Here is a 112,315-nt window from a genome sequence, read left to right on the forward strand (position 1 = left end):
ACTCAAAAGATCCAGGGCCGCCCGGCCCGGCATGCCGGGCAGGGCGGCCCCGAAACAAGAGAATCAGGGTTTCAGCACGAACGAGAAGGAGGACAGCGCGCGGGCGGCCAGACCCAGGTCCCGGCGATCGAGGCGGCGCAGGGAGTTTCGTCGAACCCTGCCGCAGGCTGGGCCCAGGACGCAGCCGGCACGGGGGTGCCGGCCATGGCGGCCATCGGTAAAGCGGGGGTGGTGGCGCACAGCGGGCAATGGCCCGTCTGAAGCATGCGCGGCGATCCCGAACCGTCTGAATCGTCCGAGCCGGACATCAGGTCCATGACCACCATGCCGGCCGGCGTGCATGCCACGATCTGCACGCCCCGCAAGGGATCGGTCGGCGGAATGCCGGCGAACACGGGCCCGATGACCTGGAGCCAGAGCCCCAGGATCAGCAGCCAGTGGATGACGACGCATCCGCGTGTACGCTTGCCCGCATATCCCATGCAAAGAATTCTATGCGGCACGCCCCGCATCCCGGTTGATGCCGGTCAAGCCGCGTGATGATGCGGGACGGTGCGGCGGCGGTATCCCTGCCCGGCGCAGATTCATATTGCCAAAAGCGATATGCAGATAGACCGAAAACCTTTGCGGCTTGAAGAGTGTCTCATTAGAATGAAAACCCATAAGACATGGCTTTCATATAACCTCTTGAATGCATTCACACACCATCGGCCCATCATGAATAAAAAACTCTCCGCCCTGCTGTTCGCCTCCCTGCTCCCCCTGCTGGCCGCCGCGCCCGCCGCCCAGGCAGCCACCGACGGCCTCGCCGCCATCCAGAAGGCCGGCGTCCTGCGCATCGGCACCGAAGGCACCTACGCGCCGTTCTCCTTCCACGACCCCAAGGACAACAAGCTGGTCGGCTTCGACGTGGACATCGGCCGCGCCATCGCCAAGCAACTGGGCGTCAAGGCGGAATTCGTGGAAGGCAAATGGGACGGCCTGATCGCGGGGCTGGACGTCAACCGCTACGACGTGGTCATCAACCAGGTCGGGATCAGCGCCGAACGGCAGGCCAAGTTCGATTTCTCCAAGCCCTACATCGCCTCGGCCGCGGCGCTGATCGTGCGCGAGGACAACGACACGATCCACAGTTTTGCGGATCTGAAGGGCAAGCGTTCAGCCAACACCATCACCAGCAACTTCGGCAAGCTCGCGCAGCGCAGCGGCGCGGAAGTGGTGCCGGTGCAAGGTTTCAACGACGCCATCGCCCTGCTGACCTCGGGCCGCGTGGATGCGACCGTCAACGACGAGCTGTCCTTCCTGGACTTCAAGCACCAGCAGCCCAAGGCCAAGGTCAAGGTCGTCGCCACCGACAACAGCGCCGAATTCGGTCAGTCCGGCGTCCTGATGCGCAAGGATCAGCCGGCCCTGAAGGCCGCCGTCGACAAGGCCCTGGATGCCCTGCGTGACGACGGCACCTACAAGCAGATCTCCGAACGCTATTTCGGCGAAGATCTGTCCACCAAGGTCAAGTAAGCACCCACCACGACACGATCCACAGGAATCCCGACCGTGCCGGACTGGCTTCGTCTGATGATGGATTCCCTCTGGCCACTGCTGGTCGGAGGGATCCAATTTACCGTGCCGCTCGCGCTCCTGTCCTTTGCGATCGGGCTGCTATTGGCGTTTCTGACCGCGATCACGCGGCTGTTCGGCCCGCCGCCCCTGGTGGCGCTGGTCCGGTTCTACGTCTGGCTGATCCGCGGCACGCCGCTGCTGGTGCAGTTGTTCGTGATCTTCTACGGCCTGCCCAGCGTCGGCTTCGTGCTGGACCCGTTGCCGGCCGCCCTGATCGGCTTTTCACTGAACGTGGGCGCCTACAACGCCGAGGTCATTCGCAGCGCCATCGAGGCCATCCCCAAGGGCCAGTGGGACGCCGCCTATTCGCTGAGCATGACGCGCGCCCAGGCGCTGCGGCGCACGGTGCTGCCCCAGGCGGCGCGCGTGGCCGTGCCGCCGCTGGCCAATTCCTTCATTTCCCTGGTCAAGGACACCTCGCTGGCCGCCGTCATCACCGTGCCCGAAATCTTTCAGGCCGCGCAGCGCATCGCCTCCGTCACCTATGAGCCGCTGATCATGTACATCGAGGCGGCCTTGATCTACCTGGTGCTCTGCTCCTTCCTGTCAGCGGCCCAGACCCGCCTGGAACGCCATTTCGGCCAGCATGCCGTCTTTACCGAAGGGCAGCGATGATCGAACTGCGCGGTATCCGCAAGTCCTTTGCCGGCCACGAAGTGCTGCACGGCGTCGACGTCCTCGTCCCCGAAGGCCAGGTGACCGCCCTGATCGGCCCGTCGGGCAGCGGCAAGAGCACCCTGCTGCGCTGCGTGAACCTGCTGGACGTCCCCGACGCAGGCCGGCTGACGCTGGGCGATGCGGCCCTGGCATTCCAGCCCGGCCGCCACCCGGCGCGACCCGCAGTACAGCGCATCCGCCAGCAGACCGGCATGGTATTCCAGAACTTTCAGCTATTCCCCCACCAGACCGCCGTACAGAACGTGATGGAAGGCCTGGTGACGGTGAAAGGCTGGAGCCGGGAACGTGCCCACGCACGCGCCCTGGGTCTGCTGGACAAGGTCGGCCTGCGGGAAAAAGCCGACGCCTGGCCGTCCAGCCTGTCGGGCGGCCAGCAGCAGCGCGTGGCCATTGCCCGCGCGCTGGCGCCCGAACCGCGCGTGCTGCTGTGCGATGAACCCACCTCGGCCCTGGACCCGGGGCTGGCGGCCGAAGTGGTCGCTGTGCTGGACGACCTGGCGGCCGAAGGCATGACCATGCTGATGGCCACCCACGACCTGCGCCTGGCGGCACAGATTGCCCGCCAGACTGTGTTCCTGCAGGACGGTCTGGTCGTCGAATCGGGGCCGTCCGCCGATCTGTTCCGCAATCCGCAAGATCCGCGCACACAGCGCTTCGTGGCGACGCTGAGAGCCGACGCGGCCGTCTAACACGGCCAGCCGGCGAGTGTCCTGCCTGGCGAATGCCCGGTCGGATCGGGGCCGCCAGACGATCAGCGCACAGCGCCCGAGGCGGGTACGGGTGTCGCTGCCGTGTATTTCGCACCGGCCACGCAGGCCACGACGAAGACCGTGACCACCAGCATGACGGGGGTGACGGGCTCGCCCAGCAGCCAGGCGGCCAGCATCAGGCCCATGAAGGGCTGCAGCAACTGCAACTGGCCGACGGCGGCAATACCCCCCTGGGCCAGGCCCCGATACCAGAAGATGAAGCCCACCAGCATGCTGAAGATCGTCACATAGGCCAGGCCGCCCCAGGCGGATAGGGCGACACCGGTCCACACGGCCGGGCGCAGGATCACGACCAGAGGCAGGCTGACGGGCAGCGACAACACCAGCACCCAGCAGATGACCTGCCAGCCGCCCAGCCGGCGCGACAGGCGGCCACCCTCGGCATAGCCGTAGCCGCAGGTGACGATGGCGATCATCATCAGGGCATCCGCGCCCAGCGAACCGGAACCGTCCTGGCTGAATGCGAACCCGGCCACCGAGGCTGCGCCCAGAACGGCAAATACCCAGAAAGCGCGCGAAGGCCGTTCGCCGCCCAGCCAGGTGCCGAAGATCGCCGTCGCCAGCGGCAACAAGCCGATGAAGACCAGAGAATGCGCCGAGGTGATGGTCCGCAGCGCCAGAGCGGAAAACAGCGGGAAGCCGAGCACCACCCCGAAAGCCACCAGCAACAGGGTGCGCAGGTCGGACTTTTCAGGCCGGGGGCTGCGCGTCAAGGCCAGCACGGCCAGTGCCAGCAGGCCGGCCAGGGCGGCGCGCGCCGCCGTGACGAACAGGGGGTCGAGCCCCAGGACGGCCAGCCGCGTCGCCGGCAGCGAGCCGCTGAAGATCGCGACGCCGATCATGCCGTTGATCCAGCCGCGCGTGGTGGTGTTCATGCGTATTCCTTTTCCCGTCCGGGCAATGTCTGTGACTTTTCGAGGGTTCCAGATTGCCTTGCTCCCTGGATGGAATCCAGATACAGTGCAGTACAGTATCAATGAACTGTACTGATCAATACGGGTCTGATTCTACGCATGGACGTCCTGCCCTTTCCACCGCCAGGCCGCACCGCCGGTCTCATGCAATTCGTGCGCCAGCGCATCGCGGCCCGCGAATGGCCGCCCGGCACGCGTCTGCCCTCCCTGCGGGGCATGGCGCTGCAACAGGGCGTCTCCAAGTCCACCGTTGTCGAAGCCTATGACCGCCTGGCAGCCGAAGGCGCCATTCGCGCACGCGCGGGTGCCGGCTTCTACGTCGCCGGCCCCCTGGCTCCGCTGGCGCTGGCAGAGATAGGGCCGCGCCTGGACCGCCAGATCGATCCGCTGTGGGTGTCGCGCCAGTCGCTGGACCTGGGCGCCCAGGCCTTGAAGCCCGGCTGCGGCTGGTTGCCGGACAACTGGATGCCCCAGGATGCCATCCGCCGCGCCCTGCGCCAGGTGGCGCGCGATCCGGACGCCCCGCTGACGGACTACGCCCCCGCCCTGGGCCTGCCGGCGCTGCGCAGCGAGATCGCCCGGCACCTGGGCACGCGCGGCCTCGCGGTCGATCCCCGACACATTCTGCTGACCGACTCCGGGACACAGGCCATGGATCTGCTGTGCCGCTTCCTGATCCAGCCGGGCGACGCCGTCCTGGTCGATGATCCCTGCTATTTCAACTTCCTGGCGCTGCTGCGGGCACACCAGGCCCGCATCATCGGTGTGCCCCACGCCCCCGACGGCCCGGACATGGACGCTTTCGAAACCGCCCTGCAAGCACACCGTCCACGCTTCTATCTCAGCAACACCGGCCCCCACAACCCGACGGGCGCGCGGCTGTCGGCCGACAAGGCCCGACGCATCCGGGCGCTGGCGCAGGCCCACGACCTGATCCTGATCGAGGACGACATCTTCGGCGACTTCGAATCCAGCCCCTCGGACCGGCCGGCGGCGGACGACAGCCGCGACCGGGTCGCACAGGTCGGGAGTTTTTCCAAGGCCTTGTCCGCCAGCCTGCGCTGCGGCTATCTGATCGTGCGCGAAGACTGGCTTGACGCCCTGGTCGACCTGCGCACCGCAACGACGTTTTCCGGCGCCGGCCTGACCCAGGCCATCATTGCCCGGCTGCTGCGCGACGGCGCCTGGCAGCAACACACGCGGTTGCTGCGCCAGCGACTGGCGCGAGCCCGGCCCCGCGCGATCCGCCTGCTGAACGCCCTGGGGCTGCGCCCCTGGCACGAGCCCGAGGACGGCATGTTTCTGTGGTGCCGGCTGCCGGACGGCATCGACGGTGCCCGCCTGGCACAGACGGGCCTGCAACAGGGCCTGATGCTGGCGCCCGGCAATGTCTTCAGTCAGTCACAGTCGGCTGGCGGCATGATGCGCTTCAATGTGTCGCAGATGGACGATCCCCGCCTGCCCGATCGTCTGGCTACACTGTTGAAGGTCTGCCCACGCTGACGGCGTGGGGGCCTTTCCTCGAATTTTTTCCAGCACAACGACCATGCCCCTCCCGTCCGACACCGAAGTGCACAATGCGTTCCAGGGTTCCCTGCGGGCCCAGATCGACACCCTGCCGACCGCCTGGAAATCGGCGCTGGAGGCTTCTCATCTGCAAGACATTCTGGACCGGCTGGACGCGATGCTGGCTGAACGGCTGGCCGCCGGAGCCTGCATTTTCCCCCTGCGCCCCTTTCGTGCCCTGATCGAAGTCCCGCCGGAGGCGGTGCAGGTGGTGATCGTCGGCCAGGACCCCTATCACGGCCCGAACCAGGCCCAGGGCCTGGCGTTCTCCGTGCCGGACTTCTGTCCCGCGCCGCCCAGCCTGCGCAACATGTTCAAGGAACTCGCCCGGGAATACGGCGAACCCGAACAGACGCCACGCAACAGCCTGGTGCGCTGGGCGCGTCAGGGCGTGCTGCTGCTGAACACGTCGCTGACGGTCGAAGCCCACCAGCCGGCCTCGCACGCCAAAAAGGGCTGGGAGCACATCACCGACGCCCTGATCATGCGGGTGCTGCGCGAGACCCGCCCCAAGGTCCTGCTGCTCTGGGGCTCGCACGCCCAGGCGCGGCGCGCGCTCCTGGACATGCAACCCCCGGCCGGCCCGGTCGAGATCCTGACGGCCAACCACCCCTCGCCCCTGTCGGCCCTGCGTCCCCCGCGCCCCTTCATCGGCTGCGACCATTTTCGCCGGGCCAACGACTGGCTGCACGCACATGGTGAATCAGGCATCGACTGGATGCTGGGTCGTACGCCCGCCGCCGTCCCCGGCTACGGCGGCTGAGGACTCGCCCCCCGCATCCCCGATCCACAGGCGGGCGCAGTCACGGCCCGCGGCCTTGGCCCGGTACATCGCCCGGTCCGCCCGGGCCAGCAGCATGCCCAGGTCGCTGCCGCCTTGCGGCGCGCAGACGATGCCGATGCTCACGCTCAAGGGTTCGCATACCTGGCAATCGCACTGCCGCAACTGCGCCCGGACCCGCTCCGCCAGGTTCAAGGCGCTTTCGGCCCCCATGCCCGGCGCCAGGATCACGAATTCCTCACCGCCGATGCGCGCGCACAGATCGCCCTGGCGCACCGTGCTGCGCAGCACCCCCGCGAAAGCGGCCAGCACCCGGTCGCCGGCTTCGTGCCCGCACGCGTCGTTGATGCACTTGAAGCGATCCAGATCGCACATCAACAGGGCGACAGTCCTTCCCTGGGCCAGAGCACCCCGCAACATGCCGCCGCCCTGTTCGAACAGGGCGCGCCGATTGGCCAGATCGGTCAGGGCATCGTGCAGGGCTGCATGCCGATACCGGCGTTCGGCGCGCGCGCCCACCATCATCAGGATGGCGAAAGCCAAGCCGATGAAAAACAGCATGCCTTCGAACACCGCCATCGGAAAATCGAAACGCAGCCGCCCCGGTTCCGTACCCGACAGGGCCGTCACCACCATGCGAACGAGCGTCAGCAGGCCGTGCAGCAGCAGGATACCGAACGGCAGGACCGCCAGCCGCGTCTTCCCGCGCGGCTCGCTCACCAGTTCCCACAGCGCCAGCCCCGTGTAGGCCAGGGTCGGCAGCCCGTACGCGATCACGCGCGCCACGCCCGAGAACACGAAGCCGGGCCATTGGCACACCGCGAACCAGGCCAGCGGGCCGACCGCGATCCAAAGCCACAGGGGGGGCTTTCCGGAAAACGCTCGCACGCCCGTCCAGATGCAGGCATGGGCCAGAATCAGCAACACGCCGAAACGGGTCACCGACTGCTGCCAGGCGCTGCCCGGATCGGCCACGCCCAGCAGGAAGCCCAGGCCCATGAGCAGCAGCGAAGCGCCGGTCCACCCCAGCGTCCGGTCGCGCCGACCCAGCAGGGCCGCCGTCAGGATCAGCCCACCCACCAGCAGCAAAACCGGGATTTCGGCGATCAGCAGTGTGCGTGCATCCAGATGGCCCATCGATCAGGTTCCCGTGGCAGATGAGGCCGTCCCGGCCTCGACGGCGCGCGTCCGCGCCGCCAGTGTGATCGGCTGGCCGGACGCGGCAAGGCCGGCCGACTGGCGAACGCAGTCCCGTCCCGAGGCTTTGGCTTCGTACAAGGCCCGGTCGGCGCTGGCCAGCAGGCGGTCCAGATCATAGCCATCCACCGAAGCGCAAGCGATGCCGATGCTCACGCTCAGGCGGCCAGTCGCTCCGGAGACGTGCTCCGCCAGAGCGCGTCGGACCCGGTCCGCCAGATCCAGAGAGCCCAGGGGCCCCAGGTCCGGCGCCAGGATCACGAATTCCTCGCCGCCGATGCGCGCGCACAGATCACCCGCGCGCACCCGGGCGCGCAGGATATCGGCAAACAGGGCCAGGACCCGGTCTCCCGCGTCATGCCCATGCTCGTCATTGATGCGCTTGAACCAGTCCAGGTCGCACATCAGCAAGGCCATGTCCCGGCCCTCACGGTGCGCCCGCGCCAGGACCGCCGCCCCCTGCTCGAACAGGGCGCGGCGATTGGGCAGCCGGGTCAATGCATCGTGCAGGGCCGCATGGCGATAGCCCCGTTCCGCCCGCGCGCGCACCAGGATGAGGACGCCGAAGGACAGGCTGATGGAAAACAGGATGCCTTCGAGCATGGTCAGGGTGAAATCCGACCAACGCAGCCAACTGACGTCCGGCACCTGGCCCGCGATCATGCGATAGAGATAGAACAGGCCGTGCGCGGCCAGGATGATCAGCAGCGGCCGCACCGAGCCGGCATCCTCGCGGCGAGCGGGCCAGATTTCGCGGCCCGCCGCCACAAGGTAGGCGATCGACATCAGGGAAAAAAAGATCAGCCGCGCCCGGTCCGCCGTCATGAACCACGGCCACTGGCACAGCACGAGCCAGGCGGCCGCCCCCGCCAGCAGGCCCCGCCAGCGCACGGGCTTGCCGGCGAAAACCCGCAAGCCCGCCCAGACACAGGCATGTCCCGTAAGCAGCAGCATGTTGCCCACGGAGATCGCCCAGGCCCACCACGCGGGGTTGCCGCGCACCAGGCTGATCAGGAAACCCACGCCGCCCATCAGCAAAGCAGCCGACATCCAGACCAGGGTGCGATCACGCCGCCCTTGCAGAGCAGCCAGCAGCATCAACCCGCCCACGAGAAACAGCACGAAGGCTTCGACGATCAGCAGTGTGCGGGCATCCAGGTTCAGCATCGGGCCATCGCCTTTATCGTTCAGTCGGGAGAACCCGGGGTGTTTCAAAGCATTTCATGCTTGAAATGCCTATCATGCCAGACGGAATAACCCTGGAATTCTAAATGACGATCGAATCCGTCCGGCAGTTTCTCGCTGAACACGCGCCCGATCTGGACATCATCGAACTGGAACAGAGCACGGCCACCGTCGCCCTGGCGGCCGAGGCCCACGGCGTGGCCCCCGGACAGATCGCCAAGACCCTGTCCCTGCGGGCGGGCGAAACGGCTGTGCTGGTCGTGGCGCGAGGTGACGCGCGGCTGGACAACCGCAAGCTCAGGCAAGTGTTCGGCGGTCGCACGAAAATGCTGCCCGCCGACGAAGTCGCGGACCTGACAGGCCACCCGGTGGGTGGTGTCTGTCCCTTCGGCCTGGCGCAGCCCTTGCCGGTCTACTGCGACATCAGCCTGCGTGATTTCGACATCGTCATGCCTGCGGCGGGCTCCATCCGCAGCGCGGTGCGCATCGCCCCCGAGCGTCTGGCCCGGCTGACCGGCGCGTCCTGGGTGGACGTATGCCAGGCGGCCGTTCCTGCAGGCACCTGACCGCCGCCGCTCCGGCTCAGCGCATCAACCCGCCGTCAGGCCACAGCCCAGATTGGCGGGCACCGCCACGTCCATCAGCTCCGGGCGGGGCAGATTCAGCGCCCCCATCAGGGCAATGTAATCCGCGCGGGTCCGCCCGGCGAAACGGGGGTTGCAGCGACGTTCCTCGTCGATGGTGGAACAGCTCCAGCCCTTGTAGTCGTGTCCAGGATAGACCACGGTGCCGCCGTCCAGGGAGAACAGTTTCCCCGTCACGGAATCCCAGGATTCGCCCGCATCCCCGTTCTGGAAATCGGTCCGGCCCGAACCCCGGATCAGCAGCACATCACCCGTGAATACGGCCCGCCAGGGCGTCTCCAGCACGAGGCTCAGGGATTCAGGCGTGTGCCCCGGAGTCTCCAGCACCTGCAGGCTGAGGTCGCCGAATGAAATCCGATCACCCTCGCGCACCCGGCGCGAGACGCAGGATGCGCCCGAACGCACACCCATCACCGTCGTACAGCCCGTCTGCTCGCGCAACGGGCCCAACGCCGTAATGTGATCGGCATGCGTATGGGTGTCGACCGCCTGGACAAGCCGTAAACCCAGTTCGTCGAGAACCTGTCGATAGGTCGCGACGTGGCTCCCGACCGGATCGATGAGCACGGCCTCGCCGGCTTGTCCGTCACCCAGCAGATACGTCAAGGTATGCGAAGTGAAATCCAGAAACTGACGAAAGATCATGGCCTGTCCCCCCATCCTGATCACCCTATAATTATAGGCTCGCGCCCCCTGACCTCCGGCGCCTCGACCCGCTGCCTGTTCATGTCCCGCCCCGCCCCCAACTCTTTTTCCATCCCCAGCCTGACCGCACCGGTCGCCATGGGCTACGTGCCGCTGGGCGCAGTCTTCGGCTTTCTGTTCGTGCAGGCCGGCGGCTCCGGCTGGCTGGCCGTGGCATCCAGCCTGCTGATCTACGCGGGCGCTGCCCAGTTCATGATGGTGCCCATGCTGGCCGCCGGCCTGCCGATCAGCGCCATCGTCCTGGCGACTCTGGTGCTCAATCTGCGCCACGTGTTCTACGGCCTGTCCCTGCTGAACACGATGCCGGCCAGCCGCTGGCAGCGCTGGTACAGCATCTTCGCCCTGACCGACGAGACCTATTCCGTCCTGACGGCGCTGCCCGCCCGTGAGCGGGCGCCGCGCATGGCCTTGATCAGCGCCCTGAACCAGGGCTGGTGGGTGTTGGGCACCGCGCTGGGTGCGGTGCTGGGCGCCCAGGCCCAGGTCGGCCTGACCGGCCTGGATTTCGTGCTGGCCGCCCTGTTCGCCGTTCTGGCCGTCGAGCAGTGGCGCGCACGACGCGATGCGGTACCGATCTGGATCGCGGTCGCCGCCTATGCCATCGGCTGCGTGCTGATGCCGTCCCAGGCGCTGGCCATCGCCATCGCGCTCTGCCTGCTGGCCGCCGCCCTGCGGCCCGCCCGGCCCGCGCCGACCACCGGAGCCGCACATGACTGACACCACCTACGTGCTGACCGCCATCGCGCTGATGGCCCTGGTCACGATCCTGCTGCGCGCGCTGCCCTTCATCGCCGGCCACTGGCTGCGCCGCCACCCCATCGTCCACAAGCTCGGCGATTCGCTGCCGCTGTCGATCATGGTTCTGCTGCTGGTCGATAGCGCGGCCGGTCAGGCGCGCAGCCACGACGGCCTGCCCTGGCAGGAACTGGCCGCCGTGGCGCTGGTGGTCCTGCTGCAATGGCGCACGCGCCAGACGCTGCTGAGCATCGCCGCCGGGACTGCGTTGTACGTGGGGCTGCGGGCGCTGTAGACCCTGCTGCCATAGGCCCTACAATCGGGGGATCGTTCCCTTCTTCCAGGAGCCCCCCATGCCCAGCTTTGACGTCGTCTCCGAAGTCGACAAGCACGAACTGACCAACGCCGTCGACCAGGCCAACCGCGAACTCGCCACCCGTTTCGACTTCAAGGGCACGGCCGCGAGCTTCGAACTGGAAGGCTACGTCGTCACCCAGGTGGCGCCCAGCGCCTTTCAGCTCAAGCAGATGATCGACATCCTGCGCGGACGCCTGTCGGCGCGCGGCATCGACGTGCGCTGCATGGAAGAGGATGACCCGCTGGAAAACCTGGGCGGCGCCCGCCAGAAGATCACCATCCGCCAGGGCATCGAACAGGCCGTGTCGAAGAAACTCATCGCCGCCGTCAAGCAGGCCAAGATCAAGGTCGAGACCCAGATCAACGGCGACAAGCTGCGTGTGACCGGCAAAAAGCGCGACGACCTGCAGCAGGTCATTGCCCTGCTGCGCAAGACGGACGTGGAACTGCCGCTGCAGTTCCAGAATTTCCGCGACTGAATCAACGCCTGAAGTCCCGCCCGGCGCGCGGCCCTCGATAGCTGCTCCGCTCGGGCTGCTTTTCGTCCGCTTATTGTGCAATTTGCACCAATCATCCATAATATGTGCATGATGAACATTTTATGGACATCACCATGACCGCTCTGCCGAACACCGTGGCCGCACCCGACGCCGTGCTGGCCAAGGCCGTCCTGCGCGCGGCCGAGCAGCTTGGCCTGCGCCAGGCGGGACTGGCCGACGTCCTGGGCATGCATCGCACCGCCATCAGCCGGATGAAGACCGCTCAATCTCTGGACCCCGCCTCCAAACAGGGCGAACTGGCCCTGCTGCTGGTGCGCCTGGCCCGCGCGCTCTATGCGCTCACGGGCGGCGACATCGAATGGATCCGGCATTTCATGCACGCCCCGAACCGCGTCACGGGCGGCGTGCCGGCCGAACAGATCGCCACGATCCAGGGGCTGGTCACGGTCCTGCGCTTCGTGGATGCGATGCGGGGCAAGATTTGACCCCGACCCGCCACGACCCTGGCGCTGGCGGCGGCTCAGAGGCCGGCACCGAAGCCGGCGGACTGTGGCGGGACTGCGCGGGCGAAGACCACATCGGCCCGATCCAGGGCCTGCTGCACCGCCTGGTCGAAAGCCAGGAGCACATCGCCACCCTGGGCTACGTGGATACGCTGGAGGAACAGGCCATCCTGGAAGCCTTGCTGGACGCGGCCAAGCCGCCCTGGCCCGCCGACAGCGCACGCCTGCATTACCTGCTGCGCACGCCCTTCCGCTACCCGCCGCTGCCCTGGGGGTCGCGCTTCGGGCGGCCTCACGAACCCAGTCTGCTCTACGGCGGCCGGGACCTGGGGGCAACGCTGGCCGAATCCGCCTACTACCGCTTCGTGTTCTGGTATTCCATGGACGCGCCCCCGGCCAGGGACGCCATCCAGAGCCAGCACACCCTGTTTTCCGTCGGCTACCGCACGGAACACGGCTTGCGGCTGCAGGAACCGCCCTTTGACACACACCGGGCCGCGCTGACCGATCCCGCGCACTATCAGGCAACCCACAGACTGGGAACCAACATGCGCGCAGCAGGCATTGAGGCCTTTGAATACCGTTCGGCGCGCGACCCCGCGCAGGGCCTGTGCGTCGGTCTGTTCACACCGCTAGCCCTGGCCGGCAAAGCCCCCCGGGACATGCACCCCTGGCTGTGCCAACTGAGCGCCCGCGAAGTCGCGTTCAAACCGGCTGGCGACCGCGCCGTCCACACCTATCCGTTCGAGGCGTTTCTGGTGAACGGGCGGCTGCCGTTGCCTGCTTAATGCGGGCTTGATTGCGGCCGGAGCACAAGGCGGGAAGCCGAAGACCGTGCTCTTTGCACGGCGAGGCGAACCAACGACGTGATACGGCCGCAGGCGAGCCCGTCAAGCAGCGAGCGCCAGGATATCTTCCTGGGCCTGAGCCAGGCCGCGCTCGCGGCTTGCGGGGCCCATGTCCATGCCTTCTGCGCGCACGACACGGAAATCGGTCACGCCCATGAAGCCGAAGATCGTCTTCAGGTAGCTTTCCTGATGCTCCATGGCGTTGCCGGCGTCACTGGTCGAATACACGCCGCCACGGCTGAGCGCCAGGATCACGGTCTTGTCGCCCAGCAGGCCGACCGGGCCGTTCTCTGTGTACTTGAAGGTGCGGCCGCCCTGGGCCACGCGATCCAGCCAGGCTTTCAGTTGGGCCGGGATGGTGAAGTTGTACAGCGGCGAACCGATCACCACCACGTCAGCCGCGATCAACTGAGTGACCAGCGCTTCGGATACGGCGTTTTCACGCCGCTGCACATCGGTCAGGGAGTCGGCCGAGGGCGGCAGGCGGAAGCCCAGCGCGTCCAGCGACAGAGGACCGGGGGCCTGCAAGGCCAGGTCCAGATACTCGACCTGCAGGTCGGGGTGCGCGGCGCGCTGCTGCTCGACGATCTGACGCGTCAGGCTGCGCGTGACGGAGTTCTGGCCGGAAATGCTGGAATCGATGTGCAACAGTTTCATGATGAGTGTCTCGTGCGGATGTCGAAATGACGATGAACGTCATTGTCAATTAAGCTTGAATTATTGATAAGATGCCTTGGACAGGATAGATTGTTCTATTTTTGGTGCGAATCGATCATGCACGATCTCAATGACATGCGCTATTTCGCCGAAGTCGTGGACCACGGCAGCTTCGCGAGCGCAGCCCGGACACTGGGCCTGCCGACCTCGCGGCTGTCACGGCGCATCGCCCGGCTGGAAGCCGAACTGGGCGTGCGGCTGCTGCACCGGACGACGCGCAAACTGTCCCTGACGGCGGCGGGCGAGCAATACCACCATCACTGCATCGCCGTCCGCGACCAGGCGGAGCAGGCCCAGGCGGAACTCGCCCGGATCCTGACCGAACCGCGTGGCCCCTTGCGCGTGTCCTGCCCCGTCACCCTGGCCCAGTCCACCCTCGGCCCGCTGATCCCCGGCTATCTGGCGCGCCACCCCAAGGTCCGTCTGGAAGTCCTGGTCAGCAACCGCGTCGTCGACCTGGCCGAAGAAGGCGTGGACCTCGCCCTGCGGGTCCGCCAGACCCTGGACGACAGCGGCAGCGCGATCATCAAGCAGCTCGGCCTGAGCCACGGCCTGCTGGTCGCCAGCCCGGAACTGCTCCGGAATCACGGCTGGCCGGCGCAACCCGCCGACCTGGAACGCTTCGACGCGGTCGGCATGTCGGCGACGGGCGGCAAGGTGCGCCTGCGCCTGCTCGGCCCGCAGGGTGCGCGGCACGAAGCCGCCTGCCGTCCCGTCTGTATCGTCGACGATCTGATCACGCTGCGTTTCGCCATCCTGGGCGGTGTGGGCGTCGGCATGCTGCCCGACTACATGTGCCATGAGGACATCGCCGAAGGCCGGCTGGAACGCATCCTGCCCGACTGGTCGCTGGCCTCCGGCATCGTGCACGCCGCTTACCTGTCGCGGCGCGGCATGTCGCCGGCGCTGCGTTCCTTCCTGGATTACCTGGGCGAAAAGCTGATGCAGGATCCGGATGACGACCTGACCGGCATCTCCCCCCTCAAGCCACCCCGCCGGGCGCCGGCTGCGGCGAAAACCGCTGGAGCAGACTGATCCTGTGCATTTGGCATCCAATGATTTATGCTCGACCGGATGCCGTCCCGGCCTCGCACCGATCCAGGAGCCCTCTGATGTCATTCCAAGGAAGCTGCCATTGCGGCGCCGTTCGATTCACCGTCGACGCCGCCGTCCCCACCCAGGCCATCGAATGCAACTGCTCGCATTGCCGCATCAAGGGCATGCTGCTGGCGTTCTTTCCCACGGACCAGTTCCATCTGGACCAGGGCGCAGACGCATTGCAGTCCTACCGTTTCAACACGCACAAGATCGAGCACCAGTTCTGCCGGACCTGCGGCACCCAGCCCATGGCGCACGGCGTCCTGCCGGACGGAACTGAATCTTGCGGCGTCAATCTGCGCTGCGTCCCGGATATCGACCTGGACGCCCTGAAACGCATTGCCTACGACGGCGCCAGCCGCTGATCCGGGGCGTACCGCGCCTACGCCGCCCCCAGCGTCTCCATCTCCACCACCCGCGCGCCCAGGTCACGCCAACGGTCGGGGTGGCAGGTGAACAGCAGGACCTGGTGACGCTGCGCAGCGTCGAACAGGATGCGTTTCATGCCGTCCAGGCGCGCGTGGTCGCTGTGCACCAGGGCGTCGTCCAGGATGATCAGGGTGGGCCGGCCCGCCTCACGCAGCAGATCGGCGTAGGCCAGGCGGCTGATCAGGCCCATCTGCTCGCGCGCGCCGAAGCTCAGGGTCTCGACCGCCTCGCCGGACGAACCGCCCGCGCCCGGACGGATCAGCCGTTCGGGCAACAGATCTTCGTCCACGTCCAGCCGCGCCTGCGGGAACAGCAGTCCCAGATAATGGTTCAGGTGGCGCTGCAGGGGCGCCTGGATGCGGCGGGTCAGCGCCTGCCGACCCGCCCTCAATAGGCCCAGCAGCAGATCCAGGGCTTCGGCCCGGCGCTGCAGCTCGGCGCGGCGCCGGGCCATGAATTCCGCCTCCCGGGCCAGATCGGCACGCTGCTCTTCCAGGCCATGCGCGCCCAGCGCTTCCAGCCCGCTTTGGACCCGGATGGTTTCCTCATGGCGTTCTTTGGCAGCCTGTTCCATCCGGGCAGCGGTGCGCGCGAACCGCTGCACGTCCTGCTCCAGAATCTCCGGGCGGGCCTCGGCGATCCGGGCGTCCAGCGCATCCAGGGATTGCCGCACCGCCGTTTCCCGTGCCTGAAGCGCCGCCAGCCGGACGATGAGCGCCTGTTCCTGCCGCTGGCGCTCCGGCGCCTGGAGCGCGTCCCGAAGCCGCTGCCATTCGGCCTCGGCCGCGCGGCCGGCCTGTTCCGCCAGACCCAGCGCCTGGGCATGCCCGGCCGCCTGCCGCTCGGCGGCCTGCAGCCTTTCGCGCGCGGAGGCCGACTCGCGTTCGGCCCCGACCTCGTCGAGGGGCTCAGTGGAGGTCTCGGTGCCGGTACCGGCATTCGTCCCGACCGCGTCCCGTGGCAAAGCCTCCAGCGCTTCGGACCGAGTCTGCACTTCTTGTTCGAGCAGCGCCAGCCGGTTCGACACCGCATCCACGCCCTGCGGCGCCAGCCCACTCAGGCGGGATTCATGCAGATCGATCTCCTGCCGCAGGGTCCGGGCCTGCTCCGCCTGATCCTCGGCCTGCCTCAGGTCCGCCGCCCCCAGTCCGCTCAGCAGCGCGTCAAACCGGTCGCGGGTCTCCTGGCGGCGACGGGCCAGCTCGGCCAGATCCTCGCCTCCGGGTTGAATGTGCAGGCGGCCGATGCCCGGCACGTCCAGCGCGACGGGTTCCAGCAGCAGGCGTTCGCCCCGGCCCGACAGGGCCTCGTCCCCGACCTGGATGTGTCGTTGCGGCAGCAGGTCGTATGCGAGGCGCGTGGCGGCGGACTGACGAGTTGCGTCGAGTTCGGCCAATGTCCGGTCCATCGACCGCAGTTGCTTCAATACCGTCTCATCCAGCCGGATAGGCTGCAAACGGGCACGCAGCGCCTGCACGTGCGCCTGCAAAGTCCGCGCCTGTTCCAGGTCGGCCGCCAGGCGGGCCTGCTCGGCCGTCAATCGGCGCAGATCGGCGGCCAGCACGGCGCGCCTGGCCTGCCGCCGCGCCGTCGTCAGGCGGGCCTCGGCCGTGCGATAGACCGCCTGCGCCTGCTCGACCTGGGCGTCGATCCGAGGCCGGTCGGCCTGCAATTCCGTGATCCGCAAACCGGTCGCATCCCGCTCCCGGACGCGCTGTTCCAGTTCCTGATGCTGGCGGGCATAGGCCGCCTGCTGGTCCCGGCCGTGCTGCTGACTGGCGACGCAATGTTCCAGATCCTGCGCCTCGTGTGCCCGGGCCTGTCGCCAGCCCTGGACCTCGGTCAGCTTCGTCTGGGCCTCGGCAGCCTGCCGGCGGTAGGTTTCCCAAGGCCGCCCCTCATCCTCGCCCCGCAGGCGGCGCAGTTCAGCCAATCGGTCCACCTGCTGGCGATACGCGGCGATGTCCCGATCGAGCGTCGTCAAGCGCGCCACGGCGTCCTCGTGCTGCCGCAGGATCTCCGCATATTCTCCCGTGGGGCGCCCCGTGGACGCGGTCAGCAGCTTTGCACGCTCGGCCTCGACCCGGGCGATCAGCGCGTCCCCTGCGCTGCTGGCCAGATCCCCCAGGCTCTCACCCAGAGCGGATTTCAGGTAAGGACCCGCGTGGGCCACCGAGTCGCTCAGGGCCTGACCCTCGCCCTGCTCGATCCACAGCAGGCCGGGCACGCCCCAGTGCTGGGCCTTGCTCGGGCCTTTGCCAGGGAATTGGTAGCCCAGCAATTCCGCCAGTTTTTCCTCGGCCTCGTCGCCATTGAAGCGCCGGGTGCCGATCTCCAGGTCGCAGCGTTTCTGCCTCAGAAAGCGTTTGCTGAGCTTCCAGTGCACGCCCTGCCACTCGAATTCCAGTTCCACGCTGGGCGCGGCGGACGTATCGCCCCAGGGCTGCAGGTCTCCCGCGCCACTGGACTTGAAACGCTCGAAGAACGCCGCGCGGATCGCCCGCACCAGCGTGCTCTTGCCGGACTCATTGGGGCCCGCGAACAGATTGATGCCGGGTTCCAGGTCACGGATTTCCACCGGCTCGCGGAAGCGTCGGAGTTGTTCGACGCGCAGGCGCAAGAGTCTCATGGCGCCTCTCCCGCGTCATGGCTCAGCAGACCCGCCAGGATTGCCAGCGCCTCGCGCGCAGTGTCCGCGTCATCCGCAGCGGCATCCTGCCGCTGGCGCAATTGTGCGAGCACCTCTCCCACGTAGCCATCGGCCCGCAAAGCGGACATGTCCTCGTCGGTGGGCTCCAGCCGCAGGTCGGTGCGGTGAACCTGCAGACTGCGGCAGCGCCCTTGCACCACGGACAGCGCCTGATCCAGACGCCGCTCGCCCGCCAGATCGATGGCTCCGGACAAGGTCAAATCCAGCACGGTCCCGGACGGCAGGCCATCCAGACGCTCGGCGAGCAGATCCAGGTCGGATGCGACCGACAGCGCCTCGTCCCAGGCCAGCCAGCGATACTGGCCGATCGCCAGAGGCTCCACGGTCGGCATCCGGCCCGGACCCGGCAGGTCCACCCGCACGACCTGGCCCGAACCGTTGTCACGAAAGCGCTCCGGCTCCGGCGTGCCGCTGTACACGGTGCGCTCATCGACCTGCTTGAAGCCATGCCAGTCGCCCAGTGCCAGATAATCCAGTCGTGCGCGCGCCGCCCGGTCAGCGGCAATCGGATTGGGCGAATCGATCTCCTCGGCCAGAATGCCCTGGACGCTGCCGTGCGCCAGGCCGATGCGCGCCAGGCCCTCGTCGGTTTCCGCCGTGTCGAACCACGCAGTCAGATCGTCGTGCGTCTGCCGTTGGGTCAGGGGTGCCGCCAATACCGCGAAACCGAGATCGGGAAAGGTGTACACGCCAGGTTCCAGCAGCAGATGCGCGTGAGACGGCACTGCGCCCAGCCGCTGCGCACGGGTCCAGACACTTTCCGCCAGGGCGGCGTCGTGATTGCCGGGGATCAGAATCCAGGGGCCTTCATAGCCCCGCAGCGCATTGAACAAGCGCCGGATGGTGCGGTCCGACACCGCCTGGGCGTCGAACACGTCGCCCGCCACCAGAACGGCGTCCACGCGTTCGCGTGCGGCCAGCGCAGCGATGCGCTCGACCACGGCGAAACGGGCCTCGGCCAGGACCGTGGCGTCCTCGGGGGCGAAACGGCCGTACTGGCGGCCAATCTGCCAATCGGCGGTGTGCAGGAATCGGGGCATGGCCGGGATATTGACACCGACTCCGGCCCCGAGTCAAAGCCGGGCGTCAGCCGATTGTCCGGCCCCCCCCCAGGCATTTACTTGGCGAACAACTGGCCCAGGTCCTTGAACGCCTTGAATTCCAGGGCGTTGCCACAGGGGTCCAGCAGGAACATGGTGGCCTGCTCGCCCACCTGCCCCTTGAAGCGGACATAGGGCTCGATGACGAACTTCGTGCCAAAGGACTTCAGGCGTTCCGCCAGGGCCTCCCATTGCTCCCATCCCAGGACGATGCCGAAGTGCGGCACCGGCACCTCATGCCCGTCCACCGGATTGGTATGGGCGCTTTCCTGGGACGCCGTCCGGGGATGCTCGTGGATCACCAACTGGTGGCCGTAGAAATTGAAGTCCACCCACTGCGCGCTGGAACGGCCTTCCTCCAGGCCAAAGACCTCGCCATAGAAGCGGCGGGCGGCGGGCAGGTCGTAGACAGGGATGGCCAGATGAAACGGGGACAGGCTCATGGAAGGCTCCAGGAAACGAAGGTGGATGTCTGAAGGATTGTAGAAGCGGACGCGGAAACGCACCATCCCGGACGAATGCAGCGGCGCTTCGACACGAACCGGTGGTTTATGATTCCAGCTTCGCACCGCTCCGACCGCTCCCATGATCCGCCTGCCCACGCCCGCCACCCGCCGCCTGCCCTTGCGGAGGCCGCGTTGAGCCCGTCCGCCCCCGCCCGCCATCCCGCCTGGGGCATTGCCCTGGTGGCGCTGATCGCCCTGGCCGGCCTGTTCTACGTCAAATGGGCGCCCTACTACGACCGCGCCTTCACAGCCGCCCAGACCCACTCCATCGGCGCCTCCATCCTGACGGGAGGCCAGGATGCCCCACCCGCACCTTCCCTGCACGCCGCACTCGGCTATGCCAAGGCCTACGGACTGGCCATCTGGAAAGCCATGCTGCTGGGCCTGCTGCTGGGTTCCGCCCTGCAAACGCTGCTGCCGCCGCGCTGGATCGAGCGCTGGCTGGGCCGGCCGGACGCCGGCGGCGTCGTGACGGGCGGCCTGCTGTCCATCCCCAGCATGATGTGCACCTGCTGCGCCACGCCGGTGATCAACGGCCTGCGACACTGCCGCGCCGCGCCGGGCAATACGGCCGCCTACTGGCTGGGCAACACCATGCTCAATCCGGCCACCCTGATTTTCATGGGCTTCGTCCTGGGCTGGCACTGGGTGGGGCTGCGTCTGGCGCTGGGGCTGGTCATGGTGCTGGGCCTGGGCTGGGCGCTGAACCGCATGAGCCGGGCGGACGGAACCTCCGACGCGCCTGCCGACGACGCCACGGCGGCCGCCGTCGAAACCGGCCCCGCGTACTTCCAGCCCGGCCAGATCCTGCGGCGCTGGGCCCGGGCATTCACCGGCATGGCGCTGCGGCTGCTGCCTGAATACCTGATCCTGGTGCTGCTGCTGGGCGCCGCCCGCGCCTGGCTGTTCCCCGTGCTGGACTTCAGCATCGACAACGGCCTGCTGTGGATCGTGGGCGCCGCGCTGGTCGGCACCCTGTTCGTGATCCCGACTGCGGGCGAGGTGCCCATCGTCCAGGCTCTGCTGGCGCTGGGCGTAGGCGTGGGGCCGGCCGCCGCGCTGCTCGTCACCTTGCCGCCGGTCAGCCTGCCGTCCCTGGTCATGGTCAGCCGGTCGTTCCACCGGTCCGAACTGGCCATCCTGGCGCTGGGCGTCGTGGGACTGGGGGTGATTGCCGGCGGGCTGGCGATCGGGCTGGGCTTCGGCGGGTAGGGCCGCCTCAGGCCACTGCCAGCCCGGACACGAACCCGTCAGCATCAGCCACGCACGCCCGACTCACGCCCATGCGCTCTTCCAGAATTTGGAATTTCGCCACAAAAAATTGGGAATTTCAAAAAGCAGATGGTTTCAAAGAAGTCTCCCAAGCAGGACACGTCCAGCCGCGCCATCACGAACCTCTACCTGAATGCGCCTGACATCCCCGATGAGTGGATCGACTGCTTCCAGGGCAGCCAATCCGACGATGGCATCTATACAGGACTCATTCAGGGGAGACCCACCGCAGACTGGCTGGTCTATGCTGACAGCCCGCCCATGTTCGCCATTGCGGTCATGCTGTCCGGCCGCCTGACCGGAGCTTTCGATGGCGCCGCCGCCGAGGTGGATCTGCAGCCTGGCATGGTGCTCGTCATGTCCACCGAAAAGAGCGTCCCGTGCAGGGACCGTTACGTCGGCGGGGCGGATTTCAAGATGTGCTACATCACGCTGCCCCCCTGTGCCCTGCAGCGGCTCACCGGCTATTCCAGCATCCCTCTCTCCGGCAAACTGCTGCAAGACGGCAGCCTGCCCGGGCTGGGTACATACCTGGGGGTCTCGCACGCGCCCGCACACCTGATACGGACCGTGCACGACATCCTTTCCTGCCGGATCCAGGGGGAAACGGCCCGTGCGCTTTATTTTCGCGCCAAGACACTGGAAATCCTGGCCATTGTGCTCGAAGACGTCATCCAGGTCCAAGGCGGCAGGCCACTACCCATCCCGTCAGACCGGAATCGCCTGCTGCAGGCTCAGACGCTGCTGCAAAACACCTGTGAGCGCGGCTGGCTCGTGGAAACGCTCGCGCGCGCCGTTGGCCTGAACGAAAAACGTCTGCAATCCGGGTTCCAGGCCATGTTCGGCATGTCCGTTCATGCCAAACTCACTCAGATCCGGATGGACACTGCGGGTGATCTGCTCTTGCAGGGCACCCCGGTCTCGGAAGCCGCCTACGCCGTCGGCTTTTCCAGTCTGAGCCACTTCAGTAAAGCCTTCAGAACCGCCAAGGGGGTCACGCCCAAACGCTGGGCGATGCATTCCCGCCCTTACCCGGACGTATCCTGATCATGTCCGGTACTACCGGATCACGCTGATCGCCTCCACCAGCCGCTGCATTTGCTGATCGAGCTGGTGTGAAGACGCCGAATTCTGCTCCACCAGATCGGCATTCTGCCGGGTGATCTGATCGAGATGCGCGATGGCATTGCTGACCTCCGCGATGCCATCGCGCTGCTCCTGCGTAGCCCCGCTGATCTGGCCGATGTGCTCGGACACCCGCTGCGCCTGAGCCGCAATCCCGGCAATGGTGTGACGAGTTTCCATGACCAGCCGGGCCCCTTCGGCGACCTGATCACCACTGGCCCGAATCAACGCACGGACCGTCCCGGCGGCATCGGCGCTGCGCTGAGCCAGACTGCGCACTTCCGACGCCACCACGGCGAACCCGCGGCCCGCTTCGCCCGCGCGCGCGGCCTCGACCGCCGCATTGAGCGCCAGCAGATTGGTCTGCGCCGCGATGGTGTCGATCACCTCGATGATTTCGTTGATTTTCCGGGAACTATGTTCGATGGCCTGCATCGTGCCCACCACCTGCCCCATGGCCTGCTCACCCCGGGCCACCGCCTGGCACGCCTCGCCGGACAAAGCCCACGCCTGCTCGGCAGCGGATGCATTGTCCGTCACCGAGCCCGCCATCCGCTGCACGAAGGAGGCCGTTTGCGCAACACTGGCGGCGGATTGCTCCGTGCGCTGGCGCAATTCGTCGGTCCCGTTCTCCATGTCGCTGGCCGCTTGCCGCACAGCCAGCACCTGTTCACTCACATCGTCAGCCAGCCAGCGCAGCATCAGCCCCATCTGATCGATCGCACGCATGCTCGTGCCAATCTCGTCCGTACGATTCAGATGCACGGCATCACGGTCATTGCCCGTCGCAACATCCAGCGCGTGCCGACAGAGTCTTTCCAACGGCCGCGCCAATTGCGATTCCAGCAGCCAATCGAGTCCGAGCGCGGCCAGGCCGATCAACGCGCAGACCTGCCAGGACGGCGCATCCACCGCCATGAATACCGTGAGCACGACCGACAAGACAGCCCAGAACGCCAATACGCTCACGCGGATGCGGGCGCGCACGGACAGCAACTGCAGCCAAGCCAGTGGCTGCCAGAAAAAACCATTGCGGATCCACACGCCTTTGCGCAGCCGGACCGGCTGCGACTCGCCCCGACGCAGCGCCTGGTACATGGCCGCAGCCTCGTCCACCTCCGGGCGAGGCGGCTTGGTGCGGATGGAGAGATACCCCTGATGTCGGCCCTGACGGATCACGGGCACCGCATTGGCACGCACCCAATAGTGATCGCCATTCTTGCGACGGTTCTTCACCAGCGCGGTCCATGGCTCTCCGCTCTGCAACGTCGCCCACATATCCGCAAAGGCCTCGGGCGGCATGTCGGGGTGACGAACGAGGTTGTGGGCTTGCCCCACAAGTTCATCAAGCGAGAACCCGCTGGTGCGCACGAAAGCCGCATTGGCATATGTGATGTCGCTCTTGGTGTTCGTGGTGGACATCAAGGTGACATCATCCGGAATCGGATATTCCTGTTGCGTGACGGGTTCGTTAAGTCTCATGCTGCGTTCCACTCGCTCTCTTTCATGCCAGGCCGACAGGCCCATTACAAGGCGACGGAAATCTTACATTGCATTACCCACACTAATGTCATGGTTTTATGACATCCCTGCGGATCCCGGGCGAAAATTCCTTGAAGCCGTCATTTTTTCCGGCAATGCATCAATTTTTTACCGCCGGGCCTGACGAACGCGTGCAGCGCGGGATAGACATGATCATGAGCGCAGTGCTGGTGGCACTGGCGCAGGCGGGCAATGGGACGATAGCCTTACTCCTCCCGTAGCGCCCCGAACCGCTCCGCCAGGTGATCCAGCAAGGCACGCACGGCAGGCAGTTGTCCGCGTCGAGAGGCATAGACGGCATGGATGAGCTCGGGCCGGGGTTCCCAGTTCGGCAACACCCGCACCAGTGCGCCGCTGCGCACATCTTCCTGGATGAACATATTGGGCAACTGCACCACCCCGGCGTCCAGCAACGCCGCATCGCGCAGCGCCGGCATGGATTGCGTCACCAGCTTCGGCTGATGCCGCACCTCGGTGCGCGCGGCATCGGGTCCGTACAGTATCCAGCGGTGGGTTTCCCGGGGCAGGCCCATGTCCAGACTGGGCCAACCGGACAGATCCATGGGCCCGGCGGGCGCGCCCATGCGCTGCAGCAGCGCGGGGCTGGCCACCAGACACTGGCGGCGCTCGGCCAGCGTGCGCAACACCAGTTCGCTGTCCTGCAACGGCGGCGGACGCACACGGATCGCCAGATCCAGCCCTTCACCCACCACGTCCACACGCCGATTGGTCTCGTCCACCAGCAGTTCCACCTGCGGATACCGCCGCATGAACTCTCCCAGCATGCCGCCCACGCGCGCCGCCAGCAGCGCCACGGGACAGCTCACGCGAACCACGCCACAGGGCTCGGCATGCGCCAGCGCGGCGGACTCCTCCGCCGCTTCGGCCTCGATCAGCATGGCGCGGCAATGCTGGTAATAGCGCTGTCCCACCTCGGTCACGGCGAAACTGCGCGTGGAACGCTGCAAAAGCCGCGTCCCCAGACGCTCTTCCAATAGCGCCACACGACGGCTGAGTTTGGACTTGGGGATGCCCAGAGCACGGCCCGCAGGCGCAAAGCCGCCGTGCTCCACCACCTGGGCGAAGTAGTACAGCTCATTCAGATCCGGTAGTTTCATCGTTCCAATTATAGAACGCTGAGATTGAATATTGCCGACTACTCAGAGCATCGTCCCAAATTCATAATTACCCCATGTTCAACGCCTGCATCGCCCACAAAGACCGCAGGCCCGTTCTCAGGAGAAACGCCATGCTGAAGAAAATCCTCGGTGTCTACGAAGCCCCGCGCTCCCACTGGGTGGGTAACGGTTTTCCCGTGCGCTCGCTGTTCAGCTACGACAACCACGGCAAAGCCCTGAGCCCCTTCCTGCTGCTGGATCACGCGGGCCCCCAGACCTTCGCGCCCACCACGACGCGGCGCGGCGTGGGCGAGCACCCTCACCGTGGCTTCGAGACCGTGACCATCGTCTACGAGGGCGAAGTCGCCCACCGCGACTCCACCGGCGCGGGCGGCACCATCGGCCCCGGCGACGTGCAGTGGATGACGGCGGCCTCGGGCATCCTGCACGAGGAATACCACTCCGACGCCTTCGCCCAACGCGGCGGCCCGCTGGAAATGGTGCAGTTGTGGGTCAACCTGCCGGCCCGGGACAAAATGTCCGCGCCTGGCTACCAGACCCTGCTGAACGCCGACATCCCGCAGGTCGATCTGCCCGACGGCGCCGGCAGCCTGCGCGTCATCGCCGGCAGCTACGGCGGCGGCCGGGGGCCCGCCCGGACCTTCACGCCCATCGACGTCTGGGACGTGCGCTTGCAGGCCGGCGCCACGGCGGCGCTCCAGTCTCCGCCGGGCCGCACCCTGGCGCTGGTGGTGTTGCACGGCACGGTACTGGTCAACGGGCAGGAGGTCGTCCGCGCCGGCCAACTGGTGCACATGGACCGCGCGGCCGATACTGTGCACCTGGAGGCCAACAACGAGGTCACGCTGCTGTGGCTGTCGGGCGAACCGATCGACGAGCCCGTCGTCGGCTACGGCCCGTTCGTCATGAACAGCGAGGAAGAAATCCGGCAGGCGCTGGAGGACTTCCGCAGCGGACGCTTCGGCGGCATCCCGGCGGCCGAGGCCGTGCCGGCCCACTGAGCGATCCGCCGCCGTCCCGCGTCACTGCGCGGACCGGCCAGATCAACGCCTGGGACAACGACGTCGAGGGCCTGGCCGCGCTATTCTCCAACCACATCCCCGACTATCGCAACCTGATGAACAGCTACAGTACGCTGACGGCGGGGAAGTAAATCCGGCGTCTCGCCCCAGAAAGCCCGCGACGCGCCGACGCCTGCGGGCTTCGTCTTGACCCCACCTCACGGACACCATGAGCCCCTCGTCCTCCTCTCCCATCCCGGTCACGCTCCTGACAGGCTTTCTGGGCAGCGGCAAAACCACGATCCTGAATCACCTGGTGCGGCAGCCCGAACTGGCCGACGCACTGGTCATCATCAACGAGTTCGGTGAAATGCCGCTGGACCACCTGCTGGTGGCGCACAGCACCGAAAACACCATCCTGGAGATGAGCAGCGGCTGCCTGTGCTGCACGATCCGCACCGATCTGGTCCAGACGCTGCGCGACATCACCTGGCGCTTCTCACGCAACGGCCAGCGTCAGTTCCGTCGTGTGCTGATCGAAACCACCGGCCTGGCCGATCCGGCGCCGATCGTGCATACGCTGATGACCCATCCGCAACTCGCCCAGCGATATCGCCTGGACGGCATCGTCGTCGCACTGGATCTGGCCGCCGGCAACGCCACGCTGGATCACCATCCAGAGGCCGTGCGCCAGGCCGCGATCGCCGATTGCCTGCTGCTGACCAAAAGCGATCTGGCCGATGCCGAGGCGCGCCGAACGCTGCTGCGACGACTCGACGCGATCAACCCGGCCGCGCCGCGCCACGAGGCCCGGCACGGTGCCATCGCCGCCGGGGCGGTCCTGGACCTGGGCCTGTTCTCGGCCGAAGGCAAGGTCCCGGACGTCATGCGATGGCTGCATGAGGAAGCCTACGCGGCCGACGCGCCACACCACGGTCTTGCGCACCCCGGCGGCCACGGTCATGGACACGATCATCATGACCACGACGCCCACCGTCATGACGACCATATCCGGGCGTTCTGCTTCGCCGTGAACGATCCGATCCCGGTCGCAAGACTGGCCGCCTGGCTGGAGGTGCTGCGGAGCTTGAGCGGGCCGGACGTTCTGCGCGTCAAGGGCATCCTGAACGTCGAAGGCCAGTACCAGCCGCTGGTGATCCACAGCGTGCAGCACATCGTCCATCCGCCCGTCACCCTGCCCGCCTGGCCGAGCGCGGATCGCCGATCACGCCTGGTCTTCATCACGCAAGGCGTCAGCCGCGCAACCATTGAAGCCGCGCTCCAGTCCTGTCTGCAAAACGATAGCCGCCCAGAACCTTAGCCGGACACCGCCTGCGCCAGCTTCTGGATGGAAAGCGGCGCACAGCCTTCGGCATCGTTGCTGACGATCACGTAGGCTGGCTGGCCCGCGCCCGTGATGCCATGGATGGTGCGCGCCAGCACGGCGCGCGTATGGAGATCTTCGCTGACGATGGCATCAAAGGGCGCATGCTTCTTCTGCGCATCGGCATAGCCATACGCGCCAAAGACGCGATTCAAGGTCCATCGGCAGACCAGCGGACCCGGCCACAAGGCCCGCAGCATGGGCAGTTGCGACTCGATCGGCGGCATCTTGCCATGCAGACCCAGACAGAACGTGGCACCCTGCGCCTGCAGCGTGTCGGCCAACGCCTGGCCCAACAGCTCGGGATCACGGACTTCCACGGCGACGACCACGGAGGGATGCGCGGACAGGACCTGACGGACGGCCGCCAGCATGTGCCCCAGACGGTCCAGCAACGCGGCGGGACGGCCGAGCCAGCCCAAGGACAGCGGACTCAACTGAAAGACCAGCACACCCAGTTTGGCGCCCAGCCCCGCGAGCGTCGGCTGCACGAAGTGCTCGACGGCCAGGCGCGAATCGAGAAAATCCGGGTTGGGCTTGAGCGCCTTGCCTTCGTCGCCGCGCACCTGGGCATCGGTGACGAAGGCGGGACATTTGACGACGAAGCGAAAATTCTCATCGACCTGGCCGGCATACGCGGCATACTGAGCCACCGTCAAAGGACGCCAAAAGGTGCGGTCCACGCACACCGCGCGCAGCAGCGGATGCTGATGATAGGCACCCAGGCCGTGTTTCGACAGCGACCCCGGATCGTACTCACCGTCCCAGACCAGGCCGTCCCAGCCTGGATAGGACCAGGTCGAGACCCCGAACCGCAGTTGCGTCGGCAACTGCTGCGCCAGTTCGCGCCAGTCCTCCACCGAGGGCGCGGGCCAGACTTTGGGCGCGCCCCGGCGGGCGACGGACACCGGCTTAGGGGCAGAAGCCGCTTTGGCCGGCGATTCGGCCAGCGGCGGGGAAACGGACTCTCCGAAAAGATCGCCTTGCATGCAGGTCGTACGGGCATTGAAACAGGCTCAAGGGTACTGCAATGCCACAAGGACCGGAACGTGGCGGCCGATCAGCCAGTGCGCGCCGCGAGACCTGCTCTACCGGGAAACGGCCGGAACGTCATCAGGATCAGCATCGCCACCAATCCCAGGGCGGCCGAACCCACGTACATCAGTGCATAACTACCCATGTGATCGTAGATCCAGCCCCCCAGCAAGGGCCCCGAGGACATGCCGAGACTGCCTGCCATGGCTGACGCGCCGATCAGGGTTCCCATCATGCTCAAGGGGAAATTCTCGCGAATGAGCACGGCATACAGCGGCATCGTCCCGGCATAGATGAAGCCAGTCATCATGGCCACGGCATAAAAGCCTCCCAGGCTGCTGACGGACACATAAGCCAGCACGGCAAACGCCTGCGCCAGCAGCCCCAGGACCAGCACGCGATGCGCGCCGAACCGGTCGCCCGCGAGGCCGAAACCCAGGCGGCCGAACATGCCGGCCAGCCCCTCGACGCCGTAGATCGACACCGCCGCAATCGTCGAGATGCCGCAGGTCATGGCGTAGCTGACCGTATGGAAGATCGGACCCGAGTGCGTCGCGCAGCAGAAAAAATTCGCCGCCATCAGCAGGATGAACGGACGCGAACGCACCGCCTGATCGACCGTCATGTCCACCGGTCCGTCCCCGGCCACCTCACCAGCGGACCCGCCCTCCGGCACCGGCGGTCGGCGCACCAACAAAGAGGCCGGAATCATCAGCACCGCCACCATCCCGGCGATGACCAGCATGGCGCTACGCCAACCGTGAGCCTCGACCAGCCAGCCCGCCAGCGGAGCCATCGTCATGGGGGCGATGCCCATGCCTGCGGAGACCAGCGAGACCGCCAGGCTGCGTTGTGTGTCGAACCAGCCGGTGACGCATGCCATCATCGGCGCAAAGATCGCCGCCGTCGCGCCCCCGACCAGCAGGCCGTACACCCATTGGAATTCACCCAGAGACGAGGCCTGGCTGGCCAGCGCCAGACTGGCCGCCAGCACCGCCGATCCCCCGAGCACGACGGGACGCGCGCCATATCGGTCGGACAAGCCGCCCCACCCCAGGCTGGCAACACCCATGGCGAGAAACGCAATGGTCATCGCAGCGGAGATGCCCGTCACGGACCAGCCGGTATCCTGCGCCATCGGCCGCAGAAAAACCGGCAGAGAGAACATCGCACCAAAAGCAACGCAGCCCAGCAAACCGCCGACTGCGACGATGACCCAGCGATAGGAATGGTTCATACGTGTGCTCCAAACGGGGAGGACTGGCGCCTGTGCCTTCAGGCTGCGCTGGGGACGTTGACCATCCAGGGCGTGCCGAAACGGTCAGTCACCATCCCGAAACCAGTCGACCAGAACGTGGCCTGGAACGGCATGGCCACCTGACCGCCCCTGACCAGGCCGTCGAACACACGCTGCCCCTCGGCCGCGTTGTCCACCTGGATCGAGACCCACAGGCCCTGCGGCTTCCGGTAGTCGCCCGCGCAGGCGCCATCCGCCTGCCCCGGCATCTCCGGCATCGTGTCCGAGGCCATGATGGACTGCGCCCCCACCTGCAGGTGAACGTGCATGAGACGACTCTTGACGGACTCCGGCAGCGGCGGCATTCCCGAGTCAGGCGGCATCTCGCCGAAAGTGGACTGATACATGATGCGACCGCCGAACAGTTCCGCATAGAACGCCATGGCTTCGGCGGCGTTGCCATCGAAGTTCAGATAGGGCACGAATTGCATGGATGTCTCCTGGGGAGGATGAGGATATGGGGATTCGATGCTCTGACGTCATCAATTGTGAACACCGTCCACATATATTGAGGGCTAAAATGGACAGCGTCCACATTCAAAATGTACGTTTTTGTAAGCAATGTCCCAGAGAACTGATCGTCCGCCCTCATCCACCGCCGCGCCCAGGCCGCGCAAGACGTACCGTCACGGAGACCTGCGTGCGGCCTTGATCGAAGCGGGTCTGGCGCTGGCGCGCGAAGGCGGCCCGCAAGCGGTGGTCCTGCGTGAAGCCACGCGCCGCGCCGGCGTCTCGCCGAATGCGGCGTACCGTCATTTCGCCAATCATCAGGCGCTGTTCGAGGCCGTGCGCGCCGCGTCCCTGGGTGCGCTGGCACATGCGATGGAAATCGAACTGCAAACCGCAGAGGCCCTGCCCGACCCGACCGAACGCGCCCGCGCCATGCTGGCGGCCATCGGGCGCGGCTATCTGGGTTTCGCGCAGGCGGAAACCGGCTGGTTTCGCACCGCCTTCGCATTCGGCGCCTTCGACGTCGAAGTCCCGCCAGACCCCGCGCGCACCGCCGACAAAGGCCTGAACCCGTTCGAACTCTTGAGCCATGCGCTGGACACCCTGGTGCAGGCCGGCGTCTTGCCTGCCGAACGGCGGCCCGGCGCCGAGTTCCTGGCCTGGTCCTCGGTCCATGGCCTGGCGCTGCTCATCATCGACGGCCCATTGCGGCATGCGCCCCAAGACATGCGCGTGGCGCTCGGCCTGCGGCTGCTGCGGATGGTGGAGGATGGGCTGTGAAGGACTTCAGAACCGCGTCACGAGGACCGGTAAAAGAAGGGAAAGGAGCTGGAGCGGGTGATGGGAATCGAACCCACGCTTGAGGCTTGGGAAGCCGCCGTTCTACCATTGAACTACACCCGCATCGAGGAAGGTCGATGACGGCAAGGATTCATTGGTAAAATCGAGGCTCACCAAGTCCCTTGCAGCCCGACATTTTAACAGCATTTTGAACCTGCCCAAATTTCCCCCACCCGTCGTGACCGCCCAGACTCCGTCGGGCAGCACGCACATCCGCAGCTTCGTTCACCGCCGCGCCCACATCACCCCCAGCCAGGAACAGGCAATCGCGGAATGGCTGCCCCGCTGGTCGATCCGCTATCAGGACACGCCCCTCGACCTGACGGCCGCCTTCGGCCGCCAGGCACCGGTCATCCTGGAGATCGGCTTCGGCATGGGCGAGACCACCCAAAAGATCGCCCAGACCCGGCCCGACGACAATTTCCTGGGGGTGGAGGTCTTCAACGCCGGCGTGGGCGCGCTGCTCAAGCGCATCCACGAAAACGCGCTGGACAACATCCGCATCATCCAGCACGACGCGGTCGAGGTGCTGCGCGACATGATCGCGCCGGGATCGCTGGCTGGCGTGCACATCTACTTTCCCGATCCCTGGCCAAAAAAGCGCCATCACAAGCGCCGCCTGATCCAGCCGCCGTTCATCGAACTGCTGACGAGCCGCATGGCGCCGGGCGCATACTTGCACTGCGCCACGGACTGGGAACACTACGCCCAGCAGATGCTGGAGGTCCTGTCGGCCGCGCCGTCCCTGCAAAACACCTGCACGGACTACGCGCCACGCCCCGATTACCGCCCGCTGACGAAATTCGAGAACCGCGGCCTGCGCCTGGGCCACGGGGTCTGGGATCTGATTTTTACGCGGCGCGCCCCGGCGGACGCCGCGCCCTCACCGGAGGCCACCTGATGTATCCCGAAATCGAGCCCTACGCGCAAGGCTTCATGGACGCCGGCCACGGCCATCGCGTCTACTGGGAACTGTGCGGCAACCCCCAGGGGCGACCGGCGGTGTTTCTGCACGGCGGACCGGGCGCGGGCTGCTCGCCCGACCACCGTCGCCTGTTCGATCCCGAACGCTACAACGTCCTGCTGTTCGATCAGCGCGGCTGCGGCCGCTCGACCCCGTCAGCCGACATCGAGCACAACACGACCTGGGACCTGGTCGCCGACATCGAACGTCTACGCACCGAGGTTCTGCACGCCGAACAGATGGTGGTGTTCGGCGGCTCCTGGGGCTCTACCCTGGCGCTGGCCTACGCCGAGACGCACCCGGAACGGGTGCGCGCCCTGATCGTGCGCGGCATCTTCCTGCTGCGCCAGGCTGAACTGCGCTGGTTCTATCAGGAAGGCGCATCCTGGCTGTTCCCCGACCTGTGGGAAGGCTATCTGGCCCCGATCCCCGAGGCCGAGCGCGACGACCTGATGGCCGCCTACCGCCACCGCCTGACAGGTGAAGATCCCGAGGCGCAACTGCAGGCGGCGCATGCCTGGACGCAATGGGAAAGCCATACCATCAGCCTGCTGCCCAATCCGGCGCATCACCGCGCGCATGCGGCCGATCAGGCGGCGCTGGCCTTCGCCCGCATCGAAAACCATTATTTCGTGAACCGGGGCTTCATGGAAGAAGGCCAGTTGCTGCGCAACGCGCACAAGCTGGCCCGCATCCCCGGGGTGATCATCCAGGGCCGCTATGATGCTTGCACGCCGGCCAAGTCGGCCTGGGACCTGCACCGCGCCTGGCCGCAGGCGGAATTCCACATGATCCCGGACGCCGGCCACGCCTTTGATGAGCCCGGGATCCTGACGCAGTTGCTGGCGGCCACCGACCGCTACGCGAGCGACTGAGGAGACCCGCATGAGCCTGAACATCCTGCTGAACGGCACCGCCACCGCTCTGGTTGACGTATGCACAGTTCACGATCTGGTGGTCCACCTGGGCTACGAGGGCAAGCGCATCGCGGTGGAGCGCAACGGCGACATCGTGCCCCGCAGCCAGCACGCCCAGGCCTCGCTGACTGAAGGCGATCGAATCGAGATCGTGGTCGCGGTGGGCGGAGGGTGATATGGCATACTCCATGGGTCACTGAATTCCCCCGAGGCGCACCATGCAAGGCCACCCCGAAGTCATCGTCTATCTCACCAAGCAACTGCGCGGCGAACTCGCGGCACGCGACCAGTACTTCCTGCATTCGCGCCGCTACCAGGATCTGGGCCTGAGCAAACTCCACGCCCGCAGCGATCATGAGATGCAGGAAGAAACCCAACACGCCGACGCCCTGCTGCAACGCCTGCTGATGCTTGAAGCCGAGCCCGACATGCGCCCCGACGCCTTCACACCGGGCAAGGACGTGCCCGGCATGTTGCGCGCCGACCTGGATCTGGAATATGAAGTGCGCGACTCGCTGCGCAAGGGCATCTCGATCTGCGAGACCCACGGGGACTATGTCACCCGCGATCTGCTGCTGACGCAATTGCAGGACACCGAGTCCGACCACGCCTACTGGCTGGAAAAACAGTTGGGTCTGATCGAGAAGATCGGTCTGCAGAACTACCTGCAGTCGCAGATTTGATCAGCGCAAGCCGCCCCGGCCGAACCCGCCCAGGCCCTTCATCCCGCCCATGGCACGCATCATCTTCGCCATGCCGCCTTTTTTCATCTGCTTCATCATGCCCTGCATCTGCTCGAACTGCTTGAGCAGGCGGTTGACCTCCTGGACCGGCACACCCGAGCCCGTGGCAATACGGCGCTTGCGCGAAGCCTTGATGAGTTCGGGTTTGGCGCGCTCCAGCGGCGTCATGGAATTCAGGATGCCCTCGGTGCGGGCGAGCTGCTTTTCCGCCTGACCGCCCTGCACCTGGGACGCCGCCTGGGCAAACTGCGCCGGCAGCTTTTCCAGCAGCGAGCCCATGTCGCCCAGTTTCTTCACCTGCTGCAACTGGTCGCGAAAATCGTTCAGGTCGAAGCGGTCGCCGGACTTCATGCGCGCGGCGAGCTTCTGCGCCTCGGCGATGTCGATGTTCTTCTGGGCCTGCTCGACCAGCGAGACGATGTCGCCCATGCCCAGGATGCGCTGGGCCATGCGTTCGGGATGGAAGGGCTCCAGCCCATCGAGCTTTTCCGACACCCCGACGAACTTCAGCGGCTTGCCGGTGATCTGGCGCACCGACAGCGCCGCACCGCCACGCGCGTCGCCGTCCAGCTTGGTCATCACCACGCCCGTCAGCGGCAGCGCATCAGAGAAGGCGCGCGCCACGTTGACCGCGTCCTGGCCCTGCATGGCGTCCACCACGAACAACGTCTCGATCGGCGAGAGCAGTTGGTGCAGCGCACGGATCTCGTCCATCATGGCCTGGTCGATGCCCAGACGGCCCGCCGTGTCGACGATCAGCACATCGTAATGATGGCGCTTTGCGTGATCGAGGGCGTCCCGGGCGATGTCCTGCGGCTTTTGCGTCGGCTCCGTGGGCAGGAAATCGACCTCGACCTGTGCAGCCACGGTCTTCAACTGATCGATGGCGGCCGGACGATACACGTCGGCGCTGACCACCAGAACTTTCTTGCGGCCGGTCTTGCGGCCGTACTGGACGTGATTGCCCTCGGACAGCCATTTGGCCAGCTTGCCGGTGGTGGTGGTCTTGCCCGCGCCTTGCAGGCCGGCCATCAGGATCACCGCCGGCGGCTGAGCCGCCAGGGACAGTTCGCCCGCCGCCGCGCCCAGGTCGCCGCCCATCAGCGCGGTCAGTTCCTTGTGCACCACCCCGACCAGCGCCTGGCCCGGATTCAGGCTGCCGGCGACCTCCTGACCCAGTGCGGATTCCTTGACCCGCGCCACGAAATCGCGCACCACCGGCAGCGCCACGTCGGCCTCCAGCAGCGCCATACGGACTTCGCGCAGCATCTCCTGGGTGTTGGCTTCGGTCAGGCGGGCCTCACCGCGCATGGTCTTGACGACGCGCGACAGGCGGGATGTGAGGTTATCAAGCATGATGCCGTATCCGTAAAACTGGTTGATCCGTCGGCCAGCGCATAAAATGGATGCTTTTGGCGGCGCGGCCCTGCGCGCCGGATACCGATAGGACTATGTCAGTCAGCATTGTATTTCACTTGCTCGCCGCGCTGGCTTATGCCGTATTGGGCATCGCCCTGTGGCGCCCCATCGCACGGGCCAACGACGTCCGCCCCACCGGCGCCATCGGCCGTAGCTGCCTGCTGGGCGCCATCGCCCTGCACGGCATCGGTCTGGCCGCCGCCATCATCGTCCCCACCGGCCTGCATCTGAGCTGGGCGCTGGCCCTGTCCGCCGCCATGTGGCTGGGCATGATCGTCTTCTGGATCGAAAACTTCCTGCTGCGTCTGGACAGCCTGCTGCTCCTGCTGCTGCCCATCGCCGCCCTGGTCAGCCTGCTGGCCGCCCTGTTCCCCCATGGCTATCTGGTGCCCCACGCCAGCAACGACTGGCTGCGCGTGCACCTGCTGATCGCCATGACCGCCTACGGCCTGATCACCGTCGCCGCGCTGCACGCCATGCTGATGACCGTACTGGACCGCCATCTGCACCGCCCCATCGCATCCGCCGGCGAACAGGGTGTCATCGGCCACGCCATGAGCGCCATGCCGCCGCTGCTGATCCTGGAATCGCTGCTGTTTCGCCTGATCTGGATCGGCTTCGGCGTGCTGACCCTGACCGTCCTGACCGGCATCGCCGTGTCCCTGCGCCTGGGAGGCCACGCGCTGCCCATGGACCACAAGACCGTCTTCACCCTGCTTTCCTGGGCCACCTTCGGCGTGCTGCTGGCGGGGCGTCACATCCAGGGCTGGCGCGGCCGCGTCGCCCTGCGCTGGACGCTGGCCGGCTTCGCCTTCCTGCTGCTGTCCTACACCGGCAGCCGGTTCGTCCTGGAAGTCATTCTGCAACGAGGCACTCTTGGGTAAATTCCTGCTCTGGGCGATCATCATCCTGGCCGTCCTGTTCGTCTCCCGCGTCCTGAGCCACCAGAAGGCCCAGGCCCGCCAGGCCGCCGCGCGCCGCCAGGCCGACGATGCGCAAGCCGCGTCCGAAACCATGGTGCGCTGCGCCCACTGCCGCATCTACCTGCCCCGCTCCGAGGCCTACCAGAGCCAGGGCAAGACCTGGTGCAGCCAGGAACACGCCAAGCTGGGCCTGAAGAAATGAAGGCAGGGGCGTCTTCCGAGCCCGCACTATCCATCGGCCCGGATGGCTGGCTGGCCGGGGGCTCGGGGGATGCGGCGAACGCAGCGGGCATCGGCAACAGCGCCGTCTCCAGGATCCTGCGCCGCCCGTCTCCCAACCACGACCCGCGGCCCGGCGACGAAGCCCCCTACCTGCTGGTGATCCACAACATCAGCTTGCCGCCCGGCGTGTTCACGGGCGACGCCATCATCGACTTCTTCCAGAACCGCCTGGATATTTCATCCCACCCCTGGTTTGAAAACATCCGCGACCTGCGGGTCTCCGCCCATTTCCTGATCCGCCGCGACGGGACCATCGTGCAGTTCGTACCGACGGTTTTGCGGGCCTGGCACGCAGGTGTATCGTCTTTTGAAGGCCGCGAGCGCTGCAACGATTTTTCCATCGGCATCGAGCTGGAAGGCACGGACACGCTGGCGTACACGGATGCCCAGTACGAGCGGCTGGCCGGGCTGGCGGCGGCGATCCGGACGCGGCATCCGATCCGGGCGGTGCGGGGGCACGAGCATATCGCGCCGGGCAGAAAGACGGATCCAGGCCCCTCCTTCGACTGGGATCGATTCGAGAACACACGAGGTGATCATGAAAGCACGCGTCACCGTCATCACGCTGGGCGTGGATGACCTGCACCGGTCCCTGAAGTTCTACCGCGACGGCATGGGCCTGCCCACCGAGGGCATCATCGGCGAAGAGTTCGAGAACGGCGCAGTCGCATTTTTCGATCTGCAACCGGGGTTGAAACTGGCGGTCTGGCCGCGTGCAAGCCTGGCCAAGGATTCAGGGTTGCCACTCGGCGATGCCAGCGCTACGGAACTCAGCCTTGGACATAATGTGTCGTCAAGGGCTGAAGTGGATGCCGTGATGGCTCAGGCTGCAGCAGCCGGGGCCGCGATCGTGAAACCCGCGCAGAAGACGTTCTGGGGCGGATATGCAGGATACTTTCAGGATCCGGACGGGCATCTCTGGGAAGCGGTCTGGAATCCGGAATTACTGCCTGCAGATTGAAAGGCTGACTGACAATGGGAATAAGCATGTCTCATCAAAAAGCCCAATCCTTCCGCGCCCTCCACCACGCTCCCCGCGCCTTCATCATCCCCAACTCCTGGGACGTCGGCACGGCGAAACTGCTGGCGGGCATGGGTTTCCAGGCCCTGGCGACCACCAGCGCGGGCTACGCTTATACCCAGGGCCTGTCCGACTACCAGGTCAGCCGGGACCAGATGCTGGCGCACGTCAAAGAGCTCGCTGCGGCCACCGACCTGCCGATCAGCGCGGACATGGAAGCCGGCTATGCGGACACGCTGGAAGGTGTCGCGGAAACCTATCGCCTGACGGCGCAGGCGGGTGCGGTGGGCGCCTCGATCGAGGACGCCACGGGTCGGGTCGACGATCCGATCTACGATATGGCCGAGGCGGTAGACCGCGTGACGGCGGCGGTCGAGGCGGTGCGTGCACTGCCCTACCCCTTCACGCTGACGGCGCGGGCGGAAAACCATCTGCACGGGCGCACGGATCTGAAAGACACGATCCGCCGCCTGCAGGCTTATCAAGAGGCGGGTGCCGACGTGCTCTACGCGCCGGGGCTGCATACGCGCGAGGACATCCTGGCCGTGGTGAGTTCGGTTGACCGGCCGGTGAACGTCCTGATGGGCGCGCCGGGGATGCATCTCTCGGCCGACGATCTCTCGGACATGGGCGTGAAGCGCATCAGTGTGGGCAGCGCGCTCAGCCGCGCGGCGTTCGGCGCCTTTCTGCGTGCCGGCCGCGAGATGCTGGAGCACGGCACTTTCACCTTCGGAGAAGACGCCGTCAGCTACGCGGACATGGCCCGGCTGCTTGGCCCCAGCGATTCATAGCGCGGGCAACGTAGGATGGGTACCACAACAGGATGGTTTCGCCCGGGCGCAGGCAGTAAAATGGAATGTGACTTCTAAATCAGGCATTTTCATGTCCAATCAGCGCATGCACCAACCTCCCAGCCAGGAAGCCATCCTGCGTGCCGTAGCCAGCTCCACGGCCATCGAAACAGGTCAACGCATCGCTGATATCGAAGCCAAACTGCGCAGCGGGGACAGTCATCTTCCCCAGGTTTCCCTGGCGGCGCTCAGCCGCCCTGTCCAGCCAGCGCAAGGCTGACCAATGCGCGCATGGGCGCATAGTCCATGCCCACACCGCGTTGTATCGCGGTGAAATACGCGGCCTTGTCCGCATCCCACCGGCTGTAGTCCAACGGGCCATGACCGGCCTGCACCGCCATCACATCCGCCAGCAAACGAGACAGCCGTCCGTTGCCCTCACGGAACGGATGAATGAGGATGAGCTCGACATGGCAGACGGCAATGGCCTCGGCCAAAGCGCTGTCATCGACATCATGACAGGGCGTGCAGCGATACAGGTAGTTGTGCTCGAACTCATGCAGCAACCGGGGAACCTGCATGGCGGCGGCGAAATGAAAACCGTCCTTGCTCATATTGACCGATCGAGGCTGCCCGGCCCAATCGTACATATTGCCCAGCCACTGGTAGTGCCAATCCATCAGATCAGCCACATCCAGCCCTCGATTGGGAAACTGCTCCCGCATCACCCGCTCATAGAGCCGTAACAACAGCCTCGTCTCGAGTTCGTCCATCACCGCCGGATCAGTGATGCCTTGCCGATTCCGCAGAACCTGTTCGTCCGATCCCGGCTGGTACTGGGCCTGCAGGCCGGTGGCTTGGTAACGGTTGGTGGCCATACGCGTCATCAATGCGTTGAGAATCCGACGCCCGTCATCCTCGTTGGAATAGGCGTAGTTGACTTCCTGGATGCCCGCCAGGCGGATCGCGCCCACCAGCGGCCAGCAACGCTTGCTCGACATGGCCGCGCTCGGCGGCAGGGATCAGGGCAGTCCCGCCATAGCGGTGGTGCTCTTGAGATCGGTGCCATGCGTCAGGGTCATCTTCAGGATGTCCAGATGCCCGCGCGGCCGCATCATGCAAGGGGTACGAGCCCATGGACTCTCCGGAGATGGCGCGTACGCAAACGAACAAGGCGAATGCGCAGGCCACCATGGCAAGCGGTCTGGCCATGCGGCCTCCAAGGTGGTTCCTGATCAGGCATCAGGATAATTCGACCGCGATGTATTTGGAAATCAAGTGATCGCATTCAAATGATCGGAATGGCGCATGGCACTCGGATGCCGGCCCTCGCAGAGCAAGCCGGCCCGGGAAGAGCGTTCAGCCACTACCCCTTCAACGCCGCCGCATGAAACGCCACATGCTCACCGATGAAACTGGCGATGAAGTAATAGCTGTGGTCATACCCGGCCTGCCGGCGCACGGTCGACAGATACCCTGCGTCCAGGCAGGCCGCCTCCAGCAGTTCAGGCCGCAATTGCCCTTCCAGGAACTCGTCGTCCAGCCCTTGATCCACCAGCATCGGCAGGTGGTCCGCAGGTGAGGCCGCGCGGATCAGTTCAACCGCATCCCACTGCGCCCAATCGGCACGATCATCCCCCAGATACGCGGCGAACGCCTTCTGGCCCCAAGGCACTTGCGTCGGCGCGACGATGGGTGAAAACGCTGACACGCTGCGGTAATGCCCGGGATGGCGCAGGGCGGTGACCAGCGCGCCGTGCCCGCCCATGGAATGGCCGGCGATGGCGCGCGCGGACGCGGCGGGGAAATGCTGCCCGATCAATGCGGGCAGTTCTTCGGCCACGTAGTCCTGCATGCGGTAATGAGCGGCCCAGGGTGCCTGGGTGGCGTTCAGGTAAAAGCCCGCGCCCTGGCCCAGGTCGTAGGCCGGATCATCGGCCACGTCCTCGCCGCGCGGGCTGGTGTCCGGCGTGACCAGGATCAGGCCGTGGCGTTCGGCATGCGCCTGGGCGCCGGCCTTGGTGATGAAGTTCTGCTCGGTGCAGGTCAGGCCGGACAGCCAGTACAGCACCGGGCACGACTCACCGCGCAAGGCCACCGAAGGCAGGTAGACCCCGACCCGCATGGCGCAGCCCAGTACGGCGGACTCGTGCCGCCAGACTTCCTGGCGGCCGCCGAAGCAGGCGTGTTGTTCAATCCGTTCCATAGTGCACCACCGAGCGGATCGACTTGCCTTCGTGCATCAGGTCGAAGGCTTCGTTGATCCCGTCCAGACCCATGGTGTGGGTGACGAAGGGTTCCAGGTCGATGTCGCCGCGCATGGCCTCCTGGACCATGCCGGGCAACTGCGAACGGCCCTTGACGCCGCCGAAGGCGGTCCCGCGCCAGGAGCGGCCGGTGACCAGTTGGAACGGCCGAGTGGAGATTTCCTGGCCGGCGCCCGCGACGCCGATGATGATGGACTGCCCCCAGCCCCGGTGGGCGCATTCCAGCGCGGCACGCATGACGTTGACGTTGCCGATGCACTCGAAACTGTGGTCCACGCCCCAGCCGGTCATGCCGACGATGACCTGCTGGACGGGCTCGGCGTGATCCTTGGGGTTGACGCAGTCGGTGGCGCCGAAGACCTTCGCCAGCGCGAACTTGTCGGGGTTGGTGTCCACGGCGATGATGCGCCCGGCCCCCGCCTGGCGCGCGCCCTGGACCACGGCCAGACCGATGCCACCCAGGCCGAACACGGCCACGGTATCGCCAGGCTGGACCTTGGCGGTGTTGCGCACGGCGCCGATGCCGGTAGTCACGCCACAGCCCAGCAGGCAGACCTGCTCGGGATTGGCCTTCGGGTCGATCTTGGCCAGCGAGACTTCCGCGACGACGGTGTATTCGCTGAAGGTCGAGCATCCCATGTAGTGATAGATGGGTTGGCCCTGATAGGAAAAGCGGGTGGTGCCGTCGGGCATCACCCCCTTGCCCTGGGTGGCACGCACGGCCACGCACAGATTGGTCTTGCCCGAGGTGCAGAACAGGCATTCGCCGCACTCGGCGGTATACAGGGGGATGACGTGGTCGCCCGGCACGACGCTGGTGACGCCCTCGCCGACTTCGACGACGATGCCCGCGCCTTCATGGCCGAGCACGGCGGGGAACACGCCCTCGGGGTCGTCGCCGCTCAGGGTAAAGGCATCGGTATGGCAAACGCCGGTGTGGGTGATGCGGACCAGGACTTCGCCCTTGCGGGGCGGTTCGACGTCGATCTCGACGATTTGCAGGGGTTTGCCGGCCTCAAAGGCCACGGCGGCGCGGGATTTCATCGGTCAATCTCCAATTCCGCCCGCCCGGCGCAGGCGGGGTTCAGGCCGATTATGGCCAGAACCCCGCCGGATGACAAACGCGCTCTAGCCGCCCAGCAGCAGCGCGTTCACTCGCTTCACGAAAGCGGCGGGGTCCTTCAGGGCCGCACCTTCGGCCAGCATGGCCTGGTCCAGCAGCAATTCGGCCCAGTCGCCGAACGACTCGTCGGGCTGCGCCTCCAGGCGCTTGACCAGGGCGTGCTGCGGGTTCACTTCCAGGATGGGCTTGATCTCGGGCGCATCCTGCCCGGCGGCCTTGAGCATGCGCAGCAGATGCGGGCTCAACTCGTTTTCATCCACGACCACGCAGGCGGGCGAATCGACCAGGCGGGCCGTGGCGCGGACTTCCTTGACGCGCTCACCCAGCGCCGCCTTCAGGCGCTCGATCGTCGGCTTGAAGGCCTCGGCGGCCTCGGCCTGCTGCTTCTTTTCTGCCTCGTCGGCCAGGGCGTCCAGATCCAGGCCGCCCTTGGCGACCGAGGCCAGGGCCTTGCCTTCGAATTCACGCAGATAGGACAGCATCCATTCATCGACGCGGTCGGACAGCAGCAGGACTTCCAGCCCCTTGCGGCGGAAGACTTCCAGATGCGGGCTGTGCGCGGCGGCGGCGTAGGAATCGGCGCTCAGGTAGTAGATCTTGTCCTGGCCTTCCTTCATGCGGCCGATGTAGTCGGCCAGGGACACGGTCTGCGCCGGGCTGTCGGACTGGGTGGACGCGAAGCGCAGCAGGCCGGCGATGCGGTCCTTGTTGGCGGGATCTTCACCCGCGCCTTCCTTCAGCACCTGGCCGAACTGAGTCCAGAATTCCGCATATTCCTCGGGCTTGTCCTTGGCCAGGTCTTCGAGCAGGCCAAGGATGCGCTTGGCCGAGCCTTCGCGGATGGCACGCACGTCGCGGCTTTCCTGCAGGATTTCCCGCGAGACGTTCAAGGGCAGGTCGGCCGAATCGACCACGCCGCGCACGAAGCGCAGATAGGTCGGCAGCAACTGGTCGGCGTCGTCCATGATGAAGACACGCTTGACGTACAGCTTCACGCCACGACGGGCATCACGGTCCCACAGGTCGAAGGGCGCGCGCTTCGGCACGAACAGCAATTGGGTGTATTCGCTGCGGCCCTCGACGCGGTTGTGCGTCCAGGCCAGCGGGTCTTCATAGTCGTGCGAGACGTGCTTGTAGAACTCTTTGTACTGCTCGTCGGTGATGTCGGCCTTGGAACGGGTCCACAGGGCGTTGGCCTGGTTGACGGTTTCCCAGGTGTCCTTGACGACCTGTTCGGACTTTTCCGCATCCCACTCTTCCTGCTTCATTTCGACGGGCAGGGAGATGTGGTCGGAGTAGCGGCGCAGGACTTCGCGCAGTTTCCAGCTGGACAGGAATTCGTCCTCGTCGGCACGCAGGGTCAGGGTGACGGAAGTGCCACGCGCCTCGTGATCGATGACCGCCACGGAGAATTCGCCCTGGCCGTCGGATTCCCACAGAACGCCTTCAGATGCGGGCAAGCCGGCGCGGCGGCTGCGCACCGCGACCTTTTCCGCGACGATGAAAGACGAATAGAAACCGACGCCGAACTGGCCGATCAACTGAGCGTCCTTCTGCTTGTCGCCGGTCAGTTGGGAGAAAAATTCGCGCGTGCCGGAACGGGCGATGGTACCCAGGTTGGCGATCGCCTCGTCACGCGACAGGCCGATGCCGTTGTCGGTGATGGTGATGGTGCGGGCGTCCTTGTCGAATTCGACGCGGATGCGCAGATCGGCACCGCCTTCGAGCAGCTCCGGATGGTCGATGGCCTCGAAGCGCAGCTTGTCGCAGGCGTCGGACGCATTGGACACAAGTTCGCGCAGGAAGATTTCCTTGTTGCTGTACAGGGAGTGGATCATCAGGTGCAGCAACTGCTTGACCTCGGCCTGGAAACCCAGGGTTTCGGCCGGCTTGATATCGGTTTGGCTCATGATTCGGATCGATTCGAAGGTTCTTGCGGGATCGCGGGGCGCCCCGCAGACGGGCCGGACGGCGGTCGACGGGGCGGACTGCTGGATCAGATGGGGTCGGCGGACGAGGTTTTCAAGGCGTGGCCGGCGGCAGGGGCGGCGGCATCGGCGGCAACTGTCTGCCCATTTCCGGCCCACCCGGTCCATGAGCCGGCGCCCCGAGCTGCGGCATTTCAACGGTAGAGACCGGCCCGGCCAACTGAGCGCCGTGGTGGCGGATGATGTCGGCGATCTTCAGCAGCACGTCCTCCTGGACGTTCATGTAGTCGTTGTAATCGGTGCTGACCGTGAAGGCATACAGGGACAGTTTCAGGGAAAACGTCCCGCAACTGCTGAAGTTGAACGCAAAGAAATCGTGCTGCACCCCCGGATGCCGGCGCAGCATCTCCTGACCGTCGGCCACGATGGCCGGCACGACGCCGATATCGGCATAGCGGATGTGGATGTCCTCCATGATGCGGCGGCTGGTCATGCGGGTGTGGTTGATGACCGGCTGGGTGTTGAACATTGCGTTGGGCACGTAGAAGGGCTTGCGGTCAAAACCGATCAGGCGCGTGGCGCGCCAGCCGATGTGCTCGACCCCGCCCATCAGATCGGTGCCGGGGATGATGATGTATTCACCGACCTTGAACGGGCGGCTGGCAAAGATGGTCAGCCCGCCCAGCAGATTGGCCACCAGGCTTTGGGCCGCAAAGCCTACGGCGATACCGCCCATGCCGCCGAAAGCCAGCAGGCCGGCAATGGAAAAGCCCAGCGCCTGCATCATCATCAGGATGGCGGTGATGACGACGGACGCCTTGGTCAGCTTGCCGATGGCGTCGGCCGCCGTGGGGTCCAGTTCGCGGCCGTGCTCACGCGCCCGCAGCAACAGATTGTCCTGGATGCGATTGATCGCACGCAGCAACAGCCACATCACCGCCAGAATCACCCCTACATCGCGGATCGGCGCCAGGCCGTGCGACAGCAGAGAGTCCTTGGCAAAATCCCCGTCGGCATCCCGCAGCAGGATCTGGCCGGCCAGGGCGATGCCCAATATCCAGACCAGCATCTGCCCCGGCAAAGAGGCCCCCGCCAGCAGGCCATGTCCCCAGGCATGCCGCACGGGATGCAGGCGGCGGGCGAGACGATCCAGCACGAAGCGCAGCAGACCGCCGGCCAACAGGGATCCCAGGACGGCGGCAAAGACCTGAATGACGGTCCGCCATTCGTGGTACACCGCCGCCAATTGTGCAAGAAAGGAAGAAATCAAACCAGAAAACCCCGCTTGTCGTCATCGGAACGTCCAGTGTATCGACCGACCGAGGGCACCTTCAAATCATCGCTGTCCATGAATAGTCCTCATTTGTTTCCAGATATATCCGGACAAGGGGTGATCCGCTATGGTTATCCTGCAAGAAAAAAATAATTCTTCCCGCAACCTCTTGCAGGAGACACATCATGTCCGAACGACGCACAGGTCCCGGCGCGGGCCGCATGGCGCGCGCCACACTCGGTGCCCAGCTCTTCATCGCCGCCACCCTGATCACCATCCTGGTGATGGCGACCCTGGCCTCCATCATCACCTGGCAAAATCGGCAAACAGCCATCCATAACGTCAGCAACGCCAACCGCGCCGAGCTGCAAGGCTATGACCGCACCCTGCAACTGATCTACAACATCGCCCGCCAGCGCAGCGAATCGCTGTACCCGGTGCTGATCCGCTACATGAGCGGCGAACCCAAGCCCACCGGCCAGGTCGAGAACGGCCTGCCCGTCTTCAAATCCTCGGGAATGCCGATCAACGGCGACCAGGACCTGATGCGCAGCGTCACCGGCATGTCGGCCGAGGTCTACGCCCGCACCGACAAAGGCTGGCAGCGGATCGCCAGCGCCTACCAGGACCAGCCGGACCACGCCCTGAGCCAGACGCTGGATTCGTCCGACCCCATCGCCCAGGCCCTGGACAACGGGGCGATCGCGCACTTTCCCGGCCTGGTCGGCGGAAAGTGGCACCTGATCACGATCAACCCGCTCAAGGACGGCGGCAAGGTCTACGGCGGAATCGTCGATTACCTGGACATCAGCGCCCAGATCGACCCGGTGCTGAAGGACCTGACCGAGACCAAACTGGCGGAATACGGCCAGTTGTTCGTGCTGCGGCCGACCGCCGACCATCAGGACTGGGTCCGCGTCGCGGGCCTGTTCGGCAAGCCGGGGGACCTGCTCAGTGCCGGCAATCCGCCGGCTGATTTCGCCCTCCTCAACGGCGCGTTCCAATCCGCTCCGGACGGCGTGACGCGCGTCACCATCAGGGGGCAGGAAATCTTCCTCGCCTGGAAAACAGTGCCCAACTGGGGCTGGGTGATGTACGGCTTCGGCAGCGTCGATGACTATCTGGCCGAAAGCACTCGCGCCATGTGGGTCCAACTGGGCGTGATGCTGGCAGGCACGCTGTTGATTTCCCTGCTGATCCGCTGGCTGGCCCGCCGCACGCTGAAGCCCGTGCGCGACGTGGTGGCGGGCATGCAGCGGCTGGGGGCCGGCGACCTGACCCATGACATCCCGGCCAGCCCGGCCGGCAGCCGCAACGAGGTCCACCAGTTGCTGGACAGCCTGCGCGGCACCCAGGACGCCCTGCGGCACATGATCCGCCAGGTGCGCCGCAGCGTCGGCGAGATCCACACCGGCGCACGCGAGATCGCCGTCGGCAACACGGACTTGTCCAGCCGCACCGAGGAGCAGGCGGCCTCGCTGCAGGAAACGGCCGCCAGCATGGAGGAACTGGCCTCCACCGTGCGCCAGAACGCCGACAACGCCCGTCAGGCGGACCAGTTGGCCGCAGGCGCCTCGCAGACCGCCCATCAGGGCGAGCAGGCCGTCCATGGCATGGTCGACACCATGAAGCGGATCGCCGACAGTTCGGCCCGCATCACCGACATCATCGGCGTGATCGACAGCATCGCCTTCCAGACCAACATCCTGGCCCTGAACGCGGCGGTGGAAGCGGCCCGCGCCGGCGAGGAAGGCCGCGGCTTTGCGGTGGTGGCCGGCGAGGTCCGCGCCCTGGCCCAGCGGTCCGCCGAGGCAGCACGCGAAATCAAGACGCTGATCGAGGCCGCGTCCCAGGAAGTCACGTCCGGCACCCGCCAGGCCAGCGACGCAGGCACGACCATGCAGGAAGTCCTGACGGCGGTCGACCGGGTGACGCACATCATGGGGGAAATCGCCTCCGCCTCCAACGAGCAGTCCACCGGCATCGATCAGGTGAATCTGGCGATCACCCAGATGGATCAGGTCACGCAGCAGAACGCCGCGCTGGTCGAGCAGGCAGCGGCCGCCGCCGACTCCCTGAGCGAACAGGCCGACCGGCTGGCGGACACCGTAGCGGTCTTCCGCACAGGCGCTGACGGGGCGGACGCCCCGCCCGCCCCCAGCCACGCGAACGTGCCGCGCCTGCCGGGTTAAAAAGGAAGCAGCCGCCAGGCCAATAGGAACATGACGGCGGCAATGCCGCCGTCCAGCCAGCGCCAGGCCCTGGGGTCCCTGAACAGGGGCGCACACAGCCGCGACCCCAGACCCAGCGCCATCAGCCACAGCACGCTGGCGGTCAGGGCTCCGGCGGCGAAGCCGAAACGGTCATCGGCAAAACCATGGGCGATCGAGCCCAGCACCATCATGTCCAGCCAGAAATGCGGATTGAGCAGCGTGAAGCCCACCGCCCCCAACAAAGCGGCACGGCGTGAGGACACCGCCGCCTGATCGGCCTGCGGGCCGGACGCCGGACGCCAGGCCCGGCGCGCCGACTGGATGCCGTACCACGACAGGAACACGACCCCGCACCACAGCACGGCGTCCGCCAGCCCGGGCAGCCAGCCCGTCAGCGCCTGCAGGCCCGAGACGCTGCCGAAGATGAAGCAGGCATCGATCAGGGCGCACACCAGCAGGATGGTGCTCAGGTGCGCCCGGGCAATGCCCTGACGCAGGATGAAGGCGCTTTGCGCCCCCACCACGGCGAACATGCCCAAGCCCGTCAGCGTCCCGCTGGTCCAGGCGGCGACCAAAGGGGAAACGGCGGGGACGGTGGCGGCGAACATCATGCGGCTCCAGGGGCGGAAAGACGGTTGGAAAGCGACCCATTGTGCGCAAGGCAGGCTATAAAATACAGCTAATTTATTTAAATCTGATTTAGAAAAACTTAATATCAAACCTATGCCCATGCAACTGGATCACGACAATCTGCGCGCACTGGCGGCCGTGGTGCGCGAAGGCAGCTTCGAGCGGGCCGCCGCCGCTCTGCACGTCACGCCTTCGGCGGTGTCACAGCGCATCAAGACATTGGAATCCCGCATGGGGCGGCTGCTGGTCCTGCGCACCAGCCCGGCCCAGCCCACGGACGACGGCCGGGTCCTGGTGCGCCTGGCCGAACAGGCCGCCCTGCTGGAACACGAAGCCCTGGACCGGCTGGGCATGGGCGACAACCGCCCCGCGCCCAGTCTGCGCATCGCCGTCAATCACGACAGCCTGGAAACCTGGTTCATCGAAGCCGCCACCCGCTACGCGGAACAGACCCGCACGACGCTGGACCTGATTTCCGAGGACCAGGACCACACGGCCGCCCTGCTGCGCAACGGCAGCGTGCTGGCGGCCGTCACCACGCTGGGTGACCCGGTGCAGGGATGCCGGGTCCACACGCTGGGCCGCATGCGCTACGTCGCCACCTGCGCGCCCGCCTTCCACGCCCGGCACTTTGCCCGGGGCGTCACGCCCGAGGCCCTGGCACTCGCCCCCGTGCTGGTCTTCAACCGCAAGGACGACCTGCAGGCGCAGTTCGCGCGCGGCGTGATGGGCGATGCGCCCTGGCAGCCGCCGACCTGGTGGGTACCCTCGTCCCACGCCTTCGTCTCGGCCACGCTGGCCGGCCTGGGCTGGACGATGAACCCGCTGCCCATGGTCCGCGAGGCGCTGGACGCGGGTCTCCTGGTGCCCCTGCGGGCGCGCGCCTGGCACGACGTGCCGCTGTACTGGCAGCACTGGCGCACCGGATCGCACACCATGGAACGGTTGACCTCGGCCGTGTTGCGGGCCGCCCGCGCCCTGGTGCGTCCGGCCCGCGCGCCGCTCAGTTCCCCTGGCGCAGACGACTCAGCGTCGTCGTCGGCGTGATGGCCTCCGGGTCCAGCAGGCAGTGCAGAATGGCCGGCAGGCCACTGTCCAGCGCCCGCTGCAGCGCGGGGGCGAAATCTGCCGTCGTCTCGACGCGCTCGCCATGGCCGCCAAAGGCGCGTGCATAAGCCGCAAAATCAGGATTGCGCAGCGCAGTCGCCGACACCCGGCCGGGATAGTGCCGTTCCTGGTGCATGCGGATGGTGCCGAACATACCGTTGTCGATCAGGATCACCAGGATCGGCAAACCGTACTGGACGGCCGTGGCAAATTCCTGCCCGTGCATCATGAAGCAGCCGTCACCCGCCAGGCACACCACCCGGCGGTCCGGATAGAGACGCTGGGCGGATACCGCCGCAGGCAGGCCATAGCCCATCGAACCGGAGGTGGGCGCCAACTGGGTGCCGTAGGCGCGGAAACGGTAGAAGCGATGCAGCCAGGTGGCGTAATTGCCGGCGCCGTTGGTCAGGATGGCGTCCTCGGGCAGCACGGCGTTCAGGTGCGCCATCACCTGGCCCATCTGCAAGGCCCCGGGATGTTCGATGACGGACGGATCGCTCCAGGCCTGGCGCCGCGCATGCAGCCGTTCGCAGCGCTGACGCCGCGCCGCCGTTGCCGTGGGCGCCAGAGACTCGATGGAACGCACCCAGGTGCCGGGCGAGCAGGCCATGGCGATGTCCGCCTGATAGACGCGGTTCAGTTCGCCCACGTCGGGATGCACGTGGACCAGCGTCTGGGACGGATTCGGCACGTCGAACAGCGTATAGCTCTGGCTGGGCACCTCGGACAGGCGCCCGCCCACGGCCAGGATCAGATCGGACTCGCGAATCGCGGCCAGCAATTGGGGATCAGCCCCCAAGCCCAGGTCGCCGATGAAACAGGGATGATCCACGGGACACAGCATCTGACGGCGAAACTGCACCGCCACCGGCAGCGCATGGCGCTCGGCGAAGGCACAGAAGGCCTGTACGGAGCGGGCGTCCCAGCGGCTGCCGCCGAGAATGACCAGCGGCCGCTCGGCGTCCGCAAGACGGTCGGCCAGCGCCTGGATCTGCCCGGCCGAGGGCCGGGTTTCGGGCACATGGCAGGGCCGCGCGTCAACCACCGCCACGGTTTCGCTCAACATGTCCTCCGGCAGGGCCAGCACCACCGGGCCCGGCCGCCCGGACAGCGCCACGTGAAAGGCACGCGACAGATATTCGGGAATGCGCTCGGCCTGATCGATCTCGGCGGCCCACTTGACCTGAGAACCGAACACGGCGCGGTAGTCCATTTCCTGGAAAGCCTCGCGGTCGCGCATCGCCCGGTCGATCTGCCCGACCAGCAGGATCAGCGGCGTGGAATCCTGGGACGCCACGTGCACCCCTGCGAACGCGTTGGTGGCGCCCGGCGCGCGGGTCACCAGGCACACCCCGGGCCGGCCGGTCAGCTTGCCGTAGGCCTCGGCCATGATCGCCGCCCCGCCTTCCTGGCGACAGACCGTGACCTGGATGTCGGCGTCGACCAGCCCGTCGAGCACGGGCAGATAGCTTTCCCCCGGCACGCAAAAGACATGCTCCGTGCCGTGCAGGCGCAACTGGTCCACCAGGACGTGCCCGGCCATGCGGGGGGCGGGGCTTGCGCTGGAATGCGGGGTCATGAAGGATTCCTTTCCGAAGAATGATCGAAGTGCAGGGCGCAGCGCGCGGCGGCCAGGTCCCAAGCCGCGCAGCCGACTGATTTGAATACGGCCGCGCCCTCTGGGGGGCCGTCCGCCAGCAGGCCGGCCAGGGACCGCACGCGGGACCAGTCCACGTCCGCCTGCAGGTAGTCGCCCGCCTCGTGCCTGGCGCCCTCGGGATCGTCCACGTACAGATGGCTGTCTGCCAGCGTGCGCGCGCCGATCTCGGCCAGGTCCTCACGATAGGCCCCCACACCAATCACCAGCCGCCCCGCGCGTGCGGGCTGATCGTAGACCGGCACGGCGCTGGTCGTCGCCGTAATCACCAGGCCGGCGGCCGGGTCGACCCGATCGGCCGGCCGCACCCGGCCTGCGTCGAAACGCCGGGCGAAGGCCTCGGCCCGCCCCGGCGCATGGCCGATTACATCCACCCGCGCATCCGGATACAGTTCGAGCACCGCATCGACATGCCCCGTCGCCTGGGTGCCGGTGCCGAACACGGCCACGTGACGAAGCCCGCCGGGCTGCAGGCGGCTCACGGCCAGCATCGAGACCGCCGCCGTACGCCGCGTCGTGACGGTCGGTCCGTCCAGCAGCAGGCGCAGGCGGCCGGTGTCGCCGTCATAGACCGACACCATGCCGTTGACCGTCGGCAAGCCATGCGCGCGGTTGCCCGGCGCGACATTGACCAGTTTGTGGATGCCGACGTCCGCCGCCGTGGCCGGCATGGACAACATGACCGCGCCGTTGGGAAACGGCACGGCTTGCCGCGGCGGCGCGGACAAAAGACCCGCCGTCATGTCCTCAGCGGCCCGTGCGATCTCTTGCATCAGCGCCGGAAACGGCAGCAACGCCGCCGTCCGGGCCGCATCGCAGACTTGCAGGTCACTCATATGCCTCTCCCTGAATCCCTTTATGCATGCTTCGGGTCCGGCAGACCCAATTCCCCAGGCGTGGTGCTGACCCACAGCACCCGCGCCTCGGTCGCGCCCTTGTTGACCACCCGATGCCCCATCCGGCTGTCGATGTAAAAACAATCGCCGGCCTGCAGGGTTTCGGGCTGGTAGAACTCGGTGTGTAATTCGATCTCACCTTCCAGGACGTAGACGAACTCTTCCCCCTCGTGGCGGCTCCAGCCTTCGTTGGCCTCCAGCGTCCAGGCCTTGATCCTGGAATCGAAAGGCATCATGCGCTTGTTCGCCAATTGGGAACAGAGCAGGCGATGGTGATACAGCGGCGTGTCGTGAAGATTACCCTGCCCCGCCCGTTCGATGCTGCGCCGCCCCGCGCCCATATGCGCCTGCGCGGGCACAAACAGTTCGGCGACGTCCACCCCCAGGCCGTGAGCCAGGTTCAGCAACACATCGTAGGTCGGGGAAATCAAGCCGTTTTCGATCTTGGACAGCGTGGATGTGGAAATTCCACTGGCCTTGCCCGCCTGCCCCTGCGTCCAGCCCCGTTGCAGCCGCAACGCCTTGAGGCGCCCGGCCAACGCAGATTGCTGTTCCTTGACGACGGTTTTATCCACTTTCAATTCCTCTTCCTTGATCCATACACACCTTAGCGCGTGACCCGGCGGCGCGTCCCCGAACTGAGGTAGGCTTCCCGCACCTGTTCATCGTGCAACAAGGCCTCGCCGGTGCCGGTCAGGGTAATGCTGCCATTGACGAGCACATAGCCCCGGTCGGCCAGACGCAAGGCATGCTGGGCATTTTGCTCGACCAGGAAAATAGTCTTTCCCAGGGTGGCGATATCCCGGAGCGTCTGCAAAATCTGACGCGCCACCAGGGGGGCCAGGCCCAGGCTCGGCTCGTCGAGCAAAATAGTATCAGGCCGGCCCATCAATGCGCGCGCGATCGCCAGCATCTGCTGCTCGCCGCCGGACAAGGTACCCGCCCGCTGATTGCGCCGTTCCTTCAGCCGCGGAAACAGATCGAACATGGCCTCCCGGTCCTCGTCCACATGCGCCATGCCGATCGGCAGCGTCCCCAGGATCAGGTTTTCTTCGACCGTCATCGCCGGAAAGATCCGCCGGCCTTCCGGCACCTGCGCAATCCCCCGGCGCGCGACCCGGTGCGGCGGGACATGCAGCAGGCTTTCGCCGCGATAAGTGATGGCGCCGGCCGAGGCTCGGGGTTCGCCAAAGATGGACATCAGCAAAGTGCTTTTCCCCGCGCCATTGGCGCCGATCAGGGAAACGATCTCGCCCGCATCCACATGCAGGCTGACCTGGTGCAGTACCTGGATGGGGCCATACGCCACATCGACGTCCCGCAGCACCAGCAAAGGTTCGCTCATGTCAGGTCCTCCTCGCCGCCCAGATAGGCCGCGATCACGGCGGGATTGCCCCGGATCGCCTCGGCATCACCCTGGGCGATCACGCAGCCGTGATCCAGCACGATGATGTGATCGGAAATCCCCATGACCAGGCCCATGTCGTGTTCAATCAGCAATATCGTCACCTCATGATGCTCACGCAGCTCGGTGATGAGATCCGACAAGGCTTCGGTCTCGCGGGGGTTCAGCCCGGCAGCCGGTTCGTCCAGACAGATCAGCCGTGGCTTGCCGCACATGGCGCGCGCGATTTCCAGCCGCCGCTGCTGGCCATACGGCAGTTCGCCCGCCAAACGATTCCCCGCGTCCGCGAGACCCACGGTATCCAGCCAGCGCCAGGCCGATTCCAAGGCCAGATCCTCCTGACGGTGATAATGGGCGCTGCCCAGAAAACCGCGCCACAGATTGCCATCCAGGGCGCGGTGCTGGGCCACCAGCAGATTCTCCAGCACCGTCATGTCCTTGAACAGGCGGATGTTCTGAAAGGTGCGCGCGATGCCTGCCCGCGCCACCAGATGCGAACCGCCGATGAAAAACCGATCCAGCAAATCATTGACCTGCACGAGGCGGCGGCCGTCATTGAAGACAATCTGCCCGGCCGAGGCCCGGTAGAACCCCGTGACGCAATTGAAGACCGTGGTCTTCCCGGCGCCATTGGGACCGATCAGGGCCGTCACGCTCTGCGGCATGACGTCAAAGCTGACATCCTGATTGGCGATGATGCCGCCGAATCGCTGCGTCAGACCCCGGACACTCAGCAAAGGGGCCGCCACGGACGGGCGTTCAGAGCGGTCGTCCGTCATGCAGCCTCCCGGCGTTCGAAACAGGTCCGGCCCGGACGCACCAGACCATACGGCCGCCAGATCATCATGCCGATCATCAGCAGGCCGAACAACAGGATGCGGTAGTCCGCCACGGCCCTCAGGATTTCAGGCAGCAGAGTCAAGGCGATAGCGGCCAGAATCACCCCCAGCGTGGACCCCATGCCACCCAGTACGACAATGGACAGGATCAGGACGGACTCGAAAAAATTGAAGGACATCGGGCTGATGAAGCCCTGATAGGTGGCAAAGAACACCCCCGCAATCCCCCCTGTCGTCGCACCCATCATGAACGCGGCCAGCTTGACCGTGACATGGTTGATCCCCAGGGAACGACAGGCGATCTCGTCTTCGCGCAGAGCCTCCCAGGAACGTCCCAGGGGCATGCGACGCAAGCGATTGAAGGCGTGCAGCACCCCGATCACCACGATGAACAGCAGACTGTAGATGAACAAGACCTTGTAGTCCCCACTGTAGGGCAGATGGAAAAATTCATGAAAGGGCGGCAGGCCATCGCTGCCTCGCCGGCTGAATTCCAGCCCGAACAGCGTGGGCGCAGGCGCCGGCACCCCATTGGGTCCGCCGGTCATGTCCACCCAGTTGGTCAATACCAGCCGGATGATTTCGCCGAAGCCAAGCGTCACGATCGCCAGGTAATCGCCGTGCATGCGCAGCACGGGAAAACCCAGCACGGCGCCACACACGGCCGCCAGCAAGGGCGCCAGCAGCAGCGCAGTCCAAAAGCCGATGCCCAGATATTGCGCGCCCAAGGCCAGGAAATACGCGCCGACGGCATAAAAGGCGACGTAGCCCAGATCCAGCAATCCGGCCAATCCGACGACGATATTCAGCCCCATGCCCAACAGCACATAAATCAGTACCAGGATCAGATTGCTGACCCAGACCTTGGGCAGCAATCCGGTCTGATTCAGGAGCACGGGCAAGATCAGGCCGGCCAGAAAGAGCACCCACAGCGGCAGGCGCCAGGGATGCGGCTTGCCGCGCAAGCGCGGCAGACCCAGGCCATACGCCAGCAGCAGCAACAGCAGAATGAGAATCAGCGCGAAGCCTGCCCCTGCGTGCATCAGACCCAGCCCCACCAGCAGCAACAGACCGACGCACAAAGCCAGGCCCAGCATCAGCACGCGCCGGGGAGGAACACGTACACCGGCGGACGCGGGGCCACGTCCCCGGCCTGCCCAATGGCGGCGGCCCAGCCTGCTATGAAAATACAGCTGAAACACGAGACGCCCCAACATCACCAGAATCGCCAAGGCAAACCCGTTGACGATCACCGGCACACGCCAGGGCAAGAAGCGGAAGTCGTACTGATTCAGCACGAGATTCGTGATCGGACTGAACGCCAGCATCACCAGCATGCCCATGAGCGCCGCATCCTTCAGGCAGCGTCCCCAGGGGAAGGGGCTCGGCCCGGTGACAGACAGTGCTTCCTGCGACGCCATCACACTTTCTCCACGGCAGGACGACCCATCAGACCGCTGGGCTTGAAGATCAGCACCAGCACCAGGACGCCAAAGGAAAACACGTCCTTGTAGTCGCTGCTGACGAAGCCGGAGAACAGCGACTCCAGGCTACCCAGCAGCAGCCCCCCGAGCATGGCACCCGGCAAGGAACCGATGCCCCCCAGCACGGCGGCGCTGAAGGCTTTGATCCCGATGATGAAGCCGACGAAGAAATCGAAAGACCCGTAATTCTGGGTGACCAGCACCCCGGCGATGGCGGCCATCACCGAGCCGATGACGAACACCAGGGAAATAACCTGGACGGTATTCACGCCCAGGATGACGGCCATACGGCGATCCTGCTGAGTGGCCCGGCACTGCCGCCCCAGACTGGTGCCGTGCACAAACCAGGTCAAGAGCGCCATGGCCGCAAAACTGACGGCGATGATGACCAGACTCATGTATTTCACCTGGATGAAATGCTCGGCACCGCCCAGCCGCCAGCTACCCGTGATCATGGGCGGCACCCCTTGGACATTGGGGCCTTGCGAAAGCTGGATATAGTTTTGCAGCACCAGCGAAACCCCGATGGCTGAAATCAAGGGCGCCAGCCGGCTGGTGCCGCCCAAGGGACGGTACACCACCCGTTCAATCGACCACCCGTACAAACCGGTCAGGATCATGGTCAGCACCAGCGTGATCAGCAACGACAGCACGATGGAATCCATGCCGAAGAAACTGATCACCGCCAGCACAATCGCGCTGATGTACGCGCTCACCATGTAGACATCGCCATGCGCAAAATTGATCATGCCGATGATCCCGTAGACCATGGTGTAGCCGATGGCGATCAATCCATAGATCGCCCCCAGCGTCACACCATTGATCAACTGCTGACCGAGAATGTACGGGTCCATGCCGCTTCCTTACTTCGCCGCAGGCAGTTCGGCGTAATGTCCATCGGCATCCCACTGGTACATCACCACGCTGGGCTTGGTCAGATCTCCCTTGGCGTTCCAGCCTTTTTCACCCAACACCGTGGACACGTTGTGCTGCTTGAGCCAGCCGGCCAGCTTGTCGCCGTCCGTCGTGCCCGTGCCGGCAATCGCCGCCGACACGGCCTGCACCGCCGCATAGGCATACAAGGTAAAGCCGTCGGAGCCCTTGCCCTCGCGCGCGAGCTTTTCAACGATCAGGCGGCCGGCCTCGATCTTGCGCGGGTCTTCCGGGAACGACATATACACACCCTGGGCATATTGCTTGCCGCCGGCGGCCGTCACGAACGCAGGGTCGACGATCCCGTCATCCGACACAAAGGGAATCGTCAACCCCTGTTCGCGCATCTGCCTCACCAGCGTGCCCGCTTCGGCATACAAACCGCCGAAGAACACCGCATCCACATTCGCGGCACGGATCTTGGTGACCAGCGCGTTGTAGTCGCGCTCGCCGCGCGTCACCCCGTCGTACAGCGCCGTCTTCACCCCATGACGCTCGGTTTCCGAACGAGTCGCATCCGCCACCCCCCGGCCATAGGTGTCCTTGTCATGGACGATCGCCACCGTGGCGGCTTTCAGGTTCCTGGCGATGAAATCCCCCAACACCACGGCCTGCTGGTCATCCCGCCCGCAGATCCGGGTGACGGTGGGCAGACCACGCTCTGTGACCTCCGGATTGGTGGATCCGGTGGCCATCGACAGAATATTGGCCTCGTCATAGATCTCCGAGGCGGGAATCGTGCTGGACGAACAGAAATGCCCGACCACCGCCGCCACATGATCCTGGTCCACGAACCGATGCGCCACCGCCACGGCCTGCTTGGGCTCGCAGGCATCATCGCCCTTGATCAGCACGATTTTCTTGCCGTTGATTCCGCCCTGGGCATTGAGCGCCTCTGCTGCCGACTGAGCGCCGGTCCAGAGCTGATCACCAAACGCGGCATTCGGCCCCGTAAACGGACCGGCGATGCCAATCTTGATTTCATCCTGAGCCTGGACGGCCGAGGACACACCTGCCAAAAGCGCCATACCGACACACACGGATAAGAAACACTGCTTCATACTGCCTCCTCCTTCGATCAGCCGGGACTTTCCGGCATACCCTGCCGACTGCACAGGCATGATTTACACGACGTTTTTCTCGATGATGGGCCGACCTTCCAGAATGCGCCGCCACCCCATCCGGCTCAGGTCCAGCGTCCGGAACCGCCCATGGACGATCAGTTCCGACAAAGCCCTGCCGACGGCGGGCGACTGCTGCATCCCATGGCCGCTGAAGCCATTGGCAAAATAAAGATTGTGCAGATCAGGGTGCAGGCCCAGGATCACGTTCTGATCGACCAGATTCATGTCGTAGTGCCCTGCCCAGCTGCGCCCGCAGCGCAACGCCTCGAAGGCCGGCACGCGATGGGCCAGCAAGGGCCAGAGCACCTCCTCGAACAAGGCGTGCTGCACATCGAAATCCAGGCATTCTGTATCCTGGTCCGGCGGCGGCGCGATGCCGGTGATGAAGCCCTGCCCCTCGGGACGGAAATACGCCCCGCTGGGATCGATCACCATGGGGCAGCCCGGCAGGCGCTCCGGGCATTGCACATAGAAGACACTGCGCTTGCGCGCCTGCACCGGCAGTTCGATGCCCGCCAGACGCGACAGCGCCGGTGCGCCGGTGCCGGCGGCGTTGATCAGGACGCCGCAGGACAGCTGTGTGCCGTCATCGAGACGCACGCCCGTGACCTGCGCGCCGCTTCGGTTGATACCCACGACGCGGCGCGCCAGGTAGGCAGCGCCCTGGGCGATGGCCTTGTGCCGCAGCCCCTGCATCATGCCGTAGGCGTCCAGCCAGCCTTCGCCGCTCAGGCCCAGCGCACCAGCGGCCAGGTCATCCACGTTCAGCCAGGGATACCGGTCGCGCAACGCGTCGGCATCCAGCAGGGCGATATCCGCCCCTTCGCGGCACTGTACGACGTGGTTTTCCTGCAGGACGGGCAGACCGGCGGGCGTGGCCAGAAACAGGTAACCGCCTTCGTGGAAAGCCGGATCGGGCCGGACGCCGTCCACCGCCAGGGTATCGGCGAAGGTGCGCAGAAACTCCGTACCGAAGCGAGACATGCGGATGTTCTCCTCGGTGGAGAACTGATGGCGGATGGACGCGGCCGAGAGCGCCGTCGCACAATGCTGATAGGTGGGATCGGGTTCGATGACGACCACGGAGCCGTTGAAATCCGGGTCGGCGGTCAGAAAATAAGCCGCCGCGCTGCCGACGGCGGCGCCGCCTGCGATGATGACGTCGAAATGCGTTTGATCCATCCTGCTGCGCTCCTCTAGGGATCATCTGAACAAGTCATCGGGATCGTCGGGCGGTGTGACACCTCCGATTGCGAGATCATTGTGGAAGCAAATTTTTCTATTTTCTCTAGGTATTTTCCCTTTAAGAAAATTTTTTCTTATTTAAAAAGTGCGTGATATCCTGTCCCGGATCGGTCCCTTTCATCGACTTTTTCGAGACAGCCCGGAGCCACGCCATGAACCATCAGGATCTTCTACGCACATTCGGCCTGGACGCCGGCACGCTTTCCGCCGGCGGCCTGCCTGTCCATTCCCCCATCGACGGCGCCCGGCTGGCGGACCTGCGGCCGCACGACGCGGACGAGGCCCGGCGCATGATCGCCCAGGCCCACGGCGCCTTCCTGGCCTGGCGTCAGGTGCCCGCGCCCCGGCGCGGTGAGCTGGTGCGCCTGCTGGGCGAGGAACTGCGGTCCCACAAACAGGCGCTGGGCCGCCTGGTGTCCCTCGAAGCCGGCAAGATCACCGCCGAGGGCGAAGGCGAGGTCCAGGAAATGATCGACATCTGCGACTTCGCCGTCGGTCTGTCACGGCAGTTGCACGGCCTGACCATCGCGTCCGAACGGCCCGGTCACCGCATGATGGAAACCTGGCATCCGCTGGGCGTGGTGGGCGTGATTTCCGCTTTCAACTTCCCGGTGGCGGTCTGGTCCTGGAACACCGCCCTGGCCCTGGTCTGCGGCGACCCGGTCGTCTGGAAGCCCTCGGAAAAAACGCCGCTGACGGCGCTCGCCTGCCAAGCCCTGTTCCGGCGCGCCCTGGCCCGTTTCGGCGACGCGCCCGACGGCCTGCTGCACGTGCTGGTAGGCGCGCGCGATCTGGGCGAAGCGCTGGTCGATGACCCCCGGGTGGCGCTGGTCTCCGCCACCGGGTCCACGCGCATGGGCCGCGAGGTCGGGCCGCGCGTGGCGCAGCGCTTCGGCCGCTGCCTGCTGGAACTGGGTGGCAACAACGCCATCATCGTGGCGCCGTCAGCCGACCTGGACATGGCCGCGCGCGGCATTCTGTTCGGCGCCATCGGCACGGCCGGGCAGCGCTGCACCACCACACGCCGCCTGATCGTCCACGAATCGGTCGCCGACGCCCTGCTGGCGCGGCTGAAGGCCGCCTACGCCAGCGCCACGGTAGGCGATCCATTGGACTCCGGCACCCTGGTCGGACCGCTGATCGATCAGGCTGCCTTTGACGCCATGCAGGCGGCGTTGAAGCAGGCCCGAGACCAGGGCGGCACCGTGACGGGCGGCGAGCGCCTGCTGGCCGACCGTCATCCGGATGCCTGGTACGTCCGCCCCGCCCTGGCCGACATGCCCGGCCAGACGGACATCGTGCGCCACGAGACCTTCGCCCCGATCCTGTATGTCCTGCGCTACCGAGAATTCGATGAGGCCCTGGCCCTGCACAACGACGTGCCGCAAGGCCTGTCCTCGGCGATCTTCACCACGGACCTGCGCGAAGCCGAGACCTTTCTGGGTGCCACGGGATCGGACTGCGGCATCGCCAACGTCAACATCGGCACCTCGGGTGCCGAGATCGGCGGGGCCTTTGGCGGTGAAAAGGAAACCGGCGGCGGACGCGAATCCGGGTCCGACGCCTGGAAGGCCTATATGCGCCGCGCCACCAACACGGTCAACTATTCCCGCGAACTGCCCTTGGCGCAGGGCATTCAATTCGGTTGACGCCGCGGACCGCCCGGACCCACGGATGCCAGCTCATTGCCAGCCCCAGCGGCTGACATAGAAACCCTTCATCCACTGCGCCAAGGCCACGTACCCCAGCAGAATCAGGGGCAGCAGCGCGAAGTACAGCGGCGGCAGCGCCTGCAGCCGCAGCCCTTCTGCCAGCGGGCCCATCGGCAGGAACAGACCTGCCGCCATGATGGCCGCCGTCATTGCCAGCAGCGGCCAGGCCGCCCGGCTCTGCACGAAAGGCACTTTGGACGTGCGGATCATGTGCACGATCAGGGTCTGGGTCAGCAGGCCCACCACGAACCAGCCCGACTGGAACAAGGTCTGCCGCTCCGGCGTATTCGCCCCGAACACGAACCACATCATGGCAAAGGTCAGGATGTCGAACACCGAGCTGATCGGGCCGAAGAACAGCATGAAGCGGCCGATCTCGCCGGGCTGCCAGCGTTGCGGGCTTCGCACCTGCTCCTCGTCCACGCGATCGAACGGGATCGCGGCCTGCGAAACGTCGTACAGCAGATTCTGCACCAGCAGTTGAATCGGCAGCATGGGCAGAAAAGGGATGAAGGCGCTGGCGACCAGCACCGAAAAGACATTGCCGAAGTTCGAGCTGGCCGTCATCTTGATGTACTTCAGCATATTGGCAAAGGTGCGACGGCCTTCGATCACGCCCTCCTCCAGGACCATCAGGCTCTTTTCCAGCAAGATGACGTCGGCAGCCTCACGGGCGATGTCCACCGCTGTGTCCACCGAAATGCCGACGTCGGCCGCACGCAGCGCGGGCGCGTCGTTGATCCCGTCGCCCAGGAAACCGACGACGTGTCCGTTGCCCTTGAGCAGCCGCACGATGCGTTCCTTGTGCATGGGCGTCAGGCGGGCGAACACCTGGTGCGATTCCACCGCCTGCGCCAGCGCGGCATCGTCCATGACCTCCACGTCCCCGCCCAGCAATACGCTGCCGGGCGCCAGACCCACGTCGCGGCAGACCTTTGCCGCAACCCGCTCGTTGTCGCCCGTCAGCACCTTGACCGACACACCATGTTCGGCCAAAGCCGCCAGGGCGGCCGCCGTGGATTCCTTCGGTGGGTCCAGGAACGCAATGGTGCCCGCCAGGACCAGCCCTTGCTCGTCGGCTACGCCATAGGCGTCACGCGGGGGCTCCGGCATGCGGTACGCCACGGCGACCACCCTCAAGCCTTCGTCGTTCAACGACGAGGCCACCGCCCGGATACGCTCCAGCCGCACGGCGGTCAGCGGGGTCTCCATCCCATCGTGCAACACGCGATCGCAAACCCGCAGGATTTCTTCCACCGCGCCCTTGGTGATCAGCACGTGCCGGCTGTCCTCATCGGCCACCACCACCGACATGCGGCGGCGCTCGAAATCGAAGGGAATCTCGTCGATTTTGAGATAGGACGCAGCCCGACCGGGCGGCCCCTCGGCATCCGCCTGCGCCAGAACGGCCTCGTCCAGCAGGTTCTTCAGCCCGGTCTGGTGACGGCTGTTGAGCCAGGCCAGTTCCAGCACCCGGCCAGAGGTCTCGCCCCAGGCGTCCGCATGCCGCTCCAGCACGATCCGATCCTGCGTGAGCGTGCCGGTCTTGTCGGTGCACAACACGTCCATGGCGCCCAGGTTCTGGATCGCGTCCAGGCGCTTGACCACGACCTTGTGGCGCGACAGCACAACCGCCCCCTTGGCCAGGGTGGAGGTCGCGATCATGGGCAGCATCTCCGGCGTCAGGCCCACCGCGACGGACAGCGCGAACAACAGGGCCTCGGTCCAATCGCCCTTGGTGAAGCCGTTGAGCAACAGCACCACCGGGGCCATCACCAGCATGAAGCGGATCAGCAGCCAGCTCACCTGGTTCACCCCCGCCTGGAACGAGGTCGGCCCCCGATCCACAGCCTGCACGCGGCCGGCCAGCGCGCCGAAATACGTGCGATCGCCGGTGTTCAGCACCACGGCCGTCGCCGCCCCCGACACCACATTCGTGCCCATGAACAGGACGTTGTCCAGTTCGAGCGCATTGGCGGTCGCGGCATCCGCGTGCTCGGCGAATTTTTCCACCGGCAGTGATTCGCCCGTCATCGCGGCCTGTGCCACAAACAGATCCTTGGCCGACAACACCCGGCAATCCGCCGGGATCATGTCCCCCGCTGCCAGGCGCACGATGTCGCCCGGCACCAGCATCCGCACCGGCACCTCGACGCCGCGCGCCGGCGCCACCGCCAGATGCACGCCGAAATAGGCCTCGGCCTGCGGCGCGGCATCGGCCGACACCGCACGCCGCGTGACGGTGGCGGTATTGCCCACCAGCGCCTTCAGCGCATCGGCCGCCCGATTGGAACGGACCTCCTGCCAAAAGCGCAGCAGCGTGGACAGCGCCACCATCGTCCCGATCACGACGACGGCTTCCATATCCTCGGTCCACCCCGAAATCGCGGCCAGCAGCGTCAGCAGCAGGTTGAAGGGATTGCGGTAGCAATGCCACAGGTGCCGCCACCACGGCAGCGGTTTTTCACGGCCCACTTCGTTGAAGCCGACCCGCTCACGGATCGCCTCGGCCTGCTGTTCAGTCAGACCATCGATGTGGCTGCCGAGCCGATCGAGCAGTGCGCTCCGGTCGTCCAGGGCTGCGGCGGCCAGTGCCCGGGAAAGCGCGTCCGGCGCGTCACGGCCAACGCCCGTCCGGACGACGGAATCGAGCATGTCCCGCCGGCCGAAATGCCGGGTCATGCGGCGGGCGTGCAAAAAACCCGCGAAAAGATTCTTCAGGATGGTGATGTGCATTGTTATTCTCCTTGACGCCACCATCCCGTTGAAATCAGGACGGTGGCTTGTAAGGCTGTGGGTCTGGGTTCATGGTTTTTTTAAGGTTCAAGAATCGGAAAATGGATGGGACGCACGCACGCCAACCGCCTGGAAGCAACGCATCCAGAACGACGCCCGACACAGTGCCCGCCGTCATGGTCGCGACATGACGAACGAACGCCCTCTCGGGGCGATACGAATGTAAGGAGAGAGACCGGAGGCCGGAGAAGGCCGTCCGGGCTGCCGCCCTGCTCTACGGGCAAGGCGGCGAGAAGACTCGCGGTTACCTTGCCTGCGGGAGGCCGATCAGGGATCGACGACTGGGTAAGTCCACAGGAGGAACTCCGGGAAATGAAGACGGCAAAATTTTAATCCGGGCCCAGGTAAAGAGGCAAGCATCAAAGGACAGACGCATTGCGCGGAGCAGCCGGGGGCGATACGCTTGCCGGACCATCTTCCCGGAGCCTCCCTTTGTCCAGCAGCCCCATCACCAACGAACTCCTGCACGTCCTGTTCATCATCGCCATCGCCGCCGAAGCCATGACCGCTGCGCTGGCGGCCGGGCGGCGGGAAATGGACTGGCTGGGCGTGTGCATGCTGGGCTGCGTCACTGCGCTGGGCGGCGGTTCGGTGCGCGACCTGCTGCTGAATCACCACCCCCTGACATGGATCGCCCACCCGTCCTACCTGCTGATCACCGGCGGCGCGGCCCTGGTCACCATCGCGCTGGCCCGCTTCATCCACTCGCTGCGGCATCTGTTCCTGTTCCTGGACGCAGTCGGCCTGGTGGTCTTCACGGTGATCGGCTGCGACATCGCCCTGGGCCTGGGCCTGCCCTGGAGCATCGCCATCGTCTCGGGCATGATCACCGGCTGCGTGGGCGGCGTGCTGCGCGACGTGCTGTGCAACGAAGTCCCGCTGCTGTTCCGCGCCGAACTCTACGCCACGGTATCCATCGTCGCCGGCGCTCTGTACGTCGGCGGTCTGGCACTGGACCTGCACCAGGGAGCCGTCACGGGCGGCGCGCTGGCGATCGGCCTGGGGTTGCGGCTGCTGGCCCTGCGCTTCTGCTGGAGCATGCCCAAATTCGTCTATACGCGGGATCTGCACTGAGGCAAACGCAGTGTACGCAGGGGATACCGTCGATGCGTCCCACGCCTGTTTGCGCGACAATCACCTTCTGACCGCCCATCCAGTCCCAGGGGACTTCCCATGTTCCTGCATACCCTGCTGCTCATCCTGACGATCCACGCCGTGGCCCTGATATCGCCCGGCCCCGACTTCGCCGTCGTCACCCGCCTGTCCATCGTCTCGGGCCGCCGCGCCGGCCTGTGGGCGGCGGCGGGGGTCGCCAGCGCCATCGGCCTCTACACCCTGGTCAGCCTGCTGGGCCTGACCCTGGTACTGGCCGCCCTGCCGGGCCTGTCGCGCGCCCTGTCCATCGCCGGCGCCCTCTACCTGATGTGGCTGGGCATCCAGTGCCTGCGGTCCAAGGGCCACATGCCCGAATCGGGTTCCTCCGCCCCGAGCGGGCGGCGCGCCTACGTGACCGGGTTCTTCACTAACCTGCTCAACCCCAAGGCCATGCTGTATTTCGGCTCCATCCTGTCCCAGGCGGTCACGCCGGATCTGGGTGGCGCGCACCTGGCCGTCGTCTGGACCCTGCTGGTGGCCGAATCCCTGCTGTGGTTCGCCCTGGTAGCCACGCTGTTCTCGGCCCCGCGCATGCTGCAATGGCTGCGCACCCGCCTGCGCTGGTTCGACCGCGCCATCGGCGTGGTGCTGCTGGGACTGGCGGCCAAGGTCGGCAGTTCGGGAATGTAGTCGCGCCGGCTCAGGCCACCGCCGCTCCGCCGGCCGGACAGCCGCTGTGAAAGCGGAATTCCGCGTCCGGCGACTCGATCAGTTCCTGCTCAACCTGACGGATTCTAAGCACCGCGCGCTCGACGTCGCGGGCTTCGCCGAAACGCTGCGCGAAGCGCAGATAGCCCTGGTAGTGGCGGCTTTCCGATTGCAGCAGCCCGGCGTAGAACGCGGCCAGTTCTTCGTCCAGATGCGGCACCAGCGCGGCGAAACGTTCGCATGAACGGGCCTCGATGAAGGCGCCCACGATCAGCGTATCGACCAGTTTCGCCGGCTCGTGGGTGCGGACCGCCGCCCGCAGCCCGGACGCATAGCGGCTGGCCGTCAAGGGCCGCAACGCGATGCCGCGCCGCTTCATCAGGCGCTGCACCTGCTCGTGATGCACCAGCTCCTCACGCGCCAGCTTTGACAGGGCCGCCGACAACTCGGCATCCTGCCCGTAACGCGCAATCAGGCTCATCGCAGTCGCGGCGGCCTTCAGTTCGCAATTGCGATGGTCGAGCAACAGCACATCCTGCTGCGCCAGCGCGGCCCGCACCCAGGCTTCGGGCGTAGGACACGGCAGAAAATCGAGCAGATCGGCGGGCAATGCGGGTGAAATCATGCGGCAGTCCGAGGTCAGTGGGCGGGCGGCGACCCGCCGGTCGTATCGGGAGAGGGTGCGGGCCCAGGCATGAAGCGCCAGGCGATCAACCACCCCAGCACCTGCACGGCAAATAGCGTGGCCACGGTGCCGGGCCAGCCTCCCAGGGTATAGGCGATGCCGCAGCCCCAGGCGCCCACAAAACCGCCGCAATAATACGCCCCGTAATACAGGCCGCTGGCCAGCGATCGGCCGCTGGTGACCCGGTGGGCGATGAAACTCATCGTCGCCGACTGCGTCACGAACACCCCGCAGGCCGCCACGGCCAGCGCGGCCACGATACCCCAGGCCCAGGGCACCAGCGCCCCCAGTACGCCCACCGCCGATATCGCGACGGCCGCCAGCACCGTGCGCCGCGAGCCGATGCGCGGAATGAAGCGCCCCGCCATCGGCGTGACCACCACCCCCAGCAGGTAGACGCTGAAAATATTGGCCAGATCGCCCGAACTGAAGCGGTAAGGCTCTGCCGCCAGGTGCAGGTTGACGAAGGTGAACAAGCCCACCAGCGCGAACAGCACCGTGAAGCCCAGCGCGCACGCGGCCTGCAGCGCAGGATTGCGCAGGACCCGGCCCAGCGTCGACAGGCTGTCGGCAAAACGGGCATTGGCGGTGAAATGGCGCGAAGGCGGCAGGCCGCGCCACACCAGCCAGGCGCCCACCAGATTCAGCACGGCCATCAAGCCGAACGCGGTGCGCCAGGCCATGAATTCGGCCAGATGCCCCATCAGAAAACGGCCCAGAAAACCGCCCAGCACCGTGCCGGCCACATATCCCGTCATGACCCGCACCATCGAGGCGCCGCGGAATTCCTCGCCCACGTAGGCGATCACCACCACCGACACACCCGGCACCGCCAGCCCCTGCAGAAAGCGCAGCACCAGCAGACCATGCACGGACTGTACCTGCATCATCAGCGCCGTGGGCACGGCCAGCGCGAACACCGATACCGTGATCAGCCATTTGCGCCCCAGGGCGTCGGACAGCATGCCGATGAACGGCGAGATCAGCGCCACCGCCAGCACCGTCATCCCCACGGCATTGCCGATCTCGACCACCGAAGCGTTCAGATCCCGCTGCAATTCCGGCAGGATGGACTGCACCGAATAGACCTGGATGAAGGCGAACACGCCCACCAGCGCCACCGTCAGCAACGGCGGGACGGTGAGGCGGTAATAGTCGTCGGGAGTCGAAGGAGGAGAAGCGGACATGGGAAAAGGGCCGGAAGCAGGTGCGAGGGCCCAGCGGGTCCGCAGGGGGTTAGATTAACAGGTGGGGGCTGAGCCGTGTCTCACGCCCGTTCACCAGTTCCCGACAGTTCATAGCTGGTACTGCGTCCCCCTGCTTCCGAACGCCGCAGCACGCCCAACCGGATCAGCTCGCTGATGTCTCGCAGCGCGGTGTCGGGCGAGCACTTGGCGAGCGCCGCCCATTTCCCACTGGTCAGCTTGCCCTCGAAGCCATCGAGCAGGCGATTCAGCACCCGCACCTGTCGGGCATTGAGCGAAGCGCCCGACACGCGCTGCCAGAATCTCGCCTTGTCCAATACGGCATCCAGCGACCGATGCGCATGGCCCACTGCCTCGTCCAGCATCCGCAGGAACCACAGCAGCCACTCGGTCACGTCCAGCGTCCCCTTTTGCGTGCGCTCCAGGATGTCGTAATACGCCTTGCGTTCGCGCTGGATCTGCGCCGACAGGCTGTAGAAGCGCTGCGGACTGCCATCGGCCCGGGCCAGCAGCAGGTCGCCGATGGCCCGAGCCACACGGCCATTGCCGTCCTCGAAAGGATGCAGCGTGACGAACCACAGGTGACCGAGCCCGGCCCGGATCAGTGCCGGCGCCGCCGCATCGGGCGCGTTCACCCAGCCCAGAAAGCGCGCGAGTTCCGCCGGCAGGCGCGCGGCGGGAGGGGCCTCATAGTGCACTTTCTGGCGACCCACCGGACCGGACACCACCTGCATCGGCCCATGCGCATCATCCCGCCAGGCACCGGTGACGATCCGGCTCAAACCCGAATATCCCGTCGGAAACAGTGCGGCATGCCATGCGAACAGTCGCTCGACCGTCAGCGGGTCAGCGCTGCGGGCCGTGGCGTCGATCACCATCTCCACGACACCTTCTACATGTCGATCGGCCGGGGCCAGCGCGCCGATATCCACCCCGAGACGGCGCGCCAGCGACGAGCGCACCGAAGCGGCGTTCAAATGCTCGCCTTCGATCTCGCTGGTCTTGAGCACGTCGTCCGTCAGCGCGGCCAGGCTGGCCTCGTCACGCAGGCCCAGGCCGACGTCAGCGAGGCGCCCCAGCAGCAAGCCCTGCGCGCGGCTGACCCGCGACAGGGGCTCGGCCAGCGCCGCCAGATCGTAGCGCCAGTCCGGCCAGTCGGGAGTTTGCCAGATGTAGAGGTAATCACCACTATTCATGCGGTGATTATGGGGTGGATTTGGTGCGAGAGCAAGGGATTCACCGCAGGGAATGCGGTGATTATGGGGGTTATTCGCCGCTCATATGCGGGAGGGATTCAGAATGTCCAACACGCTGTTGGGCAATCCTCACTGCACACACGACCTGGAGTCAAACAGTCTGTCCCAGCGGCAACGCGTTCAGTTCCGCACGAGCATCCCGCCAGGCAGGATAGTGTTGGGCCAGCAACGATATGAACCGCTCATTGTGCGTCGGTTCGATCAGATGGATCATTTCATGCACGATCACATATTCAAGCAAGTCACGAGGCTTCTTGGCCAGTTCCGTGTTGAGCCGAATGTGAGCCTGACGATGATTGCAACTACCCCATTTGGTTTTCATTCGCTGCAGGAAGTAACCATTGACCTTCACGCCGATCCGTGGCTCCCAGTATTCGATCAAAGGGGCAATGGCCTGATGTAGCAAACCGCGTTGCCAGCGTCGATAAATGGCTTCGCGCTTGGCTGCATCGGAGCCGGGGCGCACAGACAAGGTGATGCGACGGTGATCCATTTTCACCGCAGGCGGGGCATCGCGCTCCAGCACCGAGAGCAGATAGCGGCGTCCCCAGACGTAATGGCTTTCCCTGGTGACGAACTGGCGGTGTGTTTCACGCGCCTGTGTCAGCAATTGCGCCTGTTGCTGACGAATCCAGCGCAGTTTGGACGCAGCATAGGCACGTGCCACCTCCAGCCGTGTACCCATCGGGGCCACCAGCGTCACTTTCCCCTCAGGCGGATGCACAGAAAGATGGACATTCTTCACAGCCTTGAACGTGACGGTGATGTCCAGTTCCCCCAGACGTATGTGCGTCTGCGTCATCAGTAGCCCGGCTGATTTCTCAGCAAATCGAATAGTTTGAGCGTGGCCTCGCGGTTGCGTCCGGTCAACGGGTGCAGGAAATTCTGCACGATGCGTTCCTTGGCTTCGTCGCCACGCCATCCTGCCGGGGCTTCGTCACGCATCACACGATCGATTTTCAGCGCCAGCAAGGCCAACGGGTCTCCGTACTCGGACTGTGTCTCTTTGACTACACCATCCGTATCGGGCAGCACATCGCCGGAAATGATGTCAGGCAAATTGCGATAAATCACCAGCGCACCTGCATTGCCGCGCAACATGGCAGATTCATTGATATCGTGTTGTTTCGCGCGGTGCTTCTTCAGTATGTCTTCCGCCTTGCTCAGGAATGATTCGTAGGCCTCGGTGCCTTCACGGCTTTGCTGGATCAGGTCATCGAGCAGCTTGGACATCTGCTCATAAAAGCGCGGATCGGTCAGGCGATCTCGGATGATAGTCTTGCGGACGTTATTGATGATAGTTTCCGCAATGGCGTTCTTCGACAGCTTGCCCTTCTCATTGAGTTTCTTGGCGATGGCGTCGTGGATGCCGGTCTCGATAATCAGCTCGGTCAGCGACAGTTCAGCCAACTCGCCCAACGCCTGCGCTGGCTCGGCCTGGATATAGGTGTTGATGAGGTGGCGCATGTCGGCCTCATAGGGCTTGATATCCAGCTCTTCGCCGCTGTAATGTTTGATGGCCGAACGCACCTCGGCATAGAACTCTGTTTCCCGCCGCAAGGTGTCGGCTTCGCTGTCTGAGTAACCCGCCTCGGTCAGGTTCTGGGCAATGTCCGCGAAGGCACGCAGATAGGTCGCCACCGCCTTGTAGAAGGCAATACGCAACGCCTCGCTTTCCAGCAGCGCCTCCGGATCACCAGCGTGACCGCAGAAATAGTGGATGAATTGCTCCAGCTCATGCGGCTGCGGCACCGGCTCGCACAGGTAATGCAGCGCTTCACGGGCTTCGTCCAGTTGCTTGCGGCCTTCCTCCAGCCAATTTTTCAGATGAACGTTGTTGTCGCCGCCATTGCCAGCATCGATGTCCAACTCGTCGGAGCTGTACACCGCAATGGCCTGCTGCACGTCACCGAAAAGCTCCTTGTAATCGACGATATGGCCATAGTCCTTGTCGTCACCGTCAAGCCGGTTAGTACGGCAGATGGCCTGGAACAGGTTATGGTCGTGCAGCTCGTTGTCCAGGTAGATATAGGTGCAACTGGGGGCATCAAAGCCGGTAAGCAGCTTGCTGACCACGATCAGCAGCTTCATGTTGGCCGGTTCCTCGATGAAGCGGCGCTTGGTTTCGTCTTCGTACTGCTTGATGGTCTGGCCAGTACGCAACACATGCTGCTTGTAGGTGTCGAACTTGTAGCGCTCGTCGCTGCCGGCCGATTCTTTCGAGATGGCAACCGGGTTGGATTCGTACGAGGTGATGATGCCCACATAGGGGCCGAAATGCGTGTTCTGGAACAACCGGAAGTAATGGCAGGCATCATAGATAGAAGCCGCCACCAGAATCGCCGTGCCGCGGTCATTGTCCAGACGAGGCTTGAGGCTGAAATCCTCAATGAGGTTGGCAACGATGCGATCCTTGCGTTCCTTGGCGCTCATCAGCTCTTCCATCGTGGCCCAGCGCTTACGCAGGATGGATTTTTGGAAGTTGTTCAGTCCGCGCGTTTTCTTCTCGAACCAGGCATCGATGGCCTTGCGTGAAGTCAGCCGCTGCGGCACATCGCGGGCCTCGTATTTCAAATCCAGCACCACCTTGTCGGCCACCGCTTCGTGGAACTTGTAGGTGTGGATATACGTGCCGAACACTTCACGGGTGGTTTGCCGATCCTTACGCAACAACGGTGTGCCGGTGAAGCCGATGAAGATGGCGTCGGCCAGCCAGCGCTTCATCTGCTTGTTCATGTTGCCGCCCTGGGTGCGGTGGCACTCGTCCACGAATACATAGAAACGCCCATGGATGGGCGGTGGCTCGCCCTTGAGATCGGCCGCATCGAACTTGTGGATCAGCGCGCACAACAAGCGCGGTGTGGTGGCACCGAGTTTTTGCACGAAGTCTGCGCGTGAAGTGATGCGCGGGGGAGCCGATCCCTCGCCGATCACCCCGGCATTGCGCATCACGCCTTCGATCTGCTTGTCCAGCTCGTCGCGGTCCGTCACCACCAACACCCGTGCCTGCGGGTCATGCTCCAGCAACCACTTGGCCAACAACACCATCAGGATGCTCTTGCCGCTGCCCTGGGTGTGCCAGATCACGCCACCCTCGCGTTTGGCGATGCGTTCCTGCGCGGCCTTGATGCCCTGGTACTGGTGCTGCCGGGGCACCTTCTTGAAACCCGCATCGAAGATCACGAAGTTGCGGATCAAATCCAGCAACCGCGCCTTCTCACACATCTGGGCCAGCGGGCGATCCAGCAATGCGCCCACCGTTGCCATGGCTGACGGTTGCTCATCCTTCCACTGCACGAAGAACTGTTCCGGTGTGCCGGTGGTGCCGTAGCGCAAACCTTGCGCATCGCTGCCCGCCAGCAGCAACTGCACGGTGCTGAAGAAGCCCTGATTGAAGGTTTCCTCCTGATTGCTGCACAACTGGCGAATACCATCGCCCACATCGACCGAGCTGCGCTTGAGCTCGATCACCACCACCGCCAGGCCATTGATGTACAAAACGATGTCCGGCCGGCGGGTGCTCCCGCCCCGCAGCGTCACTTCCTCAGCCAGCGCGAAGTGATTGAGCTCGGGCTGCGCCCAGTCGATCAACTGCACTGTCTCATGCGATTGGCCCGCCGCGATCCGCACCGGCACGCCGTAGCGAAGTAACTGATAGGTGCGCAGATTGGCCTGATAGGGCGTGATGCCTGTGACATCCACCGCGATTTCCAGCTTCTGCAAGGCTGCGCTGATGTGAGGGGACGAGTACCCGCGAGCGGCCAAATTGGCACGCAGCAACTCGGTTTCGATGGCGCGATTGTGGTCGCGCTTGCTCCAGTTTCCCAGGTGTTCGTAGCCCAGGCCGCCATCGGCCACCGGAGTGGCGAACAACCGCGCCACACGGTTTTGAGAGTTGCGCTCGGAGCGTGGCATGGATTGGGTCATCGCATCATTCCTCGGTGCCATCATCCGTGGGGGAGCCCAGTTCCCGCTCGATTTGCTCGATACTGGGCAGACTGGTCTGCAATTCCGCAGGCAGGGACGCGACCAGTTGGTATTCAGCCACGCCCAGCGGCTGGGCGTTGTTGCGCAGTGCGTATTCAGCCACCACCTTGTTCTTGCCTTTGCACAGCAGCAGGCCGATGGTCGGACCATCGTCTGGATGCTTCACTTGTTCGTCCACCGCCGTCAGGTAGAAACCCAACTGCCCCAAGTGCTCAGGCTTGAACTTGCCGCCCTTGAGTTCTATCACAACGTAGCAACGCAGTTTGAGGTGGTAGAACATCAGATCGATGAAAAACTCGTCACCCCCTACGCTCAGCAATACCTGGCGGCCCACGAAGGCGAAGCCCGCGCCCAGCTCCAGCAAGAACTCGGTGACGTGCCTGACCAGCGCGTCCTCGATCTCCCGTTCCTGCGCCTCATCGGTCAGGCCAAGAAAGTCGAAACGGTAGGGGTCTTTGATCGACTCGCGTGCCAAGTCGGATTGCGGTGCAGGCAGCGTAGCCGTGAAATTGGTGACCGCCTGGCCGCTACGCTCCAGTAACCGGGACTCGATCTGCATCACCAGTATGTTGCGCGACCAGTTGTGCTCGATGGCCTTGGCCACGTACCACTTGCGGGTTTCGGGGCCGGGCAGCTTGTCCAGCAGTGCCAGATGGTGGTACCACGGCAATTGTGCAAGCACCGCTTGCACAAATGATTCGTCCGGCCAGGCCTCGGCAAATGCCCGCATGTACTTGAGATTGCGCGGCGAAAATCCCTTCATCTCCGGAAAGGCAACTCGCAGGTCATGTGCCAGCCGGTCAATCACCTTCGCACCCCAGCCCTGCTCGGCCTGCCGCGCCAGAATGTCACGGCCGATCTGCCAGTACAGACTCACCAGTTCCCGATTGACCGCCAACGCCGCACGCTGCTGCGCTGTGTGGATGCGTCCCTTCAGGTCGGTTAGCCAGTCGGCGTAGCCTTGCGGTGTGGAGGTTAGGGAGGCTGGCTTGTCGGTCATTGGCTTTCCACCTTCTGCATTATCCGTTATTTTCCTTATTGGACATTTCTGTAGATCACACTTCGAAATGAGTTCTGAATCAGCGCCCATTTCCCGCCGGACTCCAAACGGCACATAGGCAATCCTTTCTCATCCTGATAGCTCACCGACACATTCAGTTCCTCTTCAAAAATGTTATCTTCGGCACTGAATGTTGCTCTGATGGTAATCGTGGAACAGGCAGGCGTACGGTCTTCCACGCCCACGACCTGGCACGAAACGACCTGATGCCTTCCAAAGTCCTGCTTGGCTTCTCCGGCTTTCTTTCCCATTGCCATGCCATAGGTGTGAGAAAGCGCGTCGGCCAGTGGAGCGAACCTCCCCAGCCTCCAGTTTTCCATGAACTCAGCCACAGCACGTTCTGGAGAATTTTCAGGTAACGAGGGCGGCGATCCATCGCAGGGAAGACATGAAAAACTCTCTTTCGCTCTTGGTTTCCAAGCGTCAAGAAGATGCTTTGTTTTCTGGGTTTTCTGAAACGACTTGAGCAACTCCCCCCAAGTCGGCTCTTGTTTTTCTTTTGGAGTCTTTTTTCCTTCAGCCAGCGCCCCAGCCCAATCTCGCAGTGCGAATAAGGCCGCCCAGGTTTTCGCTGCCACGATACGGCTATCGAATGCCAATTCCCGTCCATGAAGAATACCGTGACGGTATGGAACGGAAATCGCTTCTTCGTTTGTCTTACCCCTGCCTTTAGTCATCAAGGCCACCAGTGCCTGAAGCCCTGATTCGTGCGCCGCTATGCAGTCCCACGCAGTTAGGTCTGCACCGTCAGCAAAGAGGCCCACGTGCCGGGAAACATCATTCGCCAAACCATCCATCAAGCTCAGCAACAACGGTGTGCAGGCGTGGTAGCGCCCCGCTAGATAATCCTCTTTTGCGAGTTCTGTCAGACGTATCCTTTTCCTGAACTCATCATGCCCATTGAATCGTAAAATGCCTAATTTCAAGGCATCAGCGCCATACGTACTAACAAGATAATCTTCCGCAGCGTCCAAACCATGTATTTCGAACCTTTTGATAGCATGCTTCATCACCTCCAGACTCATGGACTCATACGCAACCCAGCCTGATGGAGCAAAGAGCTCGTTGAAACGATCCGGCAGCAGGAGAATTTTGAACTGCTCTTTTAGCTCTGCGAGATTTCCTGAAAAATCGGAGAGTCGCGGAAATATTTCCTGGAACAACGGGACAGCCTGTCATATATTTTCAATAGCACTGACGCCTTGAATGAGTTCAAGCATCTCGGCTACTGACGCGTTATCAGCAATGCGCTTCTTATCTGTCACAAAGCCTCCTGTCAGCCTAAGCGTCATTCAATGTTCATATCAGCCGCGTCCTGCCGGTCAGCAGTTCCTGCATCATGGCCTGCTTGAGGGCGCGGGTCTTACTGCGGCGGGCTTCGAGAGCGGTAATTTCAGTGTCCATGTCGCTAAGGACGGCAGCTATCTCGGCTTGCTCCTCAACGGAGGGGTGTGGAATTTCGATCTTTTCGATATCGCTCATCCCAATATTCCCTTGTGAGGATGAGTTTGTCAGAAGCATAATTTGGGACACGCAGTCACCACCCTGCAATTGATAGTAGATAAATTTTGGCACCACTAATTCATTTACCCTAATCAATGCGATAGGTGACCAAATATTGAAATCAAAGTCATCCTCAACCACAGCAACCTTGCCTACTGATGCAGCTTTACCTAAAAGAATATCCCCCCGCCTTGGTTTACATTTCTTGGAAAAGACCTCATCGTCTGCTTTAGATATATAACGAAGACTCTTGAGATCAATAATATTGTTTACTAAATTATTAACTGATAAAAAAGGAACTCCATCCTCATGAAAATTCGGGGTCATATGAGGGCCATCCGTTACTGGCGTTACAACAAGCGCCTTTATTTCGCGTCGGCCCCACTTCCCACTGAACCCTGGCAATCGGGTTTGGCCGGTGAGGAGTTCCTGCATGGCGGCCTGCTTAATGACACGTTTTTTGGCAATCAAGCGATTCAGCCCATCCAGCAGCACATCCATATCGTTTAGGGCGGTGGCAATGGCATGTTGTTCATTGATAGTCGGCGGAAGCGCAGTTTGAATTTTTTTCACCCCACTGAGGCTCATGCCTGCCTTGGCGCCTATATCCGTTACTGCTCGAAATACTTTCTGTGATTCTTCCGAGGCAAGAAAGTAGCTAATGAATTTACTATTAACCTCAGCGGGATCAAATCTCAAAAGCGCGATATGTTGATTGATATAGGCCGGAACTGGAACATGCACATCGATATAACCTATTATTCCAATATCCGCCGTAATTGAAATCAGAACATCATTTTCTTCAAGCTGAGTACGCACCCCTTCGCTGCTACCTTCTGGCAACCTAACGAATCTGGTATCCGTTAAATCCAAATAAATCGACTCGCGCGTCAAATTTGTAATGCGTACGAACAGGTCGCCTCTTTCCGAATAATAGGATGCCCATCCGCGTGAACCACTGGTCAAGAATGGTTTTAACTCTCCGAGCTTCTGGACACCCCAATCCTGCGGAACAAGCCCTATTTCCGTCTGTTTGTACGCCGGCTTCACTTCCATACCGCCCCCATCTTCTTCAAGTGTGCTTCCACCTTGGCACTGAGGGTAGCCACATCATCTTCCAACTTCGGTAGCGGAGTTTCGTAACGTTCGGCCAGTTCGCGGATACGCTGAGCAAGAGTTTGTGAGATGCACTCCAGCCCTTGATCCACGTTAGTTTGCAAACGCGCCAACCATTTGTCTTCCACCACCAACGTTTTAACCTCGGCCTCGCTGAGAGCGGCATAATGGTCATAAACCTGCTGGTCGAGATCAGCGTCCAGCGTTTTGACGGCTTTCTTCAGCACGGCCTCACGGGCGCTGAGTTTCTGCCACTGCTGGAGAACAGCACGTTCGTCGGCATTATCGGGATCAGCACCAATCTCGACGAGGCGGTCTTTCACCTGCCCAACGTTGATATTGTCAAAGCCGGCAAAGGCGCCGTCTTCGCCGCTATACTCTCCTTCTAATTCGGCAATCTGGCCGGCAACGCCCTCCAGTTCAACCTGTCTGGTCTCTAACTCAGCCTGCTCGGTAGCAAAGTAGCGGGCGACGATGTATGGCTTGGGCAGCAGATCACAAGTCCAGCCCTTGTCCTTGGTCTTGCCCTTCTTGTCGGTTTCCACAATGCGCCGAGGCAGCGCCACCCAGCCGTCGGCGGCGATCAGGTAGGCGTCGTCCTGCATGGTCTCGGCCCAGTAGTCCATCAGGTGCTGGTAGATGTCGTAGGGGTCGAGCAGTGGCGCGGCGTGGAAGGTGGTGAGCAGGGTTTCGGAGACCTGCACAATCAGCGCCCTGGGCTTGTCGCCGGGCTGGATGCCGGCGAGCAGCGGCATGACGGCTTGCTGCCATTTGTCGAACAGCGTTTCGACCTTGCTGCGGAATTGCTGGAACTGCGGGTGGGCGAGGATGACGGAACGCACTTCGGCCATCGGTTGGCGTAGCCGCGCATAGCCGGGGCGTTCGGCCTCGAACAGCGCCTGGCGCAGGGCGGGCATTTCCTGCCAATCGGCGGCGAAGGCATCGATGTCGCGCTCGGGGATGCCGCCGTTGAGGTGGGCGTCGATGTCGTGCAGGTCTTCCGGCTCGCTGCTGTCGATGTAGCGCGGCAGGTTGAGGTTGTAGTCGTTGCGCTCGCTGGCGATTTCGGCCAGCGGCACCATACGGGCATAGCGCGGCTCGTCCACGCAACGGCGGAAGGCATCGACGATGCGGTGGATGTCCTGCTCGCGCAGGCGGTTCTTGGGGCCGTCCTTAATGAAGCCTTTGCTGGCGTCGATCATGAAGATGCCCTTACGGGCGCTGGCGTTTTCCTTGTCCAGCACCAGGATGCAAGCGGGGATGCCAGTGCCATAGAACAGGTTGGCAGGCAGGCCAATGATGCCCTTGAGGATGCCGGAGCGCACCAGTTGCCTGCGGATATGGGCCTCCGCATTGCCACGGAACAGCACGCCGTGTGGCAGGATGATGGCCCCCTTGCCAGTGGTGGCCTTCATGCTGCGAATGATGTGCAGCAGGTAAGCGTAGTCGCCCTGCTTGGCGGGCGGCTCGCCCCAGGTGAAGCGGTGGTACGGGTCGTTGGCCGGGTTGAGGCCGGTGGACCACTTCTTGTCGGAAAACGGCGGATTGGCGACCACGTAGTCGTAAGCACGCAGTTGTTCGCCATCCTTGAACTTGGGGTTCACCAGCGTGTCGCCGCTGAGGATGGTGGCACTGGGGAAGTCGTGCAGGATCATGTTCATTCGCGCCAGACCGGCGGTGGTCACGTCCTTTTCCTGCCCTTCCAGGGTGATCTGCCGGCCTGCCTCGGCGGCCACTTTCAGCAACAGCGATCCTGAGCCGCATGTCGGGTCATACACCGTGGTGGAAGCCTTGGTGTTGGCGTATGAAATGCCCATCACCTGGGCAATGATGCGGCTGACTTCTGCCGGGGTGTAGAACTGGCCCTTGCTCTTGCCAGAATCCTGCGCGAAGTGGCGCATCAGGTATTCGTAGGCATCGCCGAGCAGATCGTCGTTGTCGGCGCGGTTGTTGGCGAAGTTCAGCTCGGGCTTTTCGAAGATGGCGATCAGGTTGCCCAGCCGTTCGACCATGGCCGCGCCCTCGCCGAGCTTGTTGGGATCGTTGAAGTCGGGAAAGTCGCTGCGCGCCAGCTTGGTGTTGTGGTCGATCAGTTTCTGGATGACCTGGGTGTTGATTTTGTCGCCAATGTCGGCCTTGCCCTTGAGAGCCACCATGTCCTGGAACGAGGCCCCGGGCGGGATCACCACGGGCGGGGCAAAATCGTCACTGCTGCCGTATTTATCGCTGATGTACTTGATGAACAGCATAAACAGGACGTAGTCCTTGTACTGGCTGGCGTCCATGCCACCGCGCAGTTCATCACACGAAGCCCAGATAGAGCTGTAAAGGTCAGATTTCTTGACGACGCCGTTACGTGGGGTAAGCACCTTGGAGGCTGGGATAGCAGTCGCTTTATCCCGAGCTGACGAGCCTGTTTTCGCTTTTGCCTCTAGATACGACACGGAAACTTCTCGCACCTCCAGCGTGGTTGCCGGTTCCGTATTGGTCGCATAGGCTGGTGTGAGCAGAGCAACCGAACCGCCGCGCCCACGGCCGGGAACGATCCGGCTTTCCTCGATCAGTTGCTGCTTGATGCTGTCATAGGTGGATTCTTGCCATCCTAATGCCTCACGCAACCGCAGGTTCCCGGCGGACCCGCCCATGGTTTTGAGTGTGCTGATAAAGCGCTCGACCTGCTCTTCGGTAATTGTCACTTCAATATCCATCATTCTTGCCAGGATTTAGTCCGGATGGCGTTCGATGGTGTCGTTGTCGACAACTTTCCAGATAGTCAGTGAGCGCGCCGACCTTTAAATCCCAAGCTGTTCATCCGGGGGACCACAGTCTCCAAATAGGGCATTATCTCGAAAAGCACCCCATTAACATTGCTCGATTACCCCATTCACACATTAAACAAGAAATTCATCACATCCCCATCCTTCACCACGTACTCCTTGCCTTCCGCCCGCATCTTGCCTGCCTCCTTCGCCCCCTGTTCGCCCTTGCAGGCGATGAAGTCGTCGAAAGCAATCGTCTGGGCACGGATGAAGCCGCGCTCGAAGTCGGTGTGGATGACGCCGGCGGCCTGGGGGCCGGTGGCGCCGACGGGAATGGTCCAGGCGCGAACTTCCTTGACGCCGGCGGTGAAGTAGGTCTGCAAGCCCAAGAGCTGGTAGCCGGCGCGGATGACGCGGTCCAGGCCGGGCTCGGTCATGCCCATGTCTTCCAGGAAGACGGTCTTGTCCTCGTCGTCCAGATCGGCGATCTCGGCCTCGATGGCTGCGCAGACGGCGACCACGGGGGCGTGTTCGGCCGCGGCGTAGTCCTGCACCGCCTTCAGGTGCGGGTTGTCCGTGAAGCCGTCGTCCTTGACGTTGGCGACGTACATGGCGCGCTTGGCGGTGATGAAGCAATAGCTCTTGATCATCGCCTGCTCGTCCTCGTCCAGGCCCAGGCTGCGCACGGATTTGCCCTGGTCCAAGACTGCCACGATGCGCTCCAGCAGGGCCACCAGGCGGATGGCGTCCTTGTCGCCGGAATTGGCCAGCTTGCGGTTCTTCTGCAGGGCCTTGTCGGCGGCGGCCATGTCGGCCAGGGCCAGTTCGGTGTTGATGACCTCGATGTCCGAAATCGGGTCGATGCGGCCGGCGACGTGGACGACGTTCTCGTCTTCGAAACAGCGCACGACGTGGACGATGGCGTCGGTCTCGCGGATGTTGGCCAGGAACTGGTTGCCCAGGCCTTCGCCCTTGGACGCGCCCGCCACCAGGCCGGCGATGTCCACGAATTCGACCACGGCGGGCACGACGCGCTCAGGCTTGACGATGGCCGACAGTTGCGCCAGACGCGGGTCCGGGACCTCGACCACGCCGACGTTGGGCTCGATGGTGCAGAACGGATAGTTTTCCGCCGCGATGCCGGCCTTGGTCAGGGCGTTGAACAGGGTGGATTTGCCGACGTTGGGCAGGCCAACGATGCCGCATTGCAGTGCCATGAATTCGATTATCCTTGCGTATCGGAAGACGGGGCCGAAACCCGGCCTGGAAGAAACCGCGATTGTACCCCGCCCATTGTGATCCTCCCTGGTCTGACAACCGGGGCTTCCACTACGCACCGCCATGGATTTCAAGCACATCGAAGCCTTCGTCTGGGTCGCCGAGGTCGAGAGCTTCCGGATCGCCGCGGAAAAGCTCCACACCACGCAGCCGGCCATCTCGCAGCGCATCGCGGCGCTGGAATCGTTCTTGTCCGTACGGCTGTTCGAGCGCAGCACACGTGGCATCAAGCTGACGGAAAAAGGCCAGGAACTGCTGTCCCACGCCCGCCGCATCATCGACATGCGCACCGAGATGCTGACGGCCGCCCAGCAGGCCAGCCCGATCGGGGGACTATTCCGCTTGGGCGTGGCCGAAACCCTGGTGCACACCTGGCTGCCGGAACTGCTCGAGCGGCTGCACCAGCGGCATCCGGCGCTGGTGGTGGAACTGCAGGTGGACACCAGCCACGTACTGCGCGCGCAGTTGCTGTCGCACCAGATCGACCTGGCCATGCTGGTGGGGACATCACAAGACCCACGCGAACGCAGCCTGCATCTCCGGGATTATTCCCTGGCCTGGATCGCCAGCCCCAGCCTGCGCCTGCATGGCCGCACCGTCACGGCCGAGGAACTGGCGGCCTACCCCATCATCACCTACCCGCCGGCCAGCAGGCCGCACCATGCGGTCAAACGCATTCTGCAGGACGCTGGGATCAAGGAACCCCGCCTGTACGGCAGCGCATCGCTCAGCACCATCGTCCACATGGCGCGCCACGGGATGGGGCCCTGCGTGATCGCGCCCGCCGTGATCACCGAAGAACTGGAACAAGGCAAGCTGCGCATTCTGCGCACCGACAGCACACTGCCCGACATCGACTTCCATGCCTGCTGGCTGGATACACCCGACAGCCACACGGCCCAGACCGTCGCGCGTCTGGCACAGGAGATCGCACGCCAGGCAGAGGCCAGAAAAAATTAGTGAAAACCCTTATTGCTACTTCAAGACACCAAAGAAGAAAATTTAGATAAATAAAATAAATTCAATTAAAACAACAGTTTACCAACAGCCGATAAAGATTTATTATGAGCAGGCATACCGATTGATGATTGGACGCGACAGGGGCCGACACGCTGCAATCGGGGGGTGTCACCCACTTAACGCACTCGATGTACTCGACATCCCGAGGAGACTCCATGAAGAAACTGGCCACCATCACGCTCACCGCAGGCGCCGTCCTGCTCGCCTCCGCCGCCGTCGCGCAAGACAAGGTGGACGGTCTGCCCAAGACCGAGATCCAGGTCGCGGGCGCGCTCAGCAACCTGACGCTCTATCAGAATTTCGAACAACCCTTCTGGACCAAGACCGTGCCCGAGCTGTCGAACGGTCAGGTCACGGCCACCATCAAGGGCTTCAATGAAATGGGCCTGAAGGGCCCGGAAATGCTGCGCCTGATGTCCCAGGGCGTGATCCCTGTCGGCACTTCGACCCTGGCTTATTTCGCCAGCGACAACCCCATCAACGAGGCGATCGACCTGGCCGGTCTGGCGCCCACAGCAGCCATCGCCAAGCAGGTGACCGACGCCTTCACGCCGGCCTACGAAGCGTTCTATGACAAGCAGAACATCAAGGTGCTCGGCTTTTCCTCCTACCCCGCGCAGGTGCTGTTCTGCAACGGCGCGATGAACGGCCTGGCCGACCTCAAGGGCAAGAAGGTGCGCACCAGCAGCCGCACCCAGGCCGAGTTCGTCGAAGCCTTCGGCGGCAGCAGCGTGACCCTGCCCTTCGGCGAAGTCGTGCCGGCCCTGCAGAACGGTGTGGTCAACTGCGCCATCACGGGCTCGATGTCGGGCTATTCAGCCAAGTGGTACGAGGTCAGCACGCACCTGTACGCGCTGCCGATCAACTGGAATCAGCAGATCCACGCCGCCAACAAGGCGTACTGGAACAAGCTCGATCCCAAGGTCCAGGACTTCCTGCAGAAGAACCTGAACGTGATGTTCCAGAAAATCTGGGCCGACGCCGCTGCTGAAACGCAGGAAGGCTACGACTGCAACACCGGCGCCGCCGAATGCAAGCAGGCGGTCAAGGGCAAGATGACGCTGGTCCAGCCCTCCGAGGCCGACCAGGCGCTGCTCAAGAAGGTCCTGTCCGAAACCATCGTGCCGAAATGGGCTGCGCGCTGCTCCGCGCAATGCGTCCAGGACTTCAACGGCACGATCGGCAAGATCGTGAACATCACCGCGTCCAAGTAAGCGGTCGCGGCGCGCGCCGCGTCCTCAGTTCCCCGGCCGGCGGCACACCGCCGGCCGCTCCGACCCGGACTCATCATGAACTCATCCGATCGCTACCGCACGCTCGACAGCCTGCTGCGCAGGGCGAACGCGCTCTCCCGCGCCGCCATCTGGGTAGCCGGCGGCCTGACCCTGGTCAGCGCCCTCTACATCACAGCCGACGTGCTGGTGCGCTACTTCCTGGGCAGACCCCTGGGAGGCGCCGACGAATTGTCCGGCTACGCCTTCGCCATCAGCATCTCCTGGGCGCTGTCGTTCGCCACCCTGCAGCGCGCCAACATCCGCATCGACGCGCTGTACCAGTACCTGCCGCCGCGCATCGGCGCGTTCTTCGACTGGCTGGCATTGGTCGCCCTGGGCGTGTTCATCGTGTACTGGACACGCTATGCCGCCACGGTCGCAGGCCTGTCCTGGGACAACCAGTCGACCGCCAACACGACCTTCGCCACGCCGCTGTGGATCCCGCAGTCTCTGTGGGTCGCGGGCCTGCTGTGGCTGTGCGTCGTGCTGGCCCTCATGCTGCTGCGTTCGACCATGGCCCTGGTGACGGGCGACCTGCGCACCGTGCGCGACATCTGTGGCGTGCGCAGCACCAAGGAAGAAGCCGACGCCGAAGCCGAGGCAGGCAAACGGCTGGTCGAAGGAGACGCCACATGATCGGCACCGCCCTCATCACCCTGCTCGCCCTGCTGGGCCTGAGCATCCCGGTCGGTGCCGCGCTCGGCGTGCTCGGCCTCATTCTGGACCCTCTGTATTCGATGCTGCCGCTCACCCAGGCCATGGGTGAAGTGTCCTGGGGCACCAGCAACGAATTCCTGATGGTCGCCATCCCGCTGTTCATCCTGCTGGGTGAAATCCTGCTGCGCTCGGGCATGGCCGAAAGCATGTACAGCGCCATGAGCCTGTGGCTGTCGTGGCTGCCTGGCGGCCTGATGCACGCGAACATCGGTGCCAGCGCGTTGTTCGCCGCCACGTCCGGCTCCAGCGTGGCCACGGCTGCCACCGTCGGCACGGTCGCCATTCCGCAGATCAAGAAACAGGGCTACAACCCCTCGCTGTTTCTTGGCAGCATCGCGGCCGGCGGCACGCTGGGCATCCTGATCCCGCCATCCATCAACCTGGTGATCTACGGCGTGCTCACCAACACGTCGGTGCCCAAGCTCTACCTGGCGGGCATCGTCCCGGGGCTGGCACTGGCAGGACTGTTCATGCTCGCCATCGCGATCGCCTGCCTCGCACGACCGCAGTGGGGCGGCCAGCGGATCAAGGCATCCTGGGGCGCGCGCATCCGCAGCCTGACACAGCTCGTGCCGCCGATCGGCATCTTCCTGCTGGTGGTGGGTTCGATCTACGCCGGCATCGCCACGCCGACGGAAGCGGCGGCGCTGGGCGTGGTCGGCGCGCTGTGCCTCGCCCTGTTCCAGGGCCGGCTGAACTGGCCAATGCTGCGCGACGCCCTGGAAGGCACCATGAAATCCTCGGCCATGATCATGCTGATCGTGATCGGCGCGGCCTTCCTGAATTTCATCATGTCCGCCATCGGACTGACCACCGCGCTGATCGACACCATCAGCGGCCTGGGCGTCTCGCCCACGGTCATGCTGCTGATCCTGGTGCTGTTCTACCTGGTGCTGGGCTGCTTCATGGAGACCCTGGCGATGATGATCACCACCATCCCCATCGTCGCGCCCATCATGTTCGCCATGGGCTTCGACCCGGTCTGGCTGGGCATCGTCATCATCATTCTGGTCGAATGCGCGCTGATCACCCCGCCGGTCGGCCTGAACCTGTTCGTGGTCCAGAGCCTGCGCACCTCGGGCAGCATGAACGACGTCATCGCCGGCTCCGCTCCCTTCGTGATCATGATGCTGTTCATGGTCGCCCTGCTGGCGATTGCGCCCGACCTCGCGCTCTGGGTCCCCCGCGTTTTCGGCTGACCCCGTCTCCACCCTTATCGGAATATCGCATGAAACTGTTTTTCGACCTGATCTCCACCCGAACGGCCTCGCAACTCGTGACCGTCGACCTCCGCCAATGCGTCGTGGCCGGCTGGGCCGGCCGCGATCTGGCCGCCATCGAGCACCACATCGAGGAACTGGCCGTCCTGGGCGTGCCGCGCCCCAGCGCGGTGCCCCTGTACTATCGCATCGCCGCCAACCAGGTCAGCCAGGATGACGCCCTGCAGGCCGTGGGCCCGCATTCCTCGGGCGAAGCCGAAGTCTTCGTCTTCATGCACGACGGGCAACTGATGGTAAGCCTCGCCTCCGATCACACCGACCGCAAGCTCGAATCGGTCAGCGTGGCCCTGTCCAAGCAGATCTGCGTCAAGCCCGTCGCGCGGGCCGCCTGGCCGTTCGCCGAGGTGGCCGCGCACTGGGACTCGCTGATCCTGCGCTCGTGGATCGAGGAGGACGGCCAACGCGTGCTCTACCAGGAAGGCGCCCTGGCCTCGTTGCGGCAGCCCACCGATCTGATCAAAGGCTGCTTCGGCACGGCGGGCATGCCGTCCGACGCGGGAATGACCTGCGGCACCATGGCTGCCATCGGCGGCATCCGCCCGTCCACGACATTCGAAATGGAGTTGTTCGATCCGATCCTGGAACGCCGCATCCGCCACGCCTACCGCATCGAAGTCCTGCCCGAAGTCGCCTGACTGTCCTTCCCTCTTACACCCCGGAACCGCCATGTTGCCCACCCTGACCACACTGCAAGCCGCCCTGAACAAGGGCGAGACCACGTCCGTCGCCCTGACGCAAGCCGCATTGGCTCGCATCGCCGACTCGAACGGCGAAGGCACGCGGGTCTTCACAGCGGTCTGGGCGGAACAGGCGCTGGCGGCCGCCCGGGCATCCGATGCCCTGCGCGCCACCGGTCAGGTCCGGTCTCCCCTCGATGGCCTGCCGGTCTCGATCAAGGACCTGTTCGACGTCGCCGGCCACGTCACGCGCTCGGGCTCCAAGGTGCGCCGGGACGATGCGCCCGCCATGCGTCACGCCGACCCGGTGCAACGCCTGGCACGCGCCGGCGCGGTGCTGATCGGGCACACCAACATGACGGAATTCGCCTTCTCCGGCCTGGGCATCAATCCGCACTACGGCACGCCCAGCAGCCCCTGGGATCGCGCCAGCCGTCGGATTCCGGGGGGCTCGTCCTCGGGCGCGGGCGTCTCGGTCGCGGACGGCATGGCGGTGGCCGCCCTGGGGACGGACACGGGCGGCTCGGTCCGTATCCCTTCGGCCTTCTGCGGCCTGACGGGCTTCAAACCCACGGCGGCGCGCGTGCCCTCCGGCGGCACCTTCCCCCTGGCGACCAGCCTGGATTCCGTGGGCCCGCTGGCGGCCTCGGTGACGTGCTGTGCCATTCTGGACGGCATCCTCTCGGGTGACGAGTCCCGCCGGCTGCCGGCCGCTCTCCCGCTTTCCCGGCTGCGGCTCGCCGTGACGAACACCCTGGTCATGGACGGTGCCGACGAGATCGTCCGGAACGCCTTCGGCGCCGCGATCGCACGGCTGCGCGCCGCAGGGGCCGCCATCGACACGCTGGATCTGCCGGAATTCAAGGAATTGGCGCACATCAACCGCAAGGGCGGACTGGTCTGCGCGGAAGCCTATGCGGTCCACCGTGAGTTGCTGGACGAGAAGATCGCTGAATACGATCCCCGGGTGTCCTCGCGCATCCTGCGAGGCCGCGACATCGACGCCGCCGACTACATCGATCTGCACGCCCGGCGTGCGCGCTGGATCGCCGCCATCGAGGCCCGCCTGCAAGGCTATGACGCACTGCTGCTGCCCACCGTGCCGGTGATCGCGCCGACCATCGAGTCCCTGCAGGCCTCGGACGAGGCCTATTTCGCTGCGAACGGCCTGATCCTGCGCAATCCCACCCTGATCAATTTCCTGAATGGCTGCGCGCTGAGCCTGCCCTGCCATGCCGAGGGCGAGGCGCCGGTCGGCCTGATGGTTGCAGGCCCCGCCCACGCCGACGCGCACATTCTGGACGTCGGCCTGAGCATCGAGCACATCCTGGGCACGCGCTGAGCGGGTCGGGGCACAGGCCCCGGCTCACCCGACCACCAGTTTCGGCGCCCCCCACAGCAGCAGCCCGATGAGCAGCAACGGTCCGCCGTTGAAGATCGCGTGCAGGGCGATCGCGGCGCCGAGGCCCCGGCGCACGCGCATCCAGCCCAGCACCAGGCCGGTGACCCATTGCGGCAGCACCAGCAACGGCAGCAACACCAATGCCATGGCGTTGAGACGGAAATTGAACAGGTGCACGGCGGCGAAGGCCAGCGCAGTCATGTGAAACAGCAGCGGATAGGCGCGCCGCACCAGCCGCCGGCCGCGCCAGGACAGCCGCCAGCCGGCCTGCCAACGGTGGCCGGCCGGGTACCAGGCCGGCGCCAAAGCCAGCAGCACGGCGGCTGCAGCCATCAGGCCCGAGGCGGCACCCGCCCCCTGGAGCAGGATGGACGCCATCAGGGGCACGAACCACCACAGCATGGCCGGCCGGCGCAGTGCATGACGAAAGGTCAGTTCCTCGACGATCGGCGCCCAGATCAGGGCAGTCATCCAGGGCAGGTTATGGATGTCCAGCCGATGCTGCGCCCCGCCCGCATCGGCCGCCGACAGGGCCAGCGGAGCGAACACGAACAGATTCAGAATCCAGAGCAGCACGGCCCAATGGGCCAGGCGCCACCAGGGCGCATTCAGGCTCAGATCCACCCGCAGGCCGGTGCCGGCGCGCCGCCCTTTCAGCCGGGGACCGGGTCGCGGTCGGACGACGAAGCGCAGGAAATCGACGATTTCCTCACCCATGGTGGGCAGACCGGCGGGGCGTTGAAAAAGAGACATGGCCGCCGCGTCAGGCGTGATTGGCCTGGTGCAGGCGTTCGGTCGCGCGGTCGAAGGCGCCGTCCAGCAGTTGCGGCAGAACGATGCGGCAGCGGTTGATCACGTCCTCGATGCCGGGCATGTCGTCCTTGCGCGGCGGGTGCAGCACGAAATTGACCACTTGCTGTGCCAGGCCCAGGCTGCGCGGATGGCCGATGCCGATGCGCAAACGCCAGAAGCCCGGAGAGCCCAGGGCGGACTGAATGTCGCGCAGGCCGTTGTGGCCGGCATGGCCACCGCCCAGCTTGAGCTTGACGGCCCCCGGCAGCAGATCCAGTTCGTCGTGCAGGACCAGGATTTCCTCGGGCTGCAGCTTGTAGAAGCGTGCCAGCGCACCGACCGCCTGTCCGGACTTGTTCATGAAGGTGCTCGGCTTGGCCAGGACCACAACCTGCCCCGCGTGTCGCGCGCGCGCAACCCAGGCGAAGAACGGTTTTTCGAGGGTGAAATCGACCCGCATGTCATCGGCAAAATGATCCGCCAGCCAGAACCCGGCGTTATGACGCGTGGCTTCGTATTCGGGGCCGGGGTTGCCCAGCCCCACGATGAGGCGGATGGGCGCTGTCGTCATTTGGGAGAGATCCGAAAAGCACCCATCATACGACAAAACCCCCGCCCGCCTTGCGGCGGACGGGGGCTCTGCAGGGTCTTTCGAACCGCGTCTAAGGCGCTTATTCGGCGGCCGGAGCGGCCGGAGCAGCGTCGGCGTCATCCGCCGTCGTGCCCTTGGGCGCGGACGCCTGGGCCAGCAGCGGGTTGGTGTCCTCGCCGTGGGGAACGAACTTCACGCCCATCGGCAGGGTGATGTCGGACAGGTGCAGACGGGCGCCACCGATCAGATTGCCCAGGTCCACTTCGATGAACTGCGGCAGGTTGGCCGGCAGGCAGGTGATGTCCAGCTCGGCCGGGCCGTGGGTGACGATCTGGCCGGCCAGCTTGACGGCCGGGCTGACGTCAGCGTTCAGGTAGTGGACCGGGACCTTGGTGGTGACGGCCTGGGAGGCGTCCACGCGCTGGAAGTCGACGTGCAGGACCAGGGGCTTGTAGGGGTGCCATTGAGCGGCACGCACCAGGACCGGCTCGGTCTTGCCGTCCAGGACCATGTCCAGGATGGAAGCGTGGAAGGCTTCCTTGTTCAGTGCGTGGTAGATCTCGTTGTGGTCGAGCTCGATGTTGGCCGGCGCGGACTTGCCGCCGTAGACAATGGCGGGCACCCGACCGGCGCGGCGCAGGCGGCGGCTCGCACTCGAACCCTGAACGCTACGCGAAGTGGCGGTGAATTTCATGGAAAACTCCAAAACAGGGCCTGGTGAGGCCCCTGACGACACAGCAGCCGAAGCTGCGAAAACGCCCCGTGCCGCGACCAGCGCGGGGCCACAAAATGTATGCGCCCGCCGTCAGTCGGCGAACAGCGAGCTGACCGATTCCGCCGTCGAAATGCGCAGAATGGTTTCCCCCAGCAGGGACGCGCAGGACAGTTGGCGGATTTTCGCGCAGGCACGCGCGGCTTCGTTCAGCGGAATGGTATCGGTGACGACGAGTTCGTCCAGGGTGGATTCCTGGATGCGCTTGATGGCCTCGCCCGACAGCACGGGGTGCGTGCAATAGGCATACACGGAACCCGCGCCCCGGTCCTTCAGGGCCTGGGCGGCCTTGCACAGCGTGCCGGCGGTATCGACCATGTCGTCCATGATCAGGCAGGTGCGCCCGTTCACGTCGCCGATGATGTTCATGACCTCGGACACATTGGCGCGCGGGCGGCGCTTGTCGATGATGGCGAGGTCGGATTCGAGCTGCTTGGCCAGCGCCCGGGCGCGCACCACGCCGCCGATGTCGGGGGACACGACCACCAGATCCTGGAAATTGCGGCTCCAGATGTCGCCCAGCAGGATCGGCCCGGCGTAGATGTTGTCCACGGGGATGTCGAAGAAGCCCTGGATCTGGTCGGCGTGCAGGTCCATGGTCAGGACCCGGTCCACGCCCACGACCTGCAGCATGTTGGCCACGACCTTGGCCGAGATCGACACGCGGGCCGAACGCGGCCGGCGATCCTGGCGGGCATAGCCGAAATACGGGATGGCGGCGGTGATGTTGCGCGCGGAAGCGCGGCGCAGGGCATCGACCATCACCATGATTTCCATCAGATTGTCATTGGTCGGCGCACAGGTGGGCTGCAGCACGAAGACGTCCTTGCCGCGGACGTTTTCGTTGATTTCCACCATGACCTCGCCATCGGAGAAGCGACCGACGGTCATCTTGCCCAGGGACATGTCCAGGTGATTCACGACGTCGACGGCCAGACGAGGATTGGCCGTACCGGTGAAAATCATGAATCTGTCTTGTGCCATGGTGTCGAACCAATGTCTCAAATGACAAGGCTGTTGACAGTCTTTCCGCAGGAGACGGAGGACCGGTTCAACAGCCTGATAGCATGCGCTCTGGCGCGGAAAGGATGGCTGGGGAAGAAGGATTCGAACCTTCGCATGCCGGAATCAAAATCCGGTGCCTTAACCAGCTTGGCGATTCCCCAATAATTCAATCTGCTACCCATCCCAGTAAAGGGTGATCACCCAAGCCCTGGCAGATCCAGGACCCTTCGATCGCCCTATCGAGCGGGTTTTCTATTTTACCGATTATTCGATCCCGGTGCATCCCGGCCTGGGCCGCATCCGAGAACTCCGCGAACAGGCACGAACCCGAACCTGTCATGCGGACTTCGACCCCTGCGTCCTGCATCGTCTGCGCAAGCGCGGCGATGGGTGGTTGCTGCCGAAAAACCACGGCTTCCAGGTCGTTGCGCCCGAAGAAATCCCCCGCGTCGCGCCCTATCTGCCAATCAGTAAAGACCGCAATTTTTACCGATTCAGAATCTCTTGTCAAATCGGGGGCGCAAAACACGTCCGCCGTCGTCACGTGCGCGGGCGGACGCACGATCCAATAGGCCCGCTCGGGCAGATCCACGGCCGTCAGATCCTCGCCCACCCCCTGGGCGAAGGCCGCGCGGCCAAAGACGAAGACCGGCACATCCGCCCCCAGCGGCAGGGCCAGGCGCATCAGTTCGGCACGCGTCAGGCCGGTGCCCCACAGGCGGTTCAGAGCGACCAGGGTCGTGGCCGCATCGCTGGACCCGCCGCCCAGGCCGCCGCCGGCAGGGATGCGTTTGTCATAGCGAATGCGCGCGCCTCGTCGCGTGCCCGTGGCCTGTTGCAGATCGCGGGCGGCGCGCAGCACCAGATCCTGCTCGGCCGGCAAACCTGCCAGGCCCTCGCCTGCACGCTCGATCGAGCCGTCGGCCGTGGTCTCGAAATCCAGGGTGTCGCACAGATCCACGAAACGGAAGACCGTCTGCAGCAGATGGTAGCCGTCCGGGCGGCGCCCCACCACGTGCAGGAACAGGTTGAGCTTGGCCGGAGCCGGGACGTCGTACAGGGCCGCCATGTGTGTCAGGACCAGCGCAACTAAGGCCGGTCCACGATCAGTTGCAGGCGCCATTGCCCCTGCTCGTCCAGACGCGACAGGCGCACGCGTCCAGGGCCCTGATCGTCGTAGGCCGACAGGGTCACGTCCCAACCGTCCTGATGCAGCGACGTCAATCGATCCTGATCGTCACGCTGCGCATTGACGACCAGACCGGGCGCGACCTCGCCACGCATCCAGTGGCGCAGCCCGGACACAGGCATGGAATGGCCCCAGATCAGGGCCAGCAAATCGTCCGGCGTGGGTGCCGACTCGCGGCTGCCGTCGGCGCGCTCCAGCACGGACAGACCGGACTCGACCCGAATCCGCGCCAGGACACTGCCCAGCGGCGAAACCAGATCCAGGCGCAGGACACGATCATCATCACGCCAGGAAAAACCGCCCTGGGCCGCATAGGGCGCGGCGCCCACCGGCTGCAGGTTGACGGCGAAGCGGCCCTGCCGCTCGAAGGCAGGCCCCTGGCCCTCAATACGCTGGGGCGTGGCGCAGGCGGCCAGCAGACCGGCCAGCGCCAGCGTCAGCCAGACATGCCGCAGACGCCCCGCCTGCGCCGCGACGGCGCGTAGCACACGCAGAGCGGCGTGGCTTGCACCCGGGCGTGCGGGCACGCGGATCATGATCACGGTCATGGCAGCTTGACTCCCAGACGGTCCAGCGTTTCCTTCAGGGACGCGCTCTCGGGATCGGTCTTGTGGCCCTCGGCCCAGATGCGGCGGGCCTCTTCGTGGCGGCCCAGCGCCCACAGGGTCTCACCCAGGTGCGCAGCCACGTCGGCGGCAGGCATCTGGTCGTAGGATCGGCGCAGGTATTCCAGCGCCCCCTGGTAGTCATGGATACGGAACAGATACCAGCCCACGCTGTCCAGAATGTAGGCGCTGTCAGGGTTGAGATCGAGTGCCCGTTCCAGCAGATCGCGCGCCTCGTCCAGGTTGCGGTTCTGCTCGACGTAGGTGTAGCCCAGCGAGTTGTAGGCATTGGCGTTGTCGGGCTCGAGCTCGATCACACGCCGCATCAGGGTTTCGAATTCGGCCGTCTTGCCCTGCTGATGCAGCAGCATGCCCAGGTCGTATTTGATTTCCGGGGTATCGGGCATTTCCAGGTCGGCGGCCTTGAGCAGTTCGACCGCCTGGTCAGTGCGCCCCGCGTCCCGGTAAATGGAGGCCAGCGTCAAGCGCACGACGGCCCGTTCGCGGCGATCGGCGGGTTTGATGGCATCCAGGATCGCCCGCGCCTGATTCAGGTCGCCCAGCTTGCCGTACAGCACGGCCTCGTGCGTGCGCGCCTGGAAGATCAGGGTCGGCTCGTCGATGGTGTGCAACTGGCGGATGGCCTCGCGCAGGTCATTCTGACGTTCGGCAATCTGCACCAGCAGCAACCGCGCGTCGGACACGTCGGCCTGTGCGTTGGTGGCATCGTCGCGCACGGCCTGGCGCCGCTGTTGCTGGATCGTGATGTATTGGTTCAGCAGGGCCTTGGCCGCGTCGTAGCGACCGGCCCGGGCGTTGACCTCGGCCTCGGTGTACAGCAGATCGAAGTCTTCCGGCGCGCGCTGGCGCATGCGGCCCAGCAGCCCCAGGGCCTCGTCAAACGCCCCCAGCCCGGTCAGACGGCTGACCAGCAGCAGTTGCAGACCGCGCCGATCCGGATGGCTGTCCAGGAAAGCATAGGTGTCCTTGATGGCCCGGGTGGAGTCGACTCGCAGGCCGTATTCCAGCACCCGCTGGGCGGCGTCCTGGGAATCGGGGTCCAGCACCTGGGCCTGACGGGCCTCGTCGACGGCACGCGACGGCTCACCCGCCGCCCAGGCCGCGTCGGCCAAAGCCAGGCGGGCCAGCGCCGAGGTCTTGGAAACCCCCGCCAGCGCCTTGTCCAGCACGTCCAGGGCCAGACGCTTGTCCGTCATCTTGGAAACGATACCGGCCGCCTGGACGACGGCCTGATCCTGGTCATCGGCCGAGGCGATGCGGCGCGACAGCGTCTGGGCCAGACCATCGGTCTGGCCGCTGGAGGCCGACAGAGCCAGGGAAGCAGCCACGGCTTCGGGATTGGACGGATCCAGGACGGCCCATTCGCGGGCCGAACGCAGCGCCAGCGCCAGATTGCGGCCCGTCATGGACATCTGGAAGGCGCGGTGCGCCAGCCGGGAATCCAGCGTGTCCTGTGACAGGGACAGGAGTTCCTGGGCAGCGTCATCGAACTGCCCGCGCTGGGCGGACAATTCGGCCACCAGCAGGCGGTACAGCAGTTCGGGGGTGAGATTGACGACTGGCGGCTCGCCGCTACGCAAATGAATGGTCTCGACCGGATCGGCCGGCGCGGCTGCGGGAGGCGCGGCCCACGCCGCCTCGTGTGCGGCGGCCAGCGCCAGCACCACGGGCATCACGGAAGCGGGGAATCTCATTTGCGGTAACCATGGCCGGAACGCAGGAAAAAACCGCGTCTGGTGGCAAAATTGCATCATCGAAAGTGGATGTTATCACCCCGCCATGCCCGAACTGCCAGAAGTCGAAACAACCCGTCGTGGAATTGCCACGGTCATGCCCGGACGCATCCTGCGCCGCCTGATCGTGCACGAGCCCCGCCTGCGCTGGCCCGTACCGGCCGATCTGCCCGATCGGGTCCGGGACACCGAGGTCCTGGCCTGCGAACGCCGGGGAAAATACCTGCTGATCCGCTTTCCGCAGGGTACGCAGATCGTGCACCTGGGCATGTCGGGTTCCCTGCGGCGGGTACCGATGGACGAACCGCTGCGCAAGCACGACCACGTGGAATGGCAATTCGACGAGGCCCGCTTCCTGTTGCACGACCCGCGCCGCTTCGGCGCCGTCCTGTGGCATCCGGCCGGGGCCGGCCCGATCGAGGCTCACCCGCTGCTGGCCGGACTGGGCATCGAGCCCTTTGACCCGGCCTTCACGCCCGAGATCCTGCACACGGGGCTGCAGGGGCGCCGCCAGTCGGTCAAGCAGTTGCTGCTGGGGGGGAAGATCGTCGTGGGCGTGGGCAATATCTACGCATCCGAATCGCTGTTCCTGGCCGGCATCGATCCGCGCCTGCGAGGTGACCACGTATCACGCCCGCGCAGCGCCCGGCTGCACGCGGCGATCCTGCAAACCCTGAGCCAGGCGCTGGAGTCGGGCGGCAGCACGCTGCGCGATTACGTCAACGCCCAAGGCACGCCCGGAGCGTATTTCACGCTGCACGCAGCCGTCTACGAACGCGACGGCCAACCCTGCACGCGCTGCACCACGCCGATCCGGCGCATCGTCCAGGGCCAGCGTGCGACGTATTTCTGTCCGGGCTGCCAGAAACGTTAATTCAATGCCGCGACGATGATCACTTCGAACTTGAACCCCGGCCCGGCCAGGCGGGCTTCGCCGGTGGCGCGGGCCGGCGGGTTGGCCGGATCGATCCAGGCTTCCCAGACGGGGTTCATGGCCTTGAAATCCGCCATGTCGGCCAGCCAGATGGTGGCCTGCAGGATGCGGGACTTGTGGCTGCCGGCCAGAGCCAGCAGACGGTCGACTTCGGCCAGTGCCGTGCGTACCTGGGCCTGGATGTCGTCGCCCTCGTTGCCCACCTGGCCCGCCAGGTAGACGGTGTTGCCGTGGACGACGGCCCCGCTCATGCGGGCGCCGGGTTCGATACGCTGGATGGTGGTCATGGTGTGTGATCCTTATTGGAGTGAGAGGGGGAAAGAACAGGCGGTGCCGGATCAGCCCAGCACCTTGCCCGGGTTCATGAGGCCCTGGGGGTCCAGGGCCGCCTTGATGCGATGCATCAGCGCCATTTCCACAGGGTCCTTGTAGCGTGGCAGCACGTCGCGCTTGAGCTGCCCCACCCCGTGTTCCGCGCTGATCGAGCCGCCCACGGCGTACACGCGATCATGCACCAGTTCATAGACCGCGTCCTGGCACGCCAGGAGCTGGCCTTCGGCCCATTGCGGCCCGCGCGCGACGTTGTAGTGCAGGTTGCCATCGCCCAGGTGGCCGAAGATCACGTGCCGGATCCCCGGAAACGCGGCCTGCAAGGCGGCGTTCGTGCCCAGCACGAACTCGGCCATGCGCGACACCGGGATCGAGACGTCGTGCTTGATGCTCTTGCCGGATTCTTTTTCCGCCAGGGGGATGCTTTCACGCAAATGCCAGAGCGCATGGCTTTGCGCCATGGATTCGGCGATCACCGCATCCAGGACGATGCCGGCCTCGATGGCCTCGCCCACCACGACCTCGAAACGCTCGCGGGCGTGGGCCTCGGATTCGCTGTCCGACAGTTCCAGCAGCGCATACCAGGGCATGTCGGCCGACGGGCCTTCGAAAGGCAGGCGCTGCTGCGGAAAGCAGCGCACCACGTCCTGGAGGCAATCGCCGGCCATCAGTTCGAAACCGGTCAAGGAAGCGCCCAGGCCCGCGCGGGCCCGGCCCAGCATGGCGATGGCCGATTCGATCGAATCCAGGGCCAGCAGCGCAGTGCAGCGTGCCACCGGCAACGGGTGCAATTTCAGCGTCGCGGCCGTAATCACGCCCAGCGTCCCCTCGCTGCCGATGAACAGGTCGCGCAAATCGTAGCCTGTGTTGTCCTTGCGCAGACCGCGCAGGCCGTGCCAGATGTCCCCCTGAGCGGTCACGACCTCCAGCCCCAGGGCCAGTTCGCGCATGTTGCCGTAGCGCAGCACCTGCGTGCCGCCCGCGTTGGTGGCCAGATTGCCGCCGATCGTGCAACTGCCCTCGGCCGCCAGGCTGAGCGGGAACAGCCGGCCGGCCTCGCGCGCGGCCTGCTGAACGGACTGCAGGACGCAGCCGGCCTCGACCTCCATGGTGTCGTTGTCGGTGTCGATGCTGCGGATCCGGTTCAGGCGCTGCAGCGACAGGATCACCGCCTGGCCGGAATCGTCGGGCGTCGCCCCGCCGCACAGCCCCGTATTGCCCCCCTGGGGAATCACCGGCAGGCCGGCCTGCGCGCACAAGCGCACCACGGCCGCGACTTCGTCGGTCGTGCCGGGCCGCACCACGGCCAGCGAGCGGCCGCGATAGCGCTCGCGCCAGTCCGTTTCCCAGGGCAGCGCATCCGCGCCGGTCAGCACCTGCGCGGCGCCGACCGTCGCGCGCAAAGCATCCAGATGATCCATGGCTTTCGTAATGTCGTAATCCAGCGGCCCGGCGATGAAGCACGAGCCCTTCGAGGGCAAGAACCTTCCATTGTAATCGGCGATAATGGCCTCAGGGAATTTCTGAATCAGTCGAACGGCAAGCGGCGCGGGGACTTGTACAGAGCTTGCCCAACCGATCTCTCCGCCGGAATACTCCATGAGCGACCTCTTGCCTTCCGCTGTTTTCAAGGCCTACGACATCCGCGGCACCGTGCCCGGACAGATCAACGAGCCCTTTGCCCACCGCCTGGGATTGGCCCTGGCCGCTCAGGCCCGACGCGAAGGCGTGCGCAGCCTGGCGATCGGCTACGACGGACGCCTGAGCAGCCGCGGGCTGGCCCACGCCGTCAAGACCGGCCTGCACGCAGGCGGGATCAACACGGTGGACCTGGGCCTGGCGCACACGCCCCTGGTGTATTACGCCGCCTGCCGTGACGGCAGCGGCTCGGGGGTCGCCATCACCGGCAGCCACAACCCGCCCGACTACAACGGCTTCAAGATGATGATGGCGGGGCGCACCCTGCACGGCGACGACATTCAGGCCCTGCGCCGAGCCATGGACGGCATCCAGCCGCCCATGGGTGCGACGCCGGGCATCAGCGTCGCTACCGATCTGGTGGACACCTACATCCGCGAAATCACCGGCCACGTGCGCCTGGCGCGCCCCATGCACGTCGCCATCGACTGCGGCAACGGCGTAGGCGGCGTGGCCGCCGCGCGCCTGTTCCGGGCGCTGGGCTGTACGGTGGACGAACTGTACTGCGAGGTCGACGGACTGTTCCCCAACCACCACCCCGACCCGGCGGACCCGGCCAATCTCCAGGACCTGATCGCCCACCTGCGCGACACTGACTGCGAATTGGGCCTGGCCTTTGACGGCGACGCCGACCGCCTGGGCGTGGTCACCCGTTCCGGCCAGATCATCTGGCCCGACCGCCAGATGATCCTGTTCGCACGTGACATCCTCCAACGCCAGCCGGGCGCGGACATCATTTTCGACGTCAAGTGCAGCCGCCACCTGGGCCGTGCCGTCGTTGAAGCCGGCGGCACGCCGCTGATGTCGCAAACAGGGCATTCGCTGATCAAGGCGCGGCTGGCCGAGACCGGCGCGCCCCTGGCCGGCGAGATGAGCGGCCACATTTTCTTCAAGGAACGCTGGTACGGTTTCGACGACGGCCTCTACGCCGGCGCGCGCCTGCTGGAGATCCTGTCACGCAGCGACGATCCGAGCCGGACGCTGGAGGCCCTGCCCCAGGGGATCTCCACCCCCGAACTGAAGCTGCCCATGGCCGAGGGCGAGCCGCACGCCTTCATCCAGCGCCTGCAGACCGAAGGCCGCTTTCCCGGCGCCGCGGACCGCATCACGATCGACGGCATCCGCGCCGAATACCCGGACGGCTTCGGCCTGGCACGGGCGTCGAACACCACGCCGGTGGTGGTGCTGCGCTTCGAAGGCGACACGCCCGAGGCGCTGGCGCGCATCCAGGATGAATTCCGCGCCGCCATCACGGCGCTGCTGCCAGGTCGGCCGCTGCCGTTCTAGGACCTGTTCAGTACCCGGTCCCGGTCGCCTGATCGGCTCCGGCGCGAAAAGCCTGCACCAGGCCGGCGGCCGACTGCCGCAACAGCAGCGTGTCCGTACCCAGCGCAATGAACCGGGCACCCGCCTGGGCATAGGCCCGGGCGGCGTCCAGCCGGGTGGCGAACACGCCGGCGGCCTTGCCGCTGTGCGCGATTTTCTCGATCGCATCGAGCACGGCGGTCCGGACCTCGGGATGATCCGGCCGACCCAGGTGCCCCATCGAGGCAGCCAGATCGGACGGGCCGATGAACACGGCGTCCACGCCTTCCACCGCCAGAATGTCATCCAGGGCTTCCAGGGCGGCACGGGATTCTGCCTGGACGATCAGGCAGATTTCGTCATTGGCCTGCCGCACGTAGTCGGGCACCCCGTTCCAGTGCGCCGCGCGCGCCATCGCCGTGCCGACCCCGCGAATGCCGGCGGGCGGATAGCGGGTGGCTCGCACCAGGGCGCGGGCCTGTTCGGCCGACTCTACCATCGGCACCAGCAGGGACTGGGCGCCGATGTCCAGCATCTGCTTGATGAGCGCCGGATCATGGTCGACGATGCGGACCAGGACGTCTGCTTCGCTGCCCTGGAGCGCCCGCAACTGCGCCAGCACGCTGCGCAAGTCGTTGGGGCCGTGCTCGCCATCGATCAGCAACCAGTCGAAGCCGGTGCCGCCGAGCAGCTCGGCCGCACTGGGATCGCCCAGCCCCATGAACAGGCCGATACGCGGGTCTCGGTCGCCGCGCAGCGCGGCCTTGAACGAATTATGGAGCGCGGACATGGAGGTTCTCCGGAAAACAGCGGAATGGGTTCAGACGAAGCGGTTGGAGATACAGCCCAGCGGACCGTAGTCCACGTGGAAGGTGTCCCCGGGCTGCACAGCCACCGGCCGCGTGAAGGAGCCCGACAGGATCAGTTGCCCCGCCTCCAGGCCGACACCGTGCGGGGCCAGCTTGCGCGCCAGCCAGACGATGCCGTTGGCCGGATGGTTCAGCACCCCGGCGGCCACGCCGGTTTCCTCGATCACGCCGTTGCGCAGCATCAGGGCGCTCGCCCAGCGCAGGTCCTGGTCCATGGGACGGATGGCCCGCCCGCCCAGCACCAGCCCGGCGTCGGCGGCATTGTCCGAGATCGTGTCCATCACCAGGCGCGGCCGTCGGGTGTCCGGATCGACGCGGTGGCAGCGTGCGTCAATGAGTTCGATGGCCGGCATGACGTAGTCGGTGGCATCCAGCACGTCGAACAGCGTCACGTCCGGTCCGATCAGGTCACGGGTCAGGTGGAACACCAGTTCGACCTCGACCATGGGCGCGATGAAGCGGTCAAAGGGGATGTCCTGGCCGTTCTCGAACAACATGTCGTCGAGCAGCACCCCGTAGTCGGGTTCCGTGATCTGCGAGGATCGCTGCATGGCACGCGAGGTCAGGCCGATCTTGCGGCCGATGACGTGCCGGCCCTCCTGGAGCTTCAGGCGGATGCCTTCGCTCTGGATGGCATAGGCGTCCTCGATGGTGATGTCGGGATGATCCAGGGAGGGCGCCCGCACCTGGGTACGAGTGCGCTCGGCCTCGTGCAGGGAGGCCGCGACACGGACGATGGCGTCCCGGGACAAGGCCCCCGAAACCGGTGCCCGCGAATGAATGGCAGCAATGTCAGTGTTTTGCATAACGGGCATGGATATTGTTGTGCTTGAGCGTACCCGCCTCGGAGAATTCGGACAATTCCAGGGACAGGGCCAGGGTGCGGCGCTGGAAGATCGGGTCGAAATGCCGCTTCATGACGTCGAACAGCGCCTGGGCGATGTCACGCACGGCCTGGGGATCGCGGCCCGCACCGATCTTGACGGTGGCATGCACGAAAGCGTCATCGTGGTCGCCCTCGGCCACGCAGTACTCGTCCAGGCGCAGGGCGCGCGAGCGGATACCGCCCGGCGGGAACAGGCCGGAATCGATCAGGACGCGGTTGGCCTGGCGCAGCAGACCGGGCAGGTCGCCTTCTTGGGCGAGATTGCCTGAATATTCGAAGATCAGATGTGCCATGGTATGGGACCCAGGATGCGAAAGTCGGCCCCCGCGCCACGACCCGGAGGGTGCCGCGCGGGGTTCAAAGGACCGGAATCTACTGAACGGGCAGGATCGCGTTGAGCTGGCCGGTCCCCGAGCTGCCGAAATACGGGGTGACGATTTCGGCCTGGCCCCGGTACTGGTCCCAGCCCAGGGCACCCAACAGCATGGCGGTGTCATGCATATTGCCTTCGCCGTGGCACTTGGCGTTGTATTCGGGCAGCATGTCGCAGAACGTCGCCCAGTCGCCGCGCTTCCACATGTCGATCACGGCGTGGTCCACGGTTTCCAGAAACGGGCTCCAGACCTTGAACAGATAGTCCTCTGCCACGCCGTTCTGTGCGAAGCGGTGCGACAGCGAACCGCTGGCGAGAAAGGCGACCGTACCATCGTACTGCTCCTCGACCGCGCGACGCATGGCCGCCCCGATCTTGGCCGAGTCCGCCATGTCGTGGACCGTGCACAGCGAAGCCACCGACACCACTTTGAAATGCTGGTCCTCGTTCATGTAACGCATCGGCACCAGCGTGCCGTATTCGAGATTCAGGCTGGCGATTTCGTGGGCGCGCGTCCGGACGCCGGCTGTCGTGCTGGCCTCGGCCAGCAGTTTGCCCAGCGCCGGATTGCCGTCGTATTCATATGCCATGTCGCGAATGAAATGCGGCAGTTCATGGCTGGTGTACACGCCCTTGAAATGGGGTGCGCAATTGACGTGATACCCGGAATTCACCAGCCAGTGCGTGTCGAACACGACGATCGTATCCACGCCCAGTTCGCGACAGCGGCGGCCGATTTCCTTGTGACCATCAATGGCGGCTTGACGGCAGCCTTTGTGCGGCCCGTCCAATTCAGACAGGTACATCGACGGCACGTGCGTGATCTTCGCAGTCAAAGCAAGCTTACCCATGGTGTCTCCTCCGTAAGGGGATGATGAGGCAATGTTGGCCGGGGTTCAAACGCCCCAGCGAGGGATCGGATGATCCCCGTATGAGATGCAGATGTTCTTGGCTTCGCAGAACACCTCATAGCTGTAATGGCCGCCCTCGCGCCCGGTGCCCGAGGCCTTGACGCCGCCAAAGGGCTGACGCAGATCGCGCACGTTCTGGCTGTTGACGAACACCATGCCGGCCTCGACGCCGCGCGCCATGCGCAGGGCCCGCCCGGTACTTTCCGTCCAGACGTAGGACGACAGCCCGTAGGGCGTATCGTTGGCGATGGCCAGCGCCTGGGCTTCGTCGTCAAAGGGAATCAGGCAGGCGACCGGGCCGAAGATCTCGTCCTGGGCGATGCTCATGCGGTTATCCACGTCGGCGAACACGGTCGGCTGGACCCAGTTGCCGCCCCGGAAGGCCGCGCCCACGTCCGGCGTGCCGCCCCCGCACAGCATGCGGGCGCCTTCGCGCTGACCCGCCTCGATGTAGCCCGTGACCTTGCGCAGGTGATCGGCCGAGATCATCGGACCGATGATGGTCTTGGGATCCAGCGGATCACCCACGACCAGGCGGCGCGCCCGGGCGGCGAAATCCGCCTGGAAGCGCTCGTAGATGCCGCGCTGGACCAGGATGCGGCTGCCGGCCGTGCAGCGTTCGCCGTTATTCGAGAAGATCATGAAGACGGCGGCGTCCAGCGCCCGCTCGTAGTCGGCATCGTCGAACACGATGAATGGCGACTTGCCCCCGAGCTCCATGGAAAATTTCTTCAGGCCCGCGGCTCGCACGATGCGGTGGCCGGTGGCGGTCGAGCCGGTGAAGGACACGGCGCGCACACCGTCGTGCGACACCAGCGCCTCGCCGGCCGTGGCCCCATAGCCGTGCACGATGTTGAACACCCCCGGCGGCACACCGGCCTCCAGGGCCAGTTGTCCCAGGCGGTCCGCCGTCAGAGGCGACAGTTCACTCATCTTCATCACGGCGGTATTACCGAACGCCAGACACGGCGCCAGTTTCCAGGTCGCCGTCATGAAGGGCACGTTCCAGGGCGAGATCAGGGCGCAGACGCCGACCGGCTGCCACATCGTGACGTTCAGGTGGCCCGTGTCGGAGGGATAGCTTTCCCCGTCCAGCCGCTGGATCTGCTCGGCAAAGAAATGGAAGTTGTTGGCCGCGCGCGGCACCAGCGCCTTGCCGGTCTGGCCGATGACCTGGCCGGTGTCCTGGGTTTCCAGGCGGGACAATTCGGGCACGTCGCGCGTGATCAGTTCGCCCAGACGGTGCAGAATGGCGGCACGGTCGGCGGTCGATCGAGCCGCCCAGGCCGGAAAGGCCTCCTGGGCGGCCCGCACCGCCTGATCGACCTCGGCCGCGCCGCCGCTGGCGACCTCGGCCAGGACTTCGCCCGTGGCGGGGTTCAGGGTTTCAAACACATCGGCGCTCTCGACTTCGCGCCCGGCGATCAGATGCTTGATCATGGAAGGCTCTCCCTAGTCAGCGATTTGAGAATGGATGGCCTCGTCACCCACGATGGTGTTGACCAGGCAGCCCACGGATTCGATTTCGGTTTCGACCACGTCTCCGGGCCGGGTCTCGGCCAGCCCCTGCGGCGTGCCGGTCAGGATCACATCACCCGGCGACAGGGTCATGAAGGACGACAGGTACTCGATCAGGAACGGGATATCGAAGATCATGTCGGCAGTCGTGCCCTGCTGAACGACCTGGCCGTTGATGCGGGTGCACAGGGCCAGCGCCATGGGATCGGGCACGTCATCGCGGTCGACCATCCAGGGGCCGATGGGCGTGCAGCCGTCACGGTTCTTGACCCGCAGATTGGGCCGGTACCAGTTTTCCAGGTAGTCGCGGATGGCATAGTCGTTGGCCACGGTGTAGCCGGCGACGTGTTCGTAAGCGTTTTCACGGCGGATGCCGCGCCCGCCACGGCCAATGACCACCGCCAGTTCGCATTCATAATGCATGCTGCGCACCCCATCCGGACGACGGGTGGTCGCCCGATGGCCGATGAAGGTATTGGGGCCTTTCAGGAAGACCAGCGGGACTTCGGGTGCCTTGAAGGCCAGCTCTGCGGCATGGTCGGCGTAATTCAGCCCCAGCGCAAAAGCCGTGCCGATCCGGACCGGCGGCAGCCAGACGACTTCCTCTGCGGGCGCCTCGCGGCCGTCAGCCAGGCGCAGGACGCCGTCGTCCTCGACCGTGACCGGGCGGACCGCCCCCTGCCAGGCGATGCGTGCGTGCCTCATGCCGATTCCTCCTCGGTTTCCACAGTGAATGCCAGCCGGGCCAGGCCCGGTACTTCGACGCGCACGTGGGCGCCCGTCCGGGCCACGGGCGATTGGTAGACGACCCCGGTCAGGAGCACATCGCCCTGGCGCAAGGTCATGAATTCAGTCACGTCAGCCAGCAGGCGGGCCGGCGCGCGCAACAGATCGGACAGGCGGCGCTCATCCGAGGGAACGTCATTGATCCAGGTCCGCAGCACCAGGGACGACAATTCGCCGATCGCGCGCGACGGCAGCAGCCGCATGCACAGAGAGCCGTCGAAACATTTTTGACGAATGGCCGGCCGATAGTAGTCGGCGTGCGGCAGACTCAGGTCAGCGGCCAGCAGGCAGGCGTCGACGGCTTCCAGGGCCGACTCGGGCCGCAGCCGGGCGGCATCCCGACCCATGCGCAGACCGATGACAGCGCCGATTTCGACTGCGTGTTCGCCGGCCGGGAGCCGCACGACAGCGCCATCCGACGCCCAGGTGTTACGCGGCTTGAGGTACAGCACCGGGGCCGCCGGCAGCCCCTTGTACGGCGGCTGCTGCACGGCCTCGCCCAGGCGCGACACGCTGGCGGGGTCGTTCATGATGACGCCATACACGGCGGCGTCCGGGGACAGGATGGGAACGGTTTGCATCTTTTTTCAGTGACAAAAGGAGTGACCGGGTCTGCGTGTCGGCGCTAGCCCAGAACGTGGATCAGCCACAGCGTAATGCCGGGGAAGAAGGCCAGCACGATGATCCGCAGGAAATCGGATGCCAGGAAGGGCATCACCCCCAGCGCCGTTTCCTTCATGGACACGTCCTTGGCCAGCTTGTTGATGATGTACAGGTTCATCCCGACCGGCGGATGCACCAGGCCGATCTCGACCACCATCAGCGTCATGATGCCGAACCAGATGGACTTGTCGCCCGCCGACAGGCCGAAGAAATCCAGGCCCATGATCATCGGATAGAAGATCGGAATCGTCAGCAGGATCATGGCCAGAGAATCCATGACGCAGCCCAGCAGAATGTAGATCAGCAGGATGGCGAACAGCACCATCATGGGCGACAGCCCGCTGTCGATGACCCATTGCGCCAGTTGGTGCGGCATCTGCGACAACGCCAGCGACGAATTCAGCAGATCCGCGCCGATCAGCACCATGAAGATCATGCCGGTGACCCGCGCCGTGCCCAGCAGGCTCTGGCGTGAACCTTCCCAACGCATGCCGTTGGCCAGCGCGATCAGGCCGCAGGCCCCCGCCCCGATGGACGCCGCCTCGGTCGGATTGGCCCAGCCGCCGTAGATGCCCACGACCACGACCAGGAACACCAGCATGATGGGCACGGTCCGCATCAGCGCGGCCATCGCCTCGGCCCTGGGGGCCTTGGTGCCGGTGGGCCCGGATTCGGGATCCCGCGTGACGAGGATGCGGATCACGATCAGGTAGCCCAGCGCGGCCAGGATGCCGGGAATCACGGCGGCCATGAACAGCTTGCCGATGGAGTCCTGGACCAGCACCGCATAGATGATCAGCGGCACCGAAGGCGGAATCAAAATGCCCAGCGTGCCGCTGGCCGCCAGCGTGCCCGTGGCCAGGCGTCCCGAATAGCCGTGTGCGCGCAGTTCGGGCAGGGCCACCTGGCCCATCGTGGCAGCCGTCGCCAGCGAAGAGCCGCAGATGGCACCAAAGGATGCGCAGGCCGCCACCGAGGCCATGGCCATGCCGCCGCGCCAGTGGCCGATCAGCTTGCCGGCCGCGTCGAACAGCGCCTTGGACAGACCGCCGTGAGTGGCGAACTGGCCCATCAGGATGAACAGCGGCACCACCGCCAGATCGTAGTTCGACAGACGCGCATAGGCCAGGTCGCTGAGCGTGAACAGCAACCCGTTCCAGGCCCAGCCGCTGGAAACCACGTAGATGGCCGCACCGGCCAGCAGCATCGCCACGGCGATCTGCACCCGGAACACCAGAAGAACCAACAGTCCCGCGAGGCCGCTCAGGCCCACCAGAATTCCACTCATGCCGACACCCCATGATCAACAGCCATCTGTTCACGACGCCCCAGGTAGCGGGCATGGCCAAGCGCCGCCCGGACGCGCCAGAGCGCACACAAGGCCGTCAGCAGCAGGCTGGGCACGATGGCCGCCACAGGGATCCAGATCGGCAGCCCCAGCAAGGTGGTGAAATCCCCCGTCTCATGCAGGTGCAGGGCCGACAGCGCGGTGCGCCAGGCCAGCACCAGCATGACCGCCACCAGCAGGCACTCGCAGGAAGCGTCGAGGCGGCTCTTGGTGGTCACCGAGAGCCGCTCGGTGAACAGATCGACCCGCAGATGGTCGCCCACCAGTGTGCAATAAGGCAGGAAGGCCGCGGCGGCCACCGCCGTGCCCACCTGCATCATCTCGACGTCACCGGTGACCGAGCCAAAACCCAGCTTGCGCCCGATGATCGAGACCAGCGACATGCCGACCAGCAGGACGAACAGCACCCCGCCCCCCAGGGCCAGCCCCGTAGCCAGCCGATTCAGGATCGGCCAGCCCCGGCTGCAGCGGGCCTGTTCGGTTCCGGTGTAATCCATGATCTGAGTCCAGGCTGATTATCGACGCGCCAACGCATGCGCGGCTTCGGACAATTTGGTGCCGTCCTGGCCCTTCTTGTCCATTTCCGCGCGCCACTCGGCGTCAACCCCACGGGCAGCGTTCTTCATGGCACTGAGATCGGCTTCGCTGATGTCGACCACCTGACCTCCCGCAGCCCGCACCTTTTCCTGGGTCTTCGCGGCGACGTCATCCCAGACCTTGCCGAAGCGCTCGACCAGGGCCGGACCGCTGTGGCGGTCGAGGATGGCTTTCAGATCGGGAGCCAGACCCTCGTATTTCTGCTGGTTCATCAACAGCACCAGCACCGTGGCGGCAGGATAGGCCTGGCCGACAGCGGGTTGCGTATGGTATTTGGTGACCTCGTCGAGCTTGGTCGGCAGCACGACTTCCCAGGCGCCCATGGCGCCGTCCACCACGCCCTTGGAAATGGCTTCGGTGACCTGGCCCGGCGGCATGGAAACCGGCTCGCCGCCCAGGGCGGCCAGCGTCTTGGAGGCCATGCGCGTGGGCGTGCGCAGCTTCAGACCCTTGATGTCCGCAAGCGAGGCAATGGCCCGCTTGGACGTGTGCAGGGCCACGCCACCGTCCACGTGCACGGCCAGCACCTTGTATTTGGAGAATTCCTGCTTGGCGTACTGTTCATAGAAATCCCAGGCCGCCTTGCTGCCGCTGGCGGCATCCCTGACGACGAAAGGCAGTTCCATGGCTTCGATCGCGGGGAAACGCCCCGCCGAATAACCAGGCGCCGTCCAGACGATGTCGGCCACGCCGCGCAGGGCCTGGTCTGCCAACTGGCCCGGCGTGCCGCCCAGTTGCATGGCGGGGTAAATCTGGCAGGCGATGCGCCTGGACGATTCCTGGGCCAGCGTTGCGCACCAGGGTTCGAGTACCATTTGTTGAGCCGCCGCAGCCGATGGCAGGAAATGCGCGATCTTGAGGGTGACTTCTTCGGCAGCGGCTGGATTGCCGATGAAAGCGGCCAGGGTCAGGGCCAATGCGGCGTAGCGTCGTTGCATATGTCTTCTCCGGATGAGAATTGGGTTCTATGAAAATCGGCTGGATTCAGCCCTTTTATTCACTAACATGTTATTGTTATTTTCAGGCACTATAAAGCTAACATATTAGCAAGTCAAGCACAGCCACCGGACCCAAATGAACACACTAAAAATCCACCGCAACCTGCCGCAACTCCTGCTGAAGGCGCGCGACGCCCTGCTGAGCCATTTCCGGGGCATCCTGACGCACTACGGCCTGACGGAACAACAATGGCGGATCGTGCGCAGTCTGCACGAACAGGGCCCTCTGGAGCCCAATCAGTTATGCGATGTCTGTCAGATCCTCAGCCCGAGCATGGTCGGGGTTCTGAGCCGGATGCAGACCCAGGAACTGATCGTGCGCGAACGCGCCGCGCACGATCAACGCCGCATCATCATCAGCCTGACGCCACAGGGCCAGGCGATCTATGCACGGGTCGCGCCGCTGGTCGAGGCCCAATACCGCCTGATCGAAGACGCCATCGGCCACGATCTCATCGACCAGACTTATGCCCAGATCGACCGCCTGCTGAGCGCGCCGCTGGACCAGGTCCCGTCCGTCGAGCTGCCGCCCGTGGATCGCCAGACCTGAAAACGCCGGCTATCGTCCGGTCAGCGCCCGGTACACGTCCAGGTGTGCCTGGACGATCCGGTCCAGGCCGAAATCACGTTCCGCCAGCGACCGGCCCGCAGCGCCCATGCGGATCCGCAGATCCTCGTCAGCCGCCAACACCGCGACCGCGTCGGCCAGAGCCCGCGCATCCCGGGGCGGCACCAGCATGCCGCTGACCCCGGCTTCGATCGCGTCCCGGCATCCCGGCACGTCCGTGGTCACCACGGGCCGGCCGCAGGCAGCCGCCTCGATCAGGGACTTGGGCAGACCCTCGCGGTAGGACGGCAGTGTCACGATATGGGCTTGCGCGTAGAAACCCGCCACGTCGGCGCATTCGCCCACGTAGTCGATGGCGCCTTCGGACTGCCAGCGCAGCAGTTCGTCAGGCTGCACGGATGCGGGGTTTTCCAGGTCGAGGCTGCCCGCCAGACGCCAGCGCAGGCCCTCGCCCCGAGAGGCCGACAGGCGGGCCGCCTCGACGAATTCGCCCACCCCCTTGTCGCGCAACAGACGGGCGGCCAGCGCCACCGTCACCGGCACCGAAGGCCAGGGCGCCGGTGCAAAGCGCGCCAGATCGACGCCCGAGCCGCGCAGCAGCACCGCCTGGCCCGGACGCACGACGCCGGCCCGTTCCAGCACGTCGCGGTCGGCGGTGTTCTGGAAGATGACCCGGCTGTTCGGATGCCCCAGAGCCAGGCGATACAGGATCAACGCCAGGCGCTTGAGGAGACCTCTCAGGCCCGATCCCTGGATGAACACATAGCCCAGGCCGGAAATCGCCGCGACGTAGGCCGGCACCCCGGCCAGGCGGGCGGCGATGCCGCCGTAGAGCACGGACTTGAGTGTGACGGCGTGCACCAGATCGGGCCGGACCCGGCGGAACAGACGCCAGATCGCCCACAGGCTGCGGGCCTCGGTCCAGGGCCGCATGCTGGTGCGCGACAGAGGCAGGACGTGATGTGTCAGACCCAGCGCCTCGAGTTGCGCCACGGCCGGGCCGCCCATGGAGGCGACGTGGACTTCGTAGCCCGCATCGCGGGCGGCCAGAGCGACCGGCAAGCGGTGGGACACCAGAAAGGCCGGATTGGTGATGAAAAACAGCAGCCGGGGGGCCGAGATGGCGGCGCCCGATGAGACCACATCCGCCGTCGAAGTCGAGGCTGCGGCCAAAGCCGTCGCGTCATCCGGACCACCCGTCCTCCGCCCCTTTCCGGACCCCGGGAAATCAGCGGCCAGGCGGCGCCAGACGGCTTCGTAGCGGTCCACCATGGTCTGCAGGCTGTAGCGTTGCTCGACGGAGGCACGTGCCGCGTCGCGGCGCGCCGGCCATTGCGGATCACGCACGGCACCCACGGCCCTGTCGATGGCGTCCGCCAAAGCCGAAGCATCCCCCGGCGGCGCAACCCAGCCATGTTCGCCCACGATGTCGGCGGCATCGCCCACGTCAGTCACGACGCAGGCCACGCCGGAGGCCATGGCCTCGGACACCACGTTGGGAAAACCTTCGGCCTTGCTCGACAGCACATGGATGTCCAGCGCCCGCATCAGCGCCGGCACGTCGTCGCGCCGCCCCAGGAAGATCAGATGGTCCAGCAGGCCGTAGTGCCGCGCCAGGGCGATCAGGTCCGCGTTGTCGCGCGACATGCCCAGCCCGATCAGCACGCAGCGCAGATCCGGATGGGCGCGCACGCTCAAGGCCAGCGCCGCCAGCAGGTTTTCATGGTCTTTCAGCGGATTCCAGCGCGCCACGCTGCCCAGCAGCGGCGCGCCCTCGGGCACGCCCCAGCGGGCGCGCAGTTCGGCAACGCCCGCCGCGTCCGGGTGCCAGACGTCCAGGTCGTAGCCATTGGGCACAACCAGCACCCGATCGGCGCGGTAGCCCCAGCCCCGGTGGACCTCGGCCGCCTTGCGGGCGCAGGCGACGATGACGCCCGGCACCCAGCCCGATACGCGGGCGCAGGCCCAGGCGGCCAGACGGGAGGAACGGCTGCTTTCACCCAGGCTGACGCCCGAATTGCGCACCCCCCAGGCCACGGCGCGGATACCGGCCAGGCGTGCCGCCAGGCCGGCGATCAGGTCGGCGTGGTACATCCAGGTCTGCACCACGTCAGGACGGCGTTCGCGCAGCAAACGGAACAGCCGCCACAGGCCACGCACATTCCCCGCCCAGCCCTGCATGTCCAGACAGATCACCTCGACGCCAGCTTCGCGCAGCCGCGCGCCCATGACGCCTTCGCCACGCATGGACACCACCGTATGCCGGACCGTGCTGCCGGGCGCCGTGGCCAGGCGAAACAGCACGGTTTCGGCGCCGCCATGCAGCAGACCCGAAATCACGTGCATCACCCGCAAGGGATAGCCAGGCTGTCCCGCCTCGTTTTCATTCATGAAGTTTCCTCGTCATCGCCACCCAGCGTCCCGTCCGCATCCGTCCAGGCATCATCCCAGGCCCGCAGAACGGCGTCCAGCCCGTAGCGGGCCCGCACCGACTCGGCCGCCGCCCGGCCCCGGGCTTCCCGCTCGTCGGGGCTGGCGCGCATCACCTGCAGCAGAGCCCGGCTCAGCGCCGCCTCGTCGTCCAGCGGCACCAGCTCGGCCAGGGTGCCGTCCAGCGTCAGTTCCGACGGTCCCGAGGGGCAGTCCGTCGCCACGCAGGGCAAGCCCAGCGCCATGGCTTCGAGCAGCGCGTTCGGAAAACCTTCGACGCGGGAATTCAGCACGAAGGCATGGGCTGTGGCCAGGTCCTCCCAGGGGGTCCGGCTGAAACCGGGCAGCCGGACGCGGGATTCCAGCCCCAATTCGCGGACGCGCTGCAGGCAGGCCTCACGCTGCGCGCCCTCGCCCCAGATGCACAAATCCCAAGCGGGGCAGTGCGGCGCGATCGCGGCGAAGCATTCGATCAGCCGGTCGAATTGTTTGACGGGATTGAAGCGCCCCAGCGCAGCCAGGGTGTGGCGCGGTCCCGCGGGTTCGTGGTCCCGGCGCTCCGGCAGTCCGTCGGGCAAGGGATTGGGGATCACCGCGAGGCGGCGCACGCCCGGCGCCACCTGCAGCAAATGGTGTGCGCTGCGGCGTGTCTGTACGGCGACGCGGCGCGCCCAGGGGTAGGTCCAACGCCGCAAGCGGCGCAGGCTGGTTTCCAGATTGACGCTGTGGGCCGGGTCGGTGCGTTCGCCAACGACCAGCGGCAGGCCCAGGCCGCGCAGGGCCAGCAGCGCCGTCACATTGACGTTGGTCAGAAAGGACAGCACCCGGTCGGGACGGGATTCCCGCGCCAGACGCCGCAGGGCAGCGAGCTTGGCCACGGGGCGCAACCAGGCCGGGCCGCGCATCAGGTCGGCCAGCCACAGCAGGCGCACGCCGGGGTCCAGCACCTGGTCGCAGCGCCCGCGTCCGGAATAGCAGCACACCAGGGTGACCTCGTCACCGCGCCGTGCCCAGGCATTGGCCAGTGTGGCCGCCACGCGCTCGGCGCCCCCCCCGTGCATGGAACTGACGAGAAACAGCATCCGCCTCGGCCGGCCGGCCGAGGCGTCGTGAGAGACCATGCGAGAATCGGCCGGCTCCGTCATCAGTTGACCCTCTCGCCCTGGAACACCTGTTCCCACAGGGCCATGATGCGCGCAGTGCCAAAGCGGTCACGCGCATCGACGGCGCGGCCGGCCAGCCGCGACCGCAGTCCGGCATCGGCCATCAGTTCGGTCAGGCCGGCCGCCAGGGCGTCGGGATCGTCGATCGGCCGGACCAGCACGCCGTCCAGACCCTCGCGGATGATTTCCCGGGGACCGGTGTCGCAATCGGCCGCCACGCACGGCAGGCCGCAGGCCATGGCTTCGATCAAGGTGTTCGACAGGCCCTCGGCCTGGGAGCTGAGCACGTACAGGTCCGCAGCGCCGTACCAGGCCGCCATATTGCCGACGCGTCCCGGCAGGCTGACGCGCTCGCCCAGACCCAGCTCGTCGCGCAGGGACTCCAGCGCCTCGCGCTGCTCGCCTTCGCCCAGAATGGTCAGATCCCAGTCGGGGAACAACGCCGCCAGTTGAGCAAAAGCCCGCAACAGGCCGTCGAAACCCTTGACCGGATGCAGACGACCTACGGCCAGCAGACGATGGCGGCCGGGCACGCACGGCGGCTCCAGCACCGGCTCGCCCTCGACCAGCGGCCAGCGCACGGCGTTGGGAATGACCTGGGCGCGGACACCGGGCAGATGTTCGTCCAGCCACTGCGCCGTGCCCCGGGTCAGGGCGACGACCGCGTCGGCGCGCGGATAGGTCCAGCGGCGCAGCCGTTCCCAGAAGGCCGGCAACGGCAGGCTGGGCGGATGGGCATGCTCGGTGGCGATCACGCGGGCACGCCCGCGCGCGGCCAGCACCGCCAGCACCGAGCCCCGGGTCATCATGCCCAGCACCACGGCCGGGCGGTGGCGGCGCACCAGCCGGCGCAGCGCCCAGACCCGCATCAGATTGCCCCACAAGGCGCCCACCGGGCCCGCACTGTCGCCCGCCAGCCCCAGCGCGTGGCGCCGCACGCCCTCCGGCAGCGGATAGGCGTCCTCACGATCATCGGTCTGGGTCACGATCATCACGCGGCAGCCGCGCGCCAACCAGCCGGCGGCCAGATCCACCGCCACGCGCTCGGCGCCGCCGCCCCGCAGCGAATGGATCACGATCATCAGGTCGATCCGTTCCACGTTCATCATGCCCCCTTGACGCTGCGCTTGGGACTACCCGACACGCTCACGACTTCAATTCCTCTGACGGTTGTACACGCCGCCAGGCCAGGCCCAGGTAGCAGACATAGGACAAGGCGTACATGCAGGCAGTCGCCAGCATGATGCCCGCCGCGCCCATGGACGGCGCCAGCACGGTGTTCATCCAGGCCTTGATGCCGAAATTCAGGACAGCGATGGCCGCCATCCAGCCGTAGCGATTCTGGCTGGCCAGCAACTGCACCAGGATCAGCACACCGAAATAGAACGGCAACTGCAACATGCCCCAGCGCAGCACGTGCGCCACGGCGACCGTGTCCTGCGCAGTGAAGGCGCCGCGTTCGAACAGCAGCGACACCAGCCAGGGCGCCAGCCACCAGCCGATCAGCACCACGATGGCGCCCAGCCCCAGCAGTACAAACGACCACTTCAGCGCCATGGCGCGGGCATGCGCCGCATCGCCTCGGGCCTGAATGTCGGCCAGCACCGGCAGCGCCGCCCGACCGACCGAGGCCGCCCCCAGGCCGATCATCAGCGACAGCAGCCGCGCCGCGTAGCCCAGGGTCGCATTGGCGTTGGCACCCAGTCCGGCCGCCGTGTACTGATCGAGGGGACCGACGAAACTCATGGCCAGTTGGCCGACCAGCATGATGCCGGCGGCGGCCGCCAGGCTGGACCACTGCGGCGCGTGCCGGCTCAGGCGCGGCCGCACCGGCACACGGTCCGCGCGTCGCGCCAGGAGATCCTGCCACACGGCCTGGACGGCATAACCCAGCAGCGTGCCCCAGAGCAGCGGCAGCACCCCGGCGCCCGCAGGTGCCGCCAGCACACAGACCAGGATGGCCAGAGCCGGCACGCTGTCGAGCAGGGTGTTGATGTGGCGTTCGTGCGCCCGCAGGCGCGCCGCACCCAGGCCCGTCCAGACCGTGAAGAAGGCGGCCGGCGCAAAGCCCAGGATCAGCAGCAGGCTCATGTCGCGCACGGTGGACGACAAACCCTGCCCCGCCACGTCCAGAATCATCGGCCAGGCCAGGCCCAGCAAGACGGCCGCCACGGCCCCCAGCACCCAGGCCCAGCCCTGCAGTTCGCCCAGGAAGCGACTGTGTTGAGCAGGCTCGTCCTGACGGCTGCGCACCAGAGCCGGGATCAGCACCACGGAACAGGCGCCGACCAGCGTCACCGGCAGCCAGCTCGCGATCGTCAGCGTGAACTGGTAAGCGTCCACGGCATCGCTGACGCCGTAGCGGTACGCCACCGCCATTTCCTTGACCGCGCCCACGGCCTTGCCCATCAACAGGAAAAAGGCCACGCGGGCCGCGCCCAGGGCGATGCGGCGATGATCGGCGTGCAACTCCGCCAGCCGGCGTTTCAGCGGCGCGAACACGTCAACAAGCCCTCACACGTCTCCTCCGCACACCCGGGTCAGCTCAGGAACTGGACGTACCAGGGCATGGCGACTTCCAGACCCCGCAGGATGTCGAATTGCGGCTCGTAGCCCAGCAGGCCACGCGCCTTGCCGATGTCGGCCTGGGAATGGCGCACGTCGCCCGCACGGAAATCGGCATGGCGCGGCGCGCGCGCATAGGCCACGCCGTTGCGCCCCAGGATGCCGCGCAGGTGCTCGAACAATTCGTTCAGGGAAGTGCGGGCGTTGAAGGCGACGTTATAGACCTGGTTGACGCCGTCCGGGCCGGCCAGGGACGCCAGCACATTGGCCTGGACGACGTTGTCGATGTAGCAGAAATCGCG

At 65.3% G+C, this 112,315-nt stretch carries 107 protein-coding genes, 2 tRNA genes and 3 pseudogenes (1 of these 112 cut by a window edge); 43 read left to right on the forward strand and 69 right to left on the reverse strand.

All coding sequences use genetic code 11. From position 1 onward, the window contains the following. Window positions 1-71: 71 nt before the first annotated feature. Window positions 72-482 (reverse strand): DUF2946 family protein, encoded by a 411-nt coding sequence (locus WA983_RS02755; protein WP_424251697.1) that lies wholly within the window; start codon window positions 480-482, stop codon window positions 72-74. A 235-nt stretch (window positions 483-717) separates the two neighbouring features. Here WA983_RS02755 and WA983_RS02760 point away from each other — a divergent pair, with 235 nt between their 5' ends. The 3 genes from WA983_RS02760 to WA983_RS02770 are packed head-to-tail and all read left to right on the forward strand — an operon-like array spanning window position 718 to window position 2,987. Then, on the forward strand, window positions 718-1,518 hold the full coding sequence (locus tag WA983_RS02760) for an amino acid ABC transporter substrate-binding protein (protein ID WP_424311565.1): 801 nt from the start codon (window positions 718-720) through the stop codon (window positions 1,516-1,518). Window positions 1,519-1,554: 36 nt separating this feature from the next. Next, the gene (locus WA983_RS02765; RefSeq protein ID WP_424251700.1) at window positions 1,555-2,235 is read left to right on the forward strand and encodes an amino acid ABC transporter permease; all 681 of its coding nucleotides are present in this window, start codon (window positions 1,555-1,557) and stop codon (window positions 2,233-2,235) included. Beyond that, on the forward strand, window positions 2,232-2,987 hold the full coding sequence (locus tag WA983_RS02770) for an amino acid ABC transporter ATP-binding protein (RefSeq protein ID WP_424251701.1): 756 nt from the start codon (window positions 2,232-2,234) through the stop codon (window positions 2,985-2,987). The genes WA983_RS02765 and WA983_RS02770 overlap by 4 nt, the downstream gene beginning before the upstream one ends. Before the next feature lie 62 nt (window positions 2,988-3,049). On the opposite strand, the gene WA983_RS02775 is transcribed toward WA983_RS02770, so the two are convergent. After that, window positions 3,050-3,943 carry a DMT family transporter gene (locus tag WA983_RS02775; RefSeq protein WP_424251702.1) on the reverse strand — a complete coding sequence of 298 codons (894 nt, stop codon included), beginning with the start codon at window positions 3,941-3,943 and terminating at the stop codon, window positions 3,050-3,052. A 138-nt stretch (window positions 3,944-4,081) separates the two neighbouring features. Between WA983_RS02775 and WA983_RS02780 the strand changes: the two genes are divergently transcribed. After that, window positions 4,082-5,485 carry a PLP-dependent aminotransferase family protein gene (locus WA983_RS02780; protein ID WP_424251704.1) on the forward strand — a complete coding sequence of 468 codons (1,404 nt, stop codon included), beginning with the start codon at window positions 4,082-4,084 and terminating at the stop codon, window positions 5,483-5,485. A 43-nt stretch (window positions 5,486-5,528) separates the two neighbouring features. Continuing rightward, entirely contained in the window at window positions 5,529-6,311 is a 783-nt protein-coding gene (locus tag WA983_RS02785; RefSeq protein WP_424251706.1) for a uracil-DNA glycosylase, read from the forward strand. Here the strand turns inward: WA983_RS02785 and WA983_RS02790 are convergent. Both WA983_RS02790 and WA983_RS02795 read right to left on the reverse strand, forming a co-directional pair. Then, on the reverse strand, window positions 6,252-7,466 hold the full coding sequence (locus WA983_RS02790) for a GGDEF domain-containing protein (RefSeq protein ID WP_424251708.1): 1,215 nt from the start codon (window positions 7,464-7,466) through the stop codon (window positions 6,252-6,254). The two genes, WA983_RS02785 and WA983_RS02790, sit on opposite strands and share 60 nt — an antisense overlap. A 3-nt stretch (window positions 7,467-7,469) precedes the next feature. Continuing rightward, window positions 7,470-8,693 (reverse strand): diguanylate cyclase, encoded by a 1,224-nt coding sequence (locus WA983_RS02795; protein WP_424251710.1) that lies wholly within the window; start codon window positions 8,691-8,693, stop codon window positions 7,470-7,472. A 104-nt stretch (window positions 8,694-8,797) separates the two neighbouring features. On the opposite strand from WA983_RS02795, the gene WA983_RS02800 reads away from it, so the two are divergent. Beyond that, window positions 8,798-9,277 (forward strand): YbaK/EbsC family protein, encoded by a 480-nt coding sequence (locus WA983_RS02800; protein ID WP_424251712.1) that lies wholly within the window; start codon window positions 8,798-8,800, stop codon window positions 9,275-9,277. A gap of 24 nt (window positions 9,278-9,301) precedes the next feature. Here the strand turns inward: WA983_RS02800 and WA983_RS02805 are convergent, their stop codons facing one another. After that, on the reverse strand, window positions 9,302-10,000 hold the full coding sequence (locus tag WA983_RS02805; protein WP_424251714.1) for an MBL fold metallo-hydrolase: 699 nt from the start codon (window positions 9,998-10,000) through the stop codon (window positions 9,302-9,304). A gap of 81 nt (window positions 10,001-10,081) precedes the next feature. On the opposite strand from WA983_RS02805, the gene WA983_RS02810 reads away from it, so the two are divergent. The 5 genes from WA983_RS02810 to WA983_RS02830 all read left to right on the forward strand — a co-directional run bounded on the left by WA983_RS02810 (window position 10,082) and on the right by WA983_RS02830 (window position 12,943). Beyond that, the gene (locus tag WA983_RS02810) at window positions 10,082-10,777 is read left to right on the forward strand and encodes an AzlC family ABC transporter permease (RefSeq protein WP_424251716.1); all 696 of its coding nucleotides are present in this window, start codon (window positions 10,082-10,084) and stop codon (window positions 10,775-10,777) included. Then, window positions 10,770-11,090, forward strand: coding sequence for a branched-chain amino acid transporter permease (locus WA983_RS02815; RefSeq protein ID WP_424251718.1), 321 nt, complete (start codon window positions 10,770-10,772; stop codon window positions 11,088-11,090). The genes WA983_RS02810 and WA983_RS02815 overlap by 8 nt, the downstream gene beginning before the upstream one ends. Window positions 11,091-11,148: 58 nt before the next feature. After that, entirely contained in the window at window positions 11,149-11,631 is a 483-nt protein-coding gene (locus WA983_RS02820; protein ID WP_424251720.1) for a YajQ family cyclic di-GMP-binding protein, read from the forward strand. A 134-nt stretch (window positions 11,632-11,765) separates the two neighbouring features. Further along, window positions 11,766-12,137, forward strand: coding sequence for an MbcA/ParS/Xre antitoxin family protein (locus WA983_RS02825; protein WP_424251722.1), 372 nt, complete (start codon window positions 11,766-11,768; stop codon window positions 12,135-12,137). Continuing rightward, window positions 12,134-12,943: an RES family NAD+ phosphorylase gene (locus tag WA983_RS02830; protein ID WP_424251724.1), complete on the forward strand. Its 810-nt coding sequence runs from the start codon at window positions 12,134-12,136 to the stop codon at window positions 12,941-12,943. The genes WA983_RS02825 and WA983_RS02830 overlap by 4 nt, the downstream gene beginning before the upstream one ends. 102 nt (window positions 12,944-13,045) lie before the next feature. On the opposite strand, the gene WA983_RS02835 is transcribed toward WA983_RS02830, so the two are convergent. Then, entirely contained in the window at window positions 13,046-13,660 is a 615-nt protein-coding gene (locus WA983_RS02835) for an FMN-dependent NADH-azoreductase (protein ID WP_424251726.1), read from the reverse strand. A 117-nt stretch (window positions 13,661-13,777) separates the two neighbouring features. Here WA983_RS02835 and WA983_RS02840 point away from each other — a divergent pair, with 117 nt between their 5' ends. Both WA983_RS02840 and WA983_RS02845 read left to right on the forward strand, forming a co-directional pair. Beyond that, on the forward strand, window positions 13,778-14,755 hold the full coding sequence (locus tag WA983_RS02840; protein ID WP_424251727.1) for a LysR family transcriptional regulator: 978 nt from the start codon (window positions 13,778-13,780) through the stop codon (window positions 14,753-14,755). 77 nt (window positions 14,756-14,832) lie between these two features. Then, a complete protein-coding gene (locus WA983_RS02845; RefSeq protein WP_424251729.1) occupies window positions 14,833-15,183 on the forward strand; it encodes a GFA family protein in 351 nt (116 codons plus the stop codon). A gap of 17 nt (window positions 15,184-15,200) precedes the next feature. Here the strand turns inward: WA983_RS02845 and WA983_RS02850 are convergent, their stop codons facing one another. From WA983_RS02850 to WA983_RS02860, 3 genes are all read right to left on the reverse strand, one after another. Then, window positions 15,201-17,876, reverse strand: a complete 2,676-nt coding sequence (locus WA983_RS02850; RefSeq protein WP_424311566.1) for an AAA family ATPase — start codon at window positions 17,874-17,876, stop codon at window positions 15,201-15,203. Continuing rightward, on the reverse strand, window positions 17,873-18,997 hold the full coding sequence (locus WA983_RS02855; protein WP_424311567.1) for a metallophosphoesterase family protein: 1,125 nt from the start codon (window positions 18,995-18,997) through the stop codon (window positions 17,873-17,875). The genes WA983_RS02850 and WA983_RS02855 overlap by 4 nt, the downstream gene beginning before the upstream one ends. A 77-nt stretch (window positions 18,998-19,074) precedes the next feature. Then, window positions 19,075-19,500, reverse strand: a complete 426-nt coding sequence (locus WA983_RS02860; RefSeq protein WP_424248208.1) for a VOC family protein — start codon at window positions 19,498-19,500, stop codon at window positions 19,075-19,077. 195 nt (window positions 19,501-19,695) lie between these two features. On the opposite strand from WA983_RS02860, the gene WA983_RS02865 reads away from it, so the two are divergent. Together WA983_RS02865 and WA983_RS02870 are read left to right on the forward strand one after the other, a co-directional pair. Continuing rightward, window positions 19,696-20,775 (forward strand): permease, encoded by a 1,080-nt coding sequence (locus WA983_RS02865; protein WP_424311568.1) that lies wholly within the window; start codon window positions 19,696-19,698, stop codon window positions 20,773-20,775. Between the two features lie 129 nt (window positions 20,776-20,904). Continuing rightward, complete coding sequence (locus WA983_RS02870) at window positions 20,905-21,882, forward strand: helix-turn-helix domain-containing protein (RefSeq protein ID WP_424248211.1); 978 nt, start codon at window positions 20,905-20,907, stop codon at window positions 21,880-21,882. A gap of 12 nt (window positions 21,883-21,894) precedes the next feature. Here WA983_RS02870 and WA983_RS02875 read toward each other — a convergent pair whose 3' ends face one another. Both WA983_RS02875 and WA983_RS02880 read right to left on the reverse strand, forming a co-directional pair. Beyond that, window positions 21,895-23,442, reverse strand: a complete 1,548-nt coding sequence (locus tag WA983_RS02875) for a methyl-accepting chemotaxis protein (protein WP_424311569.1) — start codon at window positions 23,440-23,442, stop codon at window positions 21,895-21,897. 266 nt (window positions 23,443-23,708) lie between these two features. After that, window positions 23,709-24,620 carry a LysR family transcriptional regulator gene (locus tag WA983_RS02880; RefSeq protein WP_424248215.1) on the reverse strand — a complete coding sequence of 304 codons (912 nt, stop codon included), beginning with the start codon at window positions 24,618-24,620 and terminating at the stop codon, window positions 23,709-23,711. A gap of 134 nt (window positions 24,621-24,754) precedes the next feature. On the opposite strand from WA983_RS02880, the gene WA983_RS02885 reads away from it, so the two are divergent. The 3 genes and pseudogenes from WA983_RS02885 to WA983_RS02895 all read left to right on the forward strand — a co-directional run bounded on the left by WA983_RS02885 (window position 24,755) and on the right by WA983_RS02895 (window position 26,963). Then, on the forward strand, window positions 24,755-25,642 hold the full coding sequence (locus WA983_RS02885) for a pirin family protein (RefSeq protein WP_424311603.1): 888 nt from the start codon (window positions 24,755-24,757) through the stop codon (window positions 25,640-25,642). Between the two features lie 50 nt (window positions 25,643-25,692). Next, window positions 25,693-25,794 (forward strand): annotated as a pseudogene (locus WA983_RS02890) (hydrolase); the annotation flags it as partial. 77 nt (window positions 25,795-25,871) lie between these two features. Then, on the forward strand, window positions 25,872-26,963 hold the full coding sequence (locus tag WA983_RS02895; protein WP_424311570.1) for a CobW family GTP-binding protein: 1,092 nt from the start codon (window positions 25,872-25,874) through the stop codon (window positions 26,961-26,963). Here the strand turns inward: WA983_RS02895 and WA983_RS02900 are convergent. The 3 genes from WA983_RS02900 to WA983_RS02910 form a co-directional block, all read right to left on the reverse strand. Further along, window positions 26,960-28,015: a DUF72 domain-containing protein gene (locus tag WA983_RS02900; RefSeq protein ID WP_424311571.1), complete on the reverse strand. Its 1,056-nt coding sequence runs from the start codon at window positions 28,013-28,015 to the stop codon at window positions 26,960-26,962. The two genes, WA983_RS02895 and WA983_RS02900, sit on opposite strands and share 4 nt — an antisense overlap. A gap of 71 nt (window positions 28,016-28,086) precedes the next feature. After that, complete coding sequence (locus WA983_RS02905; protein WP_424311572.1) at window positions 28,087-29,298, reverse strand: MFS transporter; 1,212 nt, start codon at window positions 29,296-29,298, stop codon at window positions 28,087-28,089. Window positions 29,299-29,336: 38 nt separating this feature from the next. Then, window positions 29,337-29,789, reverse strand: coding sequence for a VOC family protein (locus tag WA983_RS02910; RefSeq protein WP_424311573.1), 453 nt, complete (start codon window positions 29,787-29,789; stop codon window positions 29,337-29,339). A gap of 130 nt (window positions 29,790-29,919) precedes the next feature. On the opposite strand from WA983_RS02910, the gene WA983_RS02915 reads away from it, so the two are divergent. Next, window positions 29,920-30,588, forward strand: coding sequence for a TetR/AcrR family transcriptional regulator (locus WA983_RS02915; protein ID WP_424247971.1), 669 nt, complete (start codon window positions 29,920-29,922; stop codon window positions 30,586-30,588). A 49-nt stretch (window positions 30,589-30,637) separates the two neighbouring features. Here the strand turns inward: WA983_RS02915 and WA983_RS02920 are convergent. Continuing rightward, window positions 30,638-30,711 (reverse strand) — tRNA-Gly (locus WA983_RS02920). A 115-nt stretch (window positions 30,712-30,826) separates the two neighbouring features. Between WA983_RS02920 and trmB the strand changes: the two genes are divergently transcribed. The 4 genes from trmB to bfr are packed head-to-tail and all read left to right on the forward strand — an operon-like array spanning window position 30,827 to window position 33,212. Next, complete coding sequence (gene trmB, locus WA983_RS02925) at window positions 30,827-31,549, forward strand: tRNA (guanosine(46)-N7)-methyltransferase TrmB (RefSeq protein ID WP_424247973.1); 723 nt, start codon at window positions 30,827-30,829, stop codon at window positions 31,547-31,549. After that, window positions 31,546-32,487: a prolyl aminopeptidase gene (gene pip / locus WA983_RS02930; RefSeq protein ID WP_424247989.1), complete on the forward strand. Its 942-nt coding sequence runs from the start codon at window positions 31,546-31,548 to the stop codon at window positions 32,485-32,487. Before trmB ends, pip begins: the two co-directional genes overlap by 4 nt. A gap of 16 nt (window positions 32,488-32,503) precedes the next feature. After that, window positions 32,504-32,704 carry a sulfur carrier protein ThiS gene (gene thiS / locus WA983_RS02935; RefSeq protein ID WP_424247991.1) on the forward strand — a complete coding sequence of 67 codons (201 nt, stop codon included), beginning with the start codon at window positions 32,504-32,506 and terminating at the stop codon, window positions 32,702-32,704. A 43-nt stretch (window positions 32,705-32,747) separates the two neighbouring features. Next, the gene (gene bfr / locus WA983_RS02940; protein WP_424247975.1) at window positions 32,748-33,212 is read left to right on the forward strand and encodes a bacterioferritin; all 465 of its coding nucleotides are present in this window, start codon (window positions 32,748-32,750) and stop codon (window positions 33,210-33,212) included. On the opposite strand, the gene ffh is transcribed toward bfr, so the two are convergent. Next, a complete protein-coding gene (gene ffh, locus WA983_RS02945; RefSeq protein WP_424247977.1) occupies window positions 33,213-34,628 on the reverse strand; it encodes a signal recognition particle protein in 1,416 nt (471 codons plus the stop codon). It abuts the gene before it with no gap. A gap of 95 nt (window positions 34,629-34,723) precedes the next feature. Between ffh and WA983_RS02950 the strand changes: the two genes are divergently transcribed. From WA983_RS02950 to WA983_RS02975, 6 genes are all read left to right on the forward strand, one after another. After that, complete coding sequence (locus WA983_RS02950) at window positions 34,724-35,575, forward strand: cytochrome C assembly family protein (RefSeq protein WP_424247979.1); 852 nt, start codon at window positions 34,724-34,726, stop codon at window positions 35,573-35,575. Further along, entirely contained in the window at window positions 35,568-35,816 is a 249-nt protein-coding gene (locus WA983_RS02955) for a PP0621 family protein (protein WP_424311574.1), read from the forward strand. The genes WA983_RS02950 and WA983_RS02955 overlap by 8 nt, the downstream gene beginning before the upstream one ends. Next, window positions 35,813-36,475, forward strand: coding sequence for a 1,6-anhydro-N-acetylmuramyl-L-alanine amidase AmpD (gene ampD / locus WA983_RS02960; protein WP_424247983.1), 663 nt, complete (start codon window positions 35,813-35,815; stop codon window positions 36,473-36,475). Before WA983_RS02955 ends, ampD begins: the two co-directional genes overlap by 4 nt. Then, window positions 36,435-36,857, forward strand: a complete 423-nt coding sequence (locus tag WA983_RS02965) for a VOC family protein (RefSeq protein WP_424247985.1) — start codon at window positions 36,435-36,437, stop codon at window positions 36,855-36,857. Before ampD ends, WA983_RS02965 begins: the two co-directional genes overlap by 41 nt. Window positions 36,858-36,883: 26 nt before the next feature. Then, window positions 36,884-37,708, forward strand: a complete 825-nt coding sequence (locus WA983_RS02970) for an isocitrate lyase/PEP mutase family protein (RefSeq protein WP_424311575.1) — start codon at window positions 36,884-36,886, stop codon at window positions 37,706-37,708. Window positions 37,709-37,799: 91 nt separating this feature from the next. Beyond that, window positions 37,800-37,988: a hypothetical protein gene (locus WA983_RS02975; protein WP_424251143.1), complete on the forward strand. Its 189-nt coding sequence runs from the start codon at window positions 37,800-37,802 to the stop codon at window positions 37,986-37,988. On the opposite strand, the gene WA983_RS02980 is transcribed toward WA983_RS02975, so the two are convergent. From WA983_RS02980 to WA983_RS03005, 6 genes and pseudogenes are all read right to left on the reverse strand, one after another. Further along, a complete protein-coding gene (locus WA983_RS02980; protein ID WP_424251141.1) occupies window positions 37,957-38,709 on the reverse strand; it encodes a Fic/DOC family protein in 753 nt (250 codons plus the stop codon). The two genes, WA983_RS02975 and WA983_RS02980, sit on opposite strands and share 32 nt — an antisense overlap. Continuing rightward, window positions 38,681-38,814: pseudogene (locus WA983_RS02985) on the reverse strand (ankyrin repeat domain-containing protein); the annotation flags it as partial. The gene WA983_RS02980 and the pseudogene WA983_RS02985, both read right to left, overlap by 29 nt. Before the next feature lie 260 nt (window positions 38,815-39,074). Next, complete coding sequence (gene fghA, locus WA983_RS02990; protein WP_424311576.1) at window positions 39,075-39,914, reverse strand: S-formylglutathione hydrolase; 840 nt, start codon at window positions 39,912-39,914, stop codon at window positions 39,075-39,077. Next, the gene (locus tag WA983_RS02995) at window positions 39,901-41,019 is read right to left on the reverse strand and encodes an S-(hydroxymethyl)glutathione dehydrogenase/class III alcohol dehydrogenase (RefSeq protein ID WP_424311577.1); all 1,119 of its coding nucleotides are present in this window, start codon (window positions 41,017-41,019) and stop codon (window positions 39,901-39,903) included. The genes fghA and WA983_RS02995 overlap by 14 nt, the downstream gene beginning before the upstream one ends. Window positions 41,020-41,103: 84 nt before the next feature. Further along, window positions 41,104-43,008, reverse strand: a complete 1,905-nt coding sequence (htpG, locus tag WA983_RS03000; RefSeq protein WP_424246903.1) for a molecular chaperone HtpG — start codon at window positions 43,006-43,008, stop codon at window positions 41,104-41,106. Between the two features lie 112 nt (window positions 43,009-43,120). After that, window positions 43,121-44,296, reverse strand: a complete 1,176-nt coding sequence (locus WA983_RS03005; RefSeq protein WP_424246905.1) for a mechanosensitive ion channel family protein — start codon at window positions 44,294-44,296, stop codon at window positions 43,121-43,123. 188 nt (window positions 44,297-44,484) lie between these two features. Here WA983_RS03005 and WA983_RS03010 point away from each other — a divergent pair, with 188 nt between their 5' ends. After that, window positions 44,485-46,491 carry a methyl-accepting chemotaxis protein gene (locus WA983_RS03010; protein ID WP_424246907.1) on the forward strand — a complete coding sequence of 669 codons (2,007 nt, stop codon included), beginning with the start codon at window positions 44,485-44,487 and terminating at the stop codon, window positions 46,489-46,491. Here WA983_RS03010 and WA983_RS03015 read toward each other — a convergent pair. Then, entirely contained in the window at window positions 46,488-47,120 is a 633-nt protein-coding gene (locus tag WA983_RS03015) for a LysE/ArgO family amino acid transporter (protein WP_424246917.1), read from the reverse strand. The two genes, WA983_RS03010 and WA983_RS03015, sit on opposite strands and share 4 nt — an antisense overlap. A 121-nt stretch (window positions 47,121-47,241) precedes the next feature. Between WA983_RS03015 and WA983_RS03020 the strand changes: the two genes are divergently transcribed. Next, on the forward strand, window positions 47,242-48,189 hold the full coding sequence (locus WA983_RS03020) for a LysR family transcriptional regulator ArgP (RefSeq protein WP_424246909.1): 948 nt from the start codon (window positions 47,242-47,244) through the stop codon (window positions 48,187-48,189). Here the strand turns inward: WA983_RS03020 and WA983_RS03025 are convergent. The 9 genes from WA983_RS03025 to WA983_RS03065 form a co-directional block, all read right to left on the reverse strand. Continuing rightward, the gene (locus WA983_RS03025) at window positions 48,146-49,828 is read right to left on the reverse strand and encodes a thiamine pyrophosphate-binding protein (RefSeq protein ID WP_424246911.1); all 1,683 of its coding nucleotides are present in this window, start codon (window positions 49,826-49,828) and stop codon (window positions 48,146-48,148) included. The genes WA983_RS03020 and WA983_RS03025 overlap by 44 nt on opposite strands. Beyond that, on the reverse strand, window positions 49,825-50,742 hold the full coding sequence (locus WA983_RS03030; protein ID WP_424246913.1) for a delta(1)-pyrroline-2-carboxylate reductase family protein: 918 nt from the start codon (window positions 50,740-50,742) through the stop codon (window positions 49,825-49,827). The genes WA983_RS03025 and WA983_RS03030 overlap by 4 nt, the downstream gene beginning before the upstream one ends. Before the next feature lie 20 nt (window positions 50,743-50,762). Then, on the reverse strand, window positions 50,763-51,377 hold the full coding sequence (locus WA983_RS03035; protein WP_424311578.1) for a helix-turn-helix domain-containing protein: 615 nt from the start codon (window positions 51,375-51,377) through the stop codon (window positions 50,763-50,765). A 32-nt stretch (window positions 51,378-51,409) separates the two neighbouring features. Beyond that, window positions 51,410-52,135, reverse strand: a complete 726-nt coding sequence (locus WA983_RS03040; RefSeq protein WP_424311604.1) for an ABC transporter ATP-binding protein — start codon at window positions 52,133-52,135, stop codon at window positions 51,410-51,412. A gap of 8 nt (window positions 52,136-52,143) precedes the next feature. After that, window positions 52,144-52,986, reverse strand: coding sequence for an ABC transporter ATP-binding protein (locus WA983_RS03045; protein ID WP_424247265.1), 843 nt, complete (start codon window positions 52,984-52,986; stop codon window positions 52,144-52,146). Continuing rightward, window positions 52,983-54,467, reverse strand: a complete 1,485-nt coding sequence (livM, locus tag WA983_RS03050) for a high-affinity branched-chain amino acid ABC transporter permease LivM (RefSeq protein WP_424311579.1) — start codon at window positions 54,465-54,467, stop codon at window positions 52,983-52,985. The genes WA983_RS03045 and livM overlap by 4 nt, the downstream gene beginning before the upstream one ends. Continuing rightward, window positions 54,467-55,384, reverse strand: coding sequence for an ABC transporter permease subunit (locus tag WA983_RS03055; protein WP_424247261.1), 918 nt, complete (start codon window positions 55,382-55,384; stop codon window positions 54,467-54,469). The genes livM and WA983_RS03055 overlap by 1 nt, the downstream gene beginning before the upstream one ends. Before the next feature lie 9 nt (window positions 55,385-55,393). Next, the gene (locus WA983_RS03060; protein WP_424247259.1) at window positions 55,394-56,491 is read right to left on the reverse strand and encodes a branched-chain amino acid ABC transporter substrate-binding protein; all 1,098 of its coding nucleotides are present in this window, start codon (window positions 56,489-56,491) and stop codon (window positions 55,394-55,396) included. 96 nt (window positions 56,492-56,587) lie between these two features. Then, window positions 56,588-57,769 (reverse strand): NAD(P)/FAD-dependent oxidoreductase, encoded by a 1,182-nt coding sequence (locus WA983_RS03065; protein ID WP_424311580.1) that lies wholly within the window; start codon window positions 57,767-57,769, stop codon window positions 56,588-56,590. Window positions 57,770-57,984: 215 nt separating this feature from the next. Between WA983_RS03065 and WA983_RS03070 the strand changes: the two genes are divergently transcribed. After that, a complete protein-coding gene (locus WA983_RS03070; RefSeq protein WP_424311581.1) occupies window positions 57,985-59,481 on the forward strand; it encodes an aldehyde dehydrogenase family protein in 1,497 nt (498 codons plus the stop codon). Window positions 59,482-59,514: 33 nt separating this feature from the next. Here the strand turns inward: WA983_RS03070 and mgtA are convergent, their stop codons facing one another. Further along, window positions 59,515-62,280: a magnesium-translocating P-type ATPase gene (gene mgtA / locus WA983_RS03075; protein ID WP_424250110.1), complete on the reverse strand. Its 2,766-nt coding sequence runs from the start codon at window positions 62,278-62,280 to the stop codon at window positions 59,515-59,517. A gap of 492 nt (window positions 62,281-62,772) precedes the next feature. Here mgtA and WA983_RS03080 point away from each other — a divergent pair, with 492 nt between their 5' ends. Both WA983_RS03080 and WA983_RS03085 read left to right on the forward strand, forming a co-directional pair. Next, complete coding sequence (locus WA983_RS03080) at window positions 62,773-63,414, forward strand: trimeric intracellular cation channel family protein (protein WP_424250112.1); 642 nt, start codon at window positions 62,773-62,775, stop codon at window positions 63,412-63,414. A 99-nt stretch (window positions 63,415-63,513) separates the two neighbouring features. Next, window positions 63,514-64,125, forward strand: a complete 612-nt coding sequence (locus WA983_RS03085) for a LysE family translocator (RefSeq protein WP_424250114.1) — start codon at window positions 63,514-63,516, stop codon at window positions 64,123-64,125. Between the two features lie 10 nt (window positions 64,126-64,135). Here the strand turns inward: WA983_RS03085 and WA983_RS03090 are convergent, their stop codons facing one another. The 10 genes from WA983_RS03090 to ychF all read right to left on the reverse strand — a co-directional run bounded on the left by WA983_RS03090 (window position 64,136) and on the right by ychF (window position 78,931). Next, the gene (locus WA983_RS03090; protein WP_424250116.1) at window positions 64,136-64,768 is read right to left on the reverse strand and encodes a tRNA-(ms[2]io[6]A)-hydroxylase; all 633 of its coding nucleotides are present in this window, start codon (window positions 64,766-64,768) and stop codon (window positions 64,136-64,138) included. A 14-nt stretch (window positions 64,769-64,782) separates the two neighbouring features. Then, on the reverse strand, window positions 64,783-66,015 hold the full coding sequence (locus tag WA983_RS03095) for an MFS transporter (RefSeq protein WP_424250118.1): 1,233 nt from the start codon (window positions 66,013-66,015) through the stop codon (window positions 64,783-64,785). A gap of 80 nt (window positions 66,016-66,095) precedes the next feature. Next, window positions 66,096-67,229, reverse strand: a complete 1,134-nt coding sequence (locus WA983_RS03100) for a Fic family protein (protein WP_424311582.1) — start codon at window positions 67,227-67,229, stop codon at window positions 66,096-66,098. 151 nt (window positions 67,230-67,380) lie between these two features. Continuing rightward, complete coding sequence (locus WA983_RS03105; protein WP_424311583.1) at window positions 67,381-68,091, reverse strand: M48 family metallopeptidase; 711 nt, start codon at window positions 68,089-68,091, stop codon at window positions 67,381-67,383. Continuing rightward, entirely contained in the window at window positions 68,091-71,204 is a 3,114-nt protein-coding gene (locus tag WA983_RS03110; protein ID WP_424311584.1) for a type I restriction endonuclease subunit R, read from the reverse strand. Before WA983_RS03110 ends, WA983_RS03105 begins: the two co-directional genes overlap by 1 nt. 16 nt (window positions 71,205-71,220) lie before the next feature. Further along, window positions 71,221-72,276 (reverse strand): PDDEXK nuclease domain-containing protein, encoded by a 1,056-nt coding sequence (locus tag WA983_RS03115; protein ID WP_424311585.1) that lies wholly within the window; start codon window positions 72,274-72,276, stop codon window positions 71,221-71,223. Between the two features lie 35 nt (window positions 72,277-72,311). After that, the gene (locus WA983_RS03120; protein ID WP_424311586.1) at window positions 72,312-73,499 is read right to left on the reverse strand and encodes a hypothetical protein; all 1,188 of its coding nucleotides are present in this window, start codon (window positions 73,497-73,499) and stop codon (window positions 72,312-72,314) included. A 136-nt stretch (window positions 73,500-73,635) separates the two neighbouring features. After that, window positions 73,636-74,895, reverse strand: coding sequence for a restriction endonuclease subunit S (locus WA983_RS03125; RefSeq protein WP_424311587.1), 1,260 nt, complete (start codon window positions 74,893-74,895; stop codon window positions 73,636-73,638). Beyond that, window positions 74,886-77,666 carry an N-6 DNA methylase gene (locus WA983_RS03130; RefSeq protein ID WP_424311588.1) on the reverse strand — a complete coding sequence of 927 codons (2,781 nt, stop codon included), beginning with the start codon at window positions 77,664-77,666 and terminating at the stop codon, window positions 74,886-74,888. Before WA983_RS03130 ends, WA983_RS03125 begins: the two co-directional genes overlap by 10 nt. Before the next feature lie 173 nt (window positions 77,667-77,839). Then, entirely contained in the window at window positions 77,840-78,931 is a 1,092-nt protein-coding gene (ychF, locus tag WA983_RS03135) for a redox-regulated ATPase YchF (RefSeq protein WP_424311589.1), read from the reverse strand. A gap of 124 nt (window positions 78,932-79,055) precedes the next feature. Between ychF and WA983_RS03140 the strand changes: the two genes are divergently transcribed. The 6 genes from WA983_RS03140 (at window position 79,056) to WA983_RS03165 (ending at window position 85,302) form a co-directional block, all read left to right on the forward strand. Beyond that, the gene (locus tag WA983_RS03140; protein WP_424249773.1) at window positions 79,056-79,952 is read left to right on the forward strand and encodes a LysR family transcriptional regulator; all 897 of its coding nucleotides are present in this window, start codon (window positions 79,056-79,058) and stop codon (window positions 79,950-79,952) included. A 215-nt stretch (window positions 79,953-80,167) separates the two neighbouring features. After that, complete coding sequence (locus tag WA983_RS03145) at window positions 80,168-81,226, forward strand: TRAP transporter substrate-binding protein (RefSeq protein ID WP_424249774.1); 1,059 nt, start codon at window positions 80,168-80,170, stop codon at window positions 81,224-81,226. A gap of 75 nt (window positions 81,227-81,301) precedes the next feature. Continuing rightward, window positions 81,302-81,922: a TRAP transporter small permease subunit gene (locus WA983_RS03150; protein WP_424251695.1), complete on the forward strand. Its 621-nt coding sequence runs from the start codon at window positions 81,302-81,304 to the stop codon at window positions 81,920-81,922. Next, the gene (locus tag WA983_RS03155) at window positions 81,919-83,202 is read left to right on the forward strand and encodes a TRAP transporter large permease (protein WP_424251690.1); all 1,284 of its coding nucleotides are present in this window, start codon (window positions 81,919-81,921) and stop codon (window positions 83,200-83,202) included. Before WA983_RS03150 ends, WA983_RS03155 begins: the two co-directional genes overlap by 4 nt. A 29-nt stretch (window positions 83,203-83,231) precedes the next feature. After that, complete coding sequence (locus tag WA983_RS03160; RefSeq protein WP_424251688.1) at window positions 83,232-83,918, forward strand: DUF2848 domain-containing protein; 687 nt, start codon at window positions 83,232-83,234, stop codon at window positions 83,916-83,918. Window positions 83,919-83,949: 31 nt separating this feature from the next. Continuing rightward, on the forward strand, window positions 83,950-85,302 hold the full coding sequence (locus WA983_RS03165; protein WP_424311590.1) for an amidase: 1,353 nt from the start codon (window positions 83,950-83,952) through the stop codon (window positions 85,300-85,302). A 24-nt stretch (window positions 85,303-85,326) separates the two neighbouring features. Here WA983_RS03165 and WA983_RS03170 read toward each other — a convergent pair whose 3' ends face one another. From WA983_RS03170 to WA983_RS03205, 8 genes are all read right to left on the reverse strand, one after another. Continuing rightward, the gene (locus WA983_RS03170) at window positions 85,327-86,115 is read right to left on the reverse strand and encodes a type II CAAX prenyl endopeptidase Rce1 family protein (RefSeq protein ID WP_424251684.1); all 789 of its coding nucleotides are present in this window, start codon (window positions 86,113-86,115) and stop codon (window positions 85,327-85,329) included. A 10-nt stretch (window positions 86,116-86,125) separates the two neighbouring features. Then, entirely contained in the window at window positions 86,126-86,725 is a 600-nt protein-coding gene (gene pth, locus WA983_RS03175) for an aminoacyl-tRNA hydrolase (protein ID WP_424251682.1), read from the reverse strand. Window positions 86,726-86,825: 100 nt separating this feature from the next. Continuing rightward, window positions 86,826-87,440 (reverse strand): 50S ribosomal protein L25/general stress protein Ctc, encoded by a 615-nt coding sequence (locus tag WA983_RS03180; RefSeq protein WP_424251680.1) that lies wholly within the window; start codon window positions 87,438-87,440, stop codon window positions 86,826-86,828. Between the two features lie 111 nt (window positions 87,441-87,551). After that, the gene (locus WA983_RS03185) at window positions 87,552-88,502 is read right to left on the reverse strand and encodes a ribose-phosphate pyrophosphokinase (RefSeq protein ID WP_424251679.1); all 951 of its coding nucleotides are present in this window, start codon (window positions 88,500-88,502) and stop codon (window positions 87,552-87,554) included. 105 nt (window positions 88,503-88,607) lie between these two features. After that, window positions 88,608-88,684, reverse strand: a tRNA-Gln gene (locus WA983_RS03190). 5 nt (window positions 88,685-88,689) lie between these two features. Continuing rightward, window positions 88,690-89,592 (reverse strand): 4-(cytidine 5'-diphospho)-2-C-methyl-D-erythritol kinase, encoded by a 903-nt coding sequence (gene ispE / locus WA983_RS03195; RefSeq protein WP_424251694.1) that lies wholly within the window; start codon window positions 89,590-89,592, stop codon window positions 88,690-88,692. Window positions 89,593-89,612: 20 nt separating this feature from the next. Next, window positions 89,613-90,260 (reverse strand): outer membrane lipoprotein LolB, encoded by a 648-nt coding sequence (locus WA983_RS03200; RefSeq protein WP_424251677.1) that lies wholly within the window; start codon window positions 90,258-90,260, stop codon window positions 89,613-89,615. After that, window positions 90,257-92,032: a tetratricopeptide repeat protein gene (locus WA983_RS03205; protein ID WP_424251675.1), complete on the reverse strand. Its 1,776-nt coding sequence runs from the start codon at window positions 92,030-92,032 to the stop codon at window positions 90,257-90,259. Before WA983_RS03205 ends, WA983_RS03200 begins: the two co-directional genes overlap by 4 nt. A gap of 85 nt (window positions 92,033-92,117) precedes the next feature. On the opposite strand from WA983_RS03205, the gene mutM reads away from it, so the two are divergent. Then, window positions 92,118-92,945 carry a bifunctional DNA-formamidopyrimidine glycosylase/DNA-(apurinic or apyrimidinic site) lyase gene (mutM, locus tag WA983_RS03210; protein WP_424251673.1) on the forward strand — a complete coding sequence of 276 codons (828 nt, stop codon included), beginning with the start codon at window positions 92,118-92,120 and terminating at the stop codon, window positions 92,943-92,945. On the opposite strand, the gene WA983_RS03215 is transcribed toward mutM, so the two are convergent. Both WA983_RS03215 and WA983_RS03220 read right to left on the reverse strand, forming a co-directional pair. Further along, a complete protein-coding gene (locus WA983_RS03215) occupies window positions 92,942-93,292 on the reverse strand; it encodes a RidA family protein (RefSeq protein ID WP_424251671.1) in 351 nt (116 codons plus the stop codon). The genes mutM and WA983_RS03215 overlap by 4 nt on opposite strands. 51 nt (window positions 93,293-93,343) lie before the next feature. Beyond that, entirely contained in the window at window positions 93,344-94,756 is a 1,413-nt protein-coding gene (locus WA983_RS03220) for an FAD-binding oxidoreductase (RefSeq protein ID WP_424251692.1), read from the reverse strand. Between the two features lie 178 nt (window positions 94,757-94,934). Here WA983_RS03220 and WA983_RS03225 point away from each other — a divergent pair, with 178 nt between their 5' ends. After that, window positions 94,935-96,320, forward strand: a complete 1,386-nt coding sequence (locus WA983_RS03225; protein ID WP_424251669.1) for a phosphomannomutase/phosphoglucomutase — start codon at window positions 94,935-94,937, stop codon at window positions 96,318-96,320. Between the two features lie 7 nt (window positions 96,321-96,327). On the opposite strand, the gene WA983_RS03230 is transcribed toward WA983_RS03225, so the two are convergent. The 10 genes from WA983_RS03230 to WA983_RS03275 form a co-directional block, all read right to left on the reverse strand. After that, the gene (locus WA983_RS03230) at window positions 96,328-97,128 is read right to left on the reverse strand and encodes an aldolase/citrate lyase family protein (RefSeq protein WP_424251668.1); all 801 of its coding nucleotides are present in this window, start codon (window positions 97,126-97,128) and stop codon (window positions 96,328-96,330) included. Between the two features lie 30 nt (window positions 97,129-97,158). Beyond that, window positions 97,159-98,013 (reverse strand): 2-oxo-hept-4-ene-1,7-dioate hydratase, encoded by an 855-nt coding sequence (gene hpaH / locus WA983_RS03235; RefSeq protein ID WP_424251666.1) that lies wholly within the window; start codon window positions 98,011-98,013, stop codon window positions 97,159-97,161. Continuing rightward, complete coding sequence (locus WA983_RS03240) at window positions 98,000-98,386, reverse strand: 5-carboxymethyl-2-hydroxymuconate Delta-isomerase (protein WP_424251664.1); 387 nt, start codon at window positions 98,384-98,386, stop codon at window positions 98,000-98,002. Before WA983_RS03240 ends, hpaH begins: the two co-directional genes overlap by 14 nt. 79 nt (window positions 98,387-98,465) lie before the next feature. Then, a complete protein-coding gene (gene hpaD, locus WA983_RS03245; protein ID WP_424251662.1) occupies window positions 98,466-99,317 on the reverse strand; it encodes a 3,4-dihydroxyphenylacetate 2,3-dioxygenase in 852 nt (283 codons plus the stop codon). Window positions 99,318-99,362: 45 nt separating this feature from the next. Next, window positions 99,363-100,817: a 5-carboxymethyl-2-hydroxymuconate semialdehyde dehydrogenase gene (gene hpaE, locus WA983_RS03250; RefSeq protein ID WP_424251660.1), complete on the reverse strand. Its 1,455-nt coding sequence runs from the start codon at window positions 100,815-100,817 to the stop codon at window positions 99,363-99,365. 12 nt (window positions 100,818-100,829) lie between these two features. Beyond that, window positions 100,830-101,600, reverse strand: a complete 771-nt coding sequence (locus WA983_RS03255) for a fumarylacetoacetate hydrolase family protein (RefSeq protein ID WP_424311591.1) — start codon at window positions 101,598-101,600, stop codon at window positions 100,830-100,832. Further along, entirely contained in the window at window positions 101,597-102,262 is a 666-nt protein-coding gene (locus tag WA983_RS03260; protein ID WP_424251657.1) for a fumarylacetoacetate hydrolase family protein, read from the reverse strand. Before WA983_RS03260 ends, WA983_RS03255 begins: the two co-directional genes overlap by 4 nt. A 44-nt stretch (window positions 102,263-102,306) precedes the next feature. Further along, complete coding sequence (locus WA983_RS03265; RefSeq protein WP_424251655.1) at window positions 102,307-103,632, reverse strand: TRAP transporter large permease; 1,326 nt, start codon at window positions 103,630-103,632, stop codon at window positions 102,307-102,309. Continuing rightward, window positions 103,629-104,189: a TRAP transporter small permease gene (locus WA983_RS03270; RefSeq protein ID WP_424251653.1), complete on the reverse strand. Its 561-nt coding sequence runs from the start codon at window positions 104,187-104,189 to the stop codon at window positions 103,629-103,631. The genes WA983_RS03265 and WA983_RS03270 overlap by 4 nt, the downstream gene beginning before the upstream one ends. Before the next feature lie 18 nt (window positions 104,190-104,207). Further along, window positions 104,208-105,227 (reverse strand): TRAP transporter substrate-binding protein, encoded by a 1,020-nt coding sequence (locus WA983_RS03275; RefSeq protein ID WP_424311592.1) that lies wholly within the window; start codon window positions 105,225-105,227, stop codon window positions 104,208-104,210. 136 nt (window positions 105,228-105,363) lie between these two features. Between WA983_RS03275 and hpaR the strand changes: the two genes are divergently transcribed. Continuing rightward, window positions 105,364-105,837, forward strand: a complete 474-nt coding sequence (hpaR, locus tag WA983_RS03280; RefSeq protein ID WP_424311593.1) for a homoprotocatechuate degradation operon regulator HpaR — start codon at window positions 105,364-105,366, stop codon at window positions 105,835-105,837. Window positions 105,838-105,846: 9 nt separating this feature from the next. Here hpaR and WA983_RS03285 read toward each other — a convergent pair whose 3' ends face one another. The 6 genes and pseudogenes from WA983_RS03285 to WA983_RS03310 all read right to left on the reverse strand — a co-directional run. Beyond that, window positions 105,847-106,977, reverse strand: coding sequence for a glycosyltransferase family 4 protein (locus WA983_RS03285; protein WP_424311605.1), 1,131 nt, complete (start codon window positions 106,975-106,977; stop codon window positions 105,847-105,849). 246 nt (window positions 106,978-107,223) lie between these two features. Next, window positions 107,224-108,246 (reverse strand): annotated as a pseudogene (locus WA983_RS03290) (glycosyltransferase); the annotation flags it as partial. After that, entirely contained in the window at window positions 108,243-109,406 is a 1,164-nt protein-coding gene (locus tag WA983_RS03295; RefSeq protein ID WP_424311594.1) for a glycosyltransferase, read from the reverse strand. The gene WA983_RS03295 and the pseudogene WA983_RS03290, both read right to left, overlap by 4 nt. Before the next feature lie 23 nt (window positions 109,407-109,429). Beyond that, entirely contained in the window at window positions 109,430-110,557 is a 1,128-nt protein-coding gene (locus WA983_RS03300; RefSeq protein ID WP_424252269.1) for a glycosyltransferase family 4 protein, read from the reverse strand. A 37-nt stretch (window positions 110,558-110,594) separates the two neighbouring features. Continuing rightward, window positions 110,595-111,950, reverse strand: coding sequence for a murein biosynthesis integral membrane protein MurJ (murJ, locus tag WA983_RS03305; RefSeq protein ID WP_424311595.1), 1,356 nt, complete (start codon window positions 111,948-111,950; stop codon window positions 110,595-110,597). A gap of 38 nt (window positions 111,951-111,988) precedes the next feature. Beyond that, window positions 111,989-112,315, reverse strand: partial view of an SDR family oxidoreductase gene (locus WA983_RS03310; protein WP_424252273.1) — the final stretch only. It continues 699 nt past the right edge of the window; only the last 327 of its 1,026 coding nucleotides appear in the window; the start codon falls outside the window, past its right edge — the gene reads right to left on this strand; its stop codon occupies window positions 111,989-111,991.

It is taken from the genome of Castellaniella sp. (assembly GCF_049650445.1).
GTDB lineage: Bacteria > Pseudomonadota > Gammaproteobacteria > Burkholderiales > Burkholderiaceae_B > Castellaniella.

What these genes read in the sequence shown, in the direction of transcription:
- WA983_RS03105 (WP_424311583.1), bottom strand. Translation starts at nt 68,091, where the DNA reads ATGACGCAGACGCACATACGTCTGGGGGAACTGGACATCACCGTCACG.
- WA983_RS03260 (WP_424251657.1), bottom strand. Translation starts at nt 102,262, where the DNA reads ATGCAAACCGTTCCCATCCTGTCCCCGGACGCCGCCGTGTATGGCGTC.
- WA983_RS02970 (WP_424311575.1), top strand. Translation starts at nt 36,884, where the DNA reads ATGTCTCATCAAAAAGCCCAATCCTTCCGCGCCCTCCACCACGCTCCC.
- WA983_RS03230 (WP_424251668.1), bottom strand. Translation starts at nt 97,128, where the DNA reads ATGTCCGCGCTCCATAATTCGTTCAAGGCCGCGCTGCGCGGCGACCGA.
- WA983_RS02785 (WP_424251706.1), top strand. Translation starts at nt 5,529, where the DNA reads ATGCCCCTCCCGTCCGACACCGAAGTGCACAATGCGTTCCAGGGTTCC.
- WA983_RS03215 (WP_424251671.1), bottom strand. Translation starts at nt 93,292, where the DNA reads ATGACCACCATCCAGCGTATCGAACCCGGCGCCCGCATGAGCGGGGCC.
- WA983_RS03275 (WP_424311592.1), bottom strand. Translation starts at nt 105,227, where the DNA reads ATGCAACGACGCTACGCCGCATTGGCCCTGACCCTGGCCGCTTTCATC.
- mgtA (WP_424250110.1), bottom strand. Translation starts at nt 62,280, where the DNA reads ATGCACATCACCATCCTGAAGAATCTTTTCGCGGGTTTTTTGCACGCC.
- WA983_RS02840 (WP_424251727.1), top strand. Translation starts at nt 13,778, where the DNA reads ATGCACGATCTCAATGACATGCGCTATTTCGCCGAAGTCGTGGACCAC.
- WA983_RS03055 (WP_424247261.1), bottom strand. Translation starts at nt 55,384, where the DNA reads ATGGACCCGTACATTCTCGGTCAGCAGTTGATCAATGGTGTGACGCTG.
- WA983_RS02850 (WP_424311566.1), bottom strand. Translation starts at nt 17,876, where the DNA reads ATGAGACTCTTGCGCCTGCGCGTCGAACAACTCCGACGCTTCCGCGAG.
- WA983_RS03240 (WP_424251664.1), bottom strand. Translation starts at nt 98,386, where the DNA reads ATGGCACATCTGATCTTCGAATATTCAGGCAATCTCGCCCAAGAAGGC.
- WA983_RS03225 (WP_424251669.1), top strand. Translation starts at nt 94,935, where the DNA reads ATGAGCGACCTCTTGCCTTCCGCTGTTTTCAAGGCCTACGACATCCGC.
- WA983_RS02790 (WP_424251708.1), bottom strand. Translation starts at nt 7,466, where the DNA reads ATGGGCCATCTGGATGCACGCACACTGCTGATCGCCGAAATCCCGGTT.
- WA983_RS03165 (WP_424311590.1), top strand. Translation starts at nt 83,950, where the DNA reads ATGTTGCCCACCCTGACCACACTGCAAGCCGCCCTGAACAAGGGCGAG.
- WA983_RS02870 (WP_424248211.1), top strand. Translation starts at nt 20,905, where the DNA reads ATGGTTTCAAAGAAGTCTCCCAAGCAGGACACGTCCAGCCGCGCCATC.
- WA983_RS02800 (WP_424251712.1), top strand. Translation starts at nt 8,798, where the DNA reads ATGACGATCGAATCCGTCCGGCAGTTTCTCGCTGAACACGCGCCCGAT.
- WA983_RS02995 (WP_424311577.1), bottom strand. Translation starts at nt 41,019, where the DNA reads ATGAAATCCCGCGCCGCCGTGGCCTTTGAGGCCGGCAAACCCCTGCAA.
- WA983_RS03185 (WP_424251679.1), bottom strand. Translation starts at nt 88,502, where the DNA reads ATGGCACAAGACAGATTCATGATTTTCACCGGTACGGCCAATCCTCGT.
- WA983_RS03205 (WP_424251675.1), bottom strand. Translation starts at nt 92,032, where the DNA reads ATGAGATTCCCCGCTTCCGTGATGCCCGTGGTGCTGGCGCTGGCCGCC.
- WA983_RS02875 (WP_424311569.1), bottom strand. Translation starts at nt 23,442, where the DNA reads ATGAGACTTAACGAACCCGTCACGCAACAGGAATATCCGATTCCGGAT.
- WA983_RS03025 (WP_424246911.1), bottom strand. Translation starts at nt 49,828, where the DNA reads ATGACCCCGCATTCCAGCGCAAGCCCCGCCCCCCGCATGGCCGGGCAC.
- ychF (WP_424311589.1), bottom strand. Translation starts at nt 78,931, where the DNA reads ATGGCACTGCAATGCGGCATCGTTGGCCTGCCCAACGTCGGCAAATCC.
- fghA (WP_424311576.1), bottom strand. Translation starts at nt 39,914, where the DNA reads ATGGAACGGATTGAACAACACGCCTGCTTCGGCGGCCGCCAGGAAGTC.
- hpaR (WP_424311593.1), top strand. Translation starts at nt 105,364, where the DNA reads ATGAACACACTAAAAATCCACCGCAACCTGCCGCAACTCCTGCTGAAG.
- WA983_RS03030 (WP_424246913.1), bottom strand. Translation starts at nt 50,742, where the DNA reads ATGAGTGACCTGCAAGTCTGCGATGCGGCCCGGACGGCGGCGTTGCTG.
- WA983_RS02825 (WP_424251722.1), top strand. Translation starts at nt 11,766, where the DNA reads ATGACCGCTCTGCCGAACACCGTGGCCGCACCCGACGCCGTGCTGGCC.
- pth (WP_424251682.1), bottom strand. Translation starts at nt 86,725, where the DNA reads ATGACGACAGCGCCCATCCGCCTCATCGTGGGGCTGGGCAACCCCGGC.
- WA983_RS02815 (WP_424251718.1), top strand. Translation starts at nt 10,770, where the DNA reads ATGACTGACACCACCTACGTGCTGACCGCCATCGCGCTGATGGCCCTG.
- WA983_RS03065 (WP_424311580.1), bottom strand. Translation starts at nt 57,769, where the DNA reads ATGGATCAAACGCATTTCGACGTCATCATCGCAGGCGGCGCCGCCGTC.
- WA983_RS02775 (WP_424251702.1), bottom strand. Translation starts at nt 3,943, where the DNA reads ATGAACACCACCACGCGCGGCTGGATCAACGGCATGATCGGCGTCGCG.
- WA983_RS02910 (WP_424311573.1), bottom strand. Translation starts at nt 29,789, where the DNA reads ATGCAATTCGTGCCCTATCTGAACTTCGATGGCAACGCCGCCGAAGCC.
- WA983_RS02780 (WP_424251704.1), top strand. Translation starts at nt 4,082, where the DNA reads ATGGACGTCCTGCCCTTTCCACCGCCAGGCCGCACCGCCGGTCTCATG.
- WA983_RS02965 (WP_424247985.1), top strand. Translation starts at nt 36,435, where the DNA reads ATGAAAGCACGCGTCACCGTCATCACGCTGGGCGTGGATGACCTGCAC.
- WA983_RS03090 (WP_424250116.1), bottom strand. Translation starts at nt 64,768, where the DNA reads ATGATTTCACCCGCATTGCCCGCCGATCTGCTCGATTTTCTGCCGTGT.
- WA983_RS02845 (WP_424251729.1), top strand. Translation starts at nt 14,833, where the DNA reads ATGTCATTCCAAGGAAGCTGCCATTGCGGCGCCGTTCGATTCACCGTC.
- WA983_RS02820 (WP_424251720.1), top strand. Translation starts at nt 11,149, where the DNA reads ATGCCCAGCTTTGACGTCGTCTCCGAAGTCGACAAGCACGAACTGACC.
- WA983_RS03115 (WP_424311585.1), bottom strand. Translation starts at nt 72,276, where the DNA reads ATGACCGACAAGCCAGCCTCCCTAACCTCCACACCGCAAGGCTACGCC.
- WA983_RS03170 (WP_424251684.1), bottom strand. Translation starts at nt 86,115, where the DNA reads ATGTCTCTTTTTCAACGCCCCGCCGGTCTGCCCACCATGGGTGAGGAA.
- WA983_RS03200 (WP_424251677.1), bottom strand. Translation starts at nt 90,260, where the DNA reads ATGACCGTGATCATGATCCGCGTGCCCGCACGCCCGGGTGCAAGCCAC.
- WA983_RS02905 (WP_424311572.1), bottom strand. Translation starts at nt 29,298, where the DNA reads ATGAACCATTCCTATCGCTGGGTCATCGTCGCAGTCGGCGGTTTGCTG.
- WA983_RS02810 (WP_424251716.1), top strand. Translation starts at nt 10,082, where the DNA reads ATGTCCCGCCCCGCCCCCAACTCTTTTTCCATCCCCAGCCTGACCGCA.
- livM (WP_424311579.1), bottom strand. Translation starts at nt 54,467, where the DNA reads ATGGCGTCGCAGGAAGCACTGTCTGTCACCGGGCCGAGCCCCTTCCCC.
- WA983_RS03060 (WP_424247259.1), bottom strand. Translation starts at nt 56,491, where the DNA reads ATGGCGCTTTTGGCAGGTGTGTCCTCGGCCGTCCAGGCTCAGGATGAA.
- hpaD (WP_424251662.1), bottom strand. Translation starts at nt 99,317, where the DNA reads ATGGGTAAGCTTGCTTTGACTGCGAAGATCACGCACGTGCCGTCGATG.
- WA983_RS03270 (WP_424251653.1), bottom strand. Translation starts at nt 104,189, where the DNA reads ATGGATTACACCGGAACCGAACAGGCCCGCTGCAGCCGGGGCTGGCCG.
- WA983_RS02795 (WP_424251710.1), bottom strand. Translation starts at nt 8,693, where the DNA reads ATGCTGAACCTGGATGCCCGCACACTGCTGATCGTCGAAGCCTTCGTG.
- WA983_RS03220 (WP_424251692.1), bottom strand. Translation starts at nt 94,756, where the DNA reads ATGGATCATCTGGATGCTTTGCGCGCGACGGTCGGCGCCGCGCAGGTG.
- WA983_RS03095 (WP_424250118.1), bottom strand. Translation starts at nt 66,015, where the DNA reads ATGTCCGCTTCTCCTCCTTCGACTCCCGACGACTATTACCGCCTCACC.
- WA983_RS02950 (WP_424247979.1), top strand. Translation starts at nt 34,724, where the DNA reads ATGTCAGTCAGCATTGTATTTCACTTGCTCGCCGCGCTGGCTTATGCC.
- WA983_RS02900 (WP_424311571.1), bottom strand. Translation starts at nt 28,015, where the DNA reads ATGCAAGGCGATCTTTTCGGAGAGTCCGTTTCCCCGCCGCTGGCCGAA.
- WA983_RS03070 (WP_424311581.1), top strand. Translation starts at nt 57,985, where the DNA reads ATGAACCATCAGGATCTTCTACGCACATTCGGCCTGGACGCCGGCACG.
- bfr (WP_424247975.1), top strand. Translation starts at nt 32,748, where the DNA reads ATGCAAGGCCACCCCGAAGTCATCGTCTATCTCACCAAGCAACTGCGC.
- ampD (WP_424247983.1), top strand. Translation starts at nt 35,813, where the DNA reads ATGAAGGCAGGGGCGTCTTCCGAGCCCGCACTATCCATCGGCCCGGAT.
- WA983_RS02855 (WP_424311567.1), bottom strand. Translation starts at nt 18,997, where the DNA reads ATGCCCCGATTCCTGCACACCGCCGATTGGCAGATTGGCCGCCAGTAC.
- WA983_RS03255 (WP_424311591.1), bottom strand. Translation starts at nt 101,600, where the DNA reads ATGAGGCACGCACGCATCGCCTGGCAGGGGGCGGTCCGCCCGGTCACG.
- WA983_RS02915 (WP_424247971.1), top strand. Translation starts at nt 29,920, where the DNA reads ATGTCCCAGAGAACTGATCGTCCGCCCTCATCCACCGCCGCGCCCAGG.
- WA983_RS03100 (WP_424311582.1), bottom strand. Translation starts at nt 67,229, where the DNA reads ATGAATAGTGGTGATTACCTCTACATCTGGCAAACTCCCGACTGGCCG.
- WA983_RS02980 (WP_424251141.1), bottom strand. Translation starts at nt 38,709, where the DNA reads ATGTCGAGCAAGCGTTGCTGGCCGCTGGTGGGCGCGATCCGCCTGGCG.
- WA983_RS02805 (WP_424251714.1), bottom strand. Translation starts at nt 10,000, where the DNA reads ATGATCTTTCGTCAGTTTCTGGATTTCACTTCGCATACCTTGACGTAT.
- WA983_RS03110 (WP_424311584.1), bottom strand. Translation starts at nt 71,204, where the DNA reads ATGCCACGCTCCGAGCGCAACTCTCAAAACCGTGTGGCGCGGTTGTTC.
- WA983_RS02975 (WP_424251143.1), top strand. Translation starts at nt 37,800, where the DNA reads ATGTCCAATCAGCGCATGCACCAACCTCCCAGCCAGGAAGCCATCCTG.
- WA983_RS03155 (WP_424251690.1), top strand. Translation starts at nt 81,919, where the DNA reads ATGATCGGCACCGCCCTCATCACCCTGCTCGCCCTGCTGGGCCTGAGC.
- WA983_RS03010 (WP_424246907.1), top strand. Translation starts at nt 44,485, where the DNA reads ATGTCCGAACGACGCACAGGTCCCGGCGCGGGCCGCATGGCGCGCGCC.
- WA983_RS03125 (WP_424311587.1), bottom strand. Translation starts at nt 74,895, where the DNA reads ATGGAAGTGAAGCCGGCGTACAAACAGACGGAAATAGGGCTTGTTCCG.
- WA983_RS03140 (WP_424249773.1), top strand. Translation starts at nt 79,056, where the DNA reads ATGGATTTCAAGCACATCGAAGCCTTCGTCTGGGTCGCCGAGGTCGAG.
- WA983_RS02860 (WP_424248208.1), bottom strand. Translation starts at nt 19,500, where the DNA reads ATGAGCCTGTCCCCGTTTCATCTGGCCATCCCTGTCTACGACCTGCCC.
- WA983_RS03085 (WP_424250114.1), top strand. Translation starts at nt 63,514, where the DNA reads ATGTTCCTGCATACCCTGCTGCTCATCCTGACGATCCACGCCGTGGCC.
- WA983_RS03145 (WP_424249774.1), top strand. Translation starts at nt 80,168, where the DNA reads ATGAAGAAACTGGCCACCATCACGCTCACCGCAGGCGCCGTCCTGCTC.
- WA983_RS02835 (WP_424251726.1), bottom strand. Translation starts at nt 13,660, where the DNA reads ATGAAACTGTTGCACATCGATTCCAGCATTTCCGGCCAGAACTCCGTC.
- hpaE (WP_424251660.1), bottom strand. Translation starts at nt 100,817, where the DNA reads ATGATCAAGCATCTGATCGCCGGGCGCGAAGTCGAGAGCGCCGATGTG.
- WA983_RS03045 (WP_424247265.1), bottom strand. Translation starts at nt 52,986, where the DNA reads ATGACGGACGACCGCTCTGAACGCCCGTCCGTGGCGGCCCCTTTGCTG.
- WA983_RS03295 (WP_424311594.1), bottom strand. Translation starts at nt 109,406, where the DNA reads ATGGTCTCTCACGACGCCTCGGCCGGCCGGCCGAGGCGGATGCTGTTT.
- WA983_RS03130 (WP_424311588.1), bottom strand. Translation starts at nt 77,666, where the DNA reads ATGATGGATATTGAAGTGACAATTACCGAAGAGCAGGTCGAGCGCTTT.
- WA983_RS02760 (WP_424311565.1), top strand. Translation starts at nt 718, where the DNA reads ATGAATAAAAAACTCTCCGCCCTGCTGTTCGCCTCCCTGCTCCCCCTG.
- mutM (WP_424251673.1), top strand. Translation starts at nt 92,118, where the DNA reads ATGCCCGAACTGCCAGAAGTCGAAACAACCCGTCGTGGAATTGCCACG.
- htpG (WP_424246903.1), bottom strand. Translation starts at nt 43,008, where the DNA reads ATGAGCCAAACCGATATCAAGCCGGCCGAAACCCTGGGTTTCCAGGCC.
- WA983_RS03300 (WP_424252269.1), bottom strand. Translation starts at nt 110,557, where the DNA reads ATGATGAACGTGGAACGGATCGACCTGATGATCGTGATCCATTCGCTG.
- WA983_RS03265 (WP_424251655.1), bottom strand. Translation starts at nt 103,632, where the DNA reads ATGAGTGGAATTCTGGTGGGCCTGAGCGGCCTCGCGGGACTGTTGGTT.
- WA983_RS02755 (WP_424251697.1), bottom strand. Translation starts at nt 482, where the DNA reads ATGGGATATGCGGGCAAGCGTACACGCGGATGCGTCGTCATCCACTGG.
- WA983_RS02895 (WP_424311570.1), top strand. Translation starts at nt 25,872, where the DNA reads ATGAGCCCCTCGTCCTCCTCTCCCATCCCGGTCACGCTCCTGACAGGC.
- WA983_RS02770 (WP_424251701.1), top strand. Translation starts at nt 2,232, where the DNA reads ATGATCGAACTGCGCGGTATCCGCAAGTCCTTTGCCGGCCACGAAGTG.
- WA983_RS02880 (WP_424248215.1), bottom strand. Translation starts at nt 24,620, where the DNA reads ATGAAACTACCGGATCTGAATGAGCTGTACTACTTCGCCCAGGTGGTG.
- WA983_RS03160 (WP_424251688.1), top strand. Translation starts at nt 83,232, where the DNA reads ATGAAACTGTTTTTCGACCTGATCTCCACCCGAACGGCCTCGCAACTC.
- ispE (WP_424251694.1), bottom strand. Translation starts at nt 89,592, where the DNA reads ATGGCGGCCCTGTACGACGTCCCGGCTCCGGCCAAGCTCAACCTGTTC.
- WA983_RS03180 (WP_424251680.1), bottom strand. Translation starts at nt 87,440, where the DNA reads ATGAAATTCACCGCCACTTCGCGTAGCGTTCAGGGTTCGAGTGCGAGC.
- WA983_RS03020 (WP_424246909.1), top strand. Translation starts at nt 47,242, where the DNA reads ATGCAACTGGATCACGACAATCTGCGCGCACTGGCGGCCGTGGTGCGC.
- WA983_RS03150 (WP_424251695.1), top strand. Translation starts at nt 81,302, where the DNA reads ATGAACTCATCCGATCGCTACCGCACGCTCGACAGCCTGCTGCGCAGG.
- hpaH (WP_424251666.1), bottom strand. Translation starts at nt 98,013, where the DNA reads ATGCAAAACACTGACATTGCTGCCATTCATTCGCGGGCACCGGTTTCG.
- ffh (WP_424247977.1), bottom strand. Translation starts at nt 34,628, where the DNA reads ATGCTTGATAACCTCACATCCCGCCTGTCGCGCGTCGTCAAGACCATG.
- WA983_RS03015 (WP_424246917.1), bottom strand. Translation starts at nt 47,120, where the DNA reads ATGTTCGCCGCCACCGTCCCCGCCGTTTCCCCTTTGGTCGCCGCCTGG.